The 115343-nt window shown below is 42.3% G+C and carries 77 protein-coding genes, 5 tRNA genes and 4 pseudogenes (1 of these 86 running past the window's edge); 29 read left to right on the top strand and 57 right to left on the bottom strand.

Translation table 11 applies throughout. The features are described 5' to 3' along the window. Positions 1-1575: 1575 nt before the first annotated feature. Positions 1576-2259 carry a PspA/IM30 family protein gene (locus KW136_RS02745; RefSeq protein ID WP_216796979.1) on the top strand — a complete coding sequence of 228 codons (684 nt, stop codon included), beginning with the start codon at positions 1576-1578 and terminating at the stop codon, positions 2257-2259. A 47-nt stretch (positions 2260-2306) separates the two neighbouring features. Then, on the top strand, positions 2307-3449 hold the full coding sequence (locus KW136_RS02740) for a tetratricopeptide repeat protein (protein ID WP_216796977.1): 1143 nt from the start codon (positions 2307-2309) through the stop codon (positions 3447-3449). 82 nt (positions 3450-3531) lie between these two features. Here KW136_RS02740 and KW136_RS02735 read toward each other — a convergent pair. Next, positions 3532-3607: transfer RNA gene (locus KW136_RS02735), tRNA-His, on the bottom strand. A 135-nt stretch (positions 3608-3742) separates the two neighbouring features. After that, complete coding sequence (dusA, locus tag KW136_RS02730; RefSeq protein WP_216796975.1) at positions 3743-4756, bottom strand: tRNA dihydrouridine(20/20a) synthase DusA; 1014 nt, start codon at positions 4754-4756, stop codon at positions 3743-3745. A 1908-nt stretch (positions 4757-6664) separates the two neighbouring features. Between dusA and KW136_RS02725 the strand changes: the two genes are divergently transcribed. Together KW136_RS02725 and KW136_RS04235 are read left to right on the top strand one after the other, a co-directional pair. Beyond that, a complete protein-coding gene (locus KW136_RS02725) occupies positions 6665-7705 on the top strand; it encodes a quinone-dependent dihydroorotate dehydrogenase (RefSeq protein ID WP_216796973.1) in 1041 nt (346 codons plus the stop codon). 961 nt (positions 7706-8666) lie between these two features. Further along, positions 8667-9300, top strand: a pseudogene (locus KW136_RS04235) (ABC transporter permease subunit); the annotation flags it as partial. 1074 nt (positions 9301-10374) lie between these two features. On the opposite strand, the gene tadA reads toward KW136_RS04235, so the two are convergent. Further along, positions 10375-10896, bottom strand: coding sequence for a tRNA adenosine(34) deaminase TadA (gene tadA, locus KW136_RS02720; protein WP_216796971.1), 522 nt, complete (start codon positions 10894-10896; stop codon positions 10375-10377). 261 nt (positions 10897-11157) lie between these two features. Then, positions 11158-11580: a squalene/phytoene synthase family protein gene (locus KW136_RS02715; RefSeq protein ID WP_281421781.1), complete on the bottom strand. Its 423-nt coding sequence runs from the start codon at positions 11578-11580 to the stop codon at positions 11158-11160. A gap of 34 nt (positions 11581-11614) precedes the next feature. On the opposite strand from KW136_RS02715, the gene KW136_RS02710 reads away from it, so the two are divergent. The 6 genes from KW136_RS02710 to murI all read left to right on the top strand — a co-directional run bounded on the left by KW136_RS02710 (position 11615) and on the right by murI (position 20416). Beyond that, the gene (locus KW136_RS02710) at positions 11615-11779 is read left to right on the top strand and encodes a hypothetical protein (protein ID WP_216796967.1); all 165 of its coding nucleotides are present in this window, start codon (positions 11615-11617) and stop codon (positions 11777-11779) included. 1965 nt (positions 11780-13744) lie between these two features. Beyond that, positions 13745-15211, top strand: a complete 1467-nt coding sequence (locus KW136_RS02705; RefSeq protein WP_216796965.1) for a cryptochrome/photolyase family protein — start codon at positions 13745-13747, stop codon at positions 15209-15211. A 1600-nt stretch (positions 15212-16811) separates the two neighbouring features. Next, positions 16812-17372: a TIGR00645 family protein gene (locus tag KW136_RS02700; protein ID WP_246583179.1), complete on the top strand. Its 561-nt coding sequence runs from the start codon at positions 16812-16814 to the stop codon at positions 17370-17372. Positions 17373-17467: 95 nt separating this feature from the next. Beyond that, the gene (locus KW136_RS02695) at positions 17468-18991 is read left to right on the top strand and encodes a fumarate hydratase (RefSeq protein ID WP_216796963.1); all 1524 of its coding nucleotides are present in this window, start codon (positions 17468-17470) and stop codon (positions 18989-18991) included. Positions 18992-19061: 70 nt separating this feature from the next. Further along, positions 19062-19535: a bacterioferritin gene (gene bfr / locus KW136_RS02690; protein ID WP_216796962.1), complete on the top strand. Its 474-nt coding sequence runs from the start codon at positions 19062-19064 to the stop codon at positions 19533-19535. Positions 19536-19576: 41 nt separating this feature from the next. Beyond that, complete coding sequence (murI, locus tag KW136_RS02685) at positions 19577-20416, top strand: glutamate racemase (RefSeq protein WP_216796961.1); 840 nt, start codon at positions 19577-19579, stop codon at positions 20414-20416. Between the two features lie 779 nt (positions 20417-21195). Here murI and KW136_RS02680 read toward each other — a convergent pair. The 6 genes from KW136_RS02680 to cysS all read right to left on the bottom strand — a co-directional run bounded on the left by KW136_RS02680 (position 21196) and on the right by cysS (position 27476). Next, positions 21196-21285: transfer RNA gene (locus tag KW136_RS02680), tRNA-Ser, on the bottom strand. Positions 21286-21386: 101 nt separating this feature from the next. Beyond that, positions 21387-22637: an aspartate kinase gene (locus KW136_RS02675; protein ID WP_216796960.1), complete on the bottom strand. Its 1251-nt coding sequence runs from the start codon at positions 22635-22637 to the stop codon at positions 21387-21389. Positions 22638-22661: 24 nt separating this feature from the next. Further along, the gene (locus tag KW136_RS02670; RefSeq protein WP_216796959.1) at positions 22662-22817 is read right to left on the bottom strand and encodes a hypothetical protein; all 156 of its coding nucleotides are present in this window, start codon (positions 22815-22817) and stop codon (positions 22662-22664) included. After that, the gene (gene tilS, locus KW136_RS02665) at positions 22814-24244 is read right to left on the bottom strand and encodes a tRNA lysidine(34) synthetase TilS (protein WP_216796958.1); all 1431 of its coding nucleotides are present in this window, start codon (positions 24242-24244) and stop codon (positions 22814-22816) included. Before tilS ends, KW136_RS02670 begins: the two co-directional genes overlap by 4 nt. Positions 24245-24301: 57 nt before the next feature. Continuing rightward, complete coding sequence (locus KW136_RS02660; RefSeq protein ID WP_216796957.1) at positions 24302-25267, bottom strand: acetyl-CoA carboxylase carboxyltransferase subunit alpha; 966 nt, start codon at positions 25265-25267, stop codon at positions 24302-24304. An 808-nt stretch (positions 25268-26075) separates the two neighbouring features. Continuing rightward, positions 26076-27476 (bottom strand): cysteine--tRNA ligase, encoded by a 1401-nt coding sequence (cysS, locus tag KW136_RS02655; protein ID WP_216796956.1) that lies wholly within the window; start codon positions 27474-27476, stop codon positions 26076-26078. 239 nt (positions 27477-27715) lie between these two features. On the opposite strand from cysS, the gene KW136_RS02650 reads away from it, so the two are divergent. The 4 genes from KW136_RS02650 to KW136_RS02635 all read left to right on the top strand — a co-directional run bounded on the left by KW136_RS02650 (position 27716) and on the right by KW136_RS02635 (position 32771). Continuing rightward, positions 27716-28399, top strand: coding sequence for a tetratricopeptide repeat protein (locus KW136_RS02650; RefSeq protein ID WP_216796955.1), 684 nt, complete (start codon positions 27716-27718; stop codon positions 28397-28399). Between the two features lie 657 nt (positions 28400-29056). After that, positions 29057-29827 (top strand): UDP-2,3-diacylglucosamine diphosphatase, encoded by a 771-nt coding sequence (locus KW136_RS02645; RefSeq protein ID WP_246583178.1) that lies wholly within the window; start codon positions 29057-29059, stop codon positions 29825-29827. 610 nt (positions 29828-30437) lie between these two features. After that, a complete protein-coding gene (locus KW136_RS02640) occupies positions 30438-31238 on the top strand; it encodes an inositol monophosphatase family protein (RefSeq protein WP_216796953.1) in 801 nt (266 codons plus the stop codon). Between the two features lie 1326 nt (positions 31239-32564). Beyond that, entirely contained in the window at positions 32565-32771 is a 207-nt protein-coding gene (locus KW136_RS02635) for a hypothetical protein (protein ID WP_216796952.1), read from the top strand. Between the two features lie 1647 nt (positions 32772-34418). Here the strand turns inward: KW136_RS02635 and dapA are convergent. The 8 genes and pseudogenes from dapA to KW136_RS02595 form a co-directional block, all read right to left on the bottom strand. Beyond that, positions 34419-35321: a 4-hydroxy-tetrahydrodipicolinate synthase gene (gene dapA, locus KW136_RS02630; RefSeq protein ID WP_216796950.1), complete on the bottom strand. Its 903-nt coding sequence runs from the start codon at positions 35319-35321 to the stop codon at positions 34419-34421. A 606-nt stretch (positions 35322-35927) separates the two neighbouring features. Then, positions 35928-37130: a tryptophan--tRNA ligase gene (locus KW136_RS02625; RefSeq protein WP_216796948.1), complete on the bottom strand. Its 1203-nt coding sequence runs from the start codon at positions 37128-37130 to the stop codon at positions 35928-35930. A 2955-nt stretch (positions 37131-40085) separates the two neighbouring features. Then, positions 40086-40394 (bottom strand): annotated as a pseudogene (ftsB, locus tag KW136_RS02620) (cell division protein FtsB); the annotation flags it as partial. A 122-nt stretch (positions 40395-40516) separates the two neighbouring features. Then, complete coding sequence (gene eno / locus KW136_RS02615; protein ID WP_216796944.1) at positions 40517-41800, bottom strand: phosphopyruvate hydratase; 1284 nt, start codon at positions 41798-41800, stop codon at positions 40517-40519. A 93-nt stretch (positions 41801-41893) separates the two neighbouring features. Next, positions 41894-42748 (bottom strand): 3-deoxy-8-phosphooctulonate synthase, encoded by an 855-nt coding sequence (gene kdsA / locus KW136_RS02610; RefSeq protein WP_216796943.1) that lies wholly within the window; start codon positions 42746-42748, stop codon positions 41894-41896. A 55-nt stretch (positions 42749-42803) separates the two neighbouring features. Beyond that, on the bottom strand, positions 42804-44453 hold the full coding sequence (locus tag KW136_RS02605; RefSeq protein WP_216796942.1) for a CTP synthase: 1650 nt from the start codon (positions 44451-44453) through the stop codon (positions 42804-42806). A 622-nt stretch (positions 44454-45075) separates the two neighbouring features. Then, positions 45076-45801: an ABC transporter ATP-binding protein gene (locus tag KW136_RS02600; protein WP_216796941.1), complete on the bottom strand. Its 726-nt coding sequence runs from the start codon at positions 45799-45801 to the stop codon at positions 45076-45078. Continuing rightward, the gene (locus KW136_RS02595; protein WP_216796940.1) at positions 45794-47047 is read right to left on the bottom strand and encodes a lipoprotein-releasing ABC transporter permease subunit; all 1254 of its coding nucleotides are present in this window, start codon (positions 47045-47047) and stop codon (positions 45794-45796) included. Before KW136_RS02595 ends, KW136_RS02600 begins: the two co-directional genes overlap by 8 nt. Positions 47048-47654: 607 nt before the next feature. Between KW136_RS02595 and KW136_RS02590 the strand changes: the two genes are divergently transcribed. From KW136_RS02590 to lysS, 4 genes are all read left to right on the top strand, one after another. Further along, a complete protein-coding gene (locus tag KW136_RS02590; RefSeq protein WP_216796939.1) occupies positions 47655-48827 on the top strand; it encodes a regulator in 1173 nt (390 codons plus the stop codon). Positions 48828-48837: 10 nt separating this feature from the next. Further along, positions 48838-50541 carry a single-stranded-DNA-specific exonuclease RecJ gene (gene recJ, locus KW136_RS02585; RefSeq protein ID WP_216796938.1) on the top strand — a complete coding sequence of 568 codons (1704 nt, stop codon included), beginning with the start codon at positions 48838-48840 and terminating at the stop codon, positions 50539-50541. A gap of 44 nt (positions 50542-50585) precedes the next feature. After that, positions 50586-51690 (top strand): peptide chain release factor 2 gene (gene prfB, locus KW136_RS02580; RefSeq protein WP_216796937.1). Its coding sequence is split into 2 segments (ribosomal slippage): positions 50586-50666 and positions 50668-51690, totalling 1104 coding nucleotides; the frame shifts between segments, so codons are not numbered across the junction. A gap of 17 nt (positions 51691-51707) precedes the next feature. After that, a complete protein-coding gene (lysS, locus tag KW136_RS02575) occupies positions 51708-53243 on the top strand; it encodes a lysine--tRNA ligase (protein ID WP_216797450.1) in 1536 nt (511 codons plus the stop codon). A 195-nt stretch (positions 53244-53438) separates the two neighbouring features. Here lysS and iscX read toward each other — a convergent pair whose 3' ends face one another. The 12 genes from iscX to aceE all read right to left on the bottom strand — a co-directional run bounded on the left by iscX (position 53439) and on the right by aceE (position 67326). Further along, entirely contained in the window at positions 53439-53633 is a 195-nt protein-coding gene (gene iscX / locus KW136_RS02570; protein WP_216796935.1) for a Fe-S cluster assembly protein IscX, read from the bottom strand. Further along, positions 53620-53997 (bottom strand): ISC system 2Fe-2S type ferredoxin, encoded by a 378-nt coding sequence (gene fdx, locus KW136_RS02565; RefSeq protein ID WP_216796933.1) that lies wholly within the window; start codon positions 53995-53997, stop codon positions 53620-53622. Before fdx ends, iscX begins: the two co-directional genes overlap by 14 nt. 39 nt (positions 53998-54036) lie before the next feature. After that, a complete protein-coding gene (gene hscA, locus KW136_RS02560; protein ID WP_216796931.1) occupies positions 54037-55905 on the bottom strand; it encodes a Fe-S protein assembly chaperone HscA in 1869 nt (622 codons plus the stop codon). 57 nt (positions 55906-55962) lie between these two features. Beyond that, positions 55963-56493: a Fe-S protein assembly co-chaperone HscB gene (gene hscB / locus KW136_RS02555; protein WP_216796930.1), complete on the bottom strand. Its 531-nt coding sequence runs from the start codon at positions 56491-56493 to the stop codon at positions 55963-55965. Between the two features lie 62 nt (positions 56494-56555). Further along, positions 56556-56879, bottom strand: coding sequence for an iron-sulfur cluster assembly protein IscA (gene iscA / locus KW136_RS02550; RefSeq protein ID WP_216796929.1), 324 nt, complete (start codon positions 56877-56879; stop codon positions 56556-56558). A gap of 68 nt (positions 56880-56947) precedes the next feature. Next, positions 56948-57349 (bottom strand): Fe-S cluster assembly scaffold IscU, encoded by a 402-nt coding sequence (iscU, locus tag KW136_RS02545; protein WP_216796928.1) that lies wholly within the window; start codon positions 57347-57349, stop codon positions 56948-56950. 54 nt (positions 57350-57403) lie between these two features. Then, a complete protein-coding gene (locus KW136_RS02540; protein WP_216796927.1) occupies positions 57404-58627 on the bottom strand; it encodes an IscS subfamily cysteine desulfurase in 1224 nt (407 codons plus the stop codon). 103 nt (positions 58628-58730) lie between these two features. Further along, entirely contained in the window at positions 58731-59213 is a 483-nt protein-coding gene (locus KW136_RS02535; protein ID WP_216796926.1) for a Fe-S cluster assembly transcription factor, read from the bottom strand. A gap of 143 nt (positions 59214-59356) precedes the next feature. Continuing rightward, on the bottom strand, positions 59357-59839 hold the full coding sequence (locus KW136_RS02530) for a low molecular weight protein-tyrosine-phosphatase (RefSeq protein WP_216796925.1): 483 nt from the start codon (positions 59837-59839) through the stop codon (positions 59357-59359). Between the two features lie 1615 nt (positions 59840-61454). Continuing rightward, on the bottom strand, positions 61455-63173 hold the full coding sequence (gene lpdA / locus KW136_RS02525; protein ID WP_216796923.1) for a dihydrolipoyl dehydrogenase: 1719 nt from the start codon (positions 63171-63173) through the stop codon (positions 61455-61457). A 46-nt stretch (positions 63174-63219) separates the two neighbouring features. Next, positions 63220-64536 (bottom strand): dihydrolipoyllysine-residue acetyltransferase, encoded by a 1317-nt coding sequence (gene aceF / locus KW136_RS02520; RefSeq protein ID WP_216796922.1) that lies wholly within the window; start codon positions 64534-64536, stop codon positions 63220-63222. Between the two features lie 90 nt (positions 64537-64626). Continuing rightward, a complete protein-coding gene (gene aceE, locus KW136_RS02515) occupies positions 64627-67326 on the bottom strand; it encodes a pyruvate dehydrogenase (acetyl-transferring), homodimeric type (RefSeq protein WP_216796920.1) in 2700 nt (899 codons plus the stop codon). A gap of 1892 nt (positions 67327-69218) precedes the next feature. On the opposite strand from aceE, the pseudogene KW136_RS02510 reads away from it, so the two are divergent. Both KW136_RS02510 and KW136_RS02505 read left to right on the top strand, forming a co-directional pair. Then, positions 69219-70064 (top strand): annotated as a pseudogene (locus KW136_RS02510) (bifunctional methylenetetrahydrofolate dehydrogenase/methenyltetrahydrofolate cyclohydrolase); the annotation flags it as partial. Positions 70065-70149: 85 nt separating this feature from the next. Continuing rightward, positions 70150-72237, top strand: a complete 2088-nt coding sequence (locus tag KW136_RS02505) for a M3 family metallopeptidase (protein ID WP_216796916.1) — start codon at positions 70150-70152, stop codon at positions 72235-72237. 1609 nt (positions 72238-73846) lie between these two features. On the opposite strand, the gene KW136_RS02500 is transcribed toward KW136_RS02505, so the two are convergent. Continuing rightward, positions 73847-73920, bottom strand: a tRNA-Arg gene (locus KW136_RS02500). Positions 73921-75931: 2011 nt separating this feature from the next. Between KW136_RS02500 and KW136_RS02495 the strand changes: the two genes are divergently transcribed. The 4 genes from KW136_RS02495 (at position 75932) to KW136_RS02480 (ending at position 78948) form a co-directional block, all read left to right on the top strand. Next, positions 75932-76008 (top strand) — tRNA-Pro (locus KW136_RS02495). A 1660-nt stretch (positions 76009-77668) separates the two neighbouring features. Then, complete coding sequence (locus tag KW136_RS02490; protein ID WP_216796914.1) at positions 77669-77971, top strand: ElaB/YgaM/YqjD family protein; 303 nt, start codon at positions 77669-77671, stop codon at positions 77969-77971. A gap of 145 nt (positions 77972-78116) precedes the next feature. Then, complete coding sequence (locus tag KW136_RS02485) at positions 78117-78512, top strand: phage holin family protein (RefSeq protein ID WP_216796912.1); 396 nt, start codon at positions 78117-78119, stop codon at positions 78510-78512. Continuing rightward, positions 78505-78948, top strand: a complete 444-nt coding sequence (locus KW136_RS02480; RefSeq protein ID WP_216796910.1) for a DUF3318 domain-containing protein — start codon at positions 78505-78507, stop codon at positions 78946-78948. The genes KW136_RS02485 and KW136_RS02480 overlap by 8 nt, the downstream gene beginning before the upstream one ends. Before the next feature lie 428 nt (positions 78949-79376). Here KW136_RS02480 and nrdR read toward each other — a convergent pair whose 3' ends face one another. Together nrdR and glyA are read right to left on the bottom strand one after the other, a co-directional pair. After that, positions 79377-79850 (bottom strand): transcriptional regulator NrdR, encoded by a 474-nt coding sequence (nrdR, locus tag KW136_RS02475; protein ID WP_216796908.1) that lies wholly within the window; start codon positions 79848-79850, stop codon positions 79377-79379. An 18-nt stretch (positions 79851-79868) separates the two neighbouring features. After that, complete coding sequence (glyA, locus tag KW136_RS02470; protein ID WP_216796906.1) at positions 79869-81116, bottom strand: serine hydroxymethyltransferase; 1248 nt, start codon at positions 81114-81116, stop codon at positions 79869-79871. 950 nt (positions 81117-82066) lie between these two features. Here glyA and KW136_RS02465 point away from each other — a divergent pair. Further along, positions 82067-82291: a YbgF trimerization domain-containing protein gene (locus tag KW136_RS02465; RefSeq protein WP_216796904.1), complete on the top strand. Its 225-nt coding sequence runs from the start codon at positions 82067-82069 to the stop codon at positions 82289-82291. Between the two features lie 496 nt (positions 82292-82787). Further along, positions 82788-82863: transfer RNA gene (locus KW136_RS02460), tRNA-Lys, on the top strand. Positions 82864-83265: 402 nt separating this feature from the next. Here KW136_RS02460 and purF read toward each other — a convergent pair. From purF to KW136_RS02360, 20 genes and pseudogenes are all read right to left on the bottom strand, one after another. Further along, entirely contained in the window at positions 83266-84798 is a 1533-nt protein-coding gene (purF, locus tag KW136_RS02455; RefSeq protein WP_216796903.1) for an amidophosphoribosyltransferase, read from the bottom strand. Between the two features lie 34 nt (positions 84799-84832). After that, the gene (locus KW136_RS02450) at positions 84833-85327 is read right to left on the bottom strand and encodes a CvpA family protein (protein ID WP_216796902.1); all 495 of its coding nucleotides are present in this window, start codon (positions 85325-85327) and stop codon (positions 84833-84835) included. A 52-nt stretch (positions 85328-85379) separates the two neighbouring features. Then, positions 85380-86027: an SPOR domain-containing protein gene (locus KW136_RS02445; protein WP_216796901.1), complete on the bottom strand. Its 648-nt coding sequence runs from the start codon at positions 86025-86027 to the stop codon at positions 85380-85382. A 69-nt stretch (positions 86028-86096) separates the two neighbouring features. Next, the gene (locus tag KW136_RS02440) at positions 86097-87410 is read right to left on the bottom strand and encodes a bifunctional folylpolyglutamate synthase/dihydrofolate synthase (RefSeq protein ID WP_420885634.1); all 1314 of its coding nucleotides are present in this window, start codon (positions 87408-87410) and stop codon (positions 86097-86099) included. Between the two features lie 42 nt (positions 87411-87452). Further along, positions 87453-88310: an acetyl-CoA carboxylase, carboxyltransferase subunit beta gene (accD, locus tag KW136_RS02435; RefSeq protein WP_216796899.1), complete on the bottom strand. Its 858-nt coding sequence runs from the start codon at positions 88308-88310 to the stop codon at positions 87453-87455. Positions 88311-88354: 44 nt separating this feature from the next. Continuing rightward, on the bottom strand, positions 88355-89158 hold the full coding sequence (trpA, locus tag KW136_RS02430) for a tryptophan synthase subunit alpha (RefSeq protein WP_216797449.1): 804 nt from the start codon (positions 89156-89158) through the stop codon (positions 88355-88357). An 864-nt stretch (positions 89159-90022) separates the two neighbouring features. Then, a complete protein-coding gene (gene trpB, locus KW136_RS02425) occupies positions 90023-91216 on the bottom strand; it encodes a tryptophan synthase subunit beta (RefSeq protein WP_216797447.1) in 1194 nt (397 codons plus the stop codon). Between the two features lie 49 nt (positions 91217-91265). After that, positions 91266-91985, bottom strand: a complete 720-nt coding sequence (locus KW136_RS02420; RefSeq protein ID WP_216796898.1) for a phosphoribosylanthranilate isomerase — start codon at positions 91983-91985, stop codon at positions 91266-91268. After that, positions 91978-92778 carry a tRNA pseudouridine(38-40) synthase TruA gene (gene truA, locus KW136_RS02415; protein WP_216796897.1) on the bottom strand — a complete coding sequence of 267 codons (801 nt, stop codon included), beginning with the start codon at positions 92776-92778 and terminating at the stop codon, positions 91978-91980. The genes KW136_RS02420 and truA overlap by 8 nt, the downstream gene beginning before the upstream one ends. Before the next feature lie 427 nt (positions 92779-93205). Then, positions 93206-94321, bottom strand: coding sequence for an aspartate-semialdehyde dehydrogenase (asd, locus tag KW136_RS02410; RefSeq protein WP_216796895.1), 1116 nt, complete (start codon positions 94319-94321; stop codon positions 93206-93208). Positions 94322-94634: 313 nt separating this feature from the next. Then, positions 94635-95708 (bottom strand): 3-isopropylmalate dehydrogenase, encoded by a 1074-nt coding sequence (gene leuB, locus KW136_RS02405; protein WP_216796893.1) that lies wholly within the window; start codon positions 95706-95708, stop codon positions 94635-94637. 58 nt (positions 95709-95766) lie between these two features. Next, positions 95767-96420, bottom strand: a complete 654-nt coding sequence (leuD, locus tag KW136_RS02400) for a 3-isopropylmalate dehydratase small subunit (protein WP_216796891.1) — start codon at positions 96418-96420, stop codon at positions 95767-95769. Positions 96421-96658: 238 nt separating this feature from the next. Then, positions 96659-98068: a 3-isopropylmalate dehydratase large subunit gene (leuC, locus tag KW136_RS02395; protein WP_216796889.1), complete on the bottom strand. Its 1410-nt coding sequence runs from the start codon at positions 98066-98068 to the stop codon at positions 96659-96661. 473 nt (positions 98069-98541) lie between these two features. Further along, positions 98542-99843, bottom strand: coding sequence for a citrate synthase (gene gltA, locus KW136_RS02390; RefSeq protein WP_216796887.1), 1302 nt, complete (start codon positions 99841-99843; stop codon positions 98542-98544). A 54-nt stretch (positions 99844-99897) separates the two neighbouring features. Beyond that, complete coding sequence (locus KW136_RS02385; protein WP_216796886.1) at positions 99898-100167, bottom strand: FAD assembly factor SdhE; 270 nt, start codon at positions 100165-100167, stop codon at positions 99898-99900. A 7-nt stretch (positions 100168-100174) separates the two neighbouring features. Continuing rightward, positions 100175-100879 carry a succinate dehydrogenase iron-sulfur subunit gene (locus KW136_RS02380; protein ID WP_216796885.1) on the bottom strand — a complete coding sequence of 235 codons (705 nt, stop codon included), beginning with the start codon at positions 100877-100879 and terminating at the stop codon, positions 100175-100177. 30 nt (positions 100880-100909) lie between these two features. Next, on the bottom strand, positions 100910-102685 hold the full coding sequence (gene sdhA, locus KW136_RS02375) for a succinate dehydrogenase flavoprotein subunit (protein WP_216797446.1): 1776 nt from the start codon (positions 102683-102685) through the stop codon (positions 100910-100912). A 4-nt stretch (positions 102686-102689) separates the two neighbouring features. Continuing rightward, complete coding sequence (sdhD, locus tag KW136_RS02370; protein ID WP_216796883.1) at positions 102690-103058, bottom strand: succinate dehydrogenase, hydrophobic membrane anchor protein; 369 nt, start codon at positions 103056-103058, stop codon at positions 102690-102692. Next, a complete protein-coding gene (gene sdhC, locus KW136_RS02365; RefSeq protein WP_216796881.1) occupies positions 103059-103469 on the bottom strand; it encodes a succinate dehydrogenase, cytochrome b556 subunit in 411 nt (136 codons plus the stop codon). Positions 103470-103630: 161 nt separating this feature from the next. Next, positions 103631-104370: pseudogene (locus KW136_RS02360) on the bottom strand (GntR family transcriptional regulator). 368 nt (positions 104371-104738) lie between these two features. On the opposite strand from KW136_RS02360, the gene KW136_RS02355 reads away from it, so the two are divergent. From KW136_RS02355 to KW136_RS02345, 3 genes are all read left to right on the top strand, one after another. Next, entirely contained in the window at positions 104739-105722 is a 984-nt protein-coding gene (locus KW136_RS02355) for a malate dehydrogenase (protein WP_216796879.1), read from the top strand. Positions 105723-106517: 795 nt separating this feature from the next. Then, positions 106518-109235 carry an aconitate hydratase AcnA gene (acnA, locus tag KW136_RS02350; protein ID WP_216796877.1) on the top strand — a complete coding sequence of 906 codons (2718 nt, stop codon included), beginning with the start codon at positions 106518-106520 and terminating at the stop codon, positions 109233-109235. A gap of 520 nt (positions 109236-109755) precedes the next feature. Continuing rightward, positions 109756-110976: a DUF2863 family protein gene (locus KW136_RS02345; RefSeq protein WP_216796875.1), complete on the top strand. Its 1221-nt coding sequence runs from the start codon at positions 109756-109758 to the stop codon at positions 110974-110976. 120 nt (positions 110977-111096) lie between these two features. On the opposite strand, the gene KW136_RS02340 is transcribed toward KW136_RS02345, so the two are convergent. The 4 genes from KW136_RS02340 to nuoL form a co-directional block, all read right to left on the bottom strand. Further along, a complete protein-coding gene (locus KW136_RS02340) occupies positions 111097-111702 on the bottom strand; it encodes an NUDIX domain-containing protein (protein WP_216796873.1) in 606 nt (201 codons plus the stop codon). A gap of 197 nt (positions 111703-111899) precedes the next feature. Then, complete coding sequence (nuoN, locus tag KW136_RS02335; RefSeq protein WP_216796872.1) at positions 111900-113372, bottom strand: NADH-quinone oxidoreductase subunit NuoN; 1473 nt, start codon at positions 113370-113372, stop codon at positions 111900-111902. Between the two features lie 19 nt (positions 113373-113391). After that, complete coding sequence (locus tag KW136_RS02330) at positions 113392-114885, bottom strand: NADH-quinone oxidoreductase subunit M (protein WP_216796871.1); 1494 nt, start codon at positions 114883-114885, stop codon at positions 113392-113394. A 13-nt stretch (positions 114886-114898) separates the two neighbouring features. Continuing rightward, positions 114899-115343, bottom strand: partial view of an NADH-quinone oxidoreductase subunit L gene (gene nuoL / locus KW136_RS02325; protein WP_216797444.1) — the 3' portion only. 1559 nt of this gene lie beyond the right edge of the window; the window shows 445 of its 2004 coding nt (coding positions 1560-2004); the start codon falls outside the window, past its right edge; it ends in the stop codon at positions 114899-114901.

Genomic DNA, 115343 nt, shown 5'->3' with positions numbered 1-115343 from the left:
CAACACAAATAAATACTGTTTACTTAGAAAGCTTCTCAGACTTTAAGATGAGACCGGCATGGTTTAACCACCTATGAAGTTCTCCACTGCTAACTCCATCTCATGCAGATCGAGGAAATCGGATGCTGTTCTTAATAGAACAATCGCTACTAGCGTTATACGTTTTTTCTTGTTACCGCTACAGTGCTGTTAAAATTTGTGCATAAATATCATCAGCATCAGTGCTAAAAAGAACCCTACCCCTATTTGAAGCGGGCAATTGGCGGAAGTTACCGTACTCTAATTTTTGGGCTACTGCAACTAGTGCGCGTTATAATAACCGACTAGAAATCTCAAGGAAACACCCAGGATTAGAATCCCTTCTAGCCACGTCTTAAAGCTATTCTAAAAATCCTATTTAGCTATTCTGGGTAGGAGTAACTTGTATTCTAAATTCGAAGAGTTGCCCCGTCGAGCGTAGAAAACTAAGTTAATCTGATTATGAATAGCCATGTCAATAAAGATACAGGTGCCAATCATGCGCGAAAAGCGCAACTCCGATGCCGATATTCTATATCTTATTAGTTATGGGTTACTCATGATGTATTTTTAGCGGAGCTACTAAATAACCGTACCTTGAATGGCGTTACCGAACATGCGTATTATCGACTTACACACTATCTGATAAGGACAAAATAAAATAAATAGAATTAGTGAAGAGAGAAATAGAGTAACACCGATTGTAGAAACTCTATAGATATTAAACCTTATAGTAAAGAGTATTACTAAGAAAGAGTATTACTAAGATTTAAAACTAAACCATTCGGTCGTATATTACCAGGGGTTTTTTAACGCAGTACGAATGAGAGCCTCCGTAGAAAATCCCTAAGCATATTGATTTAAAAATCAAATTTTATTTATGTATAACTTGAAAAGCTAATCTTTAAGTGATGGATACTCCGGCTTTATAAAAAACATTACCTAGATCTTAATAACATTAGTTTTTTGATAGAAAGAAAAGAAGTTGTACTCTACTCGTATCGGCAGTACGCATTGTGATATTTATCAGCAGAATATTAATAGGGGGCTAACTGCTATGTGCATAGATTTTATAATACTCAATAGCTACCATAATCGGTATATAAACTCCTGATATATCAACACCTACTTGACACTTCTTATATTAGTAGACCAACACTTTTAGTAAAGACAACTCTAGCTCTATTCGGAATAAAAACAGCTAGTACTTAGTGCATGAATTACCGAAGAAGTAGGATTGGTAAATAAAAAAGACTAGAAAGTTTTTGTACGCCCCACTTAAGACGTACACAGCAGTAAGATTTCTGTACTAAGGATCAAAAGAGTTCAGTACTTTTGAGATGGACAGTTAAAATAACGTCCCAGGTTTATAGATATTGTTCTATCGACTTACCGATCAATCAAATTGCGATAGGCGCCACATAAAGCGCGCATTATAATATGCATACGGGTTGTCTCGCTATACTTTATAGGAAGTATTGGTCTTGTAACTAGCCAGCCCAGCCTCATATCTCCTACGGCCAATATTTGGACGTAGTCCAATTAGTAGAGGAATTTATGTCGATACTAAATATTATCTTGCGTAAACTAAAAGGTTTGTTGAATGATGCAGCCGAATCGGCTCAAGATCCTGCAAGTGATGCTCGGCAGATTGTACGTGAACTTGATGAGAGCATTGCAAAAGCAGAGGACTCTCTTATCGAGATCGAAGCTCAGGTCGCAATGCAGCGTAGCAAGCACGATATTGCTGATAATAAAGTAGAGAAGTACGGGGATGGAGCAAAACGCGCGCTTCAAGCTGGCGATGAAGCGTTGACTCGCGAAGCACTCAATGCCCAGATTCATGCGAAAGCTGAGCGTGATATGATTGCAAAAGAACTAGAGGCACTAGAACCATCAATAGAAAAGCTTAAAAAACAAATAAATGAGATGCACAAACGCCGTAATAACTTAAATGCTCGCTCAAAAATATTACAGGCCGAGCAGCAGATTGCCAAGGCAAAAAATACAGCGGCTACTGCACTCGGTGGAATCGGCGGCCAAAATCTTGTAAAAGACTTCCAGGAACTCGAGGATAAAGTTGCGCTTCAGAATGCGCGATCTGACTCTCGCCTAAACTCAGCTAATGAACGAAGTGGAAAATTGCTGGATGACAAGCTAGCAACTCTGTCTAAAGATAGCTCGGTAGATGATCATCTCGATGCGCTAAAAAAGCAGATTAGCAAAACTATTGAGTTGTAAATCACGCGCAGATAGCACTATCGTAGGTCTATACGGCTAATTAAACGATGAAAAAACTACTATCGATTATTTTGGTCGGCACCATTATCTCATCGTGGACTTTAGCTTTTGCTACACCCAGTATGCATGAGGTCAATAACTTAATCGTACAAAGCAACTGGCAGAAAGCGCATAGCCAGCTTATTCAAGTATTGCGCGCATATCCAAATAGCCCTTATGCACACTACTTATATGGTCAAGTACTTGCTAGAGAAGGGTGGGCCTCGGATGCGCTATCTGAGCTCGAGAAAGCGCGGATGCTTGATCCTAAGCTGCGATTTTCTTCTAGTGCTGAGCACTTTAACGCTATCGAAGCATACGTGCAGCGAGAGGCTAAGCGCGTGGTAGAGCGTAATAAACTATCGCTGTCCACTACACCTGTGCAGTGGCACAACCCATCAATAAATATGTGGATTGTTTTTATTAGCACACTGATCTTGGTTCTACTACTAGTACGCCGTACTGTATTACGCACACGTTTAAACCAAAATAGTCTTAAGCAGATACATCTCCAAGCACAGCTTAAGCGCTCAACCGAGCTGTTAAATACAGCACGCTCACTCAGGCTTGATATGCGCCTTTCAATGGAAACCGGACAAGAATCACTACTTAATGAAGTCAGCGAGATCGAAAGTAGATTATGTACGCTAACCAATGAGCTGGCAAATAATCATAGTTTAGTATCGGATAACACACTTAAGCATCTCGAATCTCGCCTAAGAAACGTTCGCGCCCACTCTGAAGGACAGCATGATTTAAATATTGCTACGAGCCATGCTATCAGCAGCACTAGCAACTCACTAGGCAAAGAGAGCGTATCTACGTATGCCGAAGAAGCTAACCGGTGCAGTAGTTATACACAAGACAGTGTAGCGCGACAGTCAACGCAACCACAACCGACTGTAATCATTCAGCAATCGGGCGGTGGCGGACACGGCATAAGCAATCTATTAACTGGTATGTTAATAAGCCAAATGTTTAAAGACAACCCTGAGCAGGTAATCATTAATAATGATCGGCAGTGCAGCCACCTAGATGCACCGATCAATCCGACATTAGATATAATAAGCCATGGCAATGAAGATTGGAGCGATGCTACTAACGTCAACATTGATGTTAGTAGCATCGACGATGACTCAAACTGGACTTAAACACAGCTCGTTGATCGATAATCATGAATCAAGAAAAGAAATCTTAGATGAGATATTACTAAAAATAAATTCTTAATTTTTATGGGGTGGCCGATGGGTCTCGAACCCACGACAACAGGAATCACAATCCTGGACTCTACCAACTGAGCTACGGCCACCACTGAAATTATTAGTACATTCTAGTATGTAAGTATACTATCATAAATAGTATCAAAGATAATACGTATAGATCTTATATTTTTTGAGCGGGAGTGTGCAAAAACTCGATCTAGATACTGACTTTACTTAGAAAGTTATTCACTATGTGGGCGTGCCTGATTGGACTGGCGCTTAATATAAGCATGCGCCTGATCGAATATGTGTAAATTGCCTGTATACAAATTTTTTTGATCCGATAGAATACGTCGCCAACCTCTCGCGCCAGGCTGGTCACGATAAAGCCCTAGTATATGTCGAGTGATGGCGCCGATATAGGTGCCACGAGTGTGCTCAGTACACACATAATTGACTATAGCTTGTTCAACCTCGCTACGAGTGCGCACAGGTGCTAAAGGATTATAGAAAAGCTTATCAACGTATGCTAATAGATAAGGATTATAATAGAACTCACGTCCGATCATTACACCATCAACGTAACGCAAGTGTTTATACGCCTCATGCAGCGTCTTAATTCCGCCATTAATAATAATCTCGAATCCAGAGAAGTCACTTTTTAATCTGTAAGCATAGTCATATTTTAACTCTGGAATCTCCCGATTTTTTTTAGGGGATAGTCCATGTAGTACTGCGTTGCGCGCATGTACGATGAATACACGACATCCACTTCGTGCTACCGTTCCTACGAAATCTCGCACAAATCCATAATTATCGACTCTATCTACACCAGTCCGGTGCTTGACCGTTACTGGTATTGAAACTTTATCACATATTGCCTTCACGCAATTGGCAACCAGTGTTGCCTCTTTCATTAAGCATGCGCCAAACGAGCCGCGCTGCGCACGCTCAGATGGGCATCCGCAGTTAAGGTTAACTTCATTATAACCCCAGCACTCAGCAAGTTTTGCACAGCGCGCGAGCTCATCTGGATCGCTTCCACCAAGCTGTAGTGCAATTGGGTTTTCCTGTGGAAGAAACGATAGATGTCTAGCAACGTTACCAAATAGTAGTGCGTTACTAGTTATCATTTCGGTATATAGGTAGACATGACGGGATAATTGCCGATGGAAATATCGGCAATGGCGGTCAGTCCAGTTCATCATTGGAGCGACGCAAATTCGTCGGACATTATATATGTCACAATCCTTCATAAGAATAATAATCTGTAAATATACGAATATAGCTAGCGTTTTTATCGAATTTTCGTAGTTCCTCTCCCCGCGTTTTCCTTGCTATATACTCTAATTAACTAGCTAATTTCTCATTAGAAAATATTATATCAAGACTGACGATTATCACAGAAACTAAGAGATATTAAGGGTTATTAGTGCGATATATCCTCTCTTACTATACCGGAAAGAATAGCACTTAGACTATAATTGGTTACTTTCTTTACTAGATAGTATAAACAGGTCTTTATAATTTATGTGATATTATCTGAATAAAAATTTAAGTTCTAATAAAAAATAAAAAATTTTGAATACGATAGCGAAGTAGATATATAAGTAGAAGTTAAAAAATAATCACTTTTAGCTAAATAGTAACAGGCGCACCCTAATCTTAGGTGTACTAAAAGTCATCTCGTATATTAGTGTTTAATTTATAAACTTTCAGCATTGCGCTGGTATGTCAATAGACATAACCCTTAAATACAGCTTAACTTTCTATAAATCAGGTGAAGATACAGGCTTTAGCCGTAGCTTGTACTCTATAAATTCTTAATATCTCCGCATTCTTTTTTAGAAAGAATTTATAACAGTCTTGAATCCTAAAAATGCTTTATATCCTACGAAGGATGTCAATTGCACCTGATTAGCATAAATGTACTATGTACGTATACTAAACGAAGTTAAGGGGACGTTTACCCAGCTTTAATAGATAAATATTACACTTTATCTGATGTAACTACTTAATGCATACTGGTCAGTATTATTTTCCGATATATCTCAGAAGTGCTAGGGGGCAATATAAAAAATATATTTAATAATATACCTCTCACGTTTATAAACATGCAGTGGATATATAGTATAAACCGCGTAGATTATATACAAAGCCATCGCTTCTGATAAAGGATTGCTTTGTACTAGCTTTGACCTTTAGCGTTAAAACCTAGATTAGGAGCCTACTACTTTAGTAAATTGTCGGGCATTAGTTTAAACAAACTATTTATATTGGAGTTACTGTTTTTGATAGTATATATGTCCCGGAAAATTCCCTCCCCGTATAGGGGAACACGTTTAAGCAAGCTCCGCTATACTAGGCATGGTTTTATTTTGTTTATGTAGCGTGAACTTTCGACTATATTAATTATAAGAGTTGTCTATAACCTTACTGTTATTTTATAAGACTCTCTGATATAGCCTCGTGTATTATACGCCTGTAGATTTACTTTAATAGTGTGCCGATATTGTAATATATTAGCGACACAATTTTATGTAATAACACCCGCACTACGAGCACCCCAATTTTTTACATAGGATAGATCCTACTATACAAAACCATTTAATGACTCTAGAAGAGCACACGCCCAATGTATTAAAACCGCTTCCCAACGCTCTAGTGCATCACTAGACATCCTATGACGTCACCTGTTAAGGTTTATGTGGTGCTGATGAAATGTCTAAATAAGTCCATATATATCTCTAGGTATAAAGCGCCGTGATCACTGTCGGGTCTTAGTGATCACGCCTCTTGTAATACGACAAGAAAATCTATACACCGTAGATGTTGCTTCGACCCGTGTAGTGTGCCTTCTCTAGAATAAATTGGAAAGCCATAATTAGTACAGCGTCGTGTATCAGGCATATATGGTTAGAATATTTTATGCTTGGTGAGAAATTGTATTTAGTATCTTGAAACTAATGCTAAGTTTTTATACTAAATTCGATAAAGCAGAAATATGATATGTAGGGCTAATTTTGAAGCTATTAGAGAGAGCTTGAATCTAGCAAAAGCGATCTTAAATCTAGACGAGCTGATTTGCTGCTTAATGCTGCTATTAAACTACTTGAACCTCAGTAAAATAATAAGTTCTTAACTTCAGGACATTAGCCCATCCTATGTCTGTACTTAGTTTTCTGTACCCTCTTGTACGTGCATACTTATTCCGCATGGATGCGGAAACCGCCCATAACTTGACACTGCGCTTTCTAGATGCAGCCGTCCACACTGATCTTACGTGTTGCTTCGTCCCGCATATTCCTAATACACCACGCACAGTCATGGGTTTGATATTTCCGAATTTAGTAGGACTTGCCGCTGGTTTAGATAAAAACGGCGACTATATTCATGGATTAGCAGCGCTCGGATTTGGCTTTATTGAAATTGGCACGGTAACGCCGCGCCCACAACCCGGCAATCCTCGCACACGGCTATTTCGACTGCCGCAGGCTGATGCCTTAATTAATAGAATGGGCTTCAATAATCATGGTGTAGATGCTCTTATCACCAATCTTCGTTCTATATGCTATCGTGGCGTTCTAGGCCTAAACATCGGCAAGAACGCCGATACACCTATCGAGTATGCAGTCAATGACTACTTGTACTGCTTAGAAAGGGTTTATCCGTTCGCAAGCTATGTAGCGATTAATATCTCATCGCCGAATACAAAAAACTTAAGACAGCTGCAAGCTCCTGACGAATTACCTGCTTTATTAAAAGCTCTTAAGGAAAAACAACATCGTCTCGCAGATTTACATGGCAAGCAAGTTCCATTAGCACTAAAAATCGCACCAGACCTTAATGAAGAACAAATTAAGTTGCTTGCAGATATCCTCCTAAAGCACCGCGTCGATGGAGTAATCGCAACCAATACAACACTATTACGTACTGCAGTGCAAAGCTTACCCTATAGCCAGGAAGATGGCGGGCTATCTGGTCGGCCGTTATTCAATCCGTCTAACTGGGTAATCCAGAAGTTACACATGCAATTAGGCGACGCTATACCAATTATCGGCGTAGGAGGTATTTTAAGTGGCCAAGATGCACATGCAAAGCTCATGGCTGGTGCATCACTGGTGCAAATTTATACCGGTTTAATTTATCGAGGGCCAAGGCTAGTAAGCGAGTGCGTACGTGCTACTGCCGGCTGTTGCGATTAGCATATAGTATAGGTTTTTTAGTTGCCCTCCTATATAAAAGCTTCCATTTGTCGCTATCTACCAAAAACGATAAAACTTGCGCTACCTCGGGAATAGATTGTAGCAGTGCTAGTTAGCATTGTACTCGACACGGTATCTGTTACTACACGAGCTACCGAACTACTTCATCAAGTTAAGGAGCTGGGTACGCTGCATATCGGCTTTGAAGGAACTTCTCTACACTATTTAATGCTCACAACGTCTATAAAGAACTTGCGGGCTATAATATAGACGTGTGGCTAAAGCAAGTGCTATTCGGCTTAATGTAAAACCCGAATTCGCCACTACTAAATAGTAGTGGTATATTTTCTAAGCTGCAAGCTGGTAAACTTGACGCGGTTGTAAATTAGGTTGGTATTACATCAATTTGATAGAAGTTTCTCTATTTTTCGAGACCCTATATGTATTCGGTCGCACAACTCATTTAGCTAAAGAATAATTTCCGCTAGTTTAAATCTCTTGATAATTTAAAAAGCAAAGGCTTGGAATAAATCTGGGCTGGCATTACAACGATATAGCTAAAGCATTGACGGACATTAAAGTAAAGACCTACCCAGATCGCCCGAGTATCTAACAACTTGGCTCAGGTTGTATTTACGCGGAACTGAGTGACAGGCTTATGCCGAGCGTACCTCTTCAAAGGTACTACGCTTTCATTACGGCCAAGCATACTACTTGGCCGTAATGAAAGAATTACTATCCCATTTAGAATGGCAATCCTAAGTTTTTCAGAGTTATTAACGATGTCATTGCACATTCAGAGTTATTAACGATGTCATTGCACAACTAGACGTTAATGAAACTTTGTCAAGAAGTCCTAATAAGTGGTTTAATATTGACGCAACTCGACTACTAAAGTAAGCCCTCTATTTATGTTGTCTCTACTGTTGTTATTGCGGTCTGCGCTAATACTTGTTACTAGGCTTTACTAACAATTAAATTTGCGCTATTAGTGATGGCGTTTAAGCTAGCAGGCGGTATTTATTACACTACTGAATATGAGCGATTGGCTTTTGTGCGTCGGTGCCCCCCCCCGAACGTACAGTACAGATCTGCGTCATTTACTACGGTCTACCTGGCGTAGGAATCGAGTAAGATCTAACTTCAGCTGGAGTGTTAGCGTTGTCTGGAAACCCCTCTCGGCATACCTCTCCGAGAGTATGTGCAACGCGATTTTAAGCATTGCATGTAGTTAATAGCTTGCTGTATATAGCCTTGGATTATCTAGCCAGCAAATGCTACGACTACGTAGTCGCTCCACAAGCACTTCATACTGCAGTGCTGAGCTTATCTAATAGCCTAATTGGCTTATCAAAGACACCTCACTCGTATCGGTAATTACCGTGACTGAACTGTTACGTAGCGCACAAGAGGTAATTGCTTTTACCTATTAGCCTCTACTACCGTATATTAGTGTTGCAAGTATATACTGGGTGTATGCTATTTGCTTGAGAAGCCCCTCAGCGCGCCGGCTTGAAGCCTTTCTCGCATTGCTTATACGGCATAAATTGCAGATTTCTAGGGCACAAGCGTCTTATAGATGCCTAGTATTCTAATGTCTCGCATTAAACATGACGTATTTGACATATTGTTACTTATTTTGATTTTTTTGATGTGATATTAATAACACTGATTCGGTTTTCTGCTAATAATCCGCATAGTTTCATGTTACAAAAACTTACACAGCAGCAAAACTACTTAAGTTATCAGGAAGTTACTCATCGGAGCCTATGTATATCCAACTTAGCGATACCGCTAGAGAGAATAAGAATATATTGCAATATACTATTCTATACGCTAGTACAAAATGTATAGTTTTAGTATGCTAGTTAAATACTTTGCTCGATAAATATCCTGATTTATCTATAATAAAATCTATTACAAGCGTCATATAGCCACTAATCGTTAGCTTAAAATAGTTAATATTTAATGTCACTAGCGCTAGAATGCTTAAAGTTTATATTATAAATCCTCGACGTCTCAAGGTTTAGTGAGATTATCACTAAAGAAGCGCCTAGCAAAAGAATATAAACAGTGTGCATGCTGAAATTATAAATATTAATCTGACTAGCACGCCTATTTTAAAATTAATAGCTTATTAAAAGCCAATACAGTACTAATTATAGTATATATCCTGTATACATTTTATGTATACCATATAAGTAATATTTTTGTATTAATATTTATTAAATATTTTTAATAGTTCTGTATAGTAATAATCATTAAGAAATTACTCACTGCATCATACCACTAAAATAAAACCCTTTCGGGGAGCTTAGTTCGTAGCCACAAATTCCCGGGTACCTAGTTTTTAAGTGCGTAAATTTTTGACTGTGAATTTTTCCTAATTTAGAGGGGCTTTAAAGTTTCTGAAAGCATTAAAATCACTAAATATGCTATACCTTACTTTAAGTGTGAAAACGCTGAAAGCGCCCCAACATATCCGTCTCTGAGAAGGGCTAAAGCCGAAGATAATATTAATGTATTAATATTATGATGTATAGTGGATAAAATTTAGTTAGCATTCTCCTCTCCAGGGAGAGATATGTATGATAAGAGCAATTATTAATTGTTTAATTGTGCGGCGTATACATAATGCTTATGCTTAAAAGGCTGGGAACTTAGTGCAATCAATTTGTATCTCTAGGTATACGCAACGTGCATAGATGCTTTCGACGCTCAACAAAAAACTGGCTTAGCTGGCGCGAGCATTCTTCCTCTAGTACGCCACCATCGATGCTCGGGTGATGATTAAACTGCGGGTGAGTAAATATGTTTACTACACTGCCGCATGCACCCGTCTTTAAATTATAAGCACCGAACACCACACGCGTGATACGTGCATGTATCATTGCGCCGGCACACATCAGACAGGGCTCGAGCGTTACGTATAGCTCACAGTTCGGTATTCTATAGTTAGATAACACACGTGAAGCCGCGCGTATAGCGACTATCTCCGCATGTGCAGATGGATCACGATTACTGATGGACTGGTTAAAGCCATACGAGATTACCTTATCGCTCTGCACAATTACGGCACCTACTGGTACTTCGCCTATTTTATAGGCCTGACGCGCAGCAGCGCGGGCTAGCATCATAAAATAGGTATCTCGAGCCAATAGATCTTCTTTAGATAAACTACTATTACGCATTTATGCTTCTCATGCAAGAGTTATTACTTAATGAGTGAGTATCTCGGATAACGCATCAAGTGCACTAAATTTTATCGCTGTTTCATTTCTATCACTGAAAAGTGCAGCAGAGTTGAGACTCTATTACCGTGATTAACCGTTCTAGCCACGCGCAAAGCAATATATTCAAAACTAACAAACGCAATTGAGATGAGGATAATTTAGTGATAGGGCTTTGTACACCTGCTGACGTCGAATTTTGACGGCCATTTCTAACACCAGCTAACTTGTGCTACCTCTTAACAAGAGTAACGGTTCTAAGCCAATCATAATGGGCCATAAGCATGCTTGTCTTAGACGCACAGCTAAACACCGGATCGCTAATATATAGTCAATTGCGTCTCGAAATTGCGCTAGCGTATAGCGAGCGAGTTCTTGTATTACTACTAGCACACGGCTAGCTGAACCGGTAGATAGCAGATCCTGCGGCGTCAAACTGTAGCCCTCGAGCATCGAGGGCAGTAAATAGCAATGATTAATACGTAAGTCCTTCGCGTAATAACGCAGCATATTAGTTAGCTGTAAAGCTTTACAAAAACGTATATCATTCTCTTTCATTACTGTAGGGTCTCCGCATAGCGCATATAAAAGATATGTATAGATTATTCTGTCCAGAATGTGCCAACATAGCCTGAAACCATACACGTGCACTGTCTAGCCATGCCATTCATGTAATACTATGACTCGTCCAGAGCGTTCGTATGGCAAAGTAGTTAGATCGAATTCCACACCGCCTATAAGGGTAGATACATCCCTCGAACCGCTGCGCAATCGCAATCGCTTAAACCGCGCCCTAAGATTTCTAACGCTAGCCCAAGTAAACCTAGTAAAAGATACTCGTTAAAGTATCTCGGTTGAACTAACTGCTCTCTACTTCTATGAAGTAAGGCGTGATCATATTTTTCCCTATTCACGTGAGCACGTAGTCTTAGTAGCACCTTTAAGCTCAATTCAGGCTTAATCACGGGCATGTCTGCAATCGTATCAGCAGATGCGCGCTAACAAATATGCTAACCCCAGCATATCTCGCATATCAACGAGTAATATACGCAACGTCAGGTAAAAAAAGAGCGAGATACGCTCTTAAGTAATGCACTAAAAAGGAAAGTATGCGCTGCATCGCGCATAGATTAGTTAGCAGTAATAAAAGTGTCTAGTTTTATAAAGAATAGATGCCATCCTTTAAGATATCGCATGTATAGTGCTACCCCCTGAAAGTACGCATCGGAATAATAAGTCATGCATTACATGGAGATTTATTAGAAATTAGAACCGGTATATAGTAATATATGGATTTTATACGTAGTGCAGCTAAGCTTAGAAAGCGATCTTCGGTCATTACTAAAATAATGCTTTAGTAGACAGAGGCCTTCTCTTAATGCTTTAAATCATTAAGCAAACGCAGAATTTAGACGGTACAATTTCTGGGTGTTAGAACATGTTAAGTTAACACTTCTAGTGCAGCATGTTACAAACATAGATTTATTGTATACAAAAAATTATGCCGGTGAACTGTCGAATTTAGCAGAAATACTTTGAGTTATCTAGGCACCTAATCTTGCCATTGTAAGTACTAATATATAGTATTATCTTTTCTTGCATTATATTGCGAAAATATAATGTGTTAACTAACAATTTATCTTAAAATAAGTTATCTATCAACTAAGTGAAAATTACATCATATAATTACACTATCGATTGATGGTCGATAAAATATTGTACAAACCAACATACTTACTATATGTATAGTAAGTATGTTAATGGTGAATTATGCCACAACTAGCAAACAGGGTATAGAAGTTATTGCACATAAAAGCTGATGTGTATAAACGGCACCCATAAATAACTTAACCTGATACATATTATTTGTATATATAGCTCCCATAATTAAATTTCATGAGGCAAATTATTTATAAAGCAGAGCTCTTTAAGTCTAAGTTTATTCTTAAATCTACTTCTATAGCTAGCAATACTATCGTATTTGCAATACTCTTTTATATGGAGTATTGGTATGTAGCCGAATAATAGCCGGGAACGTATGAATGCTATGCACTAAAATTAAGTAAATAATTACTATGGATATATACCATCTATTTCATACCTAACTCTCTAAATTTGATATATTTTTTGCTTGCTAATGCACACTTATTCAATGGATTACAGTTCTTAGATATTAGCACTAACTAAAAAATATAGCAGGCTCCTCTGGCAACCATCGCTCCCCTAAGGGGTAATCAATAGATTATGCTATCCGCCGGGTTCCGAAAATAAATTACTTTATCGTGGAGCCCCTATTACGCCAATGTTAAGCTATACATCCTGCTAATATATTAATATATAATAAGCACTTTTATGTATCCAGAGAAAAATATGTAAGACAGTGGTCTTACTGCCTTATGCTCTTATAACTTAAGCTTATTAGAATAAGTGGCGCACATGCCCTATACATATCTGCGTAATTTTATTTAGACTAAGAGCGGATCTTATCCTAAAAGGCTATCGGTGTAGTTTACATACCAATCTTAGGCATATTTCTTGTGCACCTTATCCTAAAGCCTACTACTCTGTTTGCACTAGCTGAGTTACAGTTCTGGAGAACGTAACTGTTTGAATCGCTTCTATAGACAAAATTGAAATAGTATGCGTATGACCCAGAAAAAAGTTTATAACGTGATTAGTTCAAAGATTCGATAAAACTCTCTCTCTGTTGCCCTCTCGAGAAATCCGATATTGCTAGTATCATTAATTAATGTGCCCTCTATAATCTACGGAACAATGCAACTTTGTTAATAAACTACGACAGCTATCTATGCCGCCCTGTTTGAAACCACCTGTAATCGTATGGTTTCGAGACGATCAACGACTAGCCGATAATCCTGCGCTTGAATACGCTATTGCTACAGGTCACCCTATTGTATGCGTGTATATCTACGACTCAAAACCACAAAATGTGCGTGCATACGGCGAAGCTACTCGTTGGTGGCTCGCTAAATCTTTGCAGGCACTTAATACCGAACTTGTAGCATTAGGCGGAGAATTGACTCTACTTTGCGGTTCTGAGTCGCAAAGCATTAAGGCGCTCGCTATAGCAATCGGCGCTATCGAGGTATGTTGGAATAGAAGATATTTAGCGGCCCAGCGCGAAACTGACCGTGCCATCAAGATGGCGCTCAAAACGCGTAGTATTGAGGTTTCTACTTTTAATGGATATCTGTTGAGAGAGCCGTGGACCGTTGCTACTCGAAATGGTCGCCCATTTAAGATCTTCAGCGCGTACTGGCGTGCTGCGTGCTATGAATATTCCCCTCAAGCTCCACGACTAAAACCTCAGCAAATTAATTTCTTTCCCGTACCGAAAAACATTGCCCAAGTAGCGCCACTGAGAACTCTCTCTACAATAACTATCCAGTGTCTCGCACCTAATTTTAGTAAAAGATCATTTAAAATATGGAAATGTGGGGAGCAAGCAGGATGGATACAGCTCAACGATTTTCTTACGAACTCACTGTCTTACTATGCAAGTGGACGTGACTTTCCAGCAATGCAAGTAACTAGCCAGCTATCTCCGTATCTTCGCTTTGGCAATCTCTCGGTACGGCAGGTATGGCATGCCCTACGATCTATAGCGAGCAGTGTATCTACTGCGAGTGGTAGTATAGACAAGTTTCTCTATGAGCTTGGCTGGCGAGAGTTTTCATACTATTTGCTATATCATTATGGGACGCTACATCAAGTCAATTTCAAACGGCAATTCGATGCCATGCCGTGGCGTAACGCCGATACAGAGTTACACGCATGGCGGTGTGGCAGAACTGGCTATCCGCTGGTTGATGCTGGCATGAGGGAGCTTTATCATACTGGTTGGATACATAACCGCGTCCGGATGGTAACGGCGTCATTTCTTGTTAAGCATTTACTAATTAATTGGCGAGAAGGAGAATCTTGGTTTTGGGATAGGCTCGTGGATGCTGACGAAGCTAGCAATCCCGCTAATTGGCAATGGGTAGCTGGTAGCGGCGCTGATGCGGCTCCATATTTTCGTATATTTAATCCTATTCTACAGAGTGAGAAATTTGATATGAAAGCAACTTATGTGCGGCGTTGGGTGCCCGAACTCTCGCGTCTACCAAATGAATGTATTCATGCGCCATGGCTCGCACAATCTGGACAACTAGCATCTGCGTCAGTGAAACTAGGTCAAAATTATCCATGGCCGATAGTGCTACATCAGCAGGCTCGTAAACGCGCATTGATGGCGATAGAACACATTCGTTGAGTACGAATCCGGCAGCTTTAGTGCGTGATTACGCTATACCTAGACTTTACACCAAAACTAGTCATTCCGCATAAAATCGGAATTACAGATATAAATATCACAACTTATATCTGCCGATCCGAGCCTTAGTACCATCCACCCTCTCTCTGCGCTTATTTTTCACTGTAGAAAGGAATACTAATCGTAATTCAATATAGCTTTTCTCAGTGTAACATACCTATATTTTACGGCTTCTGGGATTAGTAAGTAATATTATTGCTACTCTATTAGGATAATATTATTTAGAAAAATTAGCGAATACTGCATTTTTCCTTCTTAAGCAGTTTTCCTAAAATAACTTATACTGTAATTTAAATAAGCAATAAATCGTAGCATAACAGTACATCAACCCAATAAACCTAAGTGCCGTAAACTATATCTTAACAGTCCGTACAGCTCACTACTAATCTATACGAGATACAAGATATTCTGTAGCCATCTATTTAAGATAGATACAGTTTTCAAATAATATCTCTTCTTCATAAAATATTCAGGCATAGCCCGTTCTAAAAATTTAATTAAGTAAATCATAGTTTAAAACTAAAAATAATTTTTTATTAATCCATATTAGAAAAATAGAAATTTAATATCAGAATACTACTATTCATTTTTATGAACCACTCCTTTAATATATAATCTAAAGTGCTGAGCTCGATTACGCATCTATGGATATATGACCAAGAAAAAGTATGCAGGAGAGTTTAAGTATCGACTACATAGTATTAATCAGCCCTTATAACATATGATTAGTAAAGTCATATCTTCCTTACATCGAATATTTATTCGATTAGTACGCAGTTTATATAAAATAACTAAAATTTTTTATTAAACTTAAGTGAGTCTACTAAAAGCATCTGATAAGCATGGCATAAAATCGGTATTTAACACTATAACTATTCTAGTTACACTTTATATTATAAGGCTATTAGTATATGTAGCGCATTCTCACGAATGTACGGTTTAGTGATCTCGCCGTTAGTATGCAGTTAGACAGAAAGATGTTTGTCATATTAAATTTCTTAATTAAAGTACCTGACTAATAATTACTAGAAATAATATTGATGAACTGTTTATTAAATAATTGCTCTACAGAAAATTATATGTTCTAGCCTATGACCTAGGGGGCAGGAAAATTCTATGAATTATTAAGCTGGATGTGCCTATATTTCAAATAGAAAAATTTATTAGATATTCTATATTATTTATTAACGAGTTTGTGCTACGTTAGGTGTCTTCTTACTAAAACTACCCAGTAGCCCTCATAGTTGCTTTCGACTTTAATAAATAATATATAGCACTTTAGTGGAATTGCCTGATATTAGAGTTAAGAAGGTTGTTGCGTCTACTAGAATAGTAGCGCCTCTATCACAATGCTTTGGATATTTTGCTATATTGTTAGTTAATATGCAGATATGATTAATATCTACTACAAGCGAGCTAATATTAGCTGAATATTTTTAACGTTGTAAGTATAAGCTTCGCTCGTCATCATAATACCGAGCGAAGCTTTCTATCATGAGCTTGAGCCATTCGGCGTATTGTAGTACTGTTTAGCTATATAATGACCACTAGTCATCAGCCATTTTCACCCTCTGAGTTTTTCCATATGCGCTTATTGCCATCGCTGATTTTTTTTAGTCGTTGGTTACAATTACCGTTATATTTAGGCTTGATTCTAGCTCAGGCCATCTACGTCTTTCTTTTCTTAAAAGAGCTGTGGCATCTATTGGCACATGCAGCCTTTCTGACCGAAACGAATGTAATGCTAGTAGTACTAGGGTTGATCGATGTTGTGATGATCTCTAATTTGCTGATTATGGTTATAATCGGCGGCTATGAGACGTTCGTATCACGACTAGGTTTGGAAGGTCATCCGGATGAACCAGAGTGGCTTGATCACGTTAATGCCGGCGTCTTGAAGGTTAAGCTATCAATGGCGCTAATTAGCATTTCGTCAATTCATTTACTTAAAACTTTTATTGATCCAGATCAGCATTCGTCGCAGGCGGTAATGTGGCAGGTTCTAATCCATATTACATTCTTGCTGTCAGCGCTTGCTATGGCCTGGGTAGATCGACTTACATCGCATGCATCGCGTGTTCCTATCCAGTCGGTGTCTTGATAGACGATTAAGCCTATATACGCAGACCAGTTCTTAATCATTTAATACATTCACGACGATCCAATACGGCGGGCACCCTTCATGAACACACCACCATGATAGTCATCCAGCAGGAAGACTTGATTCAAAGCGTCGCTGATTCATTGCAATATATTAGCTACTACCATCCAATTGACTATATTCAAGCGCTGGGGCGCGCTTATGAGCGTGAGCAAAGTCCAGCAGCAAAAGATGCAATTGCACAGATCCTTACTAATAGTCGGATGTCCGCTGAGGGACGCCGTCCGATATGTCAAGATACTGGCATTGTCACGATATTCGCAAGGGTAGGAATGGGCGTACGGTGGGATGGCGCAACGATGAGTGTAACGGATATGATTAACGAAGGCGTGCGACGTGGCTATACACACCCAGATAACGTATTACGTGCTTCAATTGTTAATCCACCAGAAGGCGCACGAAGAAATACCCAAAATAATACACCAGCAGTAATCCACTATGAAATTGTTTCTGGTAATAAGCTTGACTTACGGGTAGCAGCTAAAGGCGGTGGCTCAGAGAACAAGTCAAAATTCGCCATGCTAAACCCATCTGATTCAATTGTCGACTGGGTACTGAAAACTGTGCCAATAATGGGTTCCGGTTGGTGCCCGCCAGGCATGCTCGGTATTGGCATTGGCGGCACTGCTGAGAAGGCTATGTTAATGGCAAAGGAATCACTGATGGATACGATTAATATCCAAGATGTGATTGCTCGAGGACCTCGAAACTGGATCGAGTCGCTTCGTATCGAACTATATAGAAAAGTGAATATGCTAGGCATTGGCGCACAAGGGCTGGGCGGGCTATCAACTGTTCTAGATGTAAAGATTGTAACAGCACCCACGCATGCGGCTAGTAAGCCGATTGCAATCATCCCAAATTGTGCTGCGACCCGACATATGCATTTTACGCTTGATGGTACTGGTAGCGCTCAGTTAGAACCGCCTCCTTTAGATGCCTGGCCCAAGGTAAATTGGAAGCCCAACACTAGAACTAGTCAGCGTGTCGACCTCGATATGCTAACGCGAGAGCAAGTTTCTAAATGGCGGCTTGGTCAAACGCTGTTGCTCTCCGGTCAGATCCTGACAGGACGCGATGCGGCACACAAGCGCATAGCAGATATGCTAGCTAGCGGTCAAACACTTCCCGTTGACTTTAGGAACCGTGTAATTTACTATGTCGGCCCAGTTGACCCAATCCGAGACGAAGTCGTCGGGCCAGCTGGCCCGACGACTTCGTCTCGGATGGATATATTCACCGAGATTATGCTCGCACAAACTGGCCTCCTTTCAATGATTGGCAAAGCCGAGCGTGGTCAAGAGGCAATCGCTGCGATTAAGAAACACAGGGCAGCTTATTTAATAGCGGTTGGTGGAGCTGCATACCTCATCTCCAAAGCAATCCGAAAATCTCGCGTCCTCGCATTCAAGGAACTTGGGATGGAAGCTATTTACGAGTTTGAAGTCAAAGACATGCCGGTCACCGTGGCAATTGATTCCCATGGCACATCAATTCATCAGGCTGGGCCAAAAGAATGGAAAGCCAGAATTAGTGGAGTTTCAATTTTAGACATGTAGCGGACTAATACTAAGCAATACAGTGCTTTATGCACCGCTGTCTGTACCTGTTTACCATAGGGAATCAATTATGAAAGGCGACAAGAGGGTCATTGAATATTTAAATTCTCAGTTACAAAATGAACTGACAGCGATAAATCAGTACTTTCTACATGCGCGGATGTACCGACACTGGGGGCTAAACAAGCTGGAAAAGCATGAATATAATGAGTCGATTAGCGAAATGAAGCATGCAGACTGCCTAATCGAACGCGTACTTGCACTCGATGGGTTACCGAACCTACAGGATTTACATAGCCTTTCAATAGGTGAGTCCACGCAGGAAGTTCTAGAATGCGACCTGAAGCTTGAACTAACCTCCCAGGTAACCTGTAAAAAAGCGATTATGCATTGCGAGGGCGCGCAGGACTATGTATCACGCGTCATCTTTTACCATATCTTGGACGATACAGAAAAGCATATCAACTGGCTTGAGATGCAACTTAAATTAATCCGTAAGGTAGGTATCCAAAATTACCAGCAGTCTGTAATGACTATTGTTTAATATAAATAGCAAATAAAGCTATAAGCATAGCAAGAATAATAATGCAAAATGTAGCGCCGATCGGCATTCTCGATTCTGGGGTTGGGGGGCTATCAATACTTCGTGCAATTCGGTCGGTATTACCTAATGAAAGGCTCCTATATTGTGCTGATTCTTATCATGCGCCATATGGCGAACGCGAAGACTCATTTATTACAGCACGCACTCTAGGCATTGGACGATGGCTAGCAGAGCAGCGTGTTAAAGCGATAGTGGTAGCCTGCAACACTGCTACCGCCTATACATTATTAACATTGCGCGAGCGTCTACATATACCAATTATCGGTGTTGAGCCTGGCATTAAACCCGCTGCATTGTGGTCTCGTACCCGTGTAGCTGGTGTACTGGCAACTACAAGCACACTTAAAAGTGCACGTTTTAATACGCTGCTCTCGCAGTACAGCGGTGATTGCAGATTTATCTGTCAGGGCGGGCATGGCTTAGTTGAAGCAATCGAGGCAGGAGACATTAGTTCTCCAGTGATTATACGAAATCTATCTACTTGTATACAACCTATCCTAGATAGCAGTGCTGATACACTAGTACTAGGCTGCACCCACTATTCATTTTTATTAAATGCGCTATATACAATCACCTCGGATCAGCTACGTATCATCGATACCCATAAAGCAATTGCATGCCAACTAGTTCGGCAATTAACTGAGCAACAATTGCTTGTTAATACCGATACAACTATTACGCATAGTAAGACAACACTCTCCTCGGTATTATTACGGCTCGTAAGTACAGGAAATGCTGCCCAATTAGCCCATATTGCCCGGAAACTTATCGGCGTCAATGTGAATGCTGAACACGTTAAAATAGCCTCAGAACTACTTTAGCCAATACTTAGAAAACTATCCTGACACGAGGTTAAACACTTGGTGTTATAAAGAATTATTGATTAATATTCTTATATACTCTCTCAAGATAATAATACTGTTTGTTATTAACATTAGTAATATACACTACTATTATTTGCGTATGTAAGTCTATTATTGCTATAATTTGTCGAATTAAAATTCGACGAGTTACAATTACAATTCAAGTTAGGTGTAAAAACTTAATGCGCAAAGTGTAATAAAACTGCCCGTGATCTTATCACGGGCTATAATATGCACACAAGGTTATCTAATCTTAGCGATCGCTTTAGGTTATTAAATAACATTAAAATAATACCTTGTTCGCAGAACTCAAAGCTGCTTTAGCTGATTTGATATCAGGTATAAATTAGGTTTTATATGCAGCATAAAACTCATATCGTCAGAGTGGAGTGTGACTATAGATAGCTACTTGATAAAAGCTATCTTATATGCCTGTAACATCTTTGGGCTTTCGCTCTAAGTAACAGGCATTATAAAAAAAGTATATTTCCTTGACCAAGACATAAAAAAATAATAATAGTTTTTAGTCCCTACAACATAATTATGTTGCCATAAGCATATAAATAGTGCTTATATTCAAACTGATATCTAATTTATATATTTATGAGTACTGTGTCCTTGCTTCAGGGTAAAATTTTTTGATTTAAGAGTTAGTTAATAACATATAATATAAAACCTAATTTTTATTAAAACTTATTAAGTTTTTATTTTATTATATATGCTTATAGAAATTTTTGCGGAGACGGAGGGATTCGAACCCTCGATCTAGGTTTAGCCTAAATGCTCCCTTAGCAGGGGAGTGCCTTCGACCTCTCGGCCACGTCTCCCGAAACTTGACCTGTATAGGGAGTATAAAACTATAATATTTCTATGAAAATATATAGAAATCATATAATACAGTATATTATGACTAGCAGTCACGATGTAATTACGATTGCTCAAGTTTAAATACTTTATGAAGTAATCGCACAGCGCTTTCCATAAACTTTTCATTAATTAACACTGAGATTTTTATTTCTGATGTCGAAACCATTTCGATATTAATGCCTTCCTCCAACAAAGTTCTAAATATCGTACTAGCGATTTCTGCATGCGAACGCATGCCGATGCCAATAATAGATACCTTCGACATATTGGGATCGCCTAGTACCTTTTGCGCTTTTATATGTTCCTGAGCATGACAGGCAAGAATATTCATTACATGCCCGTAGTCACTACGGCTAACCGTAAAAGTTAGGTCGGTTTTTCCTTCGATGCTAGTATTCTGGATAATCATATCTACATCGATGTTAGCATCGGCAAGCAGCCCTAAAATCTGGCAGGCAACACTCGGTTTATCAGGCACACCAATAATCGCAATACGTGCTTCGTCACGCTGGAAAGCGATGCCGGAGATAATAGCTCGTTCCATTTTGTTGTTTTCTTCAAAGGTAATTAGGGTGCCTGAACGCATTTCGTCATCTAGCGGGATCATCGGATCTATCAGGCTTGATAATACACGAGTCTTCACCCGATATTTCCCAGCAAATTCAACAGAGCGAATCTGTAGCACTTTAGAACCGAGGCTAGCCATTTCTAGCATCTCCTCGAACGTTATTTGATTTAGGCGGCGAGCTTCTTTGACAATACGTGGATCAGTCGTATACACACCATCTACGTCAGTGTAGATTAAACACTCGTTAGCGCGCAGCGCAGCTGCGATCGCAACTGCTGATGTATCGGATCCCCCTCGCCCTAGCGTAGTAACGCGGCCATTAGAATCTACGCCTTGAAAACCTGTGATGATGACGACTTTACCGACATTTAAATCTATTAATACCTGTTTATCATCGATTTTTTTGATTCTTGCCTTCGTAAATGCGCTGTTTGTCTTGACAGAAATCTGCCAGCCAGCATAGCCAACTGCATCGACGCCCTCCTCCTGTAGGGCAATTGATAATAGACCAACACTAACCTGCTCGCCCGTCGAAGTAATCATATCGAGGTCTCGTGGATTGGGTTGAGTCGAAATTTCCCTTACCAGCGAAAGTAAGCGATTAGTTTCACCAGACATCGCAGATAGCACAACAATTAACTGGTGACCTGATTTATGCCACTTCGCAACGCGCTTTGCGACATTTCTAATACGCTCAATCGAGCCCATTGAAGTACCGCCGTATTTATGTACGATGAGTGCCATTGTCGTTATGAGCTAAAAAGGAAACTACGCCGGCGCATACGTAGGATTATTTGATAAAACGAGGTATAAACGCGAAGTAACGTTGTCAGCGCCTATCGAATTAACCAGAATCAGAGGAAATGAAACTAGAAAATAATTCTGCCGTATGCTGGTTCGCTTGACAAGCGAAATACGTGTCATGTTAGCAGTATATCTGGATGCCATTCAATCCGAATCCGACCTTTCCCGGCAATATTAGGATCTATGCCTAATTTAGGAACCCACAGTAACATATTTCCAACAAACAACAATGGGAGATGACGTCGCCAAGTCGGGATTGCCGCCTCCTGGAAAAGATTTTTTAGCGTGCGAAGCGGACCGCCGGTACGTAAGCGCATGCGCTCTCCACCGAGACGCGCTCGCACTATAAGTGGTGCAGATTTCAAAACGCTACACTGCACCCCCCGCTCGTCGTCAATATCAGACGACATGAAAACAATTGATCCCCGCCATATTGGTAGATACCAGACCGATTGACCTGACCATTGTAATTCATCGTGAGGTGGCATTATTTTCCCGATAGATACTTTATCAGCCCGACTTTCCCACCAGATCTTATTACGATATAGGCATAGGTCGTACCGATTATACGTAATCCTTAGCGCTGTATCGTCACCAGCATTATATAATTGACGAAATATTTCGTTAATACGCGCTTCGGACGCTGTCTCTAACCCAGACTGACGCATCCAAAATCGGAGCAAATTGATCGCGCGATCATAACCTAGTTTAATTAGCGACCGACGAGATAGCCTATACTTTATAGGCACGAATGTATCGCATCGCTCTAGCATAGAATCGGGCGGTTCGGCGAACATACATGTATCTAAATCGGCAATAGTTAAGTTTTGTAATAGACGCTGCGCAGCGGCGGCATGCCGGGCAGTTCGTGCTAGCGCGGCCCGATATCCGGGGAAATAAATTTCTAGGGTAGGGGTTACATGTTTCCGCACCGCATTACGCGCACGTCGGGTATCTACGTTAGATTCATCGTCTATCCAGCATAACGCATACTGACGTGCATACGCCTTAAGGGAAGTTTTAAATACTGATAATAAGGGCCGTACATAAACAGGCCCTTCATGAAGCAAACGACGCAGTGGCATCGCGGCGAGCCCAGGTAGTCCTGCACCACGTAGCAATTGTAATAGTACGGTCTCAGCCTGATCATCCGCATGATGGCCAAGCCATAGCGTACGGATACCATGAGTCGAACACATCTGTTTGAGCGCAGCATAGCGAGCGTCGCGCGCAAGAGCTTCGATACTCTTACGCGGCATTTTAGGAATCTCAACGGAGCGGCAGTCGAAATCGATATCGAGCTTAGCAGTCACATCAATACAATGGCTGCGCCAAGTATCGGCAGAAGAGCTAAGCCCGTGATGAACGTGAAACCCAACACATCGATGCGCGCCAAACAAACGAGATGCCGCATGTAGCAGCACCGTAGAATCTAGGCCTCCGCTGAAAGCAATCCCAATAGATTCACCACAATGAATTGTGGCAGTTTGAGCTGACACTGCCCGAAGAACTAGATAATCAGCTGTCAATTTATCCGCAACCTTCATGCAACTGTACCCTGTATGCAGGCTACACCATGTGCCTACTATATAACACCTTAATTCCTAAGCAGAGCTGGTCTTATATTCTCCATAGTTCATCAACCGCTCAAAATGGCGAGCATATAAATCGCTTGAACTTATACCTTGGAACTGTCGTAGCGAGTCGGCCAGGGCACGATGAAGTATCGAGGCCATTCTCTTTGGATCTCGGTGTGCGCCACCTAGCGGTTCGTTAACAATCTGATCAATGAGACCGAGTTTCTTAAGCCGGTGTGCAGTCAAGCTTAGCGACTCCGCTGCCTCAGGAGCCTTTTCTGCACTCTTCCATAGAATCGAGGCACATCCTTCTGGCGAGATCACGGAATAGATGGAGAACTGTAGCATTAATACGCTATCAGCAACCGCAATAGCCAGTGCGCCGCCGGATCCGCCCTCACCAATGATCGTTGCTATTGTTGGCACTTTTAACTCGGCCATGAGGTAAAGATTACGACCGATTGCTGCAGACTGACCACGCTCTTCAGCACCAACGCCTGGGTACGCACCCGGCGTATCGATAAATGTAAAAATAGGCAGTTTAAATTTCTCTGCTAATCGCATGAGTCGCTCAGCCTTGTGATACCCTTCTGGGCGTGACATGCCGAAGTTACGCAAAGCGCGCTCTTTTGTGTCTCGTCCCTTCTGGTGACCAATAACCATACAGGGATAGCTGTTAAAGCGTGCCAGGCCACCAATGATCGACAAGTCATCAGAAAATGATCTGTCGCCATGCAATTCATGGAAATCTGTGAATAACTCATTCACATAGTCGAGCGTATAGGGGCGCTGTGGATGCCTAGCTATCTGAGCCACCTGCCAAGGTGACAGGTTGGCGTATATATTCTTGGTCAGTGTCTGGCTTTTTTTAGATAAACGATCAATCTCTTCTGAGGTGTCAATAGCCGAATCGTCTTGAGCGAAGCGCAATTCCTCTATTTTTACTTCTATCTCTGCAATTGGCTGCTCGAAATCTAGAAAGGTGATTTTCATTTATTTAAACCCTTAAACTATCCCGACAGCGCACATTTAAACTATATGTTTGTTGTATATTAGGAGCTAAGACTGCGCCACATATACTAAGTCGAAACAGTACGCCATGGTTCCTAATTCTTAACGACTTTTCGCACTTCGCTACGCATGACCGGTTCCGCTGTTTAAGTAATTTATCTAGAGGTAGTGCATTCGGTCGCATCAAGTTAAAAATAGGAAACATCTTGTGGGCAATATAACAGCCAATCCCGCGTATCTGCGTAAGCTCACTAATGATTGTCTCGTAGTCCATCGACGCCCATGATGAGAGATAAAGCACGCCGGACGTAAAATTTTGGCAAGACCAAGGATGTACTCCGATTTGCGTTTAGACAATCCACACTCTATCAATCAAGGTTTACCAAGCATCATAATGCGCGATGTGGTGCAATTAAGTAGCGCATGGCCATAAGTCGCTCCCATATAACCTCCGAGGTGTTTATTAATATCTGTTGGCTAATGATAGAGCGAGCAAGTGTTAAAGTGGATTACTACACGCCATTAAAAATGGGGCCGAATTGCAGGATTATTTTTCTTAGTATACGGTGCGCGACGCACTAGGTACTCACATACATGATCCCTCAATAGCTAGCGTAATATGGTGGAGTGCAGTATTCTCATTAATCTCATTGGCACATGACTGATCTTATAAACGATACCACTCTTTACTACTCCCACTTGAGACTTTATATCCATTCTGCTCGTCGTCTTCTTAGACGATACCGTCTTATTTCTTCTAACTCTATATTTACGTCAATTTTGCCGAGCTTCATACGCGTCGCCACTCAGTTGTACCACCCGGTTTATCCTCAAGTAAGATACCATGATCCAGTAACGCTGCTCGAATTCGGTCTGCTTCAATATAGTTTTTTTTACTTTTAGCGCGCAAGCGCACTTTGATGCGCTCATCAATCTGCACAACATCAAGTGGCAGAAGTTTATCCGAGGCTGGCGATCGCCCCTGTAAATAATCGCTCGGATGGTGCTCAAGCACACCAAGTATGCTGCCTAACCGCTTAAGCTGGCGTCCCAGCGCGGGATCGCAAGTACGATTCAAGTCCGACACCAAGTCGAATAGTGTCGCGAATGCAGCTGGAGTGTTGAAATCATCGTTCATAGCATCGCGGAATGCCGCTGCATGACGCTCACTCCAGTCTAGTTCGAGATCATCCGATGTGACATCCTTCAGTGCCGTATAGAGTCGTGTGAGCGCTGTTCGAGCATCATCTAGACACGAGACACTATAATTTAACGGTGAGCGATAATGCGTGCGTAGGATTAGTGTCCTAATCACTTCACCGTCATAAAGTCGCAGTGCGTCGCGTAGCGTGAAAAAGTTACCAAGCGACTTAGACATTTTCTCATTGTCGACATTGACAAACCCATTGTGTAACCAGTAATTAACGAAATGCTGCCCACTCGCGCCCTCGCTTTGGGCGATCTCATTTTCGTGGTGAGGGAATTGCAGGTCCTGGCCACCACCATGGATATCTAACCGCTCCCCAAGCAACGCACAACTCATTGCTGAACACTCAATATGCCAGCCTGGCCGGCCCCATCCCCATTTTGAATCCCAGCTAATATCCAGCTGCTGATTTTCCTTAGAGCGTTTCCATAGCACGAAATCGAGTGGATCCTTTTTTAAATTATTCTGTACAATACGCTTGCCGCCGCGTAAGTGCTCTAGCGACCTGCCAGATAACTGGCCGTATGTAGCAAACTTACGAACAGAATAATTAATATCGCCATCACGCCCTTGATACGCATAGCCATTACGCTTAAGTGCGTCGATCATACTCAATATCTGCGGGATAAATTGCGTAGCGCGTGGCTCATAGTCCGGGCGTTTAATATTTAGAGCAGTTTCATCCCTATACATTGCCTGAATAAAGCGATCTGTTAATGTATGGATCGACTCACCGTTATCCATTGCCCGACGAATAATTTTGTCATCGATATCGGTAATGTTGCGTACATATATAACCCGATAACCCAAAGCGCGTAACCATCGTTGGATCATATCAAATACGACCATCAGTCGACCATGGCCGACGTGGCAATAGTCGTAGACAGTCATGCCACATACGTACATGCGTATTTCGCCCTCGCGCAATGGAACAAAGATCTCTTTGTTACAACTGAACGTATTGTATAAACGGAGCCGATCCATAGAGAAATGTTACGTGTGCCAGGCACTGTAAACGCAGCCGGCTGCTCCACTGTACGCGGCCACAACACCCGCTGCTGGCAATAGTAGTGGTTAGTAAACGGCCAAGGCGTTATTGCTCGAGAAGTCCACTGGTATAGATTCAACTACGGGTAGTACGAAGACTGTTGACTGTTTTTTGGTCTCGGCAATAGCCCGGGGGTCTGTTAGAATTGAGTGTAGTACGATACCATAAAAAATTTATGAACACGACCTATATACGCATTGCGCTTGCGCTAGTTAGCTTCTTAACTAACATATCATTTGCTCAGCTCCCTCCCCGCATTACTGACGGCACGCGAGAACCTGATGTTAAACTTTCGCAGTTTAACAAGAGAGAACTCGAAGCTACACTTGAGCAGCTTGACCAGCAAGTTTTTGAGCACCCGAGTAATGCTCACGCCCGCTTTAAACGTGCTAATGTGCTTATGCAACTCGGTCGAGACCGCGAGGCAATAACCGCATATACAGCTCTCACGCAGAGCTATCCAGAACTACCAGAGCCATATAATAATTTAGCTGCGCTATATGCAAAGCGTGGCAAACTAGATAAAGCTCGAGTGTTACTTGAGACAGCAGTGTATGCAAGTCCAGGCTATGCACTCTCTCAATCCAATTTAGGCGACCTTTATATCCGACTAGGGGTTGAGTCGTTTAAGCATGCTTGCGCACTTGAGCCGAGAGACACATACTCTGCGCGGCGCACCGAGCAGATCGAGAAACTACTAAGTTTGCCGGAAAAAGCTAATGCGTTCGATATCAAAGCAATACCACCGACTACCTTAATCCCGCCAAGTAGGCTACCGAACTTCCCGGAAGTTATCTCGGGCACTAGCGTAGGACCCGCACTAAGTCCGTACATAGCACCGAAGATAATACAACCTTAATTGTATCCTTTTGTCGTTGAGAATAAAGCTAGGCTAGGAATCACTTCATTCTAAATATTTTGTTGCTCATTAAAATAGAAAATATAAAATTGCCGTACCGGTACTTTGCTCTCTTGCTACAAGCAATCTGGAAAACCGCAAACCTCTACTATTTAAATGCACCCCTTGGCAGTAGCCGGTGAGGTTCTCGCCTCAAACATACATTTCGCTATGCTCGATCGATATCATCCAATTTAGTAAGATACATATCTGCCCTATATAACAGCACTCTTCTTTATCATTTCATTCACTGGTTTATTATTTAAAGGTCTAGCTTTACACTAAAAACAATGTATACACTCATGTATATATTGATCTATACAGAGGGTTTAAACGGACTTTCAAATATAATTAGCTCGATCTCTATAATTTTAGGTATTAGAGTTTTACATTTTAAAAAACTCTTAGTTAACATTTTTAGTAACTCTTTCCTAAGCTGAATCGTACCATGCTAGTAACTGCAGACTCCCGACAGCGCGTTATATTTTATATAGGTAATCAGAATAGAGCTAGTCTACAAAGTTAAAGCAGTATATATCTATATTTATAGCTTTTACTGGAATGTGCCTCTAGAATTTTTTATATAGAAAATTTTTGTCTGAGTTTTAAACGCATACGTTGCATTTAACTAATAAACGCACCGTATTCTACTCGATGCTGCTAATATCCGACCTGCATCTAAGTGAGTCACTACCTCGCACTGTTGCCGCATTTGAACACTTCATCTGTGTAACCGCAAGCGCTGTCGATGCGGTGTTTATTCTGGGCGATCTCTTCGAATATTGGATAGGTGATGACATGCTTGCCTTGCCATTTGCACAACATATCGCTAAGCTAATGCATACGCTATCGGAACGCGGCATTACATTGTACGTGATGCATGGCAATCGAGATTTCCTGCTTGGCTCTAGATTCATGAAGACTGCAAGCGCAATACTTCTGCCTGATCCATACGTCATCACAGCTTTTGGCGAGCGAATTGTGCTCACGCATGGCGATGCACTGTGCACTGCGGATGTTGTCTATCAACGATTTCGCTACATTTCTCGCACCGCGGTTGCACAAAGCCTATTTTTTGCACTTCCGCTGCGCTGGCGCGAAAAAGTCGGGAAGAGTATGCGGCGTAAGCGCCTTGCTCAATCGACGCAACCATCTTCACAGCATGACGCGACATTTAGTGCGCTTTCATACCTATTCGCTAGAACTCATACTCGCATAATGATTCATGGGCATACGCATTTACCTGCTTTTCATTACCACTATGGAACCGCACGCTGGGTACTTCCAGACTGGGAACTAGACCACGGTGCGCCACGAGGCGGTTATCTCCAGATTGATTATAACGGAATCCGTCTGCTACAGCTTAATACTGGAGGTAGCTTAGTATAGTTTCTGTAGACTTTAAATAATATTACCACTGGTTTATGGGTCGGTAATATTACCCTAGCACCAACCTATAATTAACTTAGATTTTTATCTGCTCTCACTTATAATGCAGCCTTTACGCTATAAAGGCATATATAGCAAAGCATACGGTCTATAAACATCGGTATAGAGGACACACTTTCGTACACGTGCAGTCAACGTGTAATAGAGACTAGTAAATTAAGGCGCGGGTCGATGTACCAATATTGCCTGGATTTCTTGACTCGACTAGTGAGAAGAACGCCGATGCTAAACCCACCCCTAATAAAAAATCGCTGTATAGTTACAAAGGTTTGATACCTAAGAATCGCATCAACCATAAGCAATCTGCGTTAAGTGAGACACTAATTCTTAGCGTAGATTCAACCGGAAAGACCTTGAATATTATTTACAAACGCAACAGCATTAAGAGTTGTGTTAATACATAGTATGCACTTACTGGTAGAATTATAGGTTCATTGCGCTACTGTAAGATAGCAATATAGTGTTGCGCCCCGTTCTTCATCAATTAGCCGGATCTAGCTGCATGGTGGTATCGTGCTGCTGCAGTGGCTCTGAGCCCAAGGAAAAGCCCATGCATCCAATGCTTCATACCGCTGTTAAGGCTGCGCGCCGTGCCGGGCAGATTATTAACCGCGCTTCATTGGACATCAATCTCCTACAAGTGAATAAAAAACAGCATAATGATTTCGTTACTAACGTTGATACAGCAGCGGAGGCGGCAATCATTGACACTTTACATGCAGCATATCCAGAGCATGGATTCCTTGCTGAAGAATCAGGCGCTAGCGCTAGCGAATCCGAGAATTTATGGATTATTGATCCGCTCGATGGTACGACAAACTTTATCCATGGATTTCCCCAGTACTGCGTATCAATTGCGCTTTCCCATCGGGGCGTTATTACACAGGCAGTTATCTACGACCCGACACGCAATGACTTATTTACGGCATCGCGTGGCTGTGGGTCGTTTCTTAACGACCGGCGTATCCGCGTATCGCGGCGAGACCGACTAGCTGATGGGCTTATTGGTACTGGTTTTCCATTCCGGGATCAGAGCGGACTAGATGAGTACTTAAAGCTGTTCAGCGAAATGACGCGTGTGTGTGCTGGCCTACGCCGTCCGGGCGCAGCAGCGCTAGACCTTGCGTATGTAGCTGCAGGTCGCTATGATGGCTTCTTTGAACAAGGCATTCAACCGTGGGATGTTGCGGCTGGTAGCCTACTCATTAGCGAAGCTGGAGGGCTAGTCGGCAATTATACAGGTGACTCTACTTTCCTGTACCAGCATGAAATCGTCGCGGGCAACTCAAAACAGTATGCGCAAATGGTTCAGATTTTAAGGCCATATAGCAGAGTTAAAACGCCTATCTAATCATCAAAATACTGGTGCACCAACATAGCAGAATTGTACTAGTAGCGCATTAGATTCAAATAGTATTTATTCGAGATCTGGTAACTGATCAGAACATCTTTTATGCGGCATAGACTTAGGGGCAGAATATGTTGCACGTCCGCTCACTTAAAGTGCAGGAAGAATCTGATTATATCAGTCTAAATCTGGTTATACGACGCAACTTTAAGTTAACTAAAATACTGCAAGGTATAGAATTCCCTAATTCTGCTCTCTGTTTGACGTATCTATATACGTTCGACTGGTAGACACTTGCTGCATCACTAGCGGCATTATGCGCTCGAAATCTGGCGGAATCGGTGCGCTCGACTCACGGCAGGATTTCTATGTTGCCTTATAATTAGCTACTAGGTAAAGCTCTCAGTACGCTCCGCCATTCTCTGCGGTAGATTTCTGACATCGAGCGCATTAGAGCAGATTTTCCTTGCTTAGAGCGCAGCTTCGAGATATAGCTGAATTACGTGATACATGTATAACTACTTGGTTTTATCTTTTATATACGAAATATCGAGTATCCGATTTCTAGCAGTTTCACAAGAATAAGTTGCATATTTTGCTTGGCTATCAACTAAGGGGCTACCCACACTTCGTGCATGTATCGTACTGGCTATTACCCCGCGACATTATTTATACACCTAGCCCGAAAAGTATTAACCTTGTTACAGCGAGCCATTACAGGTGGTCTACCACAATAGTAAGAGATAGTGTTATTTATTTTAGCTATAAAAAATTTAGACAAATTGCGCGACATTTTAGAGAACTTCTGACACTTTATCGGCGATCTAAAACACAAGAACGCACCCGAACGGGGATTTTAGAATCTTCTCGTTGAATATCATAGGATTTATAGCTTTTATATCGAGATTAGTTACGGATAAACGTACAAAGCACCAGGCAACTACAAGCGACATTAGATACAGAAAACGCTAAATGCTATATGACTGCGGTACCCAGGAATTTGAAGAAAGATACTATTAGTCCAGGAATAGGCGTTTTCCTACGCACATATATTATATAATGCGCTGTTACAGATGTAATATATTCTATATAAATTGGTAATCAATAGGATTTAGTGGCTTACGATACGCTATTTTGTCCGTAAAAGATAACAAACTAAACTTAAATTAATCGACGGTCAATATAAAAATACATATAATTTCTGCCGATGCCGCTGGTGCGTTGCATACTTATCGCATCCCTCTTACTTGCAGCTATAGATGGGTGTTAAATCACATAATTCTGTATTATTTGCGCTGTTGCTTACCTAAACCATAAAAGGACGTGATCATGAAGAAATCCCTCCTCGTAGTATCTCTATTAGCAGTAATAACTCTTGCGGCTTGCGGCAAAAAAGATGAGAGCGCCAGTTCGGCTCCCGCTACCGATACTCCTGCCTCATTGTCTCCAACCGCGGCTCTGCAAGCGCCTACCTCGACTGCTACTGATTTAAGTGATACCGGCTCAGCTCATACTGCAGCCCAAAGCGCTAGCTAGTAGTTGCTATCAGAAAAAGAACCGGCCTATAGCCGGTTCTTTTAGGGGGGGGCTTAATACATCGTGAATTTGAGGTGCATTGAAAGCGTGCTCTTAAGCTTTGATTACAAATCCAGATGGAGGGAGGGTATTGCAGCACCTTATTAAGGGGTAAGTAAGCGGTATCAATTAAGCGGCTTATTTTTCCTTATTTTTACTATTTTTTATGTTATTCCTTATAAATCCTAGTTTTTAAAAAAATTAAATTTAAACTTTACTATTCTAGAAATATAACATTAGTTGATTTATGCTTCTAAGATTAATTACCCCTCTGAGCCCGATAGATCGTAAAAACTCAAACCCGCTATTGGCGCTTAGCGCTGGATTCTTATGTAGTTTAGAATACTTATTCCTTAATATCATTACATAAAAAATTAAAAACTTAATACTTAAACATATAAATATCACAAGAATTTACACTGAGCTTCTCTTCGGGGGGGGCATCTGCCTCAGACAACGTAGTAACATGCTGCTTATTGTTAATAATATAGACCCTAATATAGCTGATATGAATGGCCTTTACTATCTGCTAAGCGGTAATATACATATTAGGTTGGCTGATTATCAATTACTAAAAGCTAAGTCGCTTACTTATCTTTTAAGTTTGCTGTAATTAGATACCTCCTCTCCAGAGATATGCGGATTGCAATACAGGAGCAACCTACCAAGTAAATACTCTCGCTTATGGCATTATTTTAAGAACAAGATTGATATAAATCAATACGGTTCAAAACTAGCTATATAAAGGGTTAGGGCGCCGTATGATTGTACTACTCTATTTTGATAGTAACATGTCGTGTTTAGTCGATTAACTGTTACGGTTTTTGTTGATTAGCCCTGAATTATATATTATTTCGTATAAATAGCTGGTGTCAGCTTTAGATCGCGCAGTTGCGCGACCCTACTCTAGAGGATTTTATCTCTTCTAGGGATATTTTTTCGAGAAGTATGCGATATTATAATCAGAATAGCATTCTCCTGTTTTACTACGCGCTCGACTTCAATATACGGAATCATTCCGTAAGCTTGATAGGCACATATAAAGCTTAACATTTTTTGTATATAGGTTAGAGAACTAGTTACTAGGAATCTTTAGCCCAGTCTGTTTTAATTATTCCCATTACTCGTGAATTTGTTGCAGTATAAAACTACTTTTCTCCTAAAATTTTTTAAGCTGAGATCATAGCTCGTCTAGGGTGGCCTTTTATCTCTATTAGAGACGCGTCTTGTCCTGATCGAGGCGTGTCTTTCATTGAAATTCTGAGGGGCAGAAATGCTTTTTATCGTATTACTGCCTACTATTATCTCTAAGCTTAGCTGATTACCAAGATTTTTAGTTATATACGGTATACCATAACGCTGGTTAAGCAGCATGGCTTCTAGATCTATCGGCATCTGAAGCTGAGACATGCAAATCTTGTTCTTATAATCGATGCTATCTGCAGAGAGAAAATTATTAACTGTATTACAGTCTGTTAGAGAAAACATAGTAATTGCACATACAGTCGATTTTATCGACATAAAAAATAAAAACTCTCTAGGAGATTCTCCATATTAGAAATAATACTGACCACTCTCTATTTATGCAATGCTCCTAGCAGAACTAGGTTAACTCACTACCCCTGCAGAGTGCAGTGAAGTTCGAACGGTTTCATGGTGTTGATCTGAAAGCGGTGTCAGCGGTAATCGGATACCTCCACGGATTTTTGCCATCTGCTGTAATGCCCATTTAACTGGAATCGGGTTTGACTCTACAAATAAGTGCTTATGTAATGATAAGAGTCTTAGGTGAAGTGCTCGAGCAGTCTTCGCATCACCTGCGATCGCGGCACGACATAGCTCACTCATCGCGCGCGGCACTACATTAGCTGTAACCGATATATTTCCATGTCCACCTAGTAGCATTAATGCAATAGCGGTTGGATCATCTCCGCTAAAAATTGAAAAATTGACTGGCGCTGCCTTAATCAGATTGACTCCGCGATCGATATTTCCGGTCGCATCCTTCACGCCTGCAATGCCTGGTACCTGAGCAAGTTTTAGGATCGTTTCGTTGCTCATGTCAGCAATAGTGCGGCCTGGAACGTTATATAGAAACACGGGTAGATCGACCGCTTCGGCGATCGACTTAAAATGTCGGTATATTCCCTCTTGTGTCGGCTTATTGTAGTAGGGTACAACCTGCAGAGATGCGTTAGCGCCTACCTCCTTAGCCGCTCTGGTCAACTCGATCGCTTCACCAGTCGAGTTTCCGCCTGCTCCGGCGATAATCGGGATGCGGCACGCCGCATGCTTAACCGCCGTTTCAACTAGCAACACATGTTCTTCGACAGATAGAGTCGCTGACTCGCCACTCGTACCAACCACAAGCAGTGCATTACTGCCCTCTTCGATATGCCAGTCGATCAGTGCGCGAAATGCCGGAAGATCTAGTGCCCTGTCTTCTAGCATCGGCGTGACAATCGCCGGAATGCTACCGCTAATTAGCGTAGCTTGCATTGCTTGGTTCATGAAACTATCTGAAAAATCAACGTTAAATTAAGATTGTAGCGGATTGGCTAGACAAATCGTATCTTGTTCTCCCCTTATATGTGTTCCTCTTTATAGCCGAGAAGCTCTGTCTCGGCTTTCTCAAATAGTCTACCTACAGCTACTTTAGCGGAAAGGCTTTAGCAGAGGCCTACTAAGCGGCACTATAGAAATGTAATGATGCGCACTATCAGAGAGAATTTACACTATAGCTCATAGCTATGCCTATACCTAATACATAGGAGGCTAAGTTTAGAAGTTGCCCTAGCGTTTATAGCTACGCTTGAATATTTTGTGCAGTGCTACGTTATTAATACCGAGTATTCTAATCAGACTATCAAATAATAGGCGGCATAGAGACTGCGTTGACAAGAATAGCTACAAGTCTCTAATGTTCTTCGAAAAATATAGGTTATCATACAGTGAAATATTAGTAATTAGATAAGTACTTCTAATCACTATCCAGCTTAACAGAGAGATTGTAACGCTATATAAATATTGAATGTGTCAACAACCTCCGAGTGTTATGTTCAGTACAGCGCTAAATACGTCTATTAGAAGAATTCTGCCGAAGTAGTGATACGATTATTAACTATATGAAATTCCCATAGCCTCGCGTACGTCTCGCATAGTCTCATAAGCTAACTTTCGAGCTTTATCGCAGCCATCTGCAACAATCGCACGTAGTAGTGATGAATCATCTATATACTTCTGTGCCCGCTCGAGCATTTGCTGTTGCTCAAGCAGAATGCTATCAATCACTGGCTGCTTGCACTCTAAGCAACCAGCCTCTGCATTCCGGCAAATACGCCATACCCACTCGTGTGTTGCTGGATTCGTATAAGCTTGGTGCAATCGCCATACCGGACATTTATTCGGATCTCCAGGATCGCTACGACGCGCACGGGCTGAATCAGTCGGCATCTTGTGGATTTTCTTCTCTATCGAGACCTTATTTTCTCGAAGACCAATCATATTACTATATGACTTAGACATCTTCTGCCCATTAAGCCCTGGCATTCGTGATGCCTCAGTTAGCATTACCTGTGGCTCAACCAAAATAATCTTGCGCGAGCCCTCGAGATAGCCAAAAAGACGCTCGCGGTCACTCATCAATAGGCTTTGTGACTCTTGTAGTAGTGCACGAGCCTGTTCTAGTGCCTCTTCGTTGCCCTCCTGCTGGTAAGCATTTCGCAACTCGTGGTATAACTTAGATCGCTTTCCACCAAGTTTTCTGGCTGCCTCATTAGCTTTATCCTCAAAGCCTGGCTCACGCCCATATAAGTAGTTAAATCGGCGAGCAATCTCGCGCGTTATTTCTACATGTGGAACTTGGTCCTCGCCTACGGGTACTAGCGATGCGCGGTATAGCAGGATGTCTGCTGCCATAAGTACCGGATAGCCGAAAAATCCATATGTATCTAGATCCTTATCATGTAACTTCTCAATCTGCTCTTTATAGGTAGGCACTCTCTCGAGCCAACCAAGCGGCGTACTCATGCCTAAAAGCAGCGATAACTCCGCATGCTCCTGCACATGGCTCTGAATAAATAACGTAGCCTGAGCCGGGTCAATGCCGGACGCAAGCCAGTCGATTAATACTTCCCATACATTTTTTTCTATTATATCTGGTGTTTCATAGTGCGTAGTTAGTGCATGCAGGTCAACCACGCAGAAGAAACATGGATATTCGGATTGCAGCTTGATCCAGTTCTTTAATACACCATGGTAATGACCAAGATGTAGTGAGCCGGTTGGACGCATACCGGAGAAAATTCGGTCTGGAAACATAGTATCAAGAGGTCAGATGTTAAAAATCGTCGGAGGTTACCCAGTACCTTCTCAGACGCAGCCAAATAAAAGAATGATTAGATGCAATATTCAGAAAACTATGTTGTAGCCCGCGCTTACTAGCGGACGCATCCTCAATATATTGAGTACGTGCGTGTTATTACTAGCGTTATAACTATAAAAGCCATAAGGCTCGACGATCTTTACGAAGAGATAAGCAATACGCATAGGCAACAGAGAAACGATCATGCGCCTACCATCAAGCAGTAGCAGAGGAAATATAGGTTTGAGAACATAGCGCTAGGCCGGCGAGGATAAGGCAATTGGCTAAAATTGACTAGCACCGGTTTTACATAGCCGAGGGCGTATGCACCACTGGTTAAAAATAACATGATTATGTGCATTATGATCGCACCCGTCAGATTAATATGCCGCATTAGATTAAGCGATATACGCCTCGTTAAGTACGCGACATTATCACTGAAGTATGAAGTAGCAGGCGCTAATAACCGTACGCATGCTTCATACAATGTAATCTCGCAAAGCAGAAGTAACACAGTAAATTTTCTATGCGAGAGAGTTCATCACACCCTTGTAACAAGGCGTCGATAATCAGTCGCACTGACATATGCCGAACGAACCCCACACCCTGTGCAAATCGGAAATCACTGTGCGCGTTTAAAGGACTCTAATTAGTTATAACCTACTAAAACGAGCATTTCCTATTCTTATTTTCAAGTGGTCCCAGTAGATATCTTAACAGGACAGGTCTCATATCCATCTACAGAGATCGAGTTTTATACAGGTCTCTTACAGAGCGTTGAGCAATCTCTAGCTTCTAAACAAGTTAACTTTATTCGATTACCGGGAGTTGCAGCCTTACGAGAACTAAATAATCGTCTGATCCAGTACGCTCATCCTAACTCTACATGACTAATACGATAAGAGTATCCGAATAAGTGATACATTTTTAACAAAAATATTAGTCCCTTGTGAGGGAACTAACCTTATCAATAATTGCGCTATCGCTAGATATGGAGGCATTTGAACTACACTCTATATATAGCACCAAGTGTAATTTTACTTGCGTATATTAGAATATTAGTATAGTTATTGCCCCGATCTCTCTGTAGTCTCGTTAATTGAGTCGCAGGGGAGACGTGTCGCAATTCACGAGTATACTTGCAACATTCCAGATATTCGAAGCTAGCTACGATGTTCGCGGATCTAATCTATCTTATTGCATATTAATGCAAAGACTAACAATATAGGGATCTCCTTCTCGTCCCCAAAAAGTAACGGCCAGACATGTAAACAGTGTCTACTGCATAGACCGAGGCGAAGACAGAAACGCATAATAAAGCAGGTGCCACAAAAAATAAGTCTAAATTTAATATATTATGCCGACTGCTTTTATACCCGTGATATTTTTAATATAAACCACTTTGTTTTCTTAGCTACCGAATGTCTATTTTTGTTTATTAATAACTAGTCCTACTAGGTAAATAGTAGGCGGAGCCTGGTTGGCAAAAATGCTTTATAACTGGCTATTAGCTATATTACAGAGCATATATGCACCCAGTATAGCTGAAATTATAGGCTAGTTTCTATTCGACATATTAATAACACATTATAACTATGCTAATAGATTTATCTATTAATACTTTATGCACAAAAATATGTATATTATCGCACTCTAAAGATTCATATATATAGATTCATAATATGCATAAAAATTATTTAAAGTAAAGGCATTATCTAAATTCTATAAAAGAATAAGATTGCTTAATTATAATAGTCTTTTTCCCGAGTTTTTTAGAAATTCTTTGTACGCATTCTCGACTCTATCTAAGCCATATAGACGGAGTCGAGAAGTGATACTCTCCGATCTCGATCAGATTCATCATAATATATCATATTGAGCATCCCGGAGATTACTCCTCTCTATGAGGTATAGATATATTACGTAAAATACAATAAATGTTAGTATATGTAGCCACGTCGTATACTTTCTCTATGTATGCGCTAAACCCTACTAAGCATGTAGATCTAATATGATAGATACTGGCGTAAACATGCCCATGTGCATCAACCATATAATTCCTTAATACTTCTGTACTTTAGTCGATATAAACGATAGTATATCGTAGATAGAGTCTAATAGATGCGGCCTCTATATGAGGGTTCATTTTATTAAAAAGCTAAGGCTTTAAGAACCAAGTAGTCTAAACTACTGGTGTAGAAATTTCTTAGTTCTTACGGAATAATTCTGGATGGCGCATATAATAATATATGTACTATTCAGAATTAAATAATATAGACTGAGGCCCTCATGCAAGAGGGTTACTAAAATCCCAGAATACCTAATATAATTCGATACTATTTAAATAGATTAAGATCACATAGAAGTATACTCTAACTTCTAAAGTTAAGAATTATATATTTGACTAAATCGCGGATCCATGCAATTCTTTTAAAGAAATTTATTCAACAAATAGCATCTAGGCTTATGTGAGCCGTGTTTAATGGCTGATCAAGTGGACAAGTGGAGCTAACGCCAATCTAGCAGTACTGCACTGCATTTATAGCGCAATACGCTAGATTAATATAAGATAAATAAATATTTTATACGCGTTATTATGTAAAACTTTGTACTCGCGCTTACGCCCTTAGATGACTTGATTGGTAATCGGTAGAGTGTTGAGTATTATTATAAAATAATAGTTTATAGGGTTACCTGCTCGCTTACTGCTACCCGCACTCAGGTAAAAGCGATGCTATAAAAATAGAGTAGTAGTCAAAAGATGCAGTTTATAAGCGGAACACGACTACATACTATCTAGACTCTATTTAGCATGCTATTAATGCCACGACGTGGTATCATAGATAATCGGTATTTAATACTCATCTTTATGCTGAAGCCTAAGCTAGCTTTTATTCACATCTAAGCGAATTATTGATTGTGCTAACTGGACGGACACACTGAAGAGCATTAGGTGATACGAACTGCATAAAGACTTCACCGTCTCTAATCATCCCCATCTCATAGCGCGCTCGTTCTTCTATTAAAGCAGTTCCATCTTGGAGATCTTGTACCTCTCTAGCTATTTTTTGATTACATAGCTTTAAATTATTATTTTTTTTCTGTTGCGTCGCGATCTGCTTCTGCAGCTCGCGAATGTGTAACCAGCTGCTGCAGCCGCGCCATAATAGAAGCTGAATTAGCAAAATTAATCCAACTAAAACAACGCTAACTGGCCGCATAATACTGGACGCGGATTGCAAAAAAATTATCCTCACGATCTTAAAGGCAATGGTCAATCGTACGAGCAAAATATTTTATTAGATTATCGATGACTGCAGTGCTACGTGATCCGTTTATTATATTAGCGCAAATTATAAAATGTAGAGAGTCCAGAATAACTTGCAATGTCACCAAGATCTTCTTCAATACGAAGAAGCTGATTGTACTTAGAAATTCGGTCGCTGCGCGACAGCGAGCCAGTCTTAATCTGGCCTACATTCAAGCCAACAGCTATATCGGCTATTGTTGTATCTTCAGTTTCACCGGAACGATGTGACACAATAGAAGTGTAGCTAGCTCTCTTAGCCATCTCAATGGCCTCAAAAGTCTCGGTTAGCGTTCCAATCTGATTAATCTTTATTAAGATAGAATTTGCAATTCCCTTCTTAATTCCCTCTTGCAGGATGCGTGTATTGGTCACAAATAAATCGTCGCCTACTAGCTGAACTTTTTTACCTAACCGGTCGGTTAGAAGCTTCCAGCCATTCCAGTCGTCTTCATGTAGGCCGTCTTCGATCGAAATAATCATAAACTTTTCGACTAATATTTTAAGATAGTCCGTAAACTCAGAAGATGACAACTGTAGATCTTCGTTAACAAGATTATACTTACCATCTTTATAAAACGTGCTGGCTGCGCAATCAAGCGCGAGTAGCACGTCTTCGCCAGCGCGATAACCAGCTTTTTCAATCGCCTGTAAAATCGTTGAAAGGCATTCATTGTTACTCCTGAAGTTCGGCGCAAAACCGCCTTCGTCGCCGACTGCAGTGCTCATACCACGCTTTGATAAAATCTCATATAATGCATGAAATATCTCAGCGCCACATCGTAGTGCTTCACGAAAAGTCGGCCGGTTCGCGGGCACAATCATAAACTCTTGGATATCTAGACTATTATTCGCGTGCGCGCCACCATTTACAATATTCATCATAGGTACAGGCAATTGCATGGTACCGGAACCGCCAAAGTAGCGATATAGAGGCAAGCCTACCTCCTTAGCAGCGGCTTTTGCAATTGCCATCGATACGGCGAGCATCGCATTCGCACCCATGTGAGATTTATCCTCAGTGCCATCTAGCTCTAGTAAGGTTTTATCTAACAAGACTTGTTTAGATGCCTCTAGACCTCTGATGGCTTTAGAAATGCTGGTATTAATATGCCTAACCGCTTTAAGCACCCCTTTACCACTATAGCGTCTAGCTTCGTTGTCACGTAGTTCAATTGCTTCACGCAACCCTGTTGACGCACCGGATGGAACCGCTGCGCGACCCATTGCGCCTGATTCAAGAAATACGTCGCACTCGACAGTTGGATTACCTCTCGAATCAAGAATCTCGCGACCAATAATATCTACGATAGTACTCATACTGTTTTTATAGAAAGGATAAATCGGTTTTGATGTTTTAAGTCAACAGAGCGATAATTAGAGATATTACTAAATCGTAAACTACGTGTATACTCAAGTAAAATCTTTTTCCAGCAGAACTGTAGATTTTACTATACGATCAAGAGTCACAAGCATTTCTAGTAATGCATGCATTTGCTGTAAAGGTACTGAGTTTAGGCCATCAGACTTCGCCCGAGCAGGATATGGATGCGTTTCCATAAATAATCCAGAAATGCCAACTGCAACAGCAGCACGTGCTAAAGCTGACACAAACTCTCGCTGCCCGCTAGACTGAGTTCCCTGACCACCAGGCAGCTGCACCGAATGGGTTGCATCAAATACAACAGGGGCGCCACTTTTTCTCATGATAGTAAGCGAACGCATATCAGAGGTGAGGTTGTTATAGCCGAAGCAAGTGCCACGTTCACAAGCAAGAAATCGGTCTGCTGACAGCCCAGCTTCTTTGGCTGCTGAACGTGCCTTATCAATTATATTTTTCATATCATACGGCGCTAGAAATTGTCCTTTCTTAATATTGACGGGCTTACCTGAACGGGCGCATGCTCGAATAAAATCAGTCTGTCTGCATAGGAACGCCGGCGTTTGTAGTACATCGACGACTGATGCTACTACATCGATCTCATTCTCTGTATGCACATCAGTCAGTACTGGCACGCCAATCTGGCGCCGCACCTCGCTGAGAATACGTAAGCCTTTATCTATGCCAACTCCTCGAAATGATTGATCTGAACTTCGATTAGCTTTATCGTACGATGACTTATAAATAAATGGAATGCGCATTTTTTTACAAATCTCGCTGAGGCAGCCAGCGGTATCAAGCGCTAGCTGCTCAGACTCAATAACACAGGTTCCGGCAATCAAGAAGAGTGGTTTATCTAGACCGACCGCAAAATCACATAGCTCCATATTGACTCCTATCCTGCATTAGTAAGGCGCCTCTCAGCTACTATTCCTTTTTGGGCTATGCCGCTTGTTTATGATGCATCAGCGCTGCTTCAAGATATGCATTAAACAGAGGATGACCCTTGCGTGGTGTTGACGTGAATTCGGGATGAAATTGACAGCCGACGAACCACGGATGCATATTCGTGCTTAACTCCATCATCTCTGGTAGATTTTCGGCCAGTGTATGGGCGCTAATAATCATCCCACTAGCCTCAAGTACCGGCACGAAATTGTTATTAACCTCATAACGATGCCGATGCCGCTCGTTAACATCATTTCCGTAGATTTGTTGAGCGCGTGTGCCTGGCTTAATCGGACAGCGCTGCGCGCCTAATCTCATTGTACCACCAAGGTCTGAAGATTCACCGCGCTTTTCTCGAGTCCCATTGGGGTCATACCATTCGGTAATTAAAGCGACGATCGGATTAGGTGTCGACGGCTCGAACTCAGTGCTATTAGCCTGGTTTAGATTCGCAACATGGCGAGCAAATTCAATCACCGCTAGTTGCATGCCTAGACAAATACCAAGATATGGTATTTTTGCTTCACGGGCATAGCGGATCGCCCTAATTTTACCCTCAGTGCCACGCTGCCCAAAACCTCCTGGCACTAAAATAGCGTCTAGGTGTATAAGGCTATTGACGCCCTCTGCTTCGATTTTCTCTGAGTCAATATACTCAATGTTTGCGCGTGTAAGTGTATGCAAAGATGCATGGCGCAGCGCCTCGATTAAAGATTGATACGATTCTACAAGTTCGACATATTTACCGACTATGCCGATCGAAACCTCGTGTGCCGGATGCTCGAGTCGGTATACTAGGTCGGACCATGGAGCTAAATCTGCAGGCTTTGGATCCATCTGCAACTCGCTACAGATAATTTCGTCTAAACCCTGGTTATGCAACATTTTCGGGATCTTATAGATGCTGTCTACATCCCAGACGGAGATAACTGCATTCTGCGGTACGTTTGAGAATAACGAAATCTTGGCGCGATCGCTATCTTCGATCTGACGATCGGCACGGCACAGCAGCACGTGCGGAGAGATACCGATTTCCCGCAATTTTTGCACGCTGTGCTGAGTTGGCTTAGTTTTTAACTCACCGGCTGTGGCAATAAACGGGACTAGCGTTAAGTGTACGAAGCAGGAGCAATGTCGTCCGAGCCGTAAACTCATCTGCCTTGCTGCCTCTAGGAAGGGAAGCGATTCGATGTCACCAACTGTGCCACCGATTTCAACGATCGCAGTATCAGGCTGGCTACCCGGCGTCGACGCAACGCCACGCTCGATGAACGCCTGAATTTCATTCGTGATATGAGGAATAACCTGAACCGTTTTACCGAGGTACTCACCGCGGCGCTCTTTACGAATTACCGATTCGTAGACCTGGCCGGTTGTGAAATTATTAGCACGCCGCGTCTTTGTGCTAATAAAGCGCTCATAGTGGCCTAAGTCTAGATCCGTCTCGGCCCCATCTTCGGTCACGAATACCTCACCGTGCTGAAATGGGCTCATAGTTCCAGAGTCAACGTTAATATAGGGATCGAGCTTCAATAAGATAACTTTAAGACCACGAGACTCGAGGATTGCGCCGAGGGATGCGGCAGCAATGCCTTTACCTAAAGAAGACACTACGCCGCCGGTGACAAATATATATTTAGTCATCGATGGATTCTCGCTAGAAAGCCAGATTATATGAGAAAAATCTAGCTTTCTGCTCTAAGAGTTCCCGATCTAGGTCTTTTAGTATCGATAGATCACGTAAGCAATGTTAAGCGGCGGCTTATTATCTACACATATAGACCCTCTATCTACTTAGAATCAGGAGCTAGTTGCTAAATGAATGTTATATAATCTAGTCTCTACCGAACCTCCTAAGGATTCCTTTCTACCAGGTACAAAGCTTATCGGTGTAGGCAGTCTATATACGAGATACATTCTCAATATAAAGCAATAGGTCTTATCTGAGATACGCGCGCTTTGGAGTGAAAAGCCTGCTTTCATATTAAATGCCTACCCTATTGTACTTTACTAGGACTCGCAAGCAATTTAAACGGTTGAACTTATCTAGTTCCAGTCTATTAGACATATGTAAAAGTATATCGATAGCACTATCCTGAATATTATTAATATCTCTCTTAAAAAAGAGGTCACTAGAGATATATTACTTACCTAACAATAGGTTTTAATTTAGGCTCTGCGTTATCGCCTCATCGTCGTTAGTGCGATGTTATCAAATCGGTTTATCACCACACTTTAAATATATAAGAATTAGTAGTGTATACCACTATTGTGGTATCCCATAGAACCCCATCCCTGTGTCTAGCAGAACCCCATCTCGCAAGCGCAGTACCCGGTTACAACGAGCGGCTAACTCGATATCATGTGTGGCGATTACGAAGCTTGTTTTAAATGTTTGCGATAATTCTGATATCAACTGGAAGACTATTTCCGCAGTATGACTATCGAGGTTTCCAGTTATCTCATCTGCCAGTACACACGCAGGTCGTGTCACTAGCGCTCGTGCAATTGCCACGCGTTGCCTCTGCCCGCCGGAGAGCCCATTAGGTCGACGCTTCGCAAGATACGCAACGCCAACACGCTCCAGCATGGCTAATGCCTTGTATCGTGCGCCCTTAAGGGACATGCGGCGAATCCGGAGGGGCATTGCGACGTTATCTAGCGCTGTAAATTCCGGTAAAAGATGATGAAACTGATAGACGAATCCTAGGGCACTATTGCGTAAATCATTGCGTTCACACTCTGTCAAATCGGAGAATGGTCGACCTAATAGTTCCACACTCCCTGAGCTAGGCTTATCAAGCCCGCCTAGAATATGGAGCAGGGTACTCTTACCAGAGCCAGATGAGCCTACAATAGCTAGCTTCTCGCCGCGATATACGTGTAATTGTATATTAGTTAGTACTGGCACTGACTGGCCATTATGCATAAAAGTCTTCGATATGCCGTTTGAAACCAGCACAATTTTCCGCTCTTCTGCTATTTTACTCATAGCGCAATGCCTTAGCTGGATGCACTTTAGCCCCCCGCCAGCTTGGGTATAGTGTCGCAAGTATAGACAGCACAAAAGCAATTGTTCCAATCTTTATCACGTCAACCATAACTAAGTCGCTAGGTAGTTCACTAATAAAATAGATTGACGGCGGCAAGAATTGAAAGTTAAATGCATACTCGATTAATGGCACCAGCCATGGAATACTGACGGCCAAGATGCAACCAAGCGTAATGCCGATGCTGGTGCCCACGAAGCCAATAGTGACCCCCTGAATTATGAAAATCTTCATAATTGATCTAGACTGAGCGCCAAGTGTTCGTAAAATTGCAATGTCGGCCTGTTTATCGGTAACTGTCATTACTAATGACGAGACGAGGTTAAACGTAGCGACAGCAGTAATCAGCATAAGAATAATAAACATCATTCTTTTCTCAATTTTTACTGCCGAAAACCAAGTTTTATTTTGTTGCGTCCAATCCCGGATATACTGGTGGCCGGATAGTGTCACAGTAAGTTGTCTCGCAACTTCAGGAGCATGCTGCATATCTTTAATTCGAAGACGTAAACCAGTAGGTGCACTCAACTGGAATAGTGACTGCGCATCAATAATCGATATTAGTGCTAAAGTTCTATCAAATTCATAGTGACCTGACTCAAATATACCAACTACAGTAAATTGCTTAAATCTAGGTAGCATATCGGCTGGTGTGAAGTCTCCATCTGGCGCTACTAGCATGACTTTGTCACCTAGAGTCACACCCAGTGCACTCGCTAAATTAACGCCGATTACAATACTAAACGATGCTGGCTTCAGATCGACCAATCGCCCTATTTTGATCTTAGTACTAATGTCGGATACCTGTGGCTCTAGAGCGGGATCAATTCCGCGTACGGTAACACCGTTGACCGAGTTTTTCCTCACAAGTAACGCTTGAGCATCGACGTATGGAGCGCAGCCAAGTACCGATGAATTTTGGCGTGCCTCATTATTAGTTAATTGCCAGTTTGGCATTGAGCCAATCGGCGAAAGAATCTCAATATGTGCTAGTACTGATAGCATCCGGTCGCGTACTTCTTTCTGGAAGCCATTCATTACAGACAGTACGACAATTAACGCCGCGACACCAAGGGCAATACCCAACATAGAAATTAGAGAAATAAACGAAATAAATCCGTTGTCAGAAGAACGTTTTCCGGTACGCGTATAGCGCAAGCCAATTTGCCATTCATAAGGTAGTTTCAAATTAATCCTTAGATACACACTAACCGCCCTAGATGCTGTACAGCGATTCGAGTAACAACACAGTGTGTCATATAATACTGATTTCTACAGTTTCTTTCTGTTTTAGCAGAAATTTGACTACTAACTTCTAGTCTAGAATGCATAAAAAATGCATTCTGCTTTCTGGGGGTACTATGTTAGATAAATAAATTCGGGTATTTAGATAAGCTGATATATACCCGAAAGCAGCTAGTCTTTTTTAAGAGACTAAAATAAAATTGTCGAATGACGGTGAAAATAACTTATATATTAAGTATTTAATAAATAAGATCATATATCTTTTTTCTAAAAATTTTTAGAAAAAAATTCATACAGAATTTATTAAAAACCTCAATAAGGGTCCTTATACTAGGATTTTTTAGTGATAGCTAAGTTAGCTACGTTGCACGTTGCCCAGAATAATAACCCGACGTTTATTATTTTACATAAACCGCAGTTTCCCTGGCTATGTAAACTACTTAAAATAGATGGCATGCAGGTAAGATAAGAGCGCTCAGTATCTTTCTCTCGAGAGATATACCGTGCGCTAAGCAGGAGAGATCGATATAACTGATGGATTTGCACTACAATGCGTTCTATCATGCATGCTATACACTCCCTCCCTCGCCTTCACTTGCTAGTACATTTTGCGTTGCCGCCGTTAGCTAACGAACAATATGCTCTACAAAACTTGTCTAAGCCAGCTCTAGATAGATTAATTAAGTGCGCAACGCTCGTTGAGCGAGTGGTCTGGAGCGATTTTCAGTGTTCATTCCCTCATGAGCAGTGGGTAGCACATTATTTCGGCATCGGTTATACAGCTGCTACCCCTCAATTACCCCAAAAAGCTAAAAAGTCGGTAGACTATCTAACCACAACTGATACCGATGCGCCTTTCGCCCCGTACCTGCTTCTTGCGGATGGTGGTGAACCGAGGGATGCCGTATGGGTATGCGTTGAGCCCGTGCATATGCAGGTTGCTCAGACTCACCTAGTTCTGAGTGATCCTAATATGCTGCAGATTTCTCCACATGATGCAGCTAAGCTACTCTCCGTCGCGAGACCTATTATTGAGGAGTTTGGCATAGAAATCGTGGCTCCAACGCCACTACGCTGGTATTTATCTGGTGAGTCACTCGGCTTATTAACAAGCGCATCGCCACTGCGTGCTTCTGGACATAATATTGGAGTCTGGCTGCGGCACGAGACTAATATTAATCACTGGTCGCGTACATGGATAAAACTGCAGAATGAGGTCCAGATAGCTTGGTTTAAACATCCAGTGAACCAGGCTCGAGAAGCACAAGGATTACTTACTGCTAACTCAATTTGGCCTTACGCGCAAGGGCGTATAACCCCGGTGATGCGGCCCTTCGAGCGCGTACTATCTCGGGCATCAGCCACACGTGGTTTAGCGATTGCAGGTGCTGCCGCATTAGGAATGCCGCCAACCTCTTTTGATATGCTGTTAAAACAAATAGGTAGTCAGACTGCAGCTTATGATCTAAATAGTATAACGCTAGTCGAACTTGATCAACTGAGCATACCATTCTTGCAGCAAGACTGGTCGGGCTTTCGCACTATATTCTCGGTAATGGAGCGAGACTGGTTTGCGCCTGCACTCATAGCATTAAAACGCCATACACTCTCGGAGCTCACATTAACTCTATGCGGTAACGATATTATAACCACGCTTGTCATACGCCCTATTGAGATAAAAAAATTTTGGCGGCGTCGACCGTTTACGTCGCTATTATTATAGGTCAGCATCTATGACCCAAATCACCACTCGAATCTGCCAATTTTCTAAGGTGCATTCTCTTGTAGAGAAAGGTATTCATCCTGTTCTTGCTAGGCTATATGCGTCTCGCGGTATCGACACGCCTGCTGACATAGAAACTGTGCTAACGCGACTACTTCCACCCAATCAGCTCTTAAGTGCTGATAACGCAGCAGTATTGCTGGCCGATGCAATTACTATGCAACAGCAGATACTAGTAGTAGCTGATTATGATTGTGATGGCGCAACCGCGTGCGCGGTAGCCGTGCGTGGTCTTCGTCTATTCGGCGCATATATTGACTATTTAGTGCCTAACCGCTTTGAATACGGCCACGGACTTACGCCAGATATCGTTGATCTAGCTGCTAGGCGCTCTGGTACATGCCCCAATTTATTAATTACTGTCGACAATGGGATGGCTAGTATAGAAGGTGTAGCAGCCGCTAACGCGCTCGGCATTAACGTACTCATTACTGATCACCACTTGCCTGGTGATACATTGCCTGCTGCATCTGCAATCGTTAACCCGAATCAACTAGGCTGTATATTTCCAAGCAAGCACCTAGCGGGTGTCGGTGTGATATTCTATGTGCTACTAGCGCTGCGCGTATTATTTCGACAGCGAGGAGCATATAATAATTATAACGAGCCGAGACTAGATAGCCTTCTCGATTTGGTTGCATTGGGTACGGTGGCCGACGTAGTAGAGTTAGATTTAAATAATCGTGTGCTGGTTGCGCAGGGCCTTCAACGTATCCGTAATGGCAAGATGCAACCAGGTATAGCCGCTCTTTTCCGATCGGCTGCGCGCGATACGAGAAACGCATCTGCGTTTGATCTGGGATTCGCTTTAGGGCCACGACTAAATGCGGCAGGCCGACTCTCCGATATGTCTCTGGGCATTGAATGCCTAGTTACCGACGATACACAGCGCGCTGACGTGCTAGCACAACAACTCGATGCAATAAATTGCCAACGTCGTAAAATCGAGGCAGAGATACAAGAAGAAGCGTTGGCCGCACTTGTACAGTTTAATCCACGTGATAAAGCTACAATCACGCTATTTAATCCGACATGGCACCAAGGCGTGATAGGAATCGTTGCTAGCCGACTTAAGGAGCGCTTTCACCGACCAGCAATTATGTTTGCGCTCACTGATAAATCAGGTAATCATGTAACAGGCTCTGGACGCTCAATTCCGGGTTTTCATTTGCGTGATGCTCTAGACCTGGTTTCTAAACGGGAGCCCGGCCTGATTAAGCGCTTTGGTGGCCACGCAATGGCTGCTGGCCTTACGCTGCGCACGAGCGATGTGCCGCGATTCTCAGCTATATTCGAAGTACTTGCGCATGAGTGGATAAATGAAGGAGCGCTCACTCGACAAATCCAGACAGACGGTGAGCTGGAGGATATATACCATACGCTGTCATTTATTGATCTAATCGATAAAGAGGTATGGGGCCAAGGTTTCCCGGCCCCAATTTTTTCGGCGGAATTTGATGTGGTATCTCAGTCTCTTATTAAAGAGCGGCACCTAAGGTTACAGCTTGCCCGTGGGCACTTACGCTTTACGGCAATTTGGTTTAACCATACTGATGTGCTTCCAACGCGAGCATTATTCGCCTACCGGCTAACGCGCAATACCTGGAATAGTGTATCGCGCGTGCAGTTAGTCGTCGAACATGTAATGTTCTAGTGTCATCTATTATAATTTAATCTCCTTTTAAGATCCTAATTAATATGGAAGCAGAACGTCTTAATGCAATCGAAGCAACCCTCGCTAACCTGCGAGAGCGAGCAGAAGAACTACGGAGGTATCTTTGACTTCGACGAGAAACAAGCTAGATTAACGGCAGTTAATATTGCTCTAGAAGATCCAGACATCTGGAGTAATGCGAAAAAAGCTCAAGCTCTAAGTCGAGAAAAAAAGCTGCTTGAGGCGAGTGTTTGCATGCTCTTGACTCTGGACCGCGACCTATCAGACACGCGAGAATTATTTGAGCTAGCTAATATGGAGCAGGAGCATGATACATTACTCGCCTGCGAAGCAGATGTCCTAGCTCAGGATCATAGAATATCGAATATCGAATTTCGACGGATGTTTAATAATCCGGCTGATATAAACAACTGCTTTGTTGATATCCAGGCTGGAGCGGGTGGCACAGAAGCACAGGACTGGGCGTCAATTCTATTGCGTCAGTATTTACGCTACTGTGAGCGTAAAAGCTTTAAAACCGAGCTGCTCGAGCAATCAGATGGTGAAGTGGCGGGGATTAAAAATGCCACGATTAAAGTTGAGGGCGAGTATGCTTATGGATACCTACGTACAGAGACTGGAATCCATCGCTTAGTTCGTAAGTCGCCATTCGATTCGGCTGGCGGCCGTCATACCTCATTCTCATCAGTATTCGTGTATCCAGAAGTAGATGAATCTATTGATATAGATATCAGTCCGTCCGATCTGCGTATCGATACGTTTCGAGCATCTGGGGCTGGCGGCCAGCATATTAATAAGACTGATTCAGCAGTACGCATTACGCATTTACCATCAGGCATTGTTGTACAGTGCCAAAATGATCGTTCGCAGCATCGAAACCGTTCCGAGGCAATAGCAATGCTGAAGTCTCGGCTATACGAAGCAGAGATGCGAAAACGTCAAGCTGAGCACGATAAACTTGAGTCCAGCAAGAACAACGTAGGATGGGGGCACCAGATTCGCTCCTACGTTTTTGACCAAAGCCGCGTGAAAGACCTGCGTACAAAAGTCGAAATAAGCAATGTGCGGGCGGTGCTTGACGGAGAACTCGACAATTTTATACAAGCAAGCCTGAAGCAAGGCGTGTAATTTTGGCGCAACGGACTATGACCGAAAAAAATCCTAATGCCACATTGGTTAGCATAAATAGTGATGATAGCGCTATTATCTCAGAGCGCCGGGACAAGCTTCGGATTCTGCGCGAGCAAGGTTTTGCATATCCGAATGATTTTCGCCCAAAGAATAGTGCGGCAGATCTACAGGCTCGTTTTGCTAACACAGATAAGAACGCCCTTGAAGGGCGATCACTAAACGTATCGATCGCTGGCCGAATGATGCTTAAGCGCCTTATGGGCAAGGCAAGCTTTGCAACTGTACAGGATGGAACTAGTCAGATTCAGTTCTTTATTACCCCAGCTAACGTCGGCGATAATACTTATAATGAATTTAAGAAATGGGATCTAGGCGACATCATTGCGACATACGGTGTACTGTTCCGTACGAATAAGGGTGAACTATCAGTACGTTGTATTAGGCTGCGGCTCCTATCTAAAGATATCCGCCCCCTTCCAAATAAGTTTCATGGATTATCTGACCAGGAGATGAGATACCGGCAGCGCTACGTAGATCTTATTGTCACGCCAGCGACTCGCAAGACTTTTCAGGTTCGTGCGCGCGCGATTACATCAATCCGCCAGTTTATGACAAACACGGGTTTTATGGAAGTCGAGACGCCCATGTTGCATACAATCCCAGGCGGAGCGACAGCTAAGCCATTTATCACACATCATAATGCCCTAAATATGCAGATGTTTCTCCGTGTTGCGCCGGAGCTATACCTAAAGCGACTAATTATTGGTGGATTTAATCGTGTCTTTGAGCTTGGCCGTAACTTTCGAAACGAAGGGGTCTCACCTCGGCACAATCCAGAATTCACGATGATGGAATTCTACGCTGCCTACACCGATTACCGCTGGCTGATGGATTTTACTGAGCAGTTAATCCGACAAGCGGCCATAGATGCTCAGGGTACGATGGAGGTTTCCTATCAGGGACGCATATTAAATTTAAGCCAGCCATTTCATCGCTTAACGATTACCGGAGCAATCCAGAAGTATGCACCGCAATACAGCGATGCGCACCTTTCTAATAGCGATTGGTTGCGTGCCGAATTGCGTAAGCTTGGCGTTGATAAGCATGATACAGAAGCGATACATAGCCCTATTAGAGGAACTCTTCTACTTGCTCTTTTTGAGGAAATCATCGAAGCACATCTGTGGGAACCAACTTATATAGTTGATTATCCGGTTGAGGTATCACCACTTGCCCGAGCTTCAGATAGAGCCCCTGGAGTTACTGAGCGCTTTGAGTTGTTTATTGCGGGCCGCGAAATAGCAAATGGATTCTCTGAATTAAACGATCCGGATGATCAAGCAATGCGTTTTCGAAAACAGGTCGAGCAGAAAGATGCCGGTGATGAAGCAGCGATGTATTATGACGCTGACTACATTCGAGCACTGGAGTATGGTATGCCCCCGACAGGGGGGTGTGGAATTGGTATTGATCGACTTATAATGTTGCTTACTGATAGTCGTAGTATTCGTGACGTGATATTATTTCCGCACCTGCGGCATGAAGATTAATATAACTATAGGTTTTATAGTATGCAGATGCTGCGCTAACTAACTCACATCGACTTATATCGGTAACCATTTACATGAGTAGGTTTTTGAGGAAATATTTATTAATAAATAAATATAAATAAATTACTAAGTTATATTTATTTAAGAGGCCGAAAATCTTGGCGAGCAATACTAGTAAAGTAAATATAATTACTATTAGTCAGCATCTTTTATCCAAGCTAATTGAATTGCTTCGAGAATTTTTTCACTTGAGCGCTTTGGTTCGTCATCGAACTCATTAAGTTTTATTACCCATTGATATAAATCTGTAAAACGCACGTATTGCGGATTTATATCTGGATATAAGTCCATTAGCGCTATAGCAATATTATTTATATCAGTCCACTTCATTACTACTCTCCACCTCTCGCTTAATAGTTTGTTTCATATGAAAATTAATAGAGTATTTTGGAATCTCAATCACTAAATCTGCATTTTTTAACAATTTTGCTTGACATGATAACCTAGAGGTTGACTCTAGACCCCACGCTTTATCCAGTAAGTCATCTTCACCTTCCTGTGACTGTTCTAACGCATCAAATCCTTCGCGTACAATAATATGGCATGTAGTACACGCACCGGACTTTTCGCACGCGTGCTCAATCTCGATTCCGGCATCTAATAATGTATCACAAATAGTCTTGAGAGGTTTTGCTTCAAGAACTGCCCCCTCTGGACACAACTCGACATGAGGCAAAATAACGATTTGAGGCATTAAAAAGTAGTCCTCTATAAAGTAGTGGTTCGGCAATGATTAGCTGATTTCATCAAGCTTTTTGCTTGCGAGCGCGCTATGAATACTCTGATTCATGCGCCGTGCAGCGAACTCCTCTGTTGCAGCTGCTAAAGCTTTCATCGATTTATTTATTCGGTTTATATCGTTTTCATTAAGAATTGCGCGTAGAGCGTTTAATTGAGTATCTATTTGAATACGCTCGGCGTCGTCGAGCAGTTCCCAATCGGCCTTAAGCGCTTCGTTGGTTGCATATACTAGACCCTGTGCGGTAATTTGTGCTTCACGTAACGCTCTCGAACGCATATCGCATTTAGAGCTGCTCAAACCATCCTTAATCATTCTGGTGATATCGTTGTCATTTAACCCATATGAGGGCTTAACAATTACTTCAGCTTGTACACCTGACTGTACTTCACGAGCTGACACAGATAACAGCCCATCCGAATCAACCTGGAATGTAACTTGGATCCTGGCACGGCCAGCGGTCATCGGCGGAATACTACGCAACTCAAAACGCGCAAGCGAGCGACAATCAGATACTAATTCACGTTCTCCCTGAACAACATGAATCGCTATTGCGCTCTGGCCGTTTTTAAACGTTGTAAATTCCTGAGTCTTTGCTACTGGAATCGTTGAGTTTCTTGGAATAATTTTCTCTACTAATCCGCCCATCGTCTCTAATCCGAGAGATAGCGGTATAACATCAAGTAATAACCAGTTATTACCGTCTCGGCGGTTTCCGGCAAGCATATCAGCCTGGATCGCAGCGCCAAGTGCAACGACTTGATCTGGATCTAAATCAGTTAAAGGCACCTTGCCGAAATACTGCTCGACAGCATAGCGCACGCTACGTATGCGCGTAGAGCCTCCTACCAGTACAATGCCATTAAAGTCCCCTGGTATTACCTGCGCATTACGCAACGCTCTGCGTGTAAGTACTAGCGTACGTGAGACTAACGACTGGATCACGGTCTTGAATTCGGATTCAGTAATCGTCAACATGATACGACGGCTACAGGACAACTTGATATCAAGTAAGGCCTCGTCTTGAGTGGATAGAATTTCCTTCGCGACACGTACAGCATCTAATAGCGCTTGAATATCTTGGGGTGGCAGCATGCTAAGACGCATGCGATGTAATATATACTTATACAGCGCATGATCAAAATCATCACCACCCAGCATAGAATCGCCGACTGTAGCAAGTACTTCGAAAACGCCATGAGTAAACTTAAGTACCGATAAATCAAATGTACCTCCGCCTAGATCGTATACTGCGTAGAGCCCTTGCACCCCACTATCTAACCCGTAAGCGATCGAAGCAGCGGTTGGCTCATTTAATAAGCGTAATACTTTTAAACCAGCAAGCCGTGCAGCATCTTTTGTAGCCTGCCGCTGTGCATCGTCAAAATATGCTGGCACTGTGAGAACAGCACCGATTATTTCTTTACCAAGTGCAGCTTCAGCGCGTTGTCGTAGTGCTACAAGGATCTCCGCGGAGATCTCGATAGGGCTGCGCACCCCATCTATAGTTTTCAGCTGGACCATACCAGAGGTATTAACAAAATGGTAAGGTATAGTATCTAGATCTTGTATGTCAGCTTTACTGCGCCCCATAAATCGCTTTACTGAGGAAATTGTATTGCATGGATCTAGCACTGCATCCAGCTTCGCTGGATAGCCAATCTTGCGTCCACCACCAGACAGATAGCGAACCACGGATGGTAGCAATGGTCTCCCTATCTCATCAAGTAACACTTCTGATATGCCATTCTTAGCTACAGCCACTAAGGAGTAAGTCGTTCCAAGATCAATTCCTATAGCAATGCGAGGCCGATCTAGCGCTGGCGGCGCCATACTAGGTTCTACTATTTTTAGTAAAGCCATCTTTATCTATGTAGGGTGCTATGTTGAGTATATAAAAACTATGTTAAGCATTAAACTTTATTCCCCCTCTATTTTTTCAATTTGAGTTTCAATTTCCTGTACAACCCGTTCGATGAACATTAACTGGAGTACTAATGTGACTGATGGCTGGTTTGCACCAGAATCGAGAAATTTTCCAAGCCGTACGAGACGTATAGATTCTTCATTCCTTAACTCACAGAGAAGCGTCTGCAGCGCATCGCTATTGCATGCAACAGCTGCATTCTCGATTTGCTCACGCCATTCTATTTGGCGCATTAAAAATTCAGGCTCTATAACAGTATGATTTTCCGAGCCAACTTCGATACCGCGCAAGCGCAACAAGTAGATTGCACGTCGCAGTGGCGATTTTAGTATCTGATAAACCTCGTTTGCATGCGTTGCCCATTGCATCGCAATGCGTTTTTGCGTATCTCCGGTTGCGGCAAAGAGATCTGGATGCACTTGCCCTTGTACAGCGTGATAGGCCTGCGAGAGTACGCGTGTATCTAACCTAAAACGCTCAGGTAATTGAAATAATTCGAAGTAGTTCTGAGTTAGGGACAACATGGTTAAATTATTACTAGCGCGTATTATTATCACGTACGGCACTAAGGCTTATATTCAACAACTCAGACTCGGAAAGACTCGCCGCACCCGCATGCGTCTTTTATGTTTGGGTTATGAAACCGAAACCCCTCGTTCAGCCCTTCGCGTACAAAATCTAGTTCTGTACCCTCAATATATGCTAGGCTATTCTGGTCAACAAAAACTTTAATGCCATAGCTCTCAAAGACGATATCACCAGCATCTAACTCGTCGACATATTCAAGTTTATATGCTAAACCAGAGCAGCCAGCCGTGCTTACACCAAGCCGTAGCCCGATTCCTTTTTTGCGACGCGTTAGGCACTCCCGTACGTGCTGCGCCGCTTTCTCTGTTAAAGTAATTGCCATTTATTGTTTCCGGTTTAGCCGGTTATTATTCATGGACGTGCCTACGCTCATCTTTACGATCACGTAGCTTAGATAGTAGATTCATGGAGTGCTGTGCGTCGCTTTTTGTAGTCGGTCACAGCCGCTTTAATCGCGTCTTCCGCTAGAATCGAACAGTGAATCTTGACCGGTGGAAGCGCTAACTCCTCAGCAAGTTGAGTATTCTTAATTAAGAGCGCTTGATCTAGAGTCTTGCCTTTGACCAATTCTGTCAGAAGTGAACTAGACGCGATTGCAGACCCGCAGCCATAAGTTTTAAACTTTGCATCTTCGATAATCTCGCCCACGCCTACTTGGATTTGAAGCCTCATTACATCACCGCATGCGGGCGCACCTACCATACCCGTACCAATTCTGTCGTCATCTTTAGAGAAGGATCCAACATTGCGCGGATTTTCATAGTGATCTAAAACTTTATTGCTATATGACATCATAGTACTCCTTGCTATATTTTGATGAGGTTTCAAAACCGTCACATTTAGTGTTTAATGGATAGCCCATTCTATCGTTGATAGATCAACTCCCTCTTGATGCATTTCCCATAGAGGAGAAAGCGCGCGCAGTTTCGCGATTTTGTTATTTAATAACTCGATGACGTAGTCTACTTCTTGTATGCGTGTAAAGCGACCCAACGTAAAGCGGATCGAGCTATGCGCCAGTTCATCACTACGCCCCAGTGCTCGTAGAACGTATGAAGGCTCAAGAGATGCGGACGTGCAGGCAGAACCAGACGATACAGCAACATCCTTGAGAGCCATAATAAGAGACTCGCCCTCAATAAAATTGATACTTACATTTAGGTTATGCGGTACGCGAGAATGCATATCGCCATTCACGTATACCTCATCAATCTGTAGTAGACCTTTCAATAAACGGTCCCGCAGCATCCGAACCCGCTTATTTTCGGTGGCCATTTCCTCGCAGGTCAGCCGAAATGCCTCGCCCATGCCAACAATTTGATGTGTGGCCAGCGTACCAGAGCGCATACCCCGTTCATGACCGCCGCCATGCATTTGCCCCTCAATTCGTACGCGCGGCTTTCGTCGAACATACAGTGCACCCACTCCCTTCGGGCCATACATCTTATGCGCGGAAAATGACATTAAATCGACTTTTAACTTCTGTAAGTTAATTTCTACCTTACCGGTCGCCTGCGCAGCATCAACGTGAAACACGATTCCCTTCTGCCGACAAATATCACCAATTTCTGCGATATCCTGAATAACGCCAATCTCATTATTTACATACATTACTGATACAAGAACTGTGTCCGGACGCAACGCAGCGCTGAAGAGTTCTAGGTCAAGCAAGCCGTTTTCGCGGACATCTAGGTATGTCACTTTACAGCCCTGCCGTTCTAGTTCGCGAGTAGTATCGAGAACGGCCTTATGCTCCGTCTTTACGGTGACAACATGCCCGCCCTTACTACGATAAAAATTTGCAGCACCTTTCAATGCTAGATTATTTGACTCAGTCGCACCCGACGTCCAAATAATCTCACGTGGGTCAGCGTTGACTACGTCGGCCACTTGCTTACGCGCCTTCTCGACTGCGCGTTCGGCTTCCCAGCCATATGTATGACTGCGCGAAGCCGGATTACCGAATTGCTCTCGCAGATACGGGATCATTTTATCTACCACACACGGATCAATTGGCGTCGTCGAGCTGTAATCCATATAGATAGGTAGTTGAAAGGGAGGGGTTTTCATATAGTAGCTCCGAAAGTCTATGTCTGCTGTCGCTATGTGTGTATCGCATTGTCACGTACTCAGGACTAAGCGATGTTAAACACGGAATCCGGTTCTTGTGTCCCTATGTAAACCGTGTCCGCCGCTCTCCGATCGCCTTGCCAATCGAGCATTCTAAGGCGCTTTTTCGCAAGCGCTGTTGGTCGATTAAGTCTTGTAGTGACACGGAATCTAGATACTCGACTATCTTCTGGTTCAAAGTTAACCACAATTTATGAGTCATGCAGTAGCCATCTAACTGCTTAGCGCCTTCGCATATGCCTTTACCACCGCATTGCGTTGCGTCTATAGGCTCGTTCACAGCCATAACAATGTCGGCTACAGTCACTTTATCTGCGCGGCGAGCGAGATTGTAACCGCCGCCCGGCCCACGTACCGACTCGACGATTTCATGCCGTCGTAGCTTGCCAAATAGCTGCTCCAAATAGGACAGCGAGACCTGCTGACGCTGGCTAATGCCTGCAAGCGTTACGGGACGCTTTTCTTGGCACAGCGCTAGGTCGATCATTGCTGTAACGGCAAAGCGGCCTTTTGTAGTGAGTCTCATAGTGAGGGGGCACCTGTAATTCTCGCTATTTTTATAAAAGATAAATATCCTAGCATTTTAGTCAAGTATCTCAACTTCGTATAGAAAAGTACAGCGTTCTATGCTGAAATATACACCCCTAGGTTTAGGTATTTTAGTGTTACCTAGATCGCGTAGCGACACCGCAATTGCGTAAGCAAGCCATCGCAGGCATCCTCGACTTCGTCCAGCACACGCTCAAATGCTTTATGATTACCAAAATAAGGATCGTTGACTACGTCTGTATCGTGATGGCACGCGAACTCCATTAGAAGCCTGATTTTATGTTTATATTCTGATGGACAGTAGCGTTGTAGCTCGGAATTATTGTCATAATCCATTGGAAGTAATAAATCAAATTTTATAAAATCATTATTACTAACCTGCCGGACACGCAAAGCGTCTAAACTGTAACCTCGAGATATCGCGGCTCGACATGCGCGAGGATCAGGTGAGGCACCTACATACCAGTCTCCAGTGCCGGCTGAATCTAGGTAAATCTTATCGGCTAACCCGGCTGCGCGTACTTTAGTACGCATCACCGCTTCAGCGGTTGGAGAGCGGCAAATGTTGCCAAGGCAAACGAAAAGTAAAGCGATGGTTTTCATTGGTTGAAATACTTAAAGCGCAGAGATTCTACGCGAGAATTAATACTCATGCTGAGCACTTATACTAGTAAACATGATTATAGCTAGTGCGAGTTACTCGCTCGAGTATAGAGCTAACTTTTCTATTAAAATTATTGATAGAGCAACTTATCACCACTGAATAACCTATGATTTAGAATCATTGTTCTTAATAGTGCTTATCACTCGGGAAAACTAAGGTCCGATTATTTAAGGAGATAGAAACTAAAGGGCATCTATATCTAGTAAAAAGGTGCCCGTACTAGAAGATCTCAAGCAAAGCTTACTAAATGATTACCATATGTAAGTCAGATAACTAAGCGATAGAATCAACTGACGCTGTAGTTACACACCTTCAAGTATCTTGGCGAGCCCTGGTTAGCGGTCTTTGTTTATTTTATTTATTAGAGTACCTCTGAGCTTTTTTCTTAGAAGTCTCCGGAGTCCGGGTATATGTGATGGCGTATGATGGCGTATTCTCACCCTTTAGCGTAGCGCCTGTCCCCGCTGCACTTCTTTTATGCTAGTCGCAATGCAGAAGACGACTATATTAGACATGTTAAGCCTAGTAGAAAATAGATATCGTGAGATAAGTAACCTACTCGCGTGTGGCATCACGAAGGGTATCCACTATAAATGCATTTATAGTGACGTAATAATCTACCATACCTAGTACAGGTATATATTATGCATAGGGGGCTTATTGTTAGGATGATATTCGTTAATATAGAGCTTGCCGTTAGCTTGATCTACAGCATACTACACTCGCCCAATTTCAGATCTGAGTCATTAATTGGGTAATATAAATGCTCGTGGCGCTCACACATATATACTATTTTTTTAGCTTCAAGAGGCTTAGGTCACGCGGTGAACTCTTGCTCTTAAAAACTCTAAACTGTTTTTATGTGGCGCTTAACGGAGTTTACAGCGAGTTCTTTCTAAAATATACACTAGTGGTTTTTTGAGTAAAACTTATTCCCAGACTGCATCGTAAACATACGCTATATGCATCGTAAACATACGCTATAGATTAGCGTACAACACGCGGTGTTTTATTATTACGCCGTTTAGAAACTATGAAAATTAGTATAACTAGCCCAAAAGATATTAGTGTGTGAGAGCTATATAGGACAATACTTTTGTAAAAGCAATGATATAAAGACCTTCTGGTGCCAGAAGGAAATTACATTAATATAATCATGTTTTAAGCGCTTCACATATGAGCATGTATTGCCAATAGATAATCTACGATCTATAAAGAGTAATAAAAAACATCGGGCTTACAGAGCAATCTAAACTAGTAATTAATTGCCCTCAGTTATCTTCTATACCGCATAGTACATAGCATTACAATGGAATATTGATACTGGCTGAGTTATGGATAATAAATACTATGCGCTGCTTATAAAAAATTTACGCAATCACTATTGCCACAAATCAGTACTAGGATAAAAAGTAGCTATCTCTAGATAAAATATCACTAATAGTAAAAAGGTTATACCAAGTATAATTACAGGATAGTTCTAGGTGCTAGAGAAGCTCCGGCGAGCGAGTAAATAATTTTGATCACATGCGCTGTGCAACCGTAAAATTTTCACTACTTCTTGTATTGCGGCGGTAGATCAGTACAGTTTCCTTCGTACAGTTCCGCGGCCATCCCCACTAATTCTCCAAGCGTTGGGTGTGGATGAATTGTTCTGCCGACGTCCGTCGCATCTGCACCCATTTCTATAGCTAGGCAAATTTCGCTGATTAGATCACCCGCATTTATACCAACGATACTACCGCCAATTACGCGATGGGTTTTCTCATCAAACAGCAGCTTTGTAAAGCCCTCATCTCGGCCATTCGCAATCGCTCGACCGGACGCAGTCCATGGAAACATAGCCTTACCGTACTGGACGCCTTCGGCCTTTAGTTGCAACTCTGTCTTGCCGGTCCATGCAATCTCAGGGTCGATATATGCTACAGAGGGAATTTGAATGGCATCAAAGTAAGATATTTCACCAGAAGCAGCCTGTGCTGCGACATGTCCCTCATGCACCGCCTTGTGCGCGAGCATCGGCTGCCCAACAATATCACCTATCGCATAGATATCTGGCATGTTAGTGCGCATTTGCTTGTCGACATTGATGAAACCACACTCTGTTATTAAAACTCCAGCACGCTCGGCGCCGATGCGATTGCCATTCGGGCTGCGCCCGACTGCTACAAGCACTAAGTCATAGCACTGCGGATCCCGTGGGGCATTCTTACCCTCGAAACTAACATAGATCCCATCCGGTTTAGCTTCAGCAGTTGTGACTCTCGTCTTTAGCATTACGTTTGCAAAGCGTTTTTCGTTAAACTTTTCCCATACTTTAACAAGATCCTGGTCTGCGCCCTGTATTAAGCTATTGCACATCTCAACGATGTCAATACTTGTGCCGAGTGTTGAATATACCGTAGCCATCTCGAGCCCTATTATTCCACCACCGATGACTAGCATCCGCTTAGCGATTTGTGGTAATTCTAGTGCTCCAGTAGAATCGATAATTCGAGTATCTTCTGGTAAGAATGGTAATTTTATAGATCGGGAGCCAGCCGCGATGATTGCTTTTTTGAAGTGTACAATCTGCTTACCACTTTCAGTACGCACCTGAAGTTTATAAGGTTCGACGAACGTACCAATTCCTGTTATTACCTGCACGTTTCGAGTTTTGACCATACGGGCAAGACCAGTCGTAAGTTTACGCACCACGTTAACCTTAAACTCACATAGCTTAAGCAAATCGATCTGCGGCCTGCCAAGTACAATCCCATGTGTTGCTAGTGCCGACGCCGATTCAACAACGGCGGCAATGTGTAGTAACGCTTTTGACGGAATGCATCCAACGTTTAGACAAACTCCGCCAAGTGCAGAAAAGCGCTCGACAAGCACGGTTCTTAGGCCAAGATCGGCAGAGCGAAACGCGGCCGAGTAACCACCTGGTCCAGCACCGAGAACCAATACATCACATTTGATATTAGTGGTATCCAAATTAGTCATAGATAACGATCGTACTATACGATCTTCGTCGTAGAAGCGTTTTCCCTGGTCTTTAACTTCCATGATCGCAATCACGGTGCCTGGAGATATATTATCACCAGCCTTGACCCTAACTTCTTTCACGGTGCCATCGTAGTCGCTTGGTAGCTCTACCGATGCCTTATCGCTTTCTATTGTTAATAGAGACTGTCCTTTGGCAAGGGTATCGCCAGGCTGGACAGACACCTCAATTATGCTAACCCCTTTGAGGTCGCTAATGTCGGGAACTTTAATTTCAACAAGACTCATTCCCCTCTCCGCTTTCTTATTTAAGCAACATGTTGACAGAGCCTGGTCATACCATTACACGTCTGAAATCCGCGAGGATCTTACTTAAGTAAGCGTTAAATCGTGCAGCTTCTGCACCATCAATCACGCGATGATCATACGATAGTGAGAGAGGCAACATTAAACGTGGAATAAATTTTTTTCCATCCCACACTGGCTTATAAGCACTCTTGGAGAGGCCAAGGATTGCCACTTCTGGTGCATTAATAATCGGCGTAAAATGCGTGCCTCCAATTCCGCCAAGCGACGAAATTGAGATGGACCCTCCCTGCATCTGATCTGCCTTCAGCTTGCCTGCACGGGCTAGCCTCGCTAATTCTGCAGTTTCTTGCGCTATGTCGAATACTCCTTTATTCTCGGCATTCTTGAGTACTGGAACAGTAAGTCCATTCGGTGTATCAGCCGCAAAACCAATATTTAAATATTGCTTGAATATTAAATTATCCCTATCCAAACTAGTGTTAAAAATTGGTAATTTTCTCAACACAGCGACAACTGCCTTAATCACGAACGCAAGCATTGTGATCTTGATTCCTGTTTTCTCGTTTTCCTTATTTAGTTGTACTCGGAATACCTCGAGCTCGGTAATATCGGCCTCATCGTTATTCGTTACGTGCGGGATCATGACCCAGTTTCGTCTTAAATTCTCCCCGGATATTTTCTTAATTCTAGATAATGGTTTAGCCTGTATAGGGCCGAATTTAGCAAAGTCGATCTTTGGCCAAGGAAGCAGATCTAAGCCTGTATTGTCTAATACGGCAGAGTCTGCTGATATGGCAAGCTCCTTATTAATCACGCTCTTTACATAGGTAGTCACATCCTCGCGCGTGATTCTACCCCCGTGGCAGGTACTCGATACGCGCTCTATTTTGACACCAAGCTCTCTTGCGAACTTACGTATGGACGGACTCGCGTGAATAGCATAGTGTTCGCCGGTAATGTGAATTGCTGGCGACGACTGAATTTCTAGAGCCGACACTGGCGGAGTCAGAAAGTCCGAAGAGGGCTGCTGAACTAATACAGATGCCCTAGCTGGTACTGAGGCTTCCGGGGAGGAGTGAACGTGCTTAAAGGACCCACTATGAGGGCTTTCTAGTACAACAATGAGTGCGCCTTTTGACACTATATCGCCGACATTAACCTCTAGTTTCTTTACTATACCAGCAACTGGGCTCGGCACATCCATTGCCGCCTTATCTGACTCAAGAGTGACTAGCGATTGTTCTGGTTCGACAGCATCGCCTGGTTTAACTAACACCTCTATTACTGGTACGTTTTTATAGTCGCCGATGTCTGGCACCTTTACTTCGATCGCTTCACTCATTTATTTTGTCTCCAACAAGCTATATTTGTCCGACGGACAGCTATTGTGTCGCATACGGCGCAAGGCAGGACATTCGTGCGACTTGAAGCGTTAGATAGTTATCGGGTTCGGCTTAGCCGGATCAAGGTTGTATTTCTGAAGCGCTTTCGCCACTAGTTTATAGTTATTCGTATCTTCGTTAGCTAATGCGTATAGTGCGGCTACGGTAATCCAATGGCGACCGACCTCGAAGAAATGACGTAACTTCTCACGCGTATCAGAACGACCAAAGCCGTCAGTACCAAGAACTATATAACGACGTGGTACGAATGCGCGAATCTGCTCGGCTAGCGAGCGTACATAGTCTGTAGACGCAATTACGGGACCCTCTGTATTTTGAAGAAGGGTTTGCACATGCGATAGCTTAGGTGCTGAGAGCGGATTAAGCAAATTCTGACGCTGTATTGCATGCCCCTCTCGAGCCAGTTCAGTGAAACTAGGCACACTCCAAAGGTCGGAGGCCACACCCCAGTCACTCTTAAGCAACTCAGCTGCAGCAATTACTTCGTTTAGGATTGTGCCAGCACCAAGTAATTGGACGCGCGGAGCATTCTTATCTACATCAGACTTACGTAATAAATACATGCCTTTAAGGATGTGTTTCGAAACATACTCCCCCTCTGGCATTCCAGGATGCTCGTAGTTTTCGTTCATTACCGTTAGGTAATAAAATACGTCCTGCTGATCCTGGAGCATGCGGCGCAAGCCATCTTGGATAATTACCGCAAGCTCGTAGCCAAATGTTGGATCATAGCTGACACAATTAGGAATTGATGACGCCCATAATAGCGAATGCCCATCCTCATGCTGCAACCCCTCACCATTAAGCGTAGTGCGTCCCGCAGTGCCGCCAAGCAAGAAGCCTCGCGATCTCATATCGCCGGCGGCCCAAGCTAAATCACCAACACGTTGAAAGCCAAACATCGAATAGAAGATGTAAAATGGCACCATAATCTCGTTGTGCGTCGAATAAGACGTCGCCGCTGCGATCCAGTCGCAAATACCACCAGCCTCATTAATGCCTTCCTGAAGAATCTGTCCGGTCATCGATTCCTTATAAAACATTAACTGATCAGAGTCTTCTGGAACATACTTCTGTCCCTCTTGATTCCAGATACCAATCTGACGGAATAGCCCTTCCATGCCGAAGGTTCGCGATTCGTCTGGCACGATAGGCACTATTCGTTTACCGAGAGACTTATCCTTTAAGAGGATACTTAAAATCCGCACAAACGCCATCGTAGTCGAAATCTCCCGTCCTTCGCCGCTGCCCCTAAGCATCGCCCTGAAGGTAGATAGTGGCGGTACCTCTAACGACGTATCGGCCTTCATCCTTCTCTGTGGCAAATATCCGCCGAGCGCTAGTCTGTGCTGACGCATGTACTCGAGATTTTTTGAACCCTCCTCAAACTTCAAGTAAGGTATCGTACCGATTTCATCATCTGAAATAGGCAGCCGGAACTGATCGCGGAATTTCTTCAGGTGGTCCACCTGCATCTTTTTTTGCTGGTGAGTAATGTTCATTGCTTGCCCAGCCCGACCCATCCCGTAGCCTTTTATCGTTTTTGCAAGGATCACGGTCGGCTGTCCGACATTGTGTTGGGCCGCGTGAAATGCAGCATAAATCTTATGAGGATCGTGGCCCCCTCGGTTCAAATTCCAAATATCGTCATCCGACCAATCTTCTACCAAAGCTTTAAGTTCTGGTGTGTTGAAGAAATGCTCGCGCACATAAGCGCCAGATTCCGACTTATATGTCTGGTATTCACCATCGACTACTTCCATCATCCGACGCATCAATACGCCCGTTTTATCACGCGTGAATAGCGAATCCCAACGGCTGCCCCAAATTACCTTGATCACATTCCAAGCCGAACCTCGGAATTCGGACTCTAACTCCTTGATAATGTTTCCGTTTCCTCGAACTGGACCATCTAGCCGCTGTAGGTTGCAGTTGATCACGAACACAAGATTATCGAGCTTTTCTCGCCCAGCCATGCCAATTGCGCCGAGTGACTCTGGCTCGTCTGTCTCGCCATCACCGAGAAAAGCCCAAACCTTACGCCCTGTAGTCTTCGCGATGTTACGCGCCTCGAGATAGCGCATGAAACGAGCCTGGTAGATCGCCATAATCGGACCTAGACCCATTGATACCGTAGGGAACTGCCAGAAATTAGGCATCAGCCATGGGTGTGGATACGATGAGATTCCCTTACCTTCAACCTCTTGCCGGAAGTTGTCTAGCTGCTCCTCGGTGAGTCGACCTAATAGAAATGCACGCGAATAAATGCCAGGAGATGAGTGGCCTTGAACAAACACTAAATCTCCGCCGTGTTGCGCACTCGGTGCATGCCAAAAATGGTTGTACCCGACATCATAAAGTGTAGCAGCCGATGCAAAAGATGCGATGTGCCCACCGACATTTGTATTCTTGCTTGCTCGTAGCACCATTGCTAGAGCATTCCATCGCGTATATGACCGGATCCGGTGTTCAATATCCTGATCTCCGGGATTTTTAGCTTGTTCGGACACCGGAATTGTATTGATGTACGGCGTGTTTCCAGAGAACGGCAGATGCTCCCCATGGACACGCGCAAATTCTATCTGCTTCTCAATTAGATAATGAGCGCGCTTAGGTCCTACAAACGACAGCACACCATCCAAAGCTTCGAGCCATTCTGCGGTTTCTTGTGGGTCACTATCTTTTTCGGCAGCGACATACTTCATCACTTCCTCGGGTACGGCAGACATGAGCGTCTCCTAGTCCTGTATGGGGAACGTGCTGCACCAGGCGACCAGATACAGTAACCTGGCCGGAGTGTACGCAGAATTGTAAAGACCCGGTCTAAGCCTGCGCAACAAAATTTTCAAATGAGAGATGATTTCTTACAGTATAAAAATTTCTTCGATACAATCCTAAAATTTTGCGAATCTATAAGCTTTATCGCAGTATTTCTACAAATATATTTTTACGCCTTTAATGTTTTCACCATGCTCTTCTCCATATTAACGGAATGGTTTTTGACCTGTGTAGAATATAGCTCTCGCTGCAACCTCGAGTGACTTAACACCTACTCTTTTGTTATTAATTAGGATGAGCGTAGTTCCATAAAAACTAAATTAGCTCGAACAACGGCGCTAGAAGCTAGACTTTATAGAACTATTGCGTTATGAGGGCAATAAACTTCGAGCGAACAGAAGCATATTCGCCTGTTATAGTGACGCATGGACCCTTAAAACAGATGTTACGACATGACCCAAAGAATTCGTTTATTTATATAAATCGACTATGAGATACTATCTCAGAAAGACAATGTGTGTGATTATACGATGCGATTCAAACTTCTTTACTGAAGTACTGACCTCGTGCGCATAAATCTTCCTGTTGATACCTGCGATTATTTTATCAGTAGGTGCGTGATATTCTTAAAACTAGATCTTCTGGAGAGAGTATTACAAGACATAGAGATCATCCGGTTCTCTATTTAGGTATTAAATTAACTGAGAGCACGCGATCTCGATAAGTGAAGCTAAGCTACCTACGAACCACCCAAAGTGTTTTATAACAATATACAACGAGCGTTAGATGTAAATCAGACACTCAACAGTGCGGCAGTGAAATCACCATACGTTAGATAAAACTTTTTATGAGAGTTTTAGGAAACAGCCTTTAAAGCAGTGCTTGACAGGGTAATTAGAAACTATATCGAAAATATATTCATTCGCATTGTCGCATAATATATGCTCGTAGCCACGAGTTATTAAGAGCCACCCAGTGCTAATTAAGAAAGTCTTTATTCAACCTGCTGAAAATCCGTCGTGCAAAAAATTTATTTTTGAGAAGCCTTTAAACTATTCTAACGCATTCGCTTAGACCGCATGCGTGGCATACCGTCTATACATGGGCTAAAAAACTTAAAACCCCTCCTAGTAGACCCGCTTTATTAGCAGCACAGCAACCTGTTATAAACATAATATGTAGACTTAGTCACTGCACGCGACAGAAAGCTTAAATGATAAGAGAGCAATCTGCTTTAGTGCAGTATAGACCCCTGAAGACTCATGTCCACTGTTAGTCTTCTTCATAATCGCAAAAATAGTTTCTCTATGTTTATAAGCAGTCACACAGTACAGATGCTTGTTTTAAGCATATGCAGCGTGCGTTAGCTTAAGCCATAAGAGTGGCTCTCATTGCTAAAAATACAATTTTTTGTCAACCAGTTACATGATTAGCTGCATCGATAAAACGCAATGCATTCCATTGAAAAAACATTCTATAAAGCTAGACTAGACTAAGTTAGAACATGAGCGTACGCGCCAAAAACTAACTATACAAGAGCATTAGTTAGATAACTACATTGCTAGGGTGATGATATAGCATACTGATTAAGATAGTTGAAACGCACGGCGGGAGTATTATGTAGACTGAATGTAAATGTATCGCCGTAAGGTTAACTCACGAAGCCTAGCCTTATGAAAAAATAGGAGTGACCTACAAATAACATATATGTAAACAAAACAAACAGTCTATAGCCATAAATCAAGCTTTTAAGTCACTCGTAACCACTGACCGTATAAGCCTAATTTAGGCTCGCTTTTACTACTGTCTTAAACCTTGATAAATCAATCTAGTATCCCAGCCTATGACAGCTAGAATCATTGACGGCCTCCTCCTGTCTCAACAGCTACGCGCCGAGGTAGCCGAACGTACCGCCGAACTTACCGCACGAGGTTACCAGCCCGGCCTAGCCGTGATACTGGTTGGAAACAATGTTGCTAGTCAAATCTATGTTCGCAATAAAATTAAAGCATGTAACGATAATGGATTGTATTCGGTCTATGATTGCTATACAGATGATCTGACAGAAGCTGACCTACTTACCCGTATCGGAGTGCTCAATAGCGATCCTAAGATCCATGGTATTCTAGTCCAGCTACCGCTTCCTCCGCATATAAATGCGTATAAGATTATCGAAATGATAGCGCCAGAAAAAGACGTCGATGGTTTCCATATCGCTAATGCTGGCGCATTAATGACTGGCAAGCCCTTATTTCGGCCTTGTACGGCATCAGGTGTTCTAAAAATGTTAGAGTATCAAGGAATCCCGCTAGCCGGCGCTAATGCAGTGGTAATCGGTCGCTCAAATATTGTTGGCAAGCCGATAGCCATGCTGCTAGTTCAAGCAGATGCAACTGTGACGATATGCGGCCGGAAGACGCGTGATCTAGCGGTACATACGCGCAGTGCGGATATTATTGTTGCAGCGACAGGCAAGCGCAACTTAGTGACAGCTAGCATGGTTAAACCCGGCGCGACAGTTATTGACGTCGGTATAAGTCGAGACGATGATGGTAAGCTGTGCGGAGATGTAGATTTCGCCAGCGTTCGTGAGGTTGCTGGCTACCTCACACCAGTACCCGGCGGTGTTGGTCCAATGACAATTACGATGCTACTAATTAGCACAATCGAAGCAGCAGATCGTGCAGCCGGGGGTAACGGGTGCGATTGCACTAGGTTAAGCGGGGGGTTGTGCTCTACTAGATTGCAAACTCTCTTAATATAACAGGAACATTATGGCTGCTCAGACTGCCACCTCAAATCCGTTGCTTAATTTAGCAGAGCTACCTCGATTTACATCGATTCGGGCTAAGCATGTAACTCCAGCGCTTGATGTACTGCTTAAATCTTCAAACGATGCGGTATTACACGCCAGTGCGCCGCAAACTCCAAACACCTGGGAAGCGACGTTTAAAATAGTTGAGGAAGCTATTGAGCCATTATCGCGCGTATGGAACCTGATTTGCCATCTGAGTGCCGTTGCCGATACACCAGAGCTCCGTGCAGCACACGCGCAAAATTTGCCGCGTGTAACCGAATTTTGGTCTAACCTTAGTCAGAACCTTGCGTTATACGAAAAATATAAGGCTATTGTAAGTAGTAGCGAATATAAACAGTTAAGCAACGTTAGAAAAAGAATTCTTAAAAATATATTACGCAATTTTCGTCTATCTGGTGTTGAGCTACCAGCACATAGCAAGCAGCGCTTTACGCAATTACGTAAGCAGCAGGCCCTGCTATCCAAGGAATTTTCAGACAACGTGCTCGATGCGACGAATGCATACGCATACTTTGTAACAGATGATGCGCAACTTGCGGGTCTTCCTATAGACGTAATCGTTTCAGCAAGGCAAGCAGCCGTAAAAGATAGCAAGCCAGGCTGGAAATTTACACTTCATTTTCCTTCGTACTTTCCGGTACTACAGTACGCAGAATATCGTCCTATGCGTAAGGCAATGTATCAAGCATATGTGACTCGCGCTTCAGAACTCGGGCCCGACTACGGCAATGGAAAGCCTCAGTGGGATAACACTATGAATATGACTAAGCAGCTGAAGCTGCGTTCAGAAGAAGCTGCAATACTTGGCTATAAAAATTTCGCACAAGTATCACTTCAGCCAAAGATGGCGGATTCGCCTGAGCAGGTTATGATATTTCTTAATGACCTAGCGCGACGCGCTCGTCCATATGCAGAAAAAAACTGGGTGCAGCTACGAGAATTTTCAGATAATGAGCTGGGTCTTGAGAAGCTCGAAGCGTTTGATATTGCTTACGCTTCAGAAAAGCTGCGGCAAAAATACTACGAGTTCTCCGAAGATGAGGTCAAGCAGTATTTTCCAGAATCTGGTGTACTACAGGGTCTCTTTCGGGTTACTGAGGTTCTATTCAACGTACTAATCAAACCAAGTGTAACAATAAACAAGTGGTATCCAAACACACAGTTTTTCCACGTTGAAAATCATAACGGTACATTGCTGGCCCAGTTCTATCTAGATTTATATGCCCGTGATAGCAAGAGCAGCGGCGCATGGATGGATGATGGACGTTCCCGATACCGCTGCGCTGATGGCACGCTGCAAACCCCAGTAGCTTATTTAATGTGCAACTTCTCGGCGCCCCTTAGTGGTAAACCATCCTGCCTTACGCATAGTGAGGTTATTACCTTGTTCCATGAGTTCGGCCACGGCTTGCATCACATGCTTACTCAAATCGAGGAATTAGATGCCTCTGGTATCAATGGCGTTGAATGGGATGCAGTCGAGTTGCCGTCGCAGTTTATGGAAAACTTTTGTTGGGAGTGGGATGTTCTAACTAGCATGACTTCACACGTAGATACTGGAAAACCACTACCGCACCATCTGTTCAGTAAAATGCTTGCAGCACGAAACTTCCAAAACGGGCTTGACACACTTCAACAAATCGTTTTAGCAAAGTTTGATATGCAGCTTCACACAACATACGAGCCTGACGGTGAATTAAGCATTAGCGAACTAGCCTGTCAGATTAGTGATAGATGGCATGTTGTTCCACAAGCATTATTTTCGCGATGGCCCAACACATTCAGTCACATATTTTCGGGCGGCTATGCTGCAGGCTACTATAGCTATAAATGGGCTGAAATTTTATCAGCCGACGCTTATGCTGCTTTCGAAGAGGCGGCTGGTACCGACGGTAGTGTACTTAATCCCGAGACAGGGAAACGCTATTGCACGCAGATACTTGAGGTTGGCGGAAGCCGCTCTGCAATGGCGTCGTTCAGGGCCTTCCGTGGGCGCAAGCCATGTATAAATGCATGGCTTCGTCTAAATGGCATGAGCGAATAAATAAACGCATTATGATATAGATAATGTGCGCCGTGCATAATACCTAGTTCTAAATATAAATATGATTTTTCTGAAGTTATAACTAGTCGTGCAATCTTTAATAAATCCCTTAATAGGGATTATCTACATTAATCTATAACAGATTATCTTAGCAACCAAGCTAGAGTTTTTATGTTTAACACCCATTTTTTCTGATAATAGTCAGATACTAGATAGTAATTTATATAAAACATTTACTCTTGTACAGATCCTACTACAAGTATACATATACCCCGTATCTAGTATTAATTTATATATGCCTGTCAATAGTATAAGATAAATCATCATTCTTATCTAAAGCTTTTCTATATCAGAGCATTGCAATATTTTAGTTAATCTTACACTAAGGTTATACTAATATATAATATATTTTTACTACCTTGACGTAAAGTTAACGTTAAATAATTTATCAGGGAGATACTTTATAGTAAGTATTTATTAGATTAGTGCAATTAATAGAAATTATGACTATAACTTTACTTATTAAGTAAGACGCCACATTAGATTTATAAAAAACTATAGCACAATTTTAAAAAATTTTTTAGATACTGTAATTATAAATATGTATAAACAAATGCGCTTTATAATAAGAGTCGATTAATGGAATCTTAAAAATTTAATAAAGTCCATAAGCAGTTACCTATAATAATAAACTTTATTATATAGCATGGAGTGATATTGAGTACTTTTAACTAGATATATAGCTTAATAAAAGTATTAAAATTTTATATATTCAGTCGTAGATATAAAGCTAATCAAGCTATTTTTTATCCGTTCTTAACGAGAAACTATTGAATTTTTTTAGATTCGCTTAGGTAGCGCATAATCTTATGCAATACTTAGGTCAGATATTATTATCTATAAAAAGTATAAATATAGTTTTATTATTTAAACTTAGGAATACCCTGGTATATTTTTCGCATGAAAACATACTAAATTTGGCTTGGTATAGGATTAATTATTTTTAGCATAAAATATGCCTCGCAATCTAGCATTAGATTTATATAATTTTTCTTAATGTACAAAAGTTCTAAATAATACTAATACAGATGGCGTTAACTTAAACAGCGCTACATAACGATTAAATCAAAATTAATTTTAATAATTTTATATTATTAACTAATTTAGAATACGAATTTTTTAATATAAAGTATACTACTGTAATAAGTAGAGATAGTATCAAAATTTTTAACGTATGTAACTAATATTAGTTTAGTTCTATCCTATAAAGATATATTCCTCTACTTAAATTAGATTAATTTTTTGAAAAAAGTTAATATTTTTATTAAATTTTTTAATGGAAATTAAGCTAAATTTTAGGAATTTATATATTAAGATTATTAATTTTTCAAAAAGACTTACGTTTAATATAACATACCTTTATAATCGTAAGAAATTTATTAGGGATAATGGATATAGCCCTAATATAATATAAGTGCTAACTAAATTGCTTTAAGCATATTAAATAATAAACTCACTAAGAATATTTACTAAGATAAATATAAGCAATATTTTTATATTATTAATACATAAATATTTATATAAAATTATGTATTTTTTAATATATTAGTCCGCCCTGCAGGATTTGAACCTGCGACCTACGGCTTAGAAGGCCGTTGCTCTATCCAACTGAGCTAAGAGCGGATAATAAAGATTATAGCATACTGCAGGAATTCTATTTCCTCTACAGTGGGATTGAGAGACTCTCTTTAAAAATTGGGCACTAGCATCATATAAACTTTTAAGAAATTTATTAACTGTACTTAATACTAAAAACAACCTGTATTTCTGGCACAGAATTTGTTAGAATTAATAATAACAATAATTATTATAAATTCAATAAAAATAATCAAAAAATTTAAGTGGACAATAACAGATAAAACTAACTAATTATTTAGTCTAAAAAAGATATAACTGCATATACATAAACTCGATGTAATATAGTTAATATTTACTAAATATTAAGTTAACCAGTTTAATGTATGCCTACATCTATGAATTTATAGAATTCTACCTAATATATTTTACTCGAATAAATGTTCATAATATGCATATATTATAAAAATCTGTCTATTTATAGCGAGATACTTAAAATATAAAATAAGATATTCTAATAAATAGTATGCTTGTGATCAATTTATTACTAGTAAAGTAGTCATCCTAAGTAATTTAAAGAAGCCGTAACAAAATTAATTATTACTATATGCTGAAATACACTGTAAAAAAATAAAGATGATGCTTAAATGCAATATAATTAGAAAATATTAAAATTTTTAGTAGATAGCTAATTATTTAGGAATAAATGACGTATGTTTACAAACGCTAGATATATATAACATAGTCACACTATAAAAAAGTACTTTGGAGGTATATAAATATAAAAATCATGAATAAACTCTTTTATTTAAAAAATAGGTATTAGTTTAAATTATACAACGCATTAGTAAGGCGATTTTTTATAAATATTTAGGGAGTTTTATGTTTAAAAAATGATTTAAATTTAGTTTTAGATCGAGCGAAAAACACTACAATCGCTATAAATATATATGCTTATCAAGCTTCTCATTCTTACAAATCTTTGGTAAAGACACAGTTCTGGATTAGCCGAGTTCTACTAGCAATTATTTGGAACCTATTAAGTGGCATAATAATTAAAAACTATCTTCTTAAAGATATAACTTATAGTGACGACTGGATTTTTTGGAGGGTACTGTTTGAGTAGCTCTATTGATTAATATATTATTAAGTCAAATCTACGAACTTAGAATTGCAACTTAGTAACAGTAGAAAAGTATTATTATCTACTTGAGAATTTTGTCAACAGTGCTATTGCATAACCTAGAAAAGTTTTATAGCTAAAATGCTTTTATCTTAAATAAAGAAATTACTTTAGTAGATAAAATGTAGCTAATCCTACTTAAAAAGTAGTATTATTAATCTCACCCAATAGGCTATAAAACTTATACTAGCGTTTCTCTTAATCGATCCTTAGATAAGGAATATACGGAAAATTACTTTATCTGCTATACCGAATACTGTAAGCGCAGTAATCTAGTAGTATACGGTTAACTCAGAGTAGTATTATCTAGATTTAAATACTGCGCAGTACCGCTAACTCTTGTTTATTAAAGTGGTACTTAGGTTAGTTAAATTTATTTTTTATATGCTAATGAAATTTCCTATAAATATCAGGGATACCATCATGCTGATGCATGTAATATAATAAATTTTTTAATAGCATTATTTGGCTATGTCAACCACTTTATAAAAATACTAGCAATAATACGAATATAAATTCAAGCACTACCGCGAAATTAGTTAGTGAACAGTGCTGGCTTTTTCTTATAGACTGGTATATGTTAAGCACAAAACCTTATCCAAGCCTAAAAGACACACCCTATTTTAGCATAAAAGGCTTAATGCATATGTATAGCTATTAAAACGCCTTGTTTCGAGCTCAGGAAAGAAAAAAGCCCCCCCACACTTTAGTCAATACTAGAGCGTTAACGTTGCATAAACTTATCTAGAGGGATAGCGATTTCATCAGATGAAAATAAGAGACTGTATGCATAGGACGGTAATAACAAGAGTATAGGCAGTACTAACATACTAAGAAAATTGACGTTACATTAAAAATTAGACTATAATTAGTTTGCGGAGCGTGGCGCAGCCTGGTAGCGCATCTGATTTGGGATCAGAGGGTCGTAGGTTCGAATCCTATCGCTCCGACCAATATAATTAAGCACTAATATGTATAAAAAGCTTTATTTTTATTAAAACTTTAATAATAAACTCTAAATAATCTTCTGCTAGAAGAGCATAGTTTTGGACTACTTAGTTTAAGAAATAAGCGGTATCGATACATCAATGGTATATAGTACAACACGTTTTATAAAATTCCTAAATAGTCATATAGGATTTCACTCTATGTTATTAGAGTTACTTTAATACCAAATTAGTCATAGTTTGATATGCTATAAAACTAGCCACTTAAACGCAGTACAGTTTGTGAACTATAGTTTTTAACTACAAATACTACAGCTAGCTACTATATTATTAGCTTTACTGCTGGGTATCATATAATTACCAAGCTAGTCTATATTGTTATAGCTTAATAAAGCTGTGGAATAACAATTAGTATAACTGATATTAATATATTAAATAAGTGGGCCTACCCAAGAATAATTTATTTATCAGCATGATAAATAAATATACTATACAATATATATTTTTATAAGTGTTTGATATAACTATTATAGGTTTAATCGTAGGTTTATACTACTATAGTAGTAATCATATTTTTTAAAAAGTTATAAAAATCTATATTCTTAAGGTCTTATTTCTATACATCCCAAAATTTGGGATAAAAAGATCAATAGTTATTTAAATAACTTTCTATTAAAATTTAATTTTTACTAGGTTTAACTACAGTATTAATTGTAATTAATAAATATCCTTAGTAATACTTCTACTCTAGAGTATTACTACATCACTCGATACATATCATTTTAATGATAATTTTATAAATAAATATTTTTAAGTTTAAAAACTAAATAAAGATTTAAGTAAGTATCGCCCAGTTATTGTAAATGCTTATAAATAGGTATTTATCTATAACTGCTATAAGATAAGTTTTCTAAAAAATTTTATATTAATAAAACTTACTACTAAAAGTAAGTGAAACAGTTTCTAACCTTAATCTAACCCTAATTAGGGTATTTAACCTACTATTTGATAGTATAAATAGCTCTTATAGATTAATAATAATTTATTAAAAATATACCTTTGAAACTATTTATGTAGTATAAAGTGTTTTTTGAAGAGGTTTGTGATGCATATCAAGAATGGGTATCAATGTGCATAAATTTGTTATTTTGTATGAATATAAATGCTGTGACTAGCAATGTATCTTCTTATGCAATGAGCTGTTAGTGTGATTAGAAAAAATTTTTAAAATTACGTAACTAGACAAAATTTATAGTATATATAAGGGATACGTCAAGAAAGTTCTTCATAAGATTTTTATAAAGCAGATAGCCGTCTAATATCTTATGTGATTATTGAGCAATCTTAATGAGGCTTATATCTACTACTTTATCGCTATGTTTTAACAGCAATGTAATGCTATACATAACATTATATTTTCTCTAACGTATTCAGTTACCTCACTAGCATACCATGTATAATTTATGTCGTTATTATAGTAAGATGGGTATATATGCTACTATCCGATGCGGTAAGGGGGGGCTTTTGTCTGACACTAAGATGTCATAAAACGGCTTTATATAGATGATATCCTTTTCTTTATCCGGATAAGGTAACTGCCGCGCTCAGCGGGGCCATATATTTTTATTACGATATAAAGTAATAAAAGTTTTTTGCGAGAGTAGTTATGATAGAAGTTAACAGAGAAAATCTAATGTCGGATATAAAAACTGTTCTGTCAGATGCAGAAGATTTGCTCAAACAAGCAGCAAGTACGACCGGTGAACGCGCGGCTGAACTACGTGAAAATGCGCTTATGCGTCTAAAACAAGCAAAAGAGAAAGCGGGTGATGTCCAGGTTGTGGTTGTAAAAAAAGGTAAAAAAGCAGCTCGTGCTACAGACGACTATGTCCACGACCACCCATGGACATCTATCGGTGTTGCCGCGGGTATAGGTATGTTAATCGGACTGCTAATTAATAGAAAGTAGTGCCTAGTGTAATAATATATTTATATTATGCACTATTAGTGCCCGGTTTTATTATATTCAGTATTACGTAATGCGCGTTAGCTATATGCGTAGCGCGCTACGTTAGTAAAAATGTTTTGTCTGTCGTACTTCTCGTGATCTGCTAATGAGAAAAAATATTCAACCGACACTGCTTATTTATCGCTCGCTGCGACGCCTAATCGCATCGGTTTTGTGTCTTTTCCAAACGCGTTTAGAATTAATTGGTATTGAGCTAGCAGAAGAAAAAGAACGGTTGCTTAGTGTATTCTTCTCTGGTCTCGTAGCGATGATGTTCGCGACAATGGGGTTAATCACCTTGACCATATTAATTGCTGAAGCTTTCTGGGAAACATATCGATGGCAGTCATTAGCCATACTAACCATGATATATCTTACTGGAGCTTTTGCCTGTGTGCTCAAAGCCTGTGCTAGCGTTCGTCGTGGGGCTTTAGTTTTCGAGGAAACGCTAGCTGAATTTGATAAGGATAGAGCTATTTTTATAAATCATCGCCATGAATAATACCCATTCCAGCAGCCATCTTGCCTATCTAACTTCGATGCGAGGATTAAACTACCCCAAAGGTAAAGTTCGGGGTCTCCGAAAGGAAGTATTGCGTGCGCGTGCTGATCGTAATAGGCTAGATATCGTAAGTGCTGGCCAGGAAATGTTTTACGATATCTCAAGGTTTAATTGGATGAGGTGGCTAATACCCGGGATCAATCGATATCGCTTATTGTGTAAGTTCCCTCTAGCTGTCCGAAAATTTCTTGATCAGCATCCGGTGCTTAGTTCAATCGCATCAGCCATATTAGCTGGCCCCATACGTCGTGTAATAATCCATAATGCTAAACCATTACTAAAATGGTCTGTGATAGGCATTGCTGCTTGGAAATGCTACTTTCTATGGAAAGCCGTGCGTCCGAAACACCGCACTACTACTACTCATGAATACTAGTATTTTTCTTAAAACGCTTATAAACTATATAAATTATTAGGTATACAAAAAATATTAATTACTTCTCGAGTTTTTCATATTCTACTTACGCTTAAATAGTATTTATCGATGAGCTAAACTAGCTCGGCTCATGTCGCACTAAAATAGTATGTAGATTCTTAAGAGCCTAGGAGTATACGGGACCGGTGATAGACTAATAGCGCCTCCTTTACTATCGTAAAGGAATAAGCTACAAAATAAATAGTACTCAGATGAAAGGTAATATAGCGTATTTATTAATTAATAATCGTTCAATAAAAATTATAATGGTAATCATATTAAAATATAGGCACTTAAAAGCTAATTGTATAACCACCCCCCGCTTACAGGATAAAAGATAAGAGGTGCCTTCATGCCATTAAGGGGCTATAGAAAGCTATTTTTACAGCTTAAGATCGAGCTATGCTAGCTAAAGACTGATCAAACTCGTTGATTAGATTTTTAAACTCAGAAACGTCCTCGAATCGCCTATATACTGACGCAAAACGCACGTAAGCGATCTCATCAAGTTTCCGCAATTCCTCCATTACTAGCTCACCAAACCATTTGCTGCGCACCTCACGTTCGCCAGAGGCCAACAATTGATACTCAATACGCGCAGCTACTTCATCGATCTTCTCAGCGGCTACGGGTCGCTTGCGCAAAGCAAGTAACATACTAGACAGCATCTTGCTACGGTCGAATTCAACTCGCGTTCCGTCACTTTTAATAACTATTGGTAATGCACGCTCAACACGCTCGTATGTTGTAAAGCGCTTATCACAAGCCGGACAGCGGCGACGTCGGCGGATTGCAGCGTTATCCTCCGACACACGCGAATCTACTACCTGAGTGTCGTCATGACAGCAAAACGGACAATGCATAACAATTCGTCCTACAGCCTACTTATACACCGGAAACTGATGTGTGAGCTTGGCAACCTGCGCGCGCACCCACTTAATAGTTTCAGCATTATCCGGGTTATCGAGTACGTCAGCAATTAAATTACCGACGTGCTCAGCTTGAGCTGAGCAAAAACCACGAGTAGTCATCGCCGGCGAGCCAAGACGTATACCACTAGTGATAAATGGTTTTTCCGGATCATCCGGGATTGCATTCTTATTCACGGTGATGTGCGCAGAACCTAACACAACTTCTGCCATCTTGCCTGTAATCTTTTTTGCACGTAAATCGACGAGCATCACATGGCTCTCAGTTCGGCCAGACACAATCCGTAAGCCACGCTTAGCTAGCGTCTCAGCAAGCACACGCGCATTATTTACAACCTGTTGCTGGTAGATCTTGAACTCAGGTTCAAGGGCTTCTTTAAACGAGATAGCCTTTGCTGCGATCACATGCATTAATGGACCCCCTTGGATGCCTGGAAAAATAGCTGAATTAACTACTTTCTCGTATTCAGCTTTCATGAGGATCGCACCACCACGCGGGCCGCGTAAGCTCTTGTGTGTAGTGGTTGTTACAAAGTCGGCATACGGCACGGGATTCGGATAGACGCCAGCTGCAATCAGTCCTGCATAGTGAGCAATATCCACCATAAAATAAGCTCCAATAGACTTTGCAATCCGTGCTAGGCGCTCGAAATCGATGCGCAAAGAGAACGCAGACGCACCAGCAATTATTAGCTTTGGTTTATGTTGGTGAGCGAGCTGCTCGGCTACATTATAATCAATATCCTCATTTTTATTTAACCCGTAGCTAATAACATTAAACCACCTTCCGGAAAGATTGACCGGGGAACCATGCGTCAGATGACCGCCGTGCGCAAGGCTCATTCCCATAATCGTATCTCCTGGCTTAAGAAGAGAGAAAAATACACCCTGATTAGCTTGCGAGCCTGAATTGGGTTGAACATTTGCCGCTTCTGCGCCAAACAGCCGCTTGATCCGTGTAATCGCTAAGCTCTCGACTATATCAACATATTCGCAGCCGCCGTAGTAGCGCTTTTCAGGATATCCTTCAGCGTACTTATTAGTCAGTTGGGAACCCTGAGCCGCCATCACTGCTGGGCTCGCATAATTTTCAGACGCGATTAGCTCAATATGGTTTTCTTGTCGGCGGCGCTCATTCTGAATCGCTTGCCAGACTTGCGGATCGCTGTTTGCAATAGTTTGCTTAGCTTTGTCTAACATTCGTTAGTTTCCTTCAGTATTTAAACAATTACCTGAATTAGCAGATAGCCTCGCCCCGCCATCAGGGGCGCTCTCTTTTAATAGATTAATGCACTAAGCCTGTTGGTAACACAAGAATAGAACAGCTTGGTTAGAACACCGACGGCGACCGGATTATAGTTGTTCAGACTGATAAAAGATTACACTATAGCTGTTTAATAGTAGCCTGTTGATCTCCGAACTCAAAAGTCTCTAAACGCCGGCTAGTATAAGCCTAGTGTATTAGAAGAGTACTAAATAGGCAACTGAACTCGTCATTCAAGACGCCTGTTTATTTATTTAGGATATTACACATATTTTGGTAAATTCCTGCGAATGGGAATATTTGCTCCTCTAAAGCGGGAGAGCTTCCTAGATATACCTGGGCTAATATGCGCATATCCCAAGCAAACCGACACTAGTATTATTAGCCCCTATACTACTTATCTGTAGTTACTAGATTGCTCTATCACTAAATAGTAAGCATATGCGAATTATTAGAGAAGAGCGCCCCGTCTAGCTAACGCTAGGAAGGTCCTATTAGCTGCATGTGGAACAATTATTAACTATCAAGTCAACGATACTTATCTGGACGATGCGCTCATTATTTAGAGTCGCTTGGATTGGCTAACCACAAGTTAGTTAATATTTATCAGAAGGGTAAGTTGCAACTATCAAGCACTCTCTACTCACACAAGCTACGTAGCTTGTACCTAGTCTTGAATAATTTAACGTGTTTAATAATGACTACCTAAAGCTGTATATCCTCGCTGCTTAGCGAGCTGCGTAGCCTGGGGCTATTGTAATATACATAATCTTATATATTAATTTAGGGTAATACTGATGAGGCTAACTAAAGCATAAATATTGATAATTTCGAATCGCTGTAGATATAGCTTATAATCTTTAGTAATAATGAAGCTTGGCAGGAGGTGCTTAACCTGCGCGCAGAAGCCGATTTATTATCAAGCAAGATTCTTAAAACACAGCGCGCGATATTTAATCAATTAAATAATTTTGAACAGCCAAATCGGCAGGTAGCAGCCCTACACGGAAAGCACGAGGACTTAATCAATCAAGTTACTGCACCACAAATGCAACAGCGCAATTACTATGTAGATCTAGACCCTAGACTTAAAAAGCTTGAGACTTATTAAAAAAATGATTTAGCGTCGCTAAAGCGAGATACAGTTAAGCGACATAGATGTATTTACGCAGTACTACAACTGTTTAAAGCAGGCCTTTTAAAGGAGAAACTTTAGGATTTAAAGCATTTGCATTTTAAAATATTCAATAGCTCATATAACCTATAGGCTAATTCCAGCTAGCTAGGTAATGCCTTATACGCATAGCTAAATATAAATTCTCGATAATTATATGATAAAGCACTATAACAAAGTACCTTATCCATCCGGGTGCTCCTAATGCATTGTTCTCTATCGTTAATAATCAATGGGAGCAAGGACAAAAGGCTACTACAAAACACATATTTAAACAGATTTTGTCGAAATACGGAAAATAACATGTCTAATAAACGGCAAAAAGTGGCTATTACAGATCTAATAAAGAGAGTACCGCTAAGTTGTTGCTGAATTGTTTCTTGTATTCACCGCTTGACCAATTTGTTTTTTGCCGATATCCTGCGGAAGTCTTGGGTCGTTAGCTCAGCTGGTAGAGCAGCGGACTTTTAATCCGTTGGTCACTGGTTCAAATCCAGTACGGCCTACCAAAAAATAAAACATTTAACTTTATTTATTGGTTGATATCAAATAAACAAAAAATTTAATTTTTCCTCTATTTTTTAGTATTTTCTTATGTTAAGATTTTTTACTACTTTAAGAGTAGTACTTTATTTATCTTTAAATAGGAGAGCTCTGAATTTTTCCATATCTTCTCGCGATTATTAAAATTCTATTAACTAGACTAGTTGTTATTTAGGCAGTAAATTATTAATAATTTATATTTATATAAAGAAGAATAAATATTCTATTTATAGAAACAAAAAATTTTTCTTAGTGCAGCAGAACGCCTAAAATCTAGGTATACTATGTAGGTCGACAACTATGATAATAGTTTTTACCGTTAAGTCATATCTATATTAAATATTCGTATTGCTAATAGGCAACTCGCATTACGTTGATAAATGTAAATGAAATTGTGGGCAGTCAATACCTTCTCCAGGTACATTACACTCTAATTGAGATCTTGGATTAAGCCGTATCTGTTCTATCTTATCTAAATACTCGTCTGTCACGTCGCCAGTAATGTAATGGCCATCAAAGCATGACGCCTCAAAATTCCATAGCCGTGGATTTGTATCACGTATAGCCTGTTTCATATCCTCGACGTCCTGGTAAACGAGTGCATCTGCTCCTATAATCTTTGCTACTTCTTGATCAGTCCTCCCGTATGCTACTAATTCACTACGGGTTGGCATGTCTATGCCATATACATTTGGAAAGCGCACTGGCGGTGCTGCTGAGGCAAAGATTACTTTATTCGCGCCAGCATCACGCGCCATTTGTATAATTTCTTGTGAAGTAGTACCACGCACAATTGAATCATCGACAATTAATACGTTTCGACCTTTAAACTCAACCGCCATTGCATTAAGCTTTTGGCGCACTGACTTCTTTCTCACCGCCTGACCGGGCATAATGAAAGTTCGGCCAATATAGCGGTTTTTAAAAAAACCTTCGCGATATTCGATCGTCAGTTTTTTTGCAACCTGCATTGCAGCCGGCCGTGATGAATCTGGAATCGGCATTACAACATCAATCTGTATGCCAGGTAGGGTTCGCCTGATTTTCTCAGCTAAGTAGTCTCCCATCCGCAGCCGTGCGTTATAGACGGGTACGCCATCGAGCACTGAGTCGGGTCTCGCCAGATAAATAAGTTCAAATATACACGGATTAAGACTAGGAGACTGCGCGCATTGCCTTGTGTGCATTTTGCTATCCATGCTAATAAATATAGCTTCACCAGGTGCAACGTCTCGAATAAACTTAAAAACAATGCCCTCAAGAGCAACTGATTCGGATGCAATCATCCATTCAGCACCCTGCTCGGTGTCGTGCTTACCAATAGCTAGCGGCCGAATACCATGCGGATCTCGAAATGCTAATAACCCATACCCAGCAATTAGAGCAACAATCGCATAAGAACCCTTAACACGCCGGTATACTCCGGAAACTGCCTTAAAAATTGCGCCAGGCTCTAAAGATAATCCGGTCGTAGCTAACTGCAGCTCGTGTGCGAATACATTCAGTAAAACCTCGGAATCAGAACTCGTATTAATGTGCCGGCGGTCAATACGAAACATCTCATCCTTAAGCTGCTCACAGTTTGTTACATTCCCATTATGGGCAAGGATAATACCAAACGGCGCATTCACATAAAACGGTTGGGCCTCCTCAGCTCGGCTAGCAGAGCCGGTAGTAGGATAACGAACTTGCCCAATTCCACAGTTGCCTGGCAGAGAACGCATATTGCGAGTACGGAATACATCGCGCACCATGCCGTTTGCTTTATACATATGGAACGTACTACCGTTAACTGTTGCAATACCTGCAGCATCTTGGCCACGATGCTGCAGCAGTAGCAAGCTATCATAGATCAGCTGATTAATAGGGGATTGGGAAATTACGCCTACGATACCGCACATGGCATGTCCCTTCAAAATTGAATCTCGATAATTCCTAAAAGGGCATATACGCTTCTATTACTGCCGGCAGGAACGGCTTTAACTTGCGCAAGCAGTGTTCTGTATAAGGCCTAGATATTGCATGGCGCCAAAAATTTTGTCGTGGCAAATTTGTTAATCCTGCTAGTACTACTAATATGAGTACTAGCAGCAGGCCTCGTATTAGGCCAAGTAGCATGCCTAATATCCGATCAACGACTCGTAGGCCGCCGATATCAGCAATCCGGATAATCAACGGTCTAATTATCCGAGAAATAAGTAGTATAGCTAGAACCAGACCGCAGAACGCGACTAAATACCGCATCAGTGCTCCGCCAGGCCATTTTACTGGTATATATCGCACCAATTCAGGTACATAGATCGTAGCTGCGATTAGAGCTAATATCCACCCAATGAGGCTAAATAACTCTGCTAAGAGCCCTCGCCATATCCCTCGAAGCATTGATAAACCAATGACCATAATCACAGTATAGTCAAAAGCGGTTAACATTTTATCTATCACCGCATTAGCTATTCTTTACTTTTACTAACTATAATTTTTACTATGAACGCTCTAAAGTGAGAAGCGCACGGCGTACTGTCCTTACTGCATTAGTCGCAGCTAAACGATTAGAGAAAGGGCCGGCGCGCAATAGAATGTTTTTTTTATTATCGTCAGATTGATACTGCCGTTCAAAGTAGGCTGGCACACCCAAGACCTTTAAGCGGTTTACCCAATTCTGGGCGTCGACATCACTACTTAGTACACCTAATTGCACCACGTAGTAAGTGCCGGCAATCATGTTCGGCTTACTATCCGGGCTCGTCGTATTAAATGAGGAACTTACATCGTCTTGTGCTCGAGCGCGATCAGCCTCAATTGCAATCGGCCTGCGAAACGGATGAGGATAATCTGGCGCTGATTTAGGCTGCGTCGGAATCTGGATAACGATATCGTCGGCAAGGGTTTTCGAAGAAGAATCAAGAATTATCGGAAGTGCGGCTATAGCCCCTATAGCCAGGGCGATTGCACCGATTAGACGTCTGCGCGCTTGCCGTTTTTTAAATGGCTCTAGATTAAGCAATAGCGAATTCGAATCGCGGTAGCAATAAGCGTACCGTTTACGTTGTCTTGTTTGTCTGGCACGGCTCCATTTAGTCGTTTGAAATGAGGCCGTGTTATTTTTGCTGCAGAAAGAAAACAATTGCATATATAGTTGTATCGAAGCCGGTAGAGTGTGAGTTAACCACCTCTACGCTTTGTACGGATCAATAATACCTTATTTGTAGAAGGACATTACACCGGATACAGTATAAAAACTACCAGAAACTACAATTCTATCATTTTTAGATGCCCGACTAAGTGCATCCTGATAGGCAAGTCCTGGATTTTTGAATCGCCGAATAGATACATCTAGGGGTGTTGTACAATCACCGCGTGTTACGCCTAGTGTTACTAATTTCTGTTCAATTTCAATTGTGCTCATCGCCCGGGATGTAGGTAATTCAGTAATGCACCAATGATTAACATTGCTTTTTAAGTATGACAGCATGCTAACAATATCTTTGTCAGACATTGCCCCGAATACTAAATAAGTGTACTGGAAATAACCCATATTAGCTAGATTCTTTGCTAACACGGCAGTAGCGTGAGGGTTATGTGCAACATCCAGCACAATCACCGGTCTGCCGGGTAATACTTGAAAGCGGCCGGGCAATTTAACGTTCGCAAGTCCAAGCCGTATATCCTGTGCGTTAACCGGTAAACACTCACGTAGCGCCTCGAGGGCGGTAATTGCTACCGAAGCATTCAATAATTGATTTTCACCGAGCAGAACTGGATAAGCCAAGGCCGAGCGTTTTAATGAGCGACCAAAGTAGTCCCATTGTCGCCGCCCGCTAACAGTATAACACTTATAGTAGAAGTCACGATTTAATAACCACAAATCAGCGCCTATAGTCTGTGCATACTTAATCACACTAGATGGGGGTAGGAGATCACCAATAATCGCTGGCTTTCCAGGACGTAATATTCCCGCCTTCTCGTGGCCAATCAGTTCCCGCGTATCTCCAATGTAATTCTGGTGATCTAAATCGATATTAGTAATAATAGCACAATCGGTATTAATAATATTTACTGCGTCAAGTCGACCACCTAGTCCAACCTCTAGAATCACTGCATCGAGCTGCTGGGATGCAAATAAGCGCATAATCGCTAATATCGTGAACTCAAAGTAAGTCAGTGGGACTGGCCGTGGTAATGATAATCTAGCACTTTCGATAGCCGCGAAATGCGGCAGAAGTTCATTATTAGTTGCATTAAGACCGTTTATTCTCGCCCGTTCATTGAACTCTATCAGATGTGGCGATGTATGACATCCTACATGATAGCCGGCATGCAGAAGAATTGCTTCTAAAATAGCGCATGTTGATCCTTTTCCGTTAGTACCACCTACCGTGATTATAGGACAATTAAACCTCAGATCAAGCACCTCCTTAATGCAATTAACGCGCACCAGCCCCATATCAATACTAACTGGATAGACGTTTTCTAGATATAGCAGCCAATCCTGAAGAGTTACATGAACCATTATAAGAGCCCCGGCATAGAGCGCTGTTGCCTTATATAACCTCGTCTACTGGTGACTCGTCAACAGCGCAATTAATTGAGCTATTTTAGCTCGCATTTTACGCCGGTCGATAATCATATCAATCAAACCTTTTTGTAATAAGAATTCCGATCGCTGAAAACCCTCCGGTAGCTTCTCTCGAACCGTCTGCTCGATCACTCGTGGGCCAGCGAAGCCTATTAGCGCACGGGGCTCAGCAATCACAAGGTCGCCTAAGAAGGCAAAACTAGCGGATACACCGCCCATTGTTGGATCGGTTAGCACTGAAATAAATGGTAAACTGGCTTCGGAAAGCTTTGTAAGAATCGCTGTAGTTTTAGCCATCTGCATTAGAGATAGAACGCTTTCCTGCATCCGTGCGCCCCCTGATGCGGTAAAGCAAATAAATGGGGCTTTCTGCTCAAGTGCGTTCTTCGCTCCACGAATAAATCGCTCGCCAACTACTGATCCCATAGAGCCACCCATAAACGCAAATTCAAAGCAGGCGACTACTACTGGTAATGTATGAATTGCGCCGCCCATCACGACTATTGCATCAGTCTCTCCAGTCTCATCCATCGCGTCCTTGAGACGATCTGGGTATTTTCTTGTATCCTTAAACTTTAGCGCATCAACTGGTAATATCTCATAGCCTATCTCATAGCGGCCCTCTGGATCGAGCAGCATATCTAATCGCTCACGCGCACTAATTCGTATGTGCTGATCGCACTTTGGACATACATGCAGGTTAGCCTTGATATCATTTCGGTAGAGTACTGCTTCGCAGTTCGAGCACTTAACCCATAGTCCTTCTGGAATGCTCTTGCGGCTATGAGGATCTGTGTGCTTGATCTTTGGCGGCAGTAGTTTATCCAGCCAACTCATGAAAACTCCTCGACACGTAGTCGTATTACAGTATGCCACGAGGCTTAGATTACACAGTCCAGTGCTTGCCTTATCTCAGTGATAAATATTTTAAGTATCTGAATAGCATCCTGCTCGGGTGTTTGCTCAAGCAGCTGAACAATTCGACTACCGATCACGATCGCATCACTAACCTCGGCAATAGCTCGAGCAGTTGCTGCATCACGAATTCCAAAACCAACTCCGATTGGCAGAGAAACCTGTTTTTTAACAGTCGATATTTTACCTGCGATACTAGAAACATCGAGATTTGTAGAACCAGTTACTCCATTAAGAGATACATAATAAAGATAACCGCTTGCTAGCTGCCCTACCGCGGCAATACGCTCTGCGGTAGAGGTCGGTGCAAGCATAAAAATTGGATCAATGCTGTGGCTGCGCATTATGCTAGCAAATTCAGCAGCTTCCTCGAGTGGGTAGTCAACTACTAATACGCCATCAACACCAGCTTCACGTGCTGCAGCACCAAATACCTCGTACCCCATCTGCTCAATCGGATTAGCATATCCCATGAGAACTACGGGTGTGTCACAGTCACGCTCGCAAAATGCTCGCACGTCGTCAAGCACGCGCCGAAGCGTGATGCCTCGCGCTAATGCACGCTCAGACGAGCGCTGAATTACGGGACCATCAGCCATAGGATCTGAAAACGGAATACCAAGCTCAATAATATCAGCGCCGCTAGCAGCTAGCGCATGCATAAACTCAACAGTGCGAGCTGGATCCGGGTCACCCGCAGTCATAAATGGAATTAGTCCTTTACGTCGATCGCGGGCTAACTCCGAAAACTTTCTTTTAATTCGGGACATGCTATAAAGTCTCACGTAAGATCGGGCGGCCTGCTCCGAGTTGAGTTCATTCATCACTAGCGGGCAAGGGCGGCATTCTGGAGAAACCTCGTAGCCGAAAAGCAATGCTAGTGACACGCACAGGCCACAGAGGTAGTGCCACTGCTGCCTATAAATAGATTCAAAGCAAAACCATCAGGTGGAATTTATCTGCATAATTCGCTCGATAATTTCTAGTGGTTTTTTTGTTTATGTAGGATGTACTATGCGCTTTGCATATTAGCAATAGAAACGCGACCACTGACTAAATTTTTTTTAGATTTTGGCTAAGCTGGAGCTATGTACTGTCTTCGAAAATACACTGAGATTAGGATTTTTTAATGAGAAGATTACGTGGAATACACACTGTGTGTAAATCTAAGTGATAACTTTTCGACACTATGGAAAGCCGATATTGTTGCGAACAGACGTAAATCGGCGAGCTGTACTGTGCCCGTATTTAGTACGCACTGGTTCCAAATAAACTTATTGACCATTTAAAGTCAGCTCTTTATTCAGCATACGTACACCGAGCTGTTTAGCCCGAGCTTTGAAATCGCTATCTCAAGCCATTGATATATTAGTAGGTCCAGGCGATAAATCTTGGCTATTGCGCTTATTGGATTACCCAGGATTTAATTAAAATTGACTGGTCCGATACGCAATTAAGAAAATAGCGTTTCGTACGCCTAACCCTAAAAGGGGATATCGAATGACTGTAATGCGATGAGCGCTAGCCTAGCATTCTCCCCTCTATTCTCTAGTGTTGACCTGATTACCTACAGGTCAAGGTTGTTTGAAGGTTTATGGTTCTATATCACGACTGGCATCGTGTACGCAACTCTCTTAAAACGTGATGCCAGCGCGCTCAGCTACTGTATGCATATCTTTATCGCCCCGGCCAGACAAGTTTACTAGCAACAACTTATCTTGCCCAAGGTTTGGGGCAATTTTCGCCGCATATGCAAGCGCGTGGCTAGATTCGAGCGCAGGAATAATACCTTCGATATGGCAGCAATCATGAAAAGCTTTAAGCGTTTCGTCATCCCTAATCCCGACATATTGTGCACGTCTGGTGTCGTGTAGCCATGCATGTTCGGGTCCAATACCCGGATAGTCTAATCCAGCAGAGATCGAATGCGTATTGATAATTTGCCCGTTTTTATCTTGTAAGAGATAAGTGCGATTACCATGCAAGATACCGGGTGAGCCACCGATCAGCGATGATGCGTGCCGGCACGTTCCTATTCCATCTCCAGCTGCCTCCACGCCAATTAACTGCACCGACGTGTCGTTAATATATGGATAAAAAATGCCCATCGCATTCGAGCCACCCCCCACGCATGCAATCACCGCATCCGGCTGACGACCAACTAACTCGATCATTTGCATCCGACACTCGTCTCCAATAACACATTGAAAATTACGCACCATCATTGGATAAGGATGCGGGCCAGCTACGGTACCGATAATATAAAATGTATTTTCAACATTTGAAACCCAATCACGCATTGCCTCATTTAATGCATCCTTCAACGTGCGAGAGCCCGAATTAATCGGTACAACGGTTGCTCCAAGCAGCTTCATTCGATAAACATTTGCCGCTTGTCGGTGTACATCCGCGGCACCCATATATACTACGCACTCCATGCTAAGACGTGCAGCAATCGTTGCCGTGGCTACGCCATGTTGGCCAGCGCCTGTCTCTGCAATAACGCGTTGCTTACCCATGCGTCGCGCTAGCAATGCCTGCCCAATCACATTGTTAATCTTATGCGAGCCAGTATGATTTAAGTCTTCACGCTTTAAGTAAATCTGCGCGCCACCAAGCAGCTTACTCCAACGTTTTGCGTGGTAAATTGGTGACGGCCGGCCGACGAAATGCTTTAACTCGCGCTCATATTCTTCAACAAATTCTGAATTTTGTCGGTATGTACCGTATGCGTCGCGTAACTCGCTGAGCGCATGTAGCAAAGTTTCGGAGACAAAGATACCACCATATGGGCCAAAGTGACCACGTTCATCAGGCAAGTTGTACATTATAACACTCTCATAAGATAAGGCCTGCGGGCCGCGCGAGTGCCGCTGTTTAGCGGATTCCAGTAGTGTCTGATACCCTGTCTGCAGCTCGTACGGCATCAATAAATGATGCCATCTTCGCATGATCTTTAATACCCTTTTCTCCTGGTACTTCGATACCGCTGGATACGTCCACAGCATACGGGTGTATCTGATGAATAGCGTCCACTACATTCCGTATATTTAATCCACCACTCAAAATAGCTCGATGCGCAATCTCTGTTGGAATAAGTGACCAATCAAAAACTTTTCCGCCCCCACCATAGCCCGCTACTAGCGTATCGAGTAGTAACCCTGTCGCGCTAGCATAGCTAAGAGCTAATTCAACTAAATTTATCGGGCTAGTATCTGGCCCGATATGTAGAGCGCGTAGCCAGTTCAGCCTAGCGCGGCCTGCTAGGTCTTGACAGCGCTGTGGCGTCTCATCACCGTGGAATTGCAGCACTCCAAGTGGTACTCCGTCAAGAACTTGCTCGAATAAAGAATTATCGGCATTAACAAATAACCCTACTACAGACACAAATGCGGGGATACGGCGCACTAGAGCAGCAGCAAGCTCAATGCTTACATAACGAGGGCTAGGTGGGTAGAAGACTAATCCAATCGCATCTGTGCCTATTTCGACCGCCCAATCAACGTCTTCCTCACTACACAAGCCACATAGTTTTACTCGCGTCCGACGCGAACGGAAATTTAGTTTATCGGATATAACAGTGGCGCACTTAATCATTAACTATATCCGTACCAAATGGTAAGTGGGCAAGATTAGATAGCGGTACACCAAAGTTATTTGGATAGCATACTTGTAGCAAGTAGAGACCATCTGGTATAAATGTTGGCGCTGAGTGCTTGCGATCTCTTGTAGCTAGTACTTCCGCTACCCAACACGCTGGATACTTGCGCCGGCCCACTAACACTAAGCAACCCATAATATTACGCACCATGCGATATAAAAACGCATTTGCTCGAAATCGTAGATGAACAAATAGCCCGTCTTCGACGATATCAATCGCATATAAATTCTTGATAGGAGTTTTTGATTGGCAATTAGACGAGCGAAACGACGAAAAATCGTGCTCACCAATCAAATGCCTCGCAGCTTCTCGCATCATCTCAATATCTAGCGCCGCATGAATCCACCCAACACGCTTAGCAAGTATCGGTGAGCGTACGGTATGTACGTATAGTACATAGAAATATACGCGCTCAAATGCAGTAAGGCGCGCGTGAAAAGTTGGAAGCACTGGCTTAGCCCACTGTACCGCAATACTTGGCGGCAAAAATGCGTTAACTCCACGAACCCATGAAGATTCTGCTCGGTCAAGCTGTGTATCGAAGTGCACCACTTGACCGAGTGCATGTACGCCTCTATCGGTACGGCCAGCTACAACAGTAGATATCTGTACTTGCGCGAAACACTTGATCGCACGCTCAAGCACATTTTGAACAGTGTTACCGTGCGGCTGTGCTTGCCAGCCGAAAAATTCAGATCCATCATACTGTAGTCCAAGCGCGATACGCATTACTACCCCGCTTAATATGGGATAAGCATAAAGCTTAACTTCCGCGTCTTGTATAAAGATACTAGATCATTTGACATAGCTGCTTTTGTTTATGCACGCATCAGATTTGCTAACTTTATATTCTACGGTCAGATTAAACCTATTGTAGGCTAATCGTAGTGCACTTAATAACATCAAGGCGCGTAAATAATTACGTGATAAGTATTAATAAATTCTGTTAAACTTTTTAAGTTTATATGCTTGATAGTTTAAGCGGCAGCAAAAATTTCGTGTTACGATGGTGCAGAGCAGATAATGTTCTGCTCTGCACCTAATGCATCATATTATGACACCATATGCAACGCTGTATGCATAGCTGCCGAAAACACAAAACTATTATTACTATTACCTCTTTTTCACCCAGGTATAGGCATTATTACCTCGTAGATTAATGTTCAATTAAAATTCGTAACATTCTGCGTAGTGGTTCAGCAGCACCCCATAATAGCTGATCTCCAACGGTAAATGCGGCTAAATATTCCCCCCCCATCGAAAGCTTTCTTAACCGGCCAATCGGCACCGATAATGTACCGGTCACATTAGCTGGAGATAGTTCACATATCGACGTATTACGATCGTTCGATATAACCTTCACCCAATTGTTTGCTGTCTCTAACATATGGTGAATCTCGTCAAGCGGCACGTTTTTTTTAAGCTTGATTGTCAATGCTTGGGAATGGCAACGCATTGCACCAATTCGTACGCATAATCCATCGACTGGGATAGACCCGGGCTTACCAATTCCCGGGCGGCCAAGGATTTTATTCGTCTCGGCGCTTCCCTTCCATTCTTCCCTTGACATGCCATCGCCTAGATCTTTGTCAATCCATGGAATAAGAGAACCGGCCAACGGCACGCCGAAATACTGTATCGGCATCTCGGGGCTATTCATCATAGATGAAACATGGTAATCAATATCTAAGATTGATGACATAGGATCAGCTAATTGCGCTTTAACCGAGCCATACAACATCCCCATCTGAGATAAAAGCTCACGCATATTTTGCGCGCCGGCGCCGGATGCGGCTTGATATGTCATCGCGGTTACCCAATCGATTAAGTCGTGCCGGAACAATCCGCCTAGTGCCATGAGCATTAAGCTAATAGAGCAATTCCCGCCAATGAAATCGCGGCCGCCACGCATCAGGGCATCACGAATCATGTCAAGATTAATTGGATCTAGGATAATTATCGCATCATCTTTCATCCGAAGAGTAGATGCTGCATCAATCCAGTAACCCTTCCATCCAGCTGATCGTAACTTCGGATAGACATCTTTCGTATAATTACCACCCTGACAGGTAATAATAGCGTCACAGCGACTTAGCTCATCAAGATCTAAGGCCCCCTTAAGCCTTGTATTTACAAACGCCGGCGCCGAACCACCCGCATTACTGGTGCTGAAGAAGACCGGCTCTATTAAGTCAAAATCTCGCTCCTGCTGCATTCGTCGCAGTAGGACGCTGCCGACCATGCCGCGCCAACCAACAAAACCTACGTTCATGACTCGCCTTTGAGATCAATTATTCTAAGAACCCATCTCCCTCCAGTATGGGTGCTTAGAATATATAAGGTGGACATAACTAGACACGATCAAGTTTTGATCGTTTTACGAGTGAGAATAATGGTAGCTGTTCCAACAAAACACCCAATGTAGCGCGTTGCTATGCTATGCATAGCAACTAAGCTTTTTTGGGTAAAACTCAAATATTTTAGAACATTATATATGAAATCGTCGAGGGCAGACGATGCTAAAATTGTTTAAAAAACATGCTAATTCAGTAACTTGCATCCTATATAAAGCCCACTGAACGGCTTTATTGATGTAATGCCTCGATAATCGCATTTCCCATTTCGCTTGTACTAACTTGCCTACAACCCGGCGTAATAATATCTAGAGTGCGATAGCGTTGTGCGAGTACATGCTTAACTGCGTCCTCAATCCTATCGGCCTGTTCAGGTCGCGATAGTGAATAACGTAACATCATTGCGGCAGATAGGATCGTTGCCAGCGGATTAGCTATGCCTTTTCCCGCAATATCCGGTGCCGAACCATGTGATGGCTCATATAAGCCCTTATTATTAGCATCAAGCGATGCAGATGGTAACATGCCAATAGAGCCAGTTAGCATTGCAGCCTCGTCAGATAAGATATCGCCAAACATATTACCTGTCACGATTACATCGAAAGCTTTTGGTGCTTTTACTAGTTGCATTGCAGCATTATCAACATACATATGCGATAGTTTTACATCTGGATATTCGATCGCTAAATCAGTCATGACACTCCTCCATAACTGCGACGTCTCTAGCACATTAGCCTTATCAATTGATGTTAAATGCTTTGCACGCTTTCTCGCTGCCCGAAAGGCTACATGTCCAATTTGTCGGACTTCCGGCTCTGAATAACGCATTGTGTCGAAACCTTCACGACTACCATAGAATAGACCATCAGGCGCATTACGAAGCCCACGAGGCTGACCAAAGTAAATATCGCCATTTAGTTCGCGTACAATCAAGATGTCTAGTCCAGAAATAATTTCTGTTTTTAGTGACGACGCACCTGTCAGTTCTGGAAAGCATATCGCTGGACGAAAGTTTGCGAACAGCTGTAAGTGCCTTCGCAATCCAAGAATTGCTTGCTCCGGGCGTAACACGCGCTCAAGCTTATCGTATCTCCAATCACCAACCGCGCCAAATAGAATTGCGTCAGCGTGTTTAGCCAGAGCTAGCGTAGCGTCAGGTAAAGGATGCCCACTTTCTTTGTAGGCAGCACCACCTACAGATGCCAGTTCTAGTTCAAAATGCTCGTCGAGCGCTTTGAGCACTTTTACTGCCTCGGTAATGATTTCTGGACCAATTCCATCACCAGGCAAGATAGCAATCTTCATAGATTACATTCCAAGAGAATTCTACCAAAAGATAAAACATATAGAGATAGGCACTGTTTTAACTGATAAGTTTGTTAGTTAGCCATGGTTGATGGGCTAATCGTTTAGCCTCAAACTGAGTAATCCGCTGACTATGACGCAGAGTCAGATCAATATCATCGAAACCGTTAAGTAAACAGTATTTACGAAACGGTGCGATATCAAAATCGAATCTGTCACGACCACATAAGGTTCGTACTTGCTGCTGATTTAGATCAATTGTTAGCTGGAAGCCGTTAAATGTAGCGGTATCATTAAATAGCCTCTGTACATCAGAGGTAGGTAAAATAATTGGTAGCAGACCATTCTTAAAGCAATTATTAAAAAATATATCTGCAAAGTAGGGTGCAATAATTGCCCGGAAGCCGTACTGCTGCAATGCCCAAGGCGCGTGTTCGCGCGAACTACCACAACCAAAGTTCTGGCGTGCAAGCAAGATTGAGGCGCCTTGGTATCGCGGCCAATTAAGCACGAAATCTGGATTTAGAGGCCGCCCAGAACAATCTAGGCATGGCTCTCCATGATCTAGGTAGCGCCATTCATCGAATAGATTAGGACCAAATCCCGTACGTTTAATCGATTTTAGGAACTGCTTTGGAATGATGGCATCAGTATCAACATTCTCGCGATCAAGGGGTACAACAATACCAGTATGAACTGTAAATTTTTCCATAACTTCCTTGAACTTGATTAAATCAGGTCAGGCTTAACGTTACAGGCATTAAACCCTTGCGCAATCCCCTGTCGATGCAACTTACGTAAGTCTGAGCTTTTTTTAGAGATCGCGCCGGATATATGCATGTCTTACCTTAACTAAAGCCAAGGATTAAGAGGTAGTAGCTGGTTATTGCCGAAACTACCCCCAACTCACCTTATAAAAATAGGTTTATTTTTGTGCTCTGTACAGCGCTTTAAACTAGCTGACGCACATCAAAAAAATGTCCAGAGATGGCGGCTGCTGCCGCCATCTCTGGACTAACTAAATGAGTACGCCCCCCATTACCCTGACGTCCCTCGAAATTACGATTCGATGTCGATGCGCATCGCTCGCCTGGTTCCAGTTGATCTGCGTTCATCGCTAAACACATGGAGCAACCGGGAGCGCGCCATTCAAATCCAGCCTCTTTAAATACTTTATCAAGCCCCTCACGCTCAGCCTGTGCCTTTACTAGTCCAGAGCCCGGTACAACTAGCGCCTGCCGAATGCCCTTCGAAATGCCTTGCCGAAACTTTCGGACTACGTTTGCAGCGGATCGAAGGTCTTCGATACGTGCATTTGTACAAGAACCAATAAAAACTTTATCTAGCTTTATTGACTCAATTGGCATATCAGGTTTTAGCGCCATGTACTGAAGCGCCCGCTCCATCGCATCACGCTTAACCCGGTCTTTCTCTTGCCTCGGATTTGGTACTCGCTTATCAACAGACGTCACCATCTCTGGTGAGGTACCCCAAGTGACTTGGGGTACAAGCTGTAAAACACTTATCTCGACGATATGATCAAAGTATGCGCCCTCATCAGAACGAAACGTTCGCCAATAGCGCGCAGCTTGTTCAAACGCAGCACCCTTAGGGGAAAATGGACGTCCGTGTAAATAATGAATTGTTGTGTCATCAACCGCTATCATTCCAGCACGAGCACCAGCCTCAATAGCCATGTTACATACCGTCATACGACTCTCCATCGAGAGCGAACGGATTGTCAGGCCGCAGAATTCAATCGCATAGCCTGTACCACCCGCTGTACCAATGAGTCCAATAATTGCAAGCACAATATCCTTCGCCGAACATCCATATGGTAATTTACCATCGACTTTGATCAGCATATTCTTGCTTTTCTTCTGCAGCAAAGTCTGGGTAGCAAGTACATGCTCAACCTCGGAAGTACCAATCCCATGTGCTAGTGCACCAAACGCGCCGTGCGTTGATGTATGTGAATCACCACAGACGATAGTCATGCCAGGCAACGTTGCTCCCTGCTCCGGCCCAATAATATGAACAATACCCTGCCGCTGGTCGTTCATCTTAAATTGCGTAATACCATAAGCGTCGCAATTAGCGTCTAACGTATTAACCTGTAGTCTAGATATCGGATCGGAAATACCAGAGCTACGATCTGTAGTCGGTACGTTATGATCTGATACCGCTAGATTCGCACTGGTACGCCATACTGGTCGACGCGCAAGTTTCAAGCCTTCGAATGCTTGTGGCGAAGTAACTTCATGCAATAAGTGCCGATCGATATATAACAGGGTAGTACCATCTTCCTCGGTATGGACGACGTGCGAAGCCCACAGTTTGTCATACAGGGTCTGGAGCATAACGTTTAGTTTAAAGTCGGGGCTGGACAGTGATATTGAAGAAACGGAGTAAGTCAAGTTACATGGATTTACATAACAGATTATGTCAGTAGTACGAAGCTATTCCTCATCTCTTTAACTAAAGAAGTATAAGAGTATAGTACTGTAGTGATACTCGAAATACCCGGATAAATACTAGACACTTATTATTGATGTACTAGGGTAGCTTACTGCAGCACAAGTACGGCAGATGTATGCGTTGCTCCGCACACTGCTTCACCAAATAGCTTATGCTCTATATAAATAATAGCTCTAAGCTTAAAGCGTACATTTGTCATAAAAAGTACACCATCGCTTTACCCCCTAGACTACTGATAATTACTAGTAATTTCAACATACGCTATCTTAATATTTAGCTCACGTAGACTAACTATTTTATAAATCTATGAAATATAAACTATCTTAAAAAAATTTTTATAAGAATAAGGCCTGTCTTACCAAGAGCCGCTCTTCTTAACTGCGCGTGGAGTATGGCCAATAAATAATTGGCGCGGACGCCCTATTTTTTGCTCTGGCTCCGAAATCATCTCGCTCCATTGTGCAATCCAGCCCACTGTTCTAGCCATCGCGAAGATACACGTGAACATCGGTGTTGGGATACCTAGAGCGCGCTGCACAATGCCAGAGTAAAAGTCTACATTTGGATATAGCTTGCGTGAGACAAAATACTCATCTTCAAGAGCAATTTTCTCTAATTGCATCGCTAATTTGAATAGTGGATCGTTGCACAAGCCAAGCTCGTCGAGCACTTCGTAGCATGTCTCACGCATTAATTTGGCGCGGGGATCATAGTTTTTATATACCCGGTGACCAAAACCCATTAGCTTAACGCCGGAGTTTTTATCTTTGACCTGCTTAATAAATTCTGGAATTTTGTTTGGGGATCCGATTTCTTCAAGCATGTTCAGCGATGCTTCATTAGCACCACCATGTGATGGACCCCATAGGCAGGCGATACCAGCGGCAATACATGCGAATGGATTGGCACCAGACGAGCCAGCTAGCCGTACAGTTGATGTTGATGCATTTTGCTCATGGTCAGCGTGCAAGATTAGAATGCGATCTAGTGCGCGTACCAGAACATCGCTGAAGCAGTATTCCTCACATTGGTTAGCGAACATCATATGCATGAAATTCGCACTATACGACAGATCGTTACGCGGATAGACGAACGACTGTCCAATACTATACTTATAGACCATCGCGACAAGCGTCGGCATTTTTGCAATTATACGAATTGCCGATATATCACGATGATGAAGATCATTAATATTTAATGAATCATGGTAGAACGCTGACAACGCACCCATAGCCGCTGTTAGAATCGCCATCGGATGCGCATCTCGGTGGAAGCCTCGGAAGAAAAACTGCATTTGCTCGTGAACCATTGTGTGCTTTGATACAGTTTTAACAAATTCTTGCTTTTGCTGTTTTTTTGGCAAATTGCCCTTAAGTAGTACATAACAAGTCTCAAGGAAATCTACATTCTGCGCTAGCTCATAAATTGAGTAGCCACGATACAGTAGCTCACCCTGATCACCATCAATATAAGTGATTGAAGAATTACAGGACGCAGTAGACATGAATCCAGGGTCATACGTAAATTTTCCGGTCTGACCGTATAGCTTACGGATATCGATTACATCTGGGCCCATCGTACCTTTATAAATTGGCAACTCGATACTTGTCGAATTGTCGCTAAATGAGAGCGTGGCTTTAACGTCTGACGGGGTCATGGCACATCCTCAGTCGTAGTATAGGAAACAATTTTCGATATCACAATGCATGACTCACACCGTGCGTAGCCAACCCAATACGCGTACCACGTCAGGTCGAGTAAATTGTGCGCTGAGTTCGCTACGTGAGAGCAACAAGTTCATTAATTCATGATCGGATAGCTCGAGCAGTTGCGTAAGAGCCCCAATATCTGCATCGCTAAGCGTATGTAGATATTGGTTAAAAAAACGCTCTAAAATCAGATCGTTTTCTAAAAGCCCGCGTCTCGCGCGCCAGCGAAGCCGAGCGAGACGCGGGGGGTTACTATGATGAGTTGATGACATGCCTACTTTAAACTGCCCGGCGCAGCATTAATTCCTTAATCTTGCCAATTGCTTTAGTCGGATTGAGCCCTTTCGGACATACGTCGACGCAGTTCATAATCGTGTGGCAACGGAACAAACGATACGGGTCCTCTAGGTTGTCTAGCCGCTCGCTGGTTGCCTGGTCTCGGCTATCGGCAATAAACCTATACGCTTGCAGCAAACCTGCTGGGCCAACAAACTTATCTGGATTCCACCAAAAACTAGGGCATGATGTAGAGCAGCTCGCACATAGAATGCACTCGTATAAGCCGTCGAGCTCATCACGTTCCTCAGGCGACTGCAATCTCTCTTTTTCAGGGGGTGGCGTATTATTAATTAAGTACGGCTTGATTGAGTAATATTGATTAAAGAACTGCGTACAATCAACAATTAAGTCGCGCATAACTGGTAGCCCTGGCAGAGGGCGAAGAACAATCTTATTTGGCAACTCATTTAGATTTGTTAAGCACGCTAGTCCGTTTTTTCCATTGATATTCATTGCATCTGAACCGCATACGCCTTCGCGGCATGAGCGCCGAAAAGAGATGGTCTCATCGATTGATTTCAGCTTAATTAGAGCATCAAGAAGCATTCGATTGTGTGAGTTGAGATCAATCTCATATATCTGCATGCGTGGTGCAGAATCTTTATCTGGATCGTATCGGTAAATCTCGAAAATACGTTTCGCCATATTCGTCTCTTTTAGGTTAGCGCGTATCGCTCAGAAAGTCCGTGGTTTGGGAGGAACTGGGTCGACTGTTAATGGTTTCATACGAACCGGTTTGTAGTTGAGACGGTTTCCTTCGCTAAACCATAGCGTGTGACATAGCCAATTTTTATCATCACGTAGCTCGTAGTCACTCTGCGCGTGTGCGCCCCGGCTTTCCTTGCGTGCTTCGGCCGATACTAGTGTCGCTCGAGCAACTTCGGTTAAATTAGCTAGTTCAAGCGCCTCGACCCGTGCAGTATTAAATACTTGAGACTTATCTTTTAGATGCAGGGCGTCAGCACGAACGCACACTTCTTGGATTTTCTTGACACCTTCGGTAAGCAACTTAGAGGTTCGGAATACACCAGCATACCGCTGCATTGTCTTTCGTATATCTGCTGCTACCGAGTGCGTGCACTCACCAGACGAGGAGGCCTCGAGCTTAGCCAGACGTGATAACGAAAGATCCCCTGCGTCGACCGGAAGCGGCTTATGATCTTTTATATCTTTTATGTGCTTGATAATATGGTTGCCAGCCGCTCGGCCGAACACCACGAGGTCTAACAACGAATTAGTACCAAGCCGATTCGCACCATGTACTGATACGCACGAGCACTCTCCGACTGCGTAGAAGCCATTTACTAGCTCTTCGTACCCTCTTGGGGTACCCAGGACCTGGCCATGAAGGTTTGTTGGGATGCCGCCCATCTGGTAATGAATGGTTGGAACAACCGGGATTGGTTCTTTAATTGCATCGACGTTTGCAAATTTTAGCGCGATCTCACGAATTGACGGCAAACGCTTCATGATCGTTTCCGAACCAATATGAGATAAATCTAGCAGCACATAATCTTTATTTACACCACAACCCCGACCCTCTTTAATTTCTTGATCCATAGATCGTGCAACAAAGTCACGCGGTGCTAAATCCTTTAGTATTGGCGCATAGCGCTCCATAAAGCGCTCGCCATTTATATTTCGTAGGATACCTCCCTCCCCTCGTACCCCTTCCGTAATTAGTACTCCTGCACCGGCAACACCAGTCGGATGAAATTGCCAGAATTCCATATCCTGCAGTGCAATGCTAGCTCGCGCAGCCATCCCTAAGCCATCACCAGTATTAATAAAAGCATTAGTTGAAGCATTAAAGATGCGTCCAGCTCCACCGGTTGCGAATAGCGTACACTTACCCTCTAAAAGGTAGAGATCACTAGTTTCTATCTCGAGCGCAGTCACACCAAGTACATCGCCCTCAGCGTCACGAATAAGGTCTAGCGCCATCCATTCGATAAAGAAATGCGTTTTAGCTTGCACATTCTGTTGGTATAGAGTATGCAAAAGTGCATGACCGGTACGATCCGCAGCTGAACAAGCACGCTGTACTGGCTTCTCGCCATAGTTCACGGTATGTCCGCCGAACGGTCGTTGATAAATCGTGCCATCCGGGTTTCGGTCGAAAGGCATTCCTAAGTGCTCAAGTTCGTAGACCGCGCCCGGCGCCTCGCGGCACATAAACTCGATCGCATCCTGATCGCCAAGCCAGTCTGATCCTTTAATCGTGTCATAAAAATGGTAGTGCCAGTTATCTTCACTCATATTACCAAGTGATGCGCCGATTCCGCCTTGTGCAGCTACTGTATGCGAGCGGGTCGGGAAGACCTTAGAGAGCACGGCGACTGATAAACCAGCCTGCGAGAGTTGCAGAGATGCACGCATCCCAGAGCCGCCCGCGCCGACAATGACCACGTCGAACTTACGACGTACCAGCGAACTCTTGATTGCAATCATGCCTTTAAACTCTCCAGAGAATCTGTACAGCATAGCCTGCACATGCAACGAGCCAGATAATTGTTAATACGTGCAGTACGAGGCGAACACCGGTTGGCTTAACGTAATCCATCCAAATATCGCGTATACCAATCCAGGCATGGTAGAAAAGCGCGATGAACATAACAAATGTCGCGAGCCTCATCCATTGGGTTGAAAAAATAGCTGTCCAACCAGCATATGAGAAGTTGCCAGCCGAGAAGAAATAGACTAGTAGAATAACTGTATAGATCGCTATAGTTGCCGCCGTTGCCCGCTGAACAATCCAGTCACGCAGGCCATAATGAGCACCAACTATTAGGCGCTTCGCACCAATTCGGTGATTAGTCGACATTTAAAAAGCTCCAAACAATTTGAGAGCGATAGCAATTGTAAGTACCGACGACACCATGAACACGACGATCGACGTTTGTTTGCTGCCTTGCTTTGTAAGTGCACAGCGCATGTCTAGCATCAGGTGACGCAGTCCAGCGCAGAAGTGAAATAGGTATGCCCAGGACAACACCAGTGCGATGAGATTAACTAAGGGATGGGAAAAGCAGGCCTTCAGGAATGCAAAGCTAAGCTTCGAAGTAAGACTCTGCTCAAATATATACAGGGAGAGAGGTAGTAGCAGGAACAGAAGGGCACCACTTATGCGATGCAGGATAGACACGCATCCAGCGAGCGGTAGCCTCAACATTAGTATTTGGCGAATATTGATGTTCCGGTACTCTGGTCTTGATTCTTTCGCGGCTTTAGCCATTACTAGACCCCCAAATTAAGACATCAATCCATGATGTCACGCCTTTTTTACGTTGCATCGCAACAATATTACGCCGCGCATATTCTTCTAAACGTGGGCGTTCCGCTATTACTCTACTATATATGCAACGGTAGGTGTTTGTTAGTAGCACTGACTTCTTGTTAGCTTAAATCGTTTTGGTACAAATATTTAGATGTCACATACCAGCCCTGCTGCACCTCTATCGGCCGATCACCGTACGTGTACGACACACGATCAATCGATAGTAGTGGATAAGCAGCTTGGATACCTAGTAGTTTTGCTACTACCGCATTAGCAGAGATCGCACGGATTTTCTCAGACGCACGAACTATCCACGTACTGAAATCAGTTTTGAACATTGCACACGGAGCCCATTTATACTCGGACAGTTGTTCTAGCGTGAGCCCTCGAAACATCGCACCAGGTAGCCAGATCTCATCGAGCACCATTGGTTTAACCTCGAACTAAATCACACACTTGACCAGCACTACCGGGGGCCGCATGCTTAAGTTCCAGACGTCGAGCAATCTCAGCCGGTGCACGCAAACGACGCACCTCTAACAGGCGATTCTTATAGGGCTGTGGCTTGCCCTGGTCAGGCATCAACCGTAAGAAATAGAATTGAATATGCTCTTTATTATTGATCGACACGAATGTACCTTTACCCTGTCGTCGTACAAGTAGATGACTAGAGGCTAGCCCGTCACTTGCCCTGCGCACGGTGCCTTGGCTAACTTTATATCGAGCAGCCAGCTCTACTTCACTCAGGATAATTGCACCTGGTTTTTACTCCACCCCACTCTAAACTTTGAGTGATAAATGTCTTAATTTGTTGATGAAGTGGGCTATAAACGTGGGCAAGGATACAGCCAGACTGCACTCAGTGCTATTGGTCGTGCTGCCTGGACTCATATAGATCGAATACATGATGTTATTTCAGCATGAAAAGCACTAAACGGTCTATATTTTACCTTATATATCCTATATCCTATATAAGATAGGGTTGACTTTGCATACCTTGTCTCCTAAGATAATTATTGAACAATGTGAGAGAGCCAACATTTACTGGCGCGCTATATTCTGTATGAACGTAATTACTATATTCCAACAGACGCTTATGTAGATAAATAAAGCACATTTCACCGACATACGTGAATGGTCCGATAAAACATGATCTAGAAGAGCTTTTCAGCATGCTTAACAGCGTTCTTTGTTGCGTTAAAGTCTAGTCCTGGAGATTTATCAACAATGCCTAAGCCCGCTAAACGCATTGCCGTCACCGGCGCAGCAGGTCAAATTAATTACTCACTGCTATTTCGTATCGCAAATGGTGACCTACTTGGTAAAGATCAGCCTATCATCTTACAGTTACAGGATCTTCTACAGGCGCAGAATGCCGTACATGGCGTGGTGATGGAGCTTGCAGATTGTGCTTTCCCGCTACTTTCTAACGTAGTAGTAACAGACAATCTAAAAGTTGCATTTAAGGATGCAGATATCGCAATACTAGTTGGTGCTCGCGCTCGCTCTAAAGGCATGGAGCGCAAAGACTTATTATCGGTAAACGCAGGGATTTTCGCCGAGCAGGGTCGCGCACTCAATGAGGTTAGTAGCCGCGATGTAAAAGTACTAGTAGTAGGCAATCCAGCTAATACTAATGCCTATATCGCAATGCAGTCGGCGCCGGACCTACCTAAGAAAAACTTCACTTCAATGCTTCGTCTTGATTATAATCGAGCGATATCGCAACTGGCCGATAAAGCTAGAAAGCCGGTCAGCTCTATCGATAAACTTATAGTATGGGGCAACCATTCGCCGACAATGTACCCAGATTTCCGCTTTGCAACAGCTGAGGGACATTTACTAACTCAACTTATTGACGATGATAAATGGAACCGAAACGTTTTTATACCAACAGTAAGTAAGCGCGGAACTGCAATTATTCAAGCTCGCGGATTATCGTCGGCTGCATCTGCGTCTAATGCGGTAATTGATCATATTCGAGACTGGATCCTTGGATCTAATGGTAAGTGGGTCACGATGGGCGTGCCGTCAGACGGCTCATACCACATCCCAGAAGATATCGTCTATGGCGTGCCGGTAATTACTGAAAAAGGCGAATATAAGCGCGTTCAGGATCTTGAGATAGATACTTTCTCTCGCGAGAAGATGGACATCTCGCTTAGCGAGCTACTTGAGGAGCGTAATAGTATCAAGCTAACGCTTAGCTAAGATAGAATATTAACAATATATATCTTGACACCCGTTACTTTATTCTTCAACAGCTAAAAGCGCTATTTTTGCTAATGCAAAACTCTTTCTAGTTGCATTAGAGTATGCAATCGGTCATGCTCATCACTTCTAAAAAACCGCAGCTGTTATCACAGAAAAAATATTAGCCGAGACAGCATTTATTCAGTTTATAGATACAGATTAATATGTTTTTTACTAATAGTCGACAGCGTCAATTTGGACTAAAGCACTAAAAGAGGTTAATGTCCGAATCTATCGGGGGCGCCTAAGCGACGCTAGGCAGTATCAAACGCACAAATCGTGCTTGATGCCGATCAACATCGACAACTGGTCTAGGATAAACTGTCCCGTTAATACCGCCCTTGCTTTAGGAGGGCGCGTAGCTAAACCTCCTGATAAAATACTCTCTTGTAGGTTCTAGGAAGTACTCTATCTGGGCTTATATAGCGCTGCTTATTACTAATACTAGTAGCCCGCCGGGCATAATTTGTGCGCACTTAGCGTGCTATACACTATCAATAAGTAAAGCTCGATGACTAATCTAAGCTAGTCTAGCTTATTACTGATACTAGATAGTAGTAAGACTACCCGTTAATTTTCTAACTCACAGTTTTCCTCGCTAATCTCGAGCATCGCTCTACTAACAAGTACCGAACCATTATTATTGACGTCTTACCGTACTAAGACTGCTTTGCATCGGTCCCCGTTAATGAGGGCGCTAAATTGAGTTGCATCATGACTTAATTAATAATCCATGCGCACAAAGGAAACATCATGGCCCATAATCTTTATAAAACGCTTAAGACATTCGATAGTGGCTTAGGTAAAGGTCAATATTATTCATTACCACAGCTTGGAAAAGCCCTTAATATTCAAATCGACCGATTACCTGTGTCCATTCGTATTGTGCTCGAATCTGTGTTGCGTAATTACGATGGTAAAAAGATTAGCGAGGAGCATGTCGAACAGTTAGCGCGGTGGCAACCAGATGCCGTGCGCACTAATGAAATTCCATTTCTCGTATCACGAATCATATTACAAGATTTCACTGGGGTACCGCTTCTAGCTGATCTTGCGGCAATGCGCAGTGTCGCACAGCGCGCCGGTAAGAATCCGAAGTGCATCGAGCCTTTAGTGCCGGTCGATCTAGTTGTAGACCATTCAGTACAGATTGACTATTTCCGGCAGAAAGATTCTCTAAGCCTAAACATGCGGCTAGAGTTTGAGCGCAATAAAGAGCGCTACCAGTTTATGAAGTGGGGTATGCAAGCATTTAATACCTTTAAAGTTATACCGCCAGGTGTAGGAATCGTACATCAAGTAAATTTAGAATACTTAGCTCGGGGCATGCATAAGAAGAACCTTGATAATAGTATACTCTACTACCCTGATACGCTCGTAGGTACAGATAGCCATACAACAATGATCAACGGTATTGGCGTAGTCGGCTGGGGCGTAGGTGGTATCGAAGCTGAGGCAGGTATGCTTGGTCAGCCAGTATATTTCCTAACACCTGATGTAGTCGGCGTTGAACTTAAGGGCCAGCTGCGAGAAGGCGTAACTGCGACGGATCTAGTACTAACCATTACCGAGATGTTGCGTAAGGAGAAAGTAGTTGGAAAGTTCGTCGAATTCTTTGGAGAAGGTACTAAATCGTTAACGCTGCCAGATCGCGCTACGATCGCCAATATGGCGCCAGAGTATGGTGCAACTATGGGTTTCTTCTCAGTTGACGATAAAACGATTGATTACTTTAAAGGAACCGGCCGGACTAAAAAAGAAATAACTGAGTTAGAAAACTACTTGAAGATACAGGGTTTATACGGAATTCCAAGCACCAATCAGATTGACTATACAAAAACGCTATCGCTGGACTTAAGAACATGTACGCCGTCACTTGCCGGCCCAAAACGCCCACAAGACCGGATTGAAATTAGCAGCGTAAAGAGTACGTTCGCTGAATTATTTTCGCTGCCTGTCTCACAAAATGGTTTTTCAAAGAACGCTGATGACCTGAGTAAGGTATACAAGACTACTGATGGCATCGAGTTAAAGAATGGCGATGTATTAATCGCTGCCATTACTTCATGCACGAATACATCAAATCCAAGTCTGTTAATTTCCGCTGGCTTGCTTGCAAGAGCGGCGGTTAATGCAGGCTTGGTAGTAGCGCCGCATATAAAAACATCACTCGCACCAGGATCAAGAATTGTTACACAGTATCTAAGCGATACTGGTTTACTGCTATTCTTAGAGAAGCTCGGCTTCTCGGTTGCAGCATATGGCTGTACGACTTGTATCGGTAATGCTGGTGACTTAACTTTACCACTTAACTATGCAATTACTAAGCATGACATAGTCGCTACTGCGGTGCTATCAGGTAACCGTAATTTCGAAGCACGGATCCACCCAAATATTCGAGCGAACTTTCTTGCTTCGCCACCTCTAGTAGTTGCATACGCTATTGCTGGTACGATCACACGCAACCTGATGACCGAACCAGTTGGTCAAGGAAGTGGTGGACGAGATATCTACTTAGGTGATATCTGGCCCTCCAGCAAAGAGATTAATAGGCTCCTTAAGCATGCGTTAGATGCAAAAAAGTTTATAAAAAACTATGCGCAGTTGACGCAACAAGATGACTTATGGAGTCAAATTCGGGGTGATAAAGGCCAAGTCTATAGCTGGCCAAAGTCTACTTATATTGCCGAACCACCGTTTTTCGGCAAGAATTTTTCGATGCAGCCACTTACTCAGATTGGATCAATCAAGAACGCTCGAGCATTGGGAATCTTTGGCGATTCAGTGACGACAGACCATATCAGCCCAGCTGGATTAATTAAGGAAGAGTCTCCGGCAGGCTGCTGGTTAAAAGCTAACGGTGTTCAAAAAGCTGATTTTAATAGTTATGGCTCACGGCGTGGAAATCATGATGTGATGGTGCGCGGCACATTTGCTAATGTGCGGATCAAGAATCTAATAATTCCGACTCAGCTCAACAGCACCCAAGTAGAAGGCGGATTTACTATCTATCAGCCGAGTGGCGAACAGATGTCCATCTATGATGCCGCAATGAGGTATATTGCCGTAGGCACGCCAACCATTATATTTGCTGGCGAAGAGTACGGTACCGGTTCCTCGCGTGACTGGGCGGCTAAAGGCACCTACCTACTCGGCGTAAAAGCAGTCATAGCGTGTAGCTTCGAGCGCATTCACCGTTCAAACTTAGCGGGTATGGGTATCCTACCGTTACAGTTTAAGAATAAGGAGAGCACTTTATCGCTTGGTATTACGGGTGAAGAAACCTACGATATTGAAGGCCTCACAGCGGAGCTAAAGCCACAACAGGAAGTTACATTAGTAGTCCGAGAGAAGGGCGGGGATTTAAAAAAAGTACCGGTGATTTTGCGTATTGATACGCCGATCGAGATCGCCTATTATAGGCATGGTGGAATTTTGCCGTTCGTGCTTCGTCAGTTATTAGACATATAATCCGTTCACCATAAACTATCCCTAAACTATACTGTACGGGTACAGTAAATATAATATTACTGTACCCTAAAAGTAGATTAATATTTCACTTAGCCGCAACCTAATTCCATCAGGCTTTTTGACTGCGTATCGACAATCAGCTGCGATACGCAAATCTTATGTAAGCCAGCTTATTTCTAATAAATTTAAACTTAACATCTCTTTGCGAGCTCTGTATAACAGACAGAGCTCGCAAAGAGATGTTAATCCATAACCGCAGTATATGCCGCATTCTTATTATCAGGCTCTTAACTAAAGATAGTTTTTAGTTATTTATCTTTTAGTAAAAGATGCCAGATTAATATCTCTTATTGTGTATGCTAGTAAGAGCACCATATTAGTTACTGCTAGATTTTTAAACGCACTGCATTAGTAAACACCGCATTGCACAAACATCCGTTTCAACTTAGGATAGAAAATGTGCTGTTAGATCAGATCCAGACTATAATCAAAGGGTTTTTCGTATTTTAATTGGCATATTATGCGCTCGCGTATCGATAAACATCTCTCACCTGATGCCGACAAACTTATAGATTTATCACTGGCGCTTTTCGCATCCGGAAGCCGAATTGAAGATCGTTTTTGGGAAGTAAAGCTTGATGAGCTAATCAAAAAAGTGATTCGTAATAGAAATCAAACAACACTAGATGTGGCTTTAGATTATTTGCGAAAAAAACATTCGGATGTCTATGGTACTCTTGCCGACCTAGCGGAGACTCATAGTGAATCGACTTATATGGATCACGATGGTCAATCATATTGTATACTGCTTATTGCGGCACCAGTATTAACTTGGACTCGTTATATGATCCCATCCGGCCCGCTAAAAAACAATATTGTTAATGCGCTGCGTGCTCAGTTACAAGAACACGTCTTTGCAATGCGGGCTCGATCTGCTTTAGCGCCATATTTATATAGTATCGATCAATTACCTCGCCACCATGCTGAAACGTTTCAGCTTGTTCAAAAACTTGGACAAGCTGCACTTTTTGGGTGTGAAATCAATCTAAAGCCTAATGATCCACAAGAAACGTCGCTTATCCTTGCTGATCCTCGCTTCCTAATATCTGTAGTTGCTACGCCAGCTGGCGAGCCGTTATTCCGATGGCAGGAAGAAGATAGCAGTAGTGTACGCATCAAGCGAGGACAATGCTTAGAAAAATGGCGTGCTCAGGGTAGAGCAAATTTTCCGGGTATTCTACCTGGTTGCGAGTTTGACTGCCTACTACCAGACGCATATTACTCGGCCTGCCGTCACGCAGATGAAAAAATTCGCCCACATACTATACGAAGCGCAGTTAGGTATCTAGGCGACACAATTATTGCCAAACCAGATAAACTACGTGCGGTTATTGCAGGTTTCGGAGAACGACAGGTAGATGAATATAGAATAGCTTTTACCAGGCGAGGTAATAATGATGTAATTTATGGTGTCGTATGGCCTTTATACGGCCGTGAAACCAGCGATTTTAACTCAGAAAATGAAGTGCCTTCTATAGAAGATCCGGCGATCGGTATCCTTGACAAAATTGTTGGATTACTCAAAGATATCGGAGTTACTGATATCCGTCGTCATGCAGCTTGCTTTGAGCCAGAATATTGCGACGATTGTGGTGTACCGCTCTATGCTAATCCACTTGGTGAGATTGTTCATGCTGAAATGCCTGAAGATGCTGAGGAAACGCAACCACACTTTCACTGATATTGACGGTCTAGTCTATTGTTATATGCGTATCTCTAAATCAGTTTTTTGTTTTTTATACTATTTACCCTTTGTAAGGTGTTGCACTCTACAGCATACTTAATCTGTTCTTTTTAGGTATTAGGTTTGTGTAGGTGTAGAATTTTTTGGCCATACCTTTGGCCATACGCCAGTCAGAATTTTTTCTAGCCAGAACGCGCCAATAATTGTCTTAACGTCACTGATTTTTCCAGACTGGATCCACTCGTACAGCTGTGCTAGTTCAACAATAATTGTTTCTAAAAACTCACCATCATCTAATTGAGGCTCTCCCGGAGTAAGTCCATACGCCAAATATAAGTCAATAAATTCAGTTGAATATGCAATAACCGGATGGATTCGAGTTAAGTAAATAAACTCGTTTGAGTGATAACCAGTTTCTTCTCGTAGTTCACGTTGGGCGCATTCAAGCGACTCTTCCTGAACATTAAGTTTTCCAGCTGGGAACTCTAGCATCACATGATTCATCGGATAACGATATTGGCGTTGCATTATCACGCGTCCATCATTCAATATGGGCAATACCATTGCTGCCCCGGGATGTTTAATAAACTCGCGAGTAGCTGTTTTACCATCTGGTAACTGTACAATATCGCGTTTTAGTATTAAAAAATTGCTTTGATATACAGTTTGCCCATCGAGATAAATCTCATTTAGATGGGTGTCTCTGGTCTTAATACATTTCACATCGCGCCTTTTAAATAGCGTTAAGTGGCGTCTAATTGAAGAGATGCACTCTGCTTGACGCTATATGCTAAATAAACTCTAAAATACAAGGAAAATAAACGATTGTAACGTGATTAAATAAAAGTATGTGCTTTATTTAAAGAGCTTATTTAGTCGAGGTCACCAGTAGTAGAGGGTAATATAATAAAAAATTATTGTTAGCACGACAACGTCCGGCGAACTACCCATAAGCAGCTCGACATTAACGGTCCAGGAGCTATACCTAGTAATAGTACTGACAAACCATTACAAGCGAGTATTACTCGACTAGCTTTGTATGTAGTAATTTGCGTTGTGTCAACTGGCTTATTAAAATACATGAGCTTAATAATACGTAGATAATAAAATGCCCCAAATAGAGATGTGACGGCAGCAAGTACGGCTAGCCACGTTAGGTTCGCATTTATAGCGGCCTCAAGAACTGAAAATTTCGCATAAAAGCCGACCGTTGGAGGGATACCGGCTAATGAGAGCATAATAATTAACATCATAAATGCGAAGACCGGACTGCGCTTATTTAAGCCCTTAAGGTCATCTAGCATATCAGCCTCATAATCACGACGCGCAAGTAGCATTATTATGCCGAATACGCCTAGCGTAGGCAGCATATACGTAATGCTATAAAACACTGCAGATCCATAAGAATTCGCTATATTATTTACTTTACCGCTAATAACGCCAGATAGCAGTCCAAGTAGAAGAAAACCCATATTTGATATCGCCGAATAGGCAAGCATTCGCTTTATGTTGGATTGAACGATACCCGCGATATTGCCCACTATTAAGGATAGTGTGGCTAGAATAGCTAGCATCATTTGCCAGTCGATAGCTAATGGTAATAATCCAACCATAAAAAATCGTAACGCCCATGCAAATACAGCGACTTTTGCTATTCCACCAGTCAGCAATGTCATTGCTGTTGGTGCACCATGATAAACATCAGGTACCCACATATGGAATGGTACAACACCCATTTTAAAGGAGATGCTTGTAACAATAAAGACAACACCAAACAACAAAGCGGTATGATTAACACCACCTAATGTAATCGAAGTAGATATATCATTTAAGTTAAGCGAGCCGGTTGCTCCATATATCATCGAGATACCGTATAAGAGGAAACCAGATGATAGAGCCCCAAGCACGCAGTACTTTATCGCAGCTTCAGTTGACTGTGGCATATCACGACGCAATGCAATAAGCGCATATAGGGATAGCGACATAAGCTCTAATCCCAAGTATAGTGTCAGGAAATTATTGCCCGATACCATGACTAGCTGCCCTAATAGCGAGAACAGTGCTAGAAGATAAAAGTCGCCACAAAATAGGTCACGCTCTTCAAGATACTGGCGTGAATAAATCAGAGAAACAGCAAAGCCGAGCGAAATAAATAATTTTATCAGGCTCGAAAATGGATCAACTACATACATATCAGAAAAGTAGTAGTGCGAATTCGGATCAACTATAATTACCGCATACCAGAACGTAGCGATTAAGGCAGAGCTAACTGTAGCTAAGTAGGTTAAACCCCGTCTATTTTTGCCGATAAAAATATCACTTATCCATATAACGATAGTTGCTGTCGTCAAAAATATGTCTGGCAATAGAGCATTAAGAGAAGCATGACACATAGTGTTTATCCCTTCTCTACTAAAGCGTCGCTGGCAGCTTTGACTGCGCGAGATGGAAGAGCAAATTAATTACTGATTCGTGCATCAGATCCATAAATGGCTTTGGAAATATGCCCATATATAAGATAAGTAAAGCTAGTACTGTTAATACCGAAAACTCTCGGTAATTTATGTCAGTAAGTTTCGCGACATGATCGTTCTGAACTGCGCCGAAATAGACACGCTTAACCATCCACAGCGTATACGCGGCGCCTAAGATTAGGGTAATTGCCGCAAGGAATCCAATCCAAAAATTAAATTTAATAGCTGATAAAATTACCATAAACTCGCCCACAAATCCGGAGGTACCTGGCAGTGCGCAGTTTGCCATAGAAAATAATACCGCGAACGCTGCAAGTTTAGGCATTGTATTTACGACGCCACCGTAGTCGACAATCTGGCGCGAATGCATACGTTCATATAAAACACCGATGCAAAGAAACATTGCGCCTGACACAAAACTATGGGAGATCATCTGTATAATGGCCCCTTCAATGCTAAGCTGACTGAAGAGGAAAAAGCCGAGTGTGACAAAGCCCATGTGCGCGATTGATGAGTATGCAACCAGCTTCTTCATATCTGTCTGTACTAATGCGATAAAGCTAATATAAATCAGAGCGAAGAGCGAGAGTGTAATCACAACTGGCGCCATTAGGCGGCTAGCGTCTGGCGCAGTAGGTAATAAGAGGCGTAGGAAACCATACGCGCCAAGCTTTAGCATAATTGCCGCTAGCACAACCGATCCACCAGTAGGTGCCTCAACGTGTGCATCAGGTAACCACGTGTGTAGCGGCCACATCGGTACTTTGACCGCGAACCCAAGGAAAAATGCGATGAACAAGAATACTTGTGGCATTATAGGCAGCGGAAGCGCATACCAGGATGAAATTTCGAATGATTGTGACTGGGTATATAGATAGATCAATGCGATTAGCATCAGCAATGAGCCAGCTAACGTGTATAAGAAAAATTTAAACGCTGCATATACGCGGTTTGTGCCGCCCCAAATTCCGATAATTAAGTACATCGGAATTAGTGTTGCCTCGAAAAAAACGTAAAATAGCATTCCATCGGCTGAGGAAAATACGCCAACCATAAGACCCGATAGAATTAGAAAAGCAGCCATATACTGTGCTATATCGTCTGTAATTACCTCCCATCCAGAAATTACAACGAGAACTGTAATAAAGGCTGTTAGCACGACAAACCATACTGATAGTCCATCGATACCCAGATGGTACATAATGTTAAAACGTGAAATCCAGGGCACGTTTTCAACAAATTGAAGGACAGATGTACTTGAGTCGAAGCCCTTAACTAGGGGAAGTGTGATGATAAAGCTAAGCACTGAGCCGCTCAGCGCGGTCCAGCGCGCAATACTTGGTCTCTTACCTGAGCCGACTACAAGAACAGCGATACCAAATACAATTGGCATCCAGATCGCGAGAGTTAAAACCAGAGAATGAGCGTGCATACCTATCCTTACGTTATCTTTTTAGGGTAACGAACAGGGTTAGCAACCCTAACATGCCAATAACCATAGCGAAGGCATAGTGATAGATGTAACCGGTTTGTAGAAAGCGAATTATGCTAGAAAACTTCGCGACAGCCCGAGCACTGCCGTTGACTAAGCCATCAATAACTATGACATCACATCCCCTCCAGAGTTTTTTGCTGAATATTACTGTGCCCTTAACAAATATAGCCTCGTTTATCTTATCAATGTAATACTTATTAGCTAATAGCGTATAAATGATTGGGAAGCGCTGGTGAATTGCAGCAGGGATATTTGGTTGCTTTACATATAGGAACCAAGCGGTAATAACGCCAGAAAGCGTGAGCCAGACTGGCAAGCTTAAAATAGAATTTAATGCCATCGGTATCCAGCCATGGAACTTTTCGGCCATCTCGCGTAACGCTCCATGACACTCG

Origin of the sequence: Candidatus Vallotiella hemipterorum (genome assembly GCF_910593725.1) — a bacterium.
Taxonomy (GTDB): Bacteria; Pseudomonadota; Gammaproteobacteria; order Burkholderiales; family Burkholderiaceae; genus Mycetohabitans; species Mycetohabitans hemipterorum.
Note: the sequence above shows the minus strand (reverse complement) of the source record. Positions and strands in the feature narration are given on the sequence as shown.

Coding starts and splice junctions, on each gene's coding strand:
- KW136_RS02745 (WP_216796979.1), top strand. CDS start 1,576: ATGTCGATACTAAATATTATCTTGCGTAAACTAAAAGGTTTGTTGAAT.
- KW136_RS02740 (WP_216796977.1), top strand. CDS start 2,307: ATGAAAAAACTACTATCGATTATTTTGGTCGGCACCATTATCTCATCG.
- dusA (WP_216796975.1), bottom strand. CDS start 4,756: ATGAAGGATTGTGACATATATAATGTCCGACGAATTTGCGTCGCTCCA.
- KW136_RS02725 (WP_216796973.1), top strand. CDS start 6,665: ATGTCTGTACTTAGTTTTCTGTACCCTCTTGTACGTGCATACTTATTC.
- tadA (WP_216796971.1), bottom strand. CDS start 10,896: ATGCGTAATAGTAGTTTATCTAAAGAAGATCTATTGGCTCGAGATACC.
- KW136_RS02710 (WP_216796967.1), top strand. CDS start 11,615: ATGACTCGTCCAGAGCGTTCGTATGGCAAAGTAGTTAGATCGAATTCC.
- KW136_RS02705 (WP_216796965.1), top strand. CDS start 13,745: ATGCCGCCCTGTTTGAAACCACCTGTAATCGTATGGTTTCGAGACGAT.
- KW136_RS02700 (WP_246583179.1), top strand. CDS start 16,812: ATGACCACTAGTCATCAGCCATTTTCACCCTCTGAGTTTTTCCATATG.
- KW136_RS02695 (WP_216796963.1), top strand. CDS start 17,468: ATGATAGTCATCCAGCAGGAAGACTTGATTCAAAGCGTCGCTGATTCA.
- bfr (WP_216796962.1), top strand. CDS start 19,062: ATGAAAGGCGACAAGAGGGTCATTGAATATTTAAATTCTCAGTTACAA.
- murI (WP_216796961.1), top strand. CDS start 19,577: ATGCAAAATGTAGCGCCGATCGGCATTCTCGATTCTGGGGTTGGGGGG.
- KW136_RS02675 (WP_216796960.1), bottom strand. CDS start 22,637: ATGGCACTCATCGTACATAAATACGGCGGTACTTCAATGGGCTCGATT.
- KW136_RS02670 (WP_216796959.1), bottom strand. CDS start 22,817: ATGACACGTATTTCGCTTGTCAAGCGAACCAGCATACGGCAGAATTAT.
- tilS (WP_216796958.1), bottom strand. CDS start 24,244: ATGAAGGTTGCGGATAAATTGACAGCTGATTATCTAGTTCTTCGGGCA.
- KW136_RS02660 (WP_216796957.1), bottom strand. CDS start 25,267: ATGAAAATCACCTTTCTAGATTTCGAGCAGCCAATTGCAGAGATAGAA.
- cysS (WP_216796956.1), bottom strand. CDS start 27,476: ATGGATCGGCTCCGTTTATACAATACGTTCAGTTGTAACAAAGAGATC.
- KW136_RS02650 (WP_216796955.1), top strand. CDS start 27,716: ATGAACACGACCTATATACGCATTGCGCTTGCGCTAGTTAGCTTCTTA.
- KW136_RS02640 (WP_216796953.1), top strand. CDS start 30,438: ATGCATCCAATGCTTCATACCGCTGTTAAGGCTGCGCGCCGTGCCGGG.
- KW136_RS02635 (WP_216796952.1), top strand. CDS start 32,565: ATGAAGAAATCCCTCCTCGTAGTATCTCTATTAGCAGTAATAACTCTT.
- dapA (WP_216796950.1), bottom strand. CDS start 35,321: ATGAACCAAGCAATGCAAGCTACGCTAATTAGCGGTAGCATTCCGGCG.
- KW136_RS02625 (WP_216796948.1), bottom strand. CDS start 37,130: ATGTTTCCAGACCGAATTTTCTCCGGTATGCGTCCAACCGGCTCACTA.
- eno (WP_216796944.1), bottom strand. CDS start 41,800: ATGAGTACTATCGTAGATATTATTGGTCGCGAGATTCTTGATTCGAGA.
- kdsA (WP_216796943.1), bottom strand. CDS start 42,748: ATGGAGCTATGTGATTTTGCGGTCGGTCTAGATAAACCACTCTTCTTG.
- KW136_RS02605 (WP_216796942.1), bottom strand. CDS start 44,453: ATGACTAAATATATATTTGTCACCGGCGGCGTAGTGTCTTCTTTAGGT.
- KW136_RS02600 (WP_216796941.1), bottom strand. CDS start 45,801: ATGAGTAAAATAGCAGAAGAGCGGAAAATTGTGCTGGTTTCAAACGGC.
- KW136_RS02590 (WP_216796939.1), top strand. CDS start 47,655: ATGCGTTCTATCATGCATGCTATACACTCCCTCCCTCGCCTTCACTTG.
- recJ (WP_216796938.1), top strand. CDS start 48,838: ATGACCCAAATCACCACTCGAATCTGCCAATTTTCTAAGGTGCATTCT.
- lysS (WP_216797450.1), top strand. CDS start 51,708: ATGACCGAAAAAAATCCTAATGCCACATTGGTTAGCATAAATAGTGAT.
- iscX (WP_216796935.1), bottom strand. CDS start 53,633: ATGAAGTGGACTGATATAAATAATATTGCTATAGCGCTAATGGACTTA.
- fdx (WP_216796933.1), bottom strand. CDS start 53,997: ATGCCTCAAATCGTTATTTTGCCTCATGTCGAGTTGTGTCCAGAGGGG.
- hscA (WP_216796931.1), bottom strand. CDS start 55,905: ATGGCTTTACTAAAAATAGTAGAACCTAGTATGGCGCCGCCAGCGCTA.
- hscB (WP_216796930.1), bottom strand. CDS start 56,493: ATGTTGTCCCTAACTCAGAACTACTTCGAATTATTTCAATTACCTGAG.
- iscA (WP_216796929.1), bottom strand. CDS start 56,879: ATGGCAATTACTTTAACAGAGAAAGCGGCGCAGCACGTACGGGAGTGC.
- iscU (WP_216796928.1), bottom strand. CDS start 57,349: ATGTCATATAGCAATAAAGTTTTAGATCACTATGAAAATCCGCGCAAT.
- KW136_RS02540 (WP_216796927.1), bottom strand. CDS start 58,627: ATGAAAACCCCTCCCTTTCAACTACCTATCTATATGGATTACAGCTCG.
- KW136_RS02535 (WP_216796926.1), bottom strand. CDS start 59,213: ATGAGACTCACTACAAAAGGCCGCTTTGCCGTTACAGCAATGATCGAC.
- KW136_RS02530 (WP_216796925.1), bottom strand. CDS start 59,839: ATGAAAACCATCGCTTTACTTTTCGTTTGCCTTGGCAACATTTGCCGC.
- lpdA (WP_216796923.1), bottom strand. CDS start 63,173: ATGAGTCTTGTTGAAATTAAAGTTCCCGACATTAGCGACCTCAAAGGG.
- aceF (WP_216796922.1), bottom strand. CDS start 64,536: ATGAGTGAAGCGATCGAAGTAAAGGTGCCAGACATCGGCGACTATAAA.
- aceE (WP_216796920.1), bottom strand. CDS start 67,326: ATGTCTGCCGTACCCGAGGAAGTGATGAAGTATGTCGCTGCCGAAAAA.
- KW136_RS02505 (WP_216796916.1), top strand. CDS start 70,150: ATGGCTGCTCAGACTGCCACCTCAAATCCGTTGCTTAATTTAGCAGAG.
- KW136_RS02490 (WP_216796914.1), top strand. CDS start 77,669: ATGATAGAAGTTAACAGAGAAAATCTAATGTCGGATATAAAAACTGTT.
- KW136_RS02485 (WP_216796912.1), top strand. CDS start 78,117: ATGAGAAAAAATATTCAACCGACACTGCTTATTTATCGCTCGCTGCGA.
- KW136_RS02480 (WP_216796910.1), top strand. CDS start 78,505: ATGAATAATACCCATTCCAGCAGCCATCTTGCCTATCTAACTTCGATG.
- nrdR (WP_216796908.1), bottom strand. CDS start 79,850: ATGCATTGTCCGTTTTGCTGTCATGACGACACTCAGGTAGTAGATTCG.
- glyA (WP_216796906.1), bottom strand. CDS start 81,116: ATGTTAGACAAAGCTAAGCAAACTATTGCAAACAGCGATCCGCAAGTC.
- purF (WP_216796903.1), bottom strand. CDS start 84,798: ATGTGCGGTATCGTAGGCGTAATTTCCCAATCCCCTATTAATCAGCTG.
- KW136_RS02450 (WP_216796902.1), bottom strand. CDS start 85,327: ATGTTAACCGCTTTTGACTATACTGTGATTATGGTCATTGGTTTATCA.
- KW136_RS02445 (WP_216796901.1), bottom strand. CDS start 86,027: ATGCAATTGTTTTCTTTCTGCAGCAAAAATAACACGGCCTCATTTCAA.
- accD (WP_216796899.1), bottom strand. CDS start 88,310: ATGAGTTGGCTGGATAAACTACTGCCGCCAAAGATCAAGCACACAGAT.
- trpA (WP_216797449.1), bottom strand. CDS start 89,158: ATGTCCCGAATTAAAAGAAAGTTTTCGGAGTTAGCCCGCGATCGACGT.
- trpB (WP_216797447.1), bottom strand. CDS start 91,216: ATGTACAACTTGCCTGATGAACGTGGTCACTTTGGCCCATATGGTGGT.
- KW136_RS02420 (WP_216796898.1), bottom strand. CDS start 91,985: ATGATTAAGTGCGCCACTGTTATATCCGATAAACTAAATTTCCGTTCG.
- truA (WP_216796897.1), bottom strand. CDS start 92,778: ATGCGTATCGCGCTTGGACTACAGTATGATGGATCTGAATTTTTCGGC.
- asd (WP_216796895.1), bottom strand. CDS start 94,321: ATGAACGTAGGTTTTGTTGGTTGGCGCGGCATGGTCGGCAGCGTCCTA.
- leuB (WP_216796893.1), bottom strand. CDS start 95,708: ATGAAGATTGCTATCTTGCCTGGTGATGGAATTGGTCCAGAAATCATT.
- leuD (WP_216796891.1), bottom strand. CDS start 96,420: ATGGAAAAATTTACAGTTCATACTGGTATTGTTGTACCCCTTGATCGC.
- leuC (WP_216796889.1), bottom strand. CDS start 98,068: ATGCTCCAGACCCTGTATGACAAACTGTGGGCTTCGCACGTCGTCCAT.
- gltA (WP_216796887.1), bottom strand. CDS start 99,843: ATGACCCCGTCAGACGTTAAAGCCACGCTCTCATTTAGCGACAATTCG.
- KW136_RS02385 (WP_216796886.1), bottom strand. CDS start 100,167: ATGTCATCAACTCATCATAGTAACCCCCCGCGTCTCGCTCGGCTTCGC.
- KW136_RS02380 (WP_216796885.1), bottom strand. CDS start 100,879: ATGGCGAAACGTATTTTCGAGATTTACCGATACGATCCAGATAAAGAT.
- sdhA (WP_216797446.1), bottom strand. CDS start 102,685: ATGATTGCAATCAAGAGTTCGCTGGTACGTCGTAAGTTCGACGTGGTC.
- sdhD (WP_216796883.1), bottom strand. CDS start 103,058: ATGTCGACTAATCACCGAATTGGTGCGAAGCGCCTAATAGTTGGTGCT.
- sdhC (WP_216796881.1), bottom strand. CDS start 103,469: ATGGCTAAAGCCGCGAAAGAATCAAGACCAGAGTACCGGAACATCAAT.
- KW136_RS02355 (WP_216796879.1), top strand. CDS start 104,739: ATGCCTAAGCCCGCTAAACGCATTGCCGTCACCGGCGCAGCAGGTCAA.
- acnA (WP_216796877.1), top strand. CDS start 106,518: ATGGCCCATAATCTTTATAAAACGCTTAAGACATTCGATAGTGGCTTA.
- KW136_RS02345 (WP_216796875.1), top strand. CDS start 109,756: ATGCGCTCGCGTATCGATAAACATCTCTCACCTGATGCCGACAAACTT.
- nuoN (WP_216796872.1), bottom strand. CDS start 113,372: ATGTGTCATGCTTCTCTTAATGCTCTATTGCCAGACATATTTTTGACG.
- KW136_RS02330 (WP_216796871.1), bottom strand. CDS start 114,885: ATGCACGCTCATTCTCTGGTTTTAACTCTCGCGATCTGGATGCCAATT.